Source organism: Photobacterium gaetbulicola (assembly GCF_003025515.1).
GTDB classification, from domain to species: Bacteria; Pseudomonadota; Gammaproteobacteria; order Enterobacterales; family Vibrionaceae; genus Photobacterium; species Photobacterium gaetbulicola.
The window spans coordinates 1-115343 of sequence record NZ_PYME01000019.1 but is presented as its reverse complement, the minus strand read 5'-3'; the positions used below and the strand labels follow the sequence as shown (position 1 = coordinate 115343).

Sequence of the window (115343 nt, the reverse complement as noted above, 5' to 3'; positions counted from 1 at the left end):
GTAGGACACTCACCCACCTGACAACAGCATTGGACGGCATTGCGCCAACGGAGTCCTTTGCGGTGCCAGAGTGTGAGTGTACGGCTCTGACATCTCACCCAACATTGACACCCCTATCCAAGCTGTTTCGCCAGCAAGGATAAACAACTTATAAACCATTTTCGTTAGCTATCGCTAATGCCTGGTTCTGCCTGCTCCGGCGTCATGTCGGCGAGCCCTGTCATGCCTAACGGCAGGCCTGGTAGATGAATCACCCTTGTATTTGGATGTACAAGGGCAAGGAGAAAACAATGACAACCGAAACAATGAAACAGGAAGAAAAAGGCGGCTTCTTCGCCAATTTCAAATTCCCTTCTGCTTACACCATTTTATTTGCCCTTATTGCCCTCGTCGCATTGATGACCTGGATCGTACCGGCTGGCCAGTACGAGCGCGTCATGAATGAAGATTTGGGGCGTGAGGTTCCAGTCACAGGCACCTACCAACCCGTCGAAAGCAACCCACAAGGCGTGGTTGATGTACTGCTAGCCCCGATTGACGGCTTCTACGATCACAACACCTATGAAGCAGCGGCTATCGATGTTTCGCTCTTCATCCTAGTGATCGGTGGCTTCCTTGGTCTGGTAACTAAAACCGGAGCGATCGATGCCGGTATCGAGCGCGTTACCGCCCGTCTTCAGGGTAGGGAAGAAATGATGATCCCGATCCTGATGGCACTCTTCGCCGCAGGCGGTACCATCTACGGCATGGCAGAAGAATCCCTGCCGTTCTATACCCTGCTGGTTCCTGTGATGATGGCCGCCCGCTTTGACCCAGTGGTTGCCGCAGCAACCGTACTGCTTGGTGCCGGTATCGGTACCCTGGGCTCAACCATCAACCCATTTGCAACGGTTATCGCGGCAAATGCTGCCGGCATCCCGTTTACCGATGGCATCATGCTTCGCGTGGCGATGCTGGTTGTTGGCTGGTTGATCTGTGTCGCTTACGTCATGCGCTATGCCAAAATGGTTCGTGCCGACAAAACCAAATCGATCGTCTACGACAAATACGAAGAGAACAAAGCGCACTTCCTGGGTAACCAGTCTGGCGAAATGCTTGAGTTCACCACAACACGCAAAGTTATCCTGGCTATCTTCGCCGCTTCATTCGGTATCATGATTTACGGCGTTGCGGTTGCTGGTTGGTGGATGGCTGAGATTTCAGGCATGTTCCTGGCCTCGACCATTATCATCGGCCTGATTGCCCGCATGAGCGAAGAAGAGTTTACGTCTAGCTTCATTGACGGTGCTCGCGACCTACTGGGTGTTGCACTTATCATCGGTATTGCCCGTGGCATCGTGGTTATCATGGACCGCGGTATGATCACAGACACCATCCTGAATGCCGCCGAGCATGCTGTAACCGGTCTGTCTTCAATCGTATTTATCAATGTGATGTACTGGCTGGAGATCCTGCTATCCTTCTTGGTGCCTTCGTCTTCAGGCCTAGCGGTACTGACCATGCCGATCATGGCACCGCTAGCGGACTTTGCCGGTGTGGGCCGCGATCTTGTGGTAACGGCATACCAGTCTGCCTCCGGTATTGTGAACCTAATGACCCCGACCTCAGCAGTAGTAATGGGTGGCTTGGCTATCGCGCGAGTTCCGTACGTGCGCTGGGTTAAGTGGGTCGCTCCACTACTAGGTATCCTGACGGTACTGATCATGGCAATGCTGAGTGTCGGCGCCATGCTTTAATCCCCCCCTTTCGATCTTGCTTGTTTCGCCGCCCCAGAGGGGCGGCTTTTTTATTTCTCCCCCTAGCCTCTAGCCTCTAGCCTCTAGCCTCTAGCCTCTAGCCTCTAGCACCAGTCGTCATAAATTCCCTGCGACGTAAAGCCCAAACCGACCACACCCAGATCAATAACATGCCCAGCGCCAAACAGCGGTTTTGTCATCACTCAGTATGTATCTTTGCACCGACACCATGAGAAATAGACTCCAGCCATTAATCACAACTTTATTTAATCAAATATTAATCGAGCACCACAAAAACGTTATATAACTTATTTAAAGCTAATTCTTCCTCCCTATAGAACACCTTAAACACAGAAATAAACCAGTGTACTAAAATTACAAAAAGCCTAGAGCAAAATATAAAAGGAAAAATATTTGTTACCAACATAGTAACATTCTGCTTATTTTTATATAGACAAACAGTTTTAGTGCATAAGATTATATTTTTTACATTAAGACAACGTAATAAAATCTGAATAAGATTCCCAAGCACCCCAAAACAAACATAAAAAACAACAACTTAAAACACCACCTTTCACTTAAAACCTAGTCAAAACACATAAATACCCATTCACGTAACCGAGTGACAGATGCATTAAAAATGTTAATAAAACAAATATATAGCGTTACCGCATTAATAACAAAACTGTGATAGACCTCTAAGACTGTGAATGCCTTACAGGTAAAATAAACACCAGATACGAAAGCAAAGAAATAAACAACTTCTTACTTTGCAATAAAACAAATACAGCCAATCATTTGGCAATAAATAAAGAGAGATACGATCATGAGTAAGTTCTACGTAGGTTCTGAAATAGGTCAATTGCGCCGCGTTCTTATCCACCGCCCAGAGCGTGCCCTAACTCACCTAACACCATCAAACTGTCACGATCTACTTTTTGATGATGTATTAGCCGTTGAACGCGCGGGCCAGGAACACGACGTATTTGCCAACACACTTCGCGAGCAAGGTGTTGAGGTAATGCTTCTTGGTGATCTACTAGCAGACACCCTAGAAGTTCCAGAAGCGAAAGACTGGCTTCTTAAGACTCAGATTTCTGACTACCGCTTGGGTAACGCATTCGCCAATGACGTACGCTGCTTCCTCGCAGACCTACCAAGCAAGGAATTGTCTTCAATTCTTCTTGGCGGCCTAAGCTACGCTGAGCTACCAATTAAATCGTCTTCAATGATGCAAGGCATGCACGAGCCAACTGACTTCATCATCGAACCACTACCAAACCACCTGTTCACCCGTGATACGTCTTGCTGGGTATACGGCGGTGTGTCTATCAACCCAATGGCGAAACCTGCCCGCCAGCGTGAAACCAACCACGTTCGCGCCATCTACCGCTGGCACCCGACCTTCGCTGGCCAGGACTTCATCAAGTACTTCGGCGACGAAGAGAAGATGTACGACAACTCAACTATTGAAGGCGGCGACGTGCTTGTTATCGGTAAAGGCGCAGTGCTTATCGGGATGTCTGAGCGCACGACTCCTCAGGGTGTTGAGCAGTTGGCATCAAGCCTGTTCAAGCATGGCGAAGCAAAACAAGTTATCGCAATGCAACTACCTAAGCACCGCTCATGCATGCACCTTGATACGGTAATGACGCACATGCGTGAAGATACCTTCTCTGTTTACCCAGAAGTTGTGCGTAAAGACGTACAGTGCTGGAGCCTAACTGGTGACGAGTCTGGCGCAGTGAAAGTGAAAGAAGAAGGTTACTTCGTTACCGCTATCGAGAAAGCTCTGGGCGTAGACAAGCTAAACCTTATCACCACTGGTGGTGACAGCTTCGAAGCCGAGCGCGAGCAGTGGAACGATGCGAACAACGTGCTGACTGTTAAGCCTGGCGTGGTTATCGGTTATGAGCGTAACACTTACACCAACGAGAAATACGACAAGGCAGGCATCACAGTCCTACCTATCCCAGGTGATGAACTAGGCCGCGGTCGTGGTGGTGCTCGCTGCATGAGCTGCCCAATCGAGCGTGACGGTATCTAATACCAAGGCGATTAGCCAAACCTGACGGCCGGTGCCCGGCACCGGCCATACAACAGCAAGACCTCTCAGAATCAATTTAGGCCCATAAGCCAAACAAAACACAATAACACTGAGAGTACATCAAGAGAGACGATCACATGACCAAGCAAACTGTTGTAGTGGCACTAGGCGGAAATGCCCTACTTCGCCGTGGCGAACCACTTGAAGCTGATATCCAGCGCCAGAACATTGCCAAAGCAGCCCAGACCATTGCTGAAATTGGCAAGGAATACAACGTAGTTCTAGTCCACGGCAATGGCCCACAAGTTGGCCTGCTGGCTCTACAAGGACTGGAATACAAGAAAGTTAACCCATACCCATTAGACGTACTGGGTTCAGAAACTCAGGGCATGATTGGCTACATGCTGATGCAAGAGCTGAAGAACCTCCTGCCGGAGCAAGATATCTCCTGCATGCTAACCCAGATGACCGTAGACCCGAACGATCCGGCCTTTGCCGATCCAACCAAGCCTATCGGCCCTGTCTACGAAGAAGCCGAAGCCCGCGAAATGGCTGAGAAATACCACTGGACTGTTAAACCTGACGGCCAGTATTTCCGCCGCGTGGTACCAAGCCCGCTACCAACCGGTATTGTAGAAAGCGATGCGATCACCACCCTGATCAAGCAAGATCACCTGGTGATCTGTACCGGTGGCGGCGGTATCCCGGTGAAGAAAGAAAATGGCAAATTGGTCGGCGTAGAAGCCGTCATCGACAAAGACATGTCTGCAGCATACCTAGCCCAGCAACTTAATGCCGATGCCCTGCTCATCCTGACCGATGCCGACGCGGTTTATCTTGACTGGGGTAAACCAACCCAGAAAGCGCTGCGCAGCACCACCCCTCGCGAACTGGCTCAGTATGCCTTCGATGCGGGCTCCATGGGACCAAAAATCGATGCCTCATGCGACTTCATCAAAAAAGGCGGCAAGCTGGTGGGGATCGGTGCCCTTGCAGATGGCCTAGCGATCCTAAAAGGTGAAGCTGGCACAAATATTATTGCAGAATAATAGAATAGTTATTCACAAAACATAAATAATACGTTAAACAATACATATTACCTTCCGACGGCGGGGCTATCCAACTCATTCAGCCCCTCCCCGGACAGAGAGATACAGATTCAGAGAGGATAACATCATGGCTTTTAACCTTCGCAACCGTAACTTCCTAAAACTTCTAGACTTCACTCCACGCGAGATCCAGCACCTGCTAGAGCTATCTGCTGAGCTGAAAAAAGCGAAGTACAACGGTTACGAGCAGCCTCGCCTAACTGGCAAGAACATTGCCCTAATCTTCGAAAAAACATCGACTCGTACTCGCTGTGCTTTTGAAGTAGCGGCTTTCGACCAAGGCGCACAAGTTTCTTACCTTGGCCCATCAGGCTCTCAAATCGGCCACAAAGAATCAATGAAAGATACCGCTCGCGTACTTGGCCGCATGTATGACGGCATCGAGTACCGCGGTTTCGGTCAGGAAATCGTTGAAGAGCTAGGCCAATACGCTGGTGTACCAGTATGGAACGGCCTAACAGACGAATTCCACCCAACCCAAATCCTAGCTGACTTCCTGACCATGCAAGAGCACGGCCGTGGCAAGCAGCTACACGAAATGAAATTTGCCTACCTTGGCGATGCACGCAACAACATGGGTAACTCCCTAATGGTTGGTGCCGCGAAAATGGGTATGGACATCCGCCTAGTGGCTCCTAAGCAGTTCTGGCCTGAAGAAGCACTTGTTGCTCAGTGCCGCGAAATTGCTGAAACCACTGGCGCGAAAATCACTATGACTGAAGACGTACAAGAAGGCGTTGCAGGCGTAGACTTCCTATACACTGACGTTTGGGTCTCTATGGGCGAAGCGAAAGAAGCATGGGCTGAGCGTATCAACCTAATGCTGCCTTACCAGGTCAACATGGACATGATCAAAGCCACTGGCAACCCACACGTGAAATTCATGCACTGCCTACCAGCGTTCCACGGTGAAGACACCACTGTAGGTAAGCAGCTAGCAGCAGAATACCCAGTACTGGCACAAGGCTGTGAAGTAACTGATGAAGTGGTTGAGTCTGACTACTCTATCGTATTCGACGAAGCTGAAAACCGTATGCACACCATCAAAGCTGTGATGGTAGCGACACTGGGTCAATAATCGACTCTCTTGAGTGTAACTACTCTCAAACCCATACCGGCCTTCGGGCCGGTATTTTTTTATGCCTATATACCCACCACCTACCGGCGACAAATAGCAAAACAACCTCCGCGAGATCAGCATGTTAGGCAGCCTTGCCTAGCCCGAAAAACACCCACACATAGTGCATAAAGTTCCAACAAATGAATACTTTAGGCAAACGCTTGCGTTCGCGAAAAATGGGGGTATAATCCTTCGCAATTTGTCCAGAGAGAGATAAAAAATGCGCCCGTCTTTTCAGCTAAACCTGATGACCCTACGCCGATTCTCGGCGCTGGCGCCGTTTTTTGTTTTTCCTGTTTTAGTAAAAAGAGCCTCCTTTATTAAGGGGGCTTTTTTTTGCCTGCAACACCCCCCCGCAGGCACCTGTCGTTCATCATCGTAATTAAAAGGGAAGAGAAGCCATGGCGAATTCGCTGTTTCAAAAGCACATCATTTCCATCCCGGAACTGAGCCGTAGTGAGCTTGAGCTGGTTGTCGAGACTGCAGGCAAACTGAAAGCCGAGCCGAACCCTGAACTTCTGAAGAACAAGGTAGTTGCAAGCTGTTTCTTCGAGCCATCCACCCGAACCCGCCTTTCTTTTGAAACTGCGGTTCAGCGCTTGGGCGGCACCGTGATTGGCTTTGACAACGGTGGTAACACCTCACTGGCGAAAAAAGGTGAGACCCTTGCCGACTCAGTCCAGGTCATCTCCTCGTATGTGGATGCCTTTGTGATGCGCCACCCACAGGAAGGGGCGGCCCGTCTAGCCTCCGAGTTCTCAAACAACGTCCCTGTGATTAACGGCGGTGACGGTGCCAATCAACACCCAACCCAAACCCTGCTGGACCTGTTTACTATCTACGAAACTCAGGGCACGCTGGATAACCTCAATGTGGCGTTCGTCGGCGACCTGAAGTACGGCCGAACGGTTCACTCCCTGACCCAAGCACTGGCGAAATTCAACAATGTGAAGTTCTTCTTCATCGCACCGGAAGTGCTGGCAATGCCGGATTACATCTGCGAAGAGCTGGACGAAGCCGGCATCAGCTACAGCCTCCACCACGCGATGGAAGAAGTGATCCCTGAGCTGGATATCCTGTACATGACCCGCGTGCAAAAAGAGCGTTTCGACGAGTCAGAGTATGCCCACATGAAAGCGGCTTACATCCTGACCGCCCCAATGCTGGCCGAAGCCCGTGACAACCTGAAGGTACTGCACCCGCTACCACGCATTGATGAAATTACCACGGATGTCGACAAGACCAAGCATGCTTACTTCTTCCAGCAAGCAGAAAATGGTGTGTACGCACGTGAAGCCCTATTGGCACTGGTCCTAAACGAAGCAATCTAAGCAGGAGAGAAAACAATGGCGAAGGAAACACAACTACAGGTCGAAGCGATCAAGAACGGTACAGTTATCGACCATATTCCTGCAAATGTCGGTTTCAAAGTCCTGAAGCTGTTCAAAATGCACAAAACCAACCAGCGCGTCACCGTTGGCCTCAACCTGCCTTCCTCGGCACTGGGAGCCAAGGATCTGATCAAGATCGAAAACATCTTCATCAGTGAAGAGCAGGCAAGCCAGCTGGCCCTTTACGCGCCACAGGCGACCGTCAACCAAATCGAAAACTACGAAGTGGTGAAAAAGCTGAACCTGGCCCTGCCAGAGCAAATCAATGCCGTATTCAAGTGCCCGAACAGCAACTGTATCTCACACGGCGAGCCAGTCGACAGCAGCTTCAAGGTGATCACCAAGAAAGAAGACATCCAACTCAAGTGTAAGTACTGTGAAAAAGTCTTCTCACGGGAAATCGTCACAGAAAGCAACTAAGCCACCAGCTCAAAAACGGCTAACTGGCTGAAAAAGTTGTCTCACTTACGACATCTGATGCCCTAGGAAAAAGAAAGCCTGCTCAACTTTGAGCAGGCTTTTTTATTCTCATTTCCGACCCCCCGCCCCTTCTTTCGGCTCACTACCTTTAATATTCCAGCCTTGCGTGCTGGCAAAACAATAAAAAACAAAAACAATCATAGGCTAGTGAAATGAAAAAACATGCGCACCTTGTCAAAGCAGTCTGGTGCCTGCTTATCCGTCCCTGTCATATATTTCTTGTTTCAGCCACATTATCGGGCTGTGTTACCAGCAACGGTCCCGTCCAGCAAACCTACCAGCATTCCGCCAACGAGATGGTCGTGATCGGGGTACCGATGCTGCTGGGCGGCTTCGGCTCGGCCGTACCGATCAGCAATGACTATATGATCACCGCCAAGCATGTCGCCCAGCTGTCCTGGGATCTCGATGTCATCTACCATCCAGCATGCGATTTGGCCCTGATCCGCCGCCCCTCCAATGCCCAACCAATTTGGGGCTTGATCTACCCCGACCAGTCCGTCATCCACCATGGTCACTCCCTCGTCGGGACCACCGTGAGCGGCACAGGCAAATACCTACAGGATGTGGTTGATACCAACACCGATTGCCTCTATTCACTCAGTGATGCGCCGGTCATGTCGGGCATGAGTGGTGGGCCCGTGTTCAATGAAGACGGGGAAATCGTCGGGATCACCGTAGCCATCGTCAACAACCCACAAGATTTGAACAACCTGCGGCCGGCCGCACGCTACAGCCAGTTCATCCCCTCCCCGCTGATTTTCGACTGGCTGGATGCACTGGGTATTACAGTGAAGTCGGCCAGTACCGAGCTCGCCGGGATTAAAGTGTCAGACTACGTCAGCGAGCTCAACCGCCCGAGCAAAGAAGCGATTCAGGTAGCCAGCAATAGCAGCCCCAACGCATCACCTGAGCGCCAGCAACGTCGCCCCCTATTACCGGCAACCCAGTACAACAACTATCCCTCGGGCAACCTGTCGGGGCTCAACCTCCCCGACGAGGAAGAAGGGATGGCCGCGAACCAATCCCAACCGGCAGTCAAGTTAGATCCTCGAACCCTACTTGATCAGTCAGGATATAATTCCTCATTCTAAGCAAATGGATGGCGTTTTGTTTTGGTGATAGGGGTCAATAAATTACTTTGACATTGTTGATATGATGCCATTGCAAGATTATGCAACCGAGACATTATCTCTTGCCACCAAGCAGCCGATAACTCGCACCGAAAAGAAGCGGAGACTTCACACAACACCCCACCGTTGCGAAGGCTACGAACGAGATACGATCAAAAGACCAATAGAATAACAAGGAGTTGCCCGTGAGTGGATACAGTATGCACGGAGCGATAGACGCTTTCTGCCAAGAGGAAAGCATGACTTCCGCCTGCAAGCGGTTATTGCAGCAACAAAGCTTTTCAACCCAGGACGATATCCGAAAACAGCTAATCGCCATGGGCTTTGAAGATGTTAGCCAGTCCACCGTCTCCCGCCTGCTATCTAGGCTGGGCGTGGCAAAGGTACCCAATGCCTACGGCAAAAAAGTCTACTGCCTAACCGTAGAGAGCGAGCCGGTACAAGTTGGCTCATCGATTGCTTCCCAGATCGAGTTCATTACCCATAACCAATTGGTCGTGGTCGTGAAAACCCACCCTGGGGGTGCCCAGCTTGTGGCTAGGCTGATCGACATACAACCACATGCCGAGATCCTCGGTACCGTAGGCGGCAACGACACGGTCATGGTCGCGCCGAAAGATATCACCCGTATTGATGAGTGTGAAAAAGTGGTCAAGGCGAGGCTCGGGATCCCAGCCTGAACCGCCGTCCCCTCGCGCGCGAAACAAGGCAGCCCAATAATGCTGCCTTTTTATCCAGCCTACCTGAAACCCTTTGACCTCTTTGCCAATGGGTTGCAAACTAGACCTCTAACGATGACCTAACATGAATTAAGTAAGGACAAGTAATGACTCAAGTACTTCACACAGAGCAGGCACCAGCTGCAATCGGCCCTTATGTACAAGGTGTAGATCTAGGCAACATGGTACTTACTTCAGGCCAGATCCCTGTAAACCCTCAAACCGGTGAAGTGGCTGACGATATCGCTGAGCAGGCTCGCCAGTCACTAGAAAATGTAAAGGCGGTAGTTGAGTCGTCTGGCCTTAAGGTCGCAGACATCGTCAAAATGACGGTATTCGTAAAAGATCTGAACGACTTCGGTACGGTTAACGAGGTATACGGTAAGTTCTTCGACGAGCACAATGCGCCATACCCTGCGCGTTCTTGCGTTGAAGTCGCTCGCCTGCCAAAAGATGTAAAAATCGAAATTGAAGCGATTGCCGTTCGCAAATAATCGCCTCGCCGATTAGCGATAACGCAAAAAAGCTGCCACCCGGCAGCTTTTTTTCGCTTTAGAGGCCGAACGGCCCTTCATGGCCAAGCTTAGCTAGGCGTTGGTTTCCGCCAGGGCCAGTACCTGCGGAAACCAAGCGGTAAAGTGTTCAGGCGCTTGTTCAAGCGCTGTTTGCAATTCACTCTGAGGCCACCAGCGATAAGCCAGCACTTCCTCCGGGTTCGGTACCACCGTGATATCTGTGGCTGAAGCCACCAAGACATGATCCAACTCGTGCTCCACCAACCCATTACCCAGCTCGGCACGGTAGACAAAATTGGCCACATCAACCAGGGCTTGGATATCAACAACCCCCATCTCTTCCGCCAACCTGCGGATCCCCGCCTGCTCCATCGATTCTCCCTGGCGCGGATGAGAGCAGCAGGTATTGGTCCATAACCCGCCACTGTGATATTTGCCCAATGCGCGTTGCTGCATCAGGAATTCCCGCTCGTTACCACGATCACGGTACAGCAATACCGAAAAAGCCAAATGAAGGACACCGTCCCGGTGAGCCTGCATTTTTTCTTCGACGCCAAGCTCCCTGCCCTGCGGATCGACTAATATAACCTGTTCTTCAATCATGGTTCGTTCAACTACACAAAAACAAAAAGGACACGCTAGGGCATGTCCTTAATCATTCACACAATGGCAAGATAGCTGGTTAATTAACGTGCTGAGCGGCTGTCCGCTTCTGCATTGAGCTCTTCCAACTTCGCCGCCATCAGATCACGACACTGATTCGACAACTGACGGACATCTTCTTTGGTCAGCCCATCTACTGGTACAGGTGGTAACATTTCAACGATCACCACACCGTTGTCCCATTTATTCAGTTTAACATTTTCCGTGCTACTACACACAATCGGCACCACCGGAACACCAGCGCCGATAGCGGCATGAAAAGCGCCGGTTTTGAACGGCAGCAAACCACGGCCGCGCGAACGAGTACCTTCCGGGAACATCCATATAGATACATTACGCTCTTTGATTTGCTCAATCACCTGGCCAATGGTGCCAACAGCCTTGCTGCGGTTGGCACGGTCAATCAAGATATTCCCAGTAAGCCAGTAAAGCTGGCCGAACAACGGCATCCAGGCAATGCTTTTCTTGCCCACGGTAACTGTACGAGGCTGAATCGCCCCTGATACGGTGAACATATCGTAGTTATTCTGGTGGTTCGCCAGATATACGCTTGGTACAGGCTGCTCTCCCTCAGGGAAACGAAGCTCCAGCTTAATACCGAAAATACGGGCCATCTTGCAGAAATGGCGACCAACGATATAAACATTCTTGGGATTACGAGGGCTGAGCAAACAGTAGCCACAGCCAAATACAAACATGAACACAGCAAATACTGCGACAGCGATCATGCGCAATACAAACAACATCAGACTCTCCTCAGCGTACAAGCGTTCGCTAGTATACTTAGGCTGCGGGAAAAAACACCTTTTATGTGCAGAAATTAGACCACATCCTACCTCTTTCTGCCCCGAACAGCCGGAAAACACCCAATAAAAAGCCCTCCTATAGGAGGGCTTCCACTCGGCTTCTCGCCTGAACTTATTCCGCTTCAGGCGCTTGCGGAGCATCAATTTCCAAGCGGGTCACCCGCTGCAAACCTCGCGGCAGCATACTGCCGCGGCGACCGCGCTCACCCCGGAAGTTATCCAGATCGGTCGGCTTGAGGCCAAGCTTGCGCTTACCGGCATGCAAAGTCAGGTGGCTGCCTTGTGGCAATACCACCAACTGCGACAGAAATTCCTCCCGAGCCTTAGAGCGAGCAGCCGGGATATTGATGATCTTGTTCCCCTTACCTTTACCCAGCTGTGGCAGCTCTTTGATCGGGAACAGCAACATCCGACCTTCATTGGTAATGGCCAGGATCTCATCATTTTCCAGATCCGCAATGCACTGCGGCGGCATCACGGCAGCATTCTCCGGTACCGTCAACAAGGCCTTACCGTTCTTGTTCTTCGAGACCATATCGCTGCACTTACAGATGAAGCCGTAGCCAGCATCCGAGCCCATCAGCCATAGTTGGTCATCATCAGCCATCATAACCTGGCGGACCTGGCTTCCCGGGGTCAGATTCAAGCGACCAGTAATCGGCTCGCCCTGACTTCGTGCCGATGGCAAGGTATGGGATTCAAGTGCATAACTGCGGCCATCCGAGCCAAGGAAAATCGCAGCCTGGTTGCTCTTACCGCGGGCATGGGCCTGGTAGCCATCTCCCGACTTGTAGCTCAGTGATGTCGGATCAACCTCATGGCCTTTGGCATGGCGGATCCAGCCTTTCTCGGAAAGTACCACAGTGATCGCTTCCGATGGGATCAGCTCACGCTCGGTCAACGCCTTGGCTTCTTCACGCTCAACCAATGGCGAACGGCGGTCATCACCGTACTTCTCGGCATCGGCCAAAATTTCTTTCTTGATCAGGGTATTCAGGCGACGCTCAGAGCCCAGCAGTTTCTCAAGGTGATCACGCTCTTTCGACAGCTCATCCTGCTCACCGCGGATCTTGATCTCTTCCAGTTTGGCCAGCTGACGCAGTTTGATTTCGAGAATCGCATCGGCCTGAATCGCTGTCAGGTCGAAGCGCGACATCAATTCGGCTTTCGGATCATCTTCGGTACGGATGATCTCAATCACTTCGTCAATATTCAGGTAAGCCGCCAGCAAACCCTCAAGGATATGCAAGCGGGCATTGACCTTGTCCAAGCGGTGCTGCAAACGGCGGCGTACGGTAGTACGACGGAACTGCAACCACTCGTTAAGGATCTGCACCAGGCCTTTAACCTGCGGACGGGCATCAAGGCCCAGCATGTTGAGATTAACGCGGAAGCTTTTTTCCAGATCGGTCGAGGCAAACAGATGGTTCATCAGCTGCTCGCTGTCCACGCGGTTAGAGCGCGGTACAATCACGATACGGGTCGGGTTCTCGTGATCCGACTCGTCACGCAAGTCTTCCACCATCGGCAGCTTCTTGGCACGCATCTGGCTGGCAATCTGCTCAAGCAGCTTAGAGCCCGACACCTGGTGTGGCAGCGCCGTGATCACAATATCACCGCTTTCCTTGTGCCATACCGCACGCATCTTGATGCTGCCACGGCCAGTACGATAGACCTTCTTCAGGTCGTTTTTCGACGTGATGATCTCCGCTTCGGTCGGGTAATCCGGCCCCTGAACGAATTCCATCACCTCATCAAGTTCGGCCTTCGGGTTCTCAATCAGATGAACAACCGCATTGGCCACTTCGCGGGCGTTGTGCGGCGGGATATCGGTGGCCATACCGACGGCAATACCGGTAACGCCGTTAAGCAAGATATGCGGCAGGCGGGCTGGCAGCATCTTCGGCTCTTTCATGGTGCCGTCAAAGTTCGGCCCCCAATCTACCGTACCCTGGCCCAGCTCGTTGAGCAGCACCTCAGAGAAACGCGATAGGCGCGATTCGGTATAACGCATCGCCGCGAAAGATTTCGGATCATCCGGCGCCCCCCAGTTACCCTGACCGTCAACTAGCGGGTAGCGGTAGGAGAACGGCTGCGCCATCAATACCATGGCTTCGTAACACGCGGAGTCGCCGTGCGGATGGTACTTACCCAGTACGTCACCGACGGTACGGGCCGACTTCTTGTATTTCGCGGTTGCCGACAGGCCCAGCTCAGACATCGCATAGATGATACGGCGCTGTACCGGCTTGAGGCCATCACCGATAAACGGCAAGGCACGGTCCATGATCACGTACATGGAGTAATTGAGGTAGGCGTCTTCGGTAAACTTCCGTAGCGGAAGCTGTTCAACGCCATCCATTGAGACATCAGTCATCGTTGGGTATTCCGTTTATGTTTCCAGCCCGTGCCAACATATCGCAAAGGCTATCAAATCATCAGGCAAGACCGGCCAATATTGTGACCGGCCCAATCAATCACACTTCGGCCATATCGCCTTTGCTCTGCAGCCAGTGGCGGCGGTCTTCCGCTCGCTTTTTGCCCAGCAGCATATCCATCATCTCGTTGGTCTGCTCGTCATCGTCGATCGTCAGCTGAACCAGGCGGCGGGTATTCGGATCCATGGTGGTTTCGCGCAACTGAAGCGGGTTCATCTCACCCAGACCTTTGAAGCGCTGGACGTTAACCTTGCCGCGCTTATTGCTGAGGCGATCGAGAATGCCGTCTTTCTCGGCATCATCCAGGGCATAGTAAACTTCCTTGCCCAGGTCGATACGGTACAGCGGTGGCATGGCGATATAGACATGGCCAGCACGGACCAAAGACTCGAAGTGACGGACAAACAAGGCGCACAGCAGAGTGGCAATATGCAGACCATCGGAGTCTGCATCGGCCAGCACGCAGATCTTGCCATAGCGCAAGCCGCTCAAATCGTCGCTGTCCGGGTCAATGCCCAGCGCGACCGAAATATCATGGACTTCCTGCGAGGCCAGTACCTGATCGGCAGACACTTCCCAGGTGTTCAGGATTTTACCGCGCAGCGGCATGATTGCCTGGAATTCACGATCGCGGGCCTGCTTGGCCGAGCCCCCTGCCGAGTCACCTTCGACCAGGAACAGTTCGGTACGCGACAAGTCCTGTTGCGAACAGTCAGCCAGCTTACCCGGAAGTGCCGGGCCCGAAGCCACCTTCTTACGCACCACTTTCTTGCTGGCACGCATCCGGCGGTGAGCGTTGGCAATACACACTTCGGCCAACTGCTCGGCAATTTGCGGACGCTCGTTCAGCCACAGGCTGAAAGCATCTTTGACCACACCGGAGACAAAGGCGGCACACTGGCGCGATGACAGGCGTTCTTTGGTCTGGCCGGCGAACTGCGGATCCTGCATCTTGACCGACAACACGTACGAGCAGCGGTCCCAGATATCATCAGCGGTCAGCTTCACGCCGCGCGGCAGCAGGTTGCGGAATTCACAGAACTCGCGCATCGCATCCAGCAGGCCCTGGCGCAGGCCATTGACATGGGTACCGCCTTGCGCGGTCGGGATCAGGTTGACGTAACTTTCGGTGATCAGCTCACCGCCTTCCGGCAGCCATAGCAATGCCCAGTCAGCAGCTTCAGTCTGGCCACTGAACACACCGGTAAACGGCTCTTCCGGTAACAGGGTATAACCCTTGACGCCTTCGGCCAGATAATCCTTCAAACCATCTTCGTAACACCAGCGGAAGGTTTCATCGCTGGTTTTATCGGTAAAGACGATTTCCAACCCTGGACAAAGCACCGCTTTGGCCTTGAGGTTGCTCTTCAGGCGGGAGACAGAAAATTTCGGGCTGTCGAAATACTTGGCATCGGGCCAGAAGTGGACGCTGGTCCCCTTGGCACGACGACCACAGGTACCGATCACTTCAAGCTCGCTGGCCTTGTCACCATTTTCAAAAGCAATTTGGTATACCTGGCCATCACGTTTCACCGTGACCTCGACGCGGGTCGACAGGGCGTTAACCACCGAGATCCCCACCCCGTGCAAACCACCCGAGAACTGGTAGTTTTTACCTGAGAACTTACCACCGGCGTGAAGCTTACACAGGATAAGCTCGACCCCAGATACCCCTTCTTCCGGGTGGATATCTACCGGCATCCCCCGGCCATCATCAATCACCTCCAGTGACTGATCCGCATGAAGAATGACCTCAACCTTGCGGGCGTGGCCTGCCAAGGCTTCATCGACACTGTTATCGATGACTTCCTGGCCTAGGTGGTTAGGCCGTACCGTGTCGGTATACATCCCCGGACGGCGGCGTACTGGCTCAAGGCCATTTAGAACCTCAATGGCTCCAGCGTTATAGCTTTGATCTGTCATAATTACGGAAAGTTACGGAAAAATTTTTTGCCACAATAGTCAGTAACCCCAGCTCGGATGTCAAGCTAGGGTCGAAAATGTGGCCCACAATTGTGAGTCGAATTTGATCCAAGTCGGGACAAATTCCTCTCAAGCAACACGTGCTCGGGAAGTATTACAGACCCAGAAATTGAATGATTTGTTCGGGATAACGATCAAATCCGACAAAACTATGATCCCCTTCGGGCTCAACCGTTTGCCGGCAGGCCGAGTATTTCTCGACAGCCTGGCGGTAATCCAGCACTTCGTCACCTTCTTGCTGGAGCAGCCACAACTGCTCGGGGTGGCGGAGTTTGCCCACATCCATTTGGCGCAGCTCATCCATATGTTTGGCTTCGAGGAAATAGCGCTCCCCGGTATAAGGATTTTCCTGCTCGCCCAAGAAGTCTTGCAACAGCTCATACGGCTTGACGGCAGGATTGACCAGCACGGCAGGCAATTGATAGCGGTCGTTAAGCCAGGTGGATACGTAGCCTCCCAGCGAACTGCCGACCAAGCCTATCCGGAATTGCTCTCGCAATGATTGCACCCGTTCATCAATAAATCGGGCGGCATCTGCGGGATAACACGGGATCTGCGGGATCTCAACCTGGATATCCGGCCGTTCACGCTGGCAATACTCAGCCATCAAGGTCGCCTTGAGCGACTTCGGTGAGCTGTTAAAGCCGTGGATATACAAGAGCAACGGCTTCATCTAGTAACCTGCGGAATCAAAGTTCGGGGTAAAGTCATGGCCATCAAGACGGTGGACCTGGGTATCGAGCTGCCCATCACGGTGCAGCGCAAGGTAGCGCCAGCCGGGACTTTTCTGGTCCAGCGCAAAATCTTGCGAATCCGGCTGGAACTGGATACAGGTCGACGGAGTTGCCAAGACCCTCACCCCCCGGTGGATACGGTCCAACTCCTGGTGGATATGGCCGCACAAAATCGCCTTCACCTGCGGATAACGGCCAACCACCTGCCAAAACGGCTCACTGTTGTGAAGCTGATGCTGATCGAGCCAGGCACTGCCTGCCGGCAACGGATGATGATGCAACAGAACCAGCGCATGCCGGTTCGGATGAGCCGACAAGGCCTGATCTAGCATATCGAGCTGCTCCCCGCTCAATTCACCGTGCGGGACCCCTTTCACCTGGCTATCGAGCAGGATCACTTGCCAATGCTCGCCGGCCAGCACTTGATGGCATGGCTTGATTTGCGGCGAGGGCAATACCGCCTGCATGCTCGGCTGGTAGTCGTGGTTGCCCGGCAGCCAAAAGCATGGCTGCGACCAGCGCGCGATCCCCTCACAAAAGCGCTGGTAAGAGTATTCAGTATGATCTTGGGAAATGTCACCCGTTGCCACAATGGCATCAAAAGGGCGCGCGGCAGCATCTACCGCATCCAGCACGGCATGAAAGCTATCTTTTGTCGTGACGCCCAACAAACTGCCGCCATCATCGGCAAAAAGGTGGGTATCGGTAATTTGCAGAAGAACCACACTATCGCGGTTCGTCTGTGGCAGAGTAAAGTTCTGCAAAACGTCAAAAACCTTGTCTATCTGATTCTATTAACAAACCGACTGTCTGCTGATCCCGTTTTTTAGGCAGTATGCCAACCAGTCTCCCAGAAAACGGTTAACTTGATGCTTCTCATCTTTCTGATGCATTCGCATATTGGGGTAATCATACCTTGGCTGAAGACGAGAAGTCTGCTGAGCTGAACACACTTCTGCGACCCTAGCATCGTGGTACAACCTGATCGTCATTTTTGGGATCAGGTAATCAGGCAGTGATTCCTCTGCCTTGAGATGTATTTCAACCACCGTGGTATAACGGGTCGACTCAGTAATGGTCAGATGATATTCCTGTTCCGAAACACAATAAATGCAATGGTCCCCTACCTGATCGCTTTTTGGTAGCAATGGGAGCAACTTCGCATAGTTGGTTTCGTACAATCGCATGATACCAGCAAAATCAACAGCGTATCTTCTATTCAATCGGTATCCTCTGTGATGTGTCCGTCTAAGAGGCCGCTTGCAACCGAGTGTAGTTCAATTGCAACCATTGTAGGGCAATGATTGAGGCTGCATTCTCAATTTTACCAGATTCCACCCACTGGTATGCCTCTTCTCGAGAAACCACATGCACTTTTATATCTTCGCCTTCCTCTGCCAGGCCATGGATGCCTTGCGCCGACGTGCTGTCCACCTCACCGACAAAAATATCCAAGGTTTCCGAACAACCGCCGGAGCTCGACAGATAGCGGGTAATCTTATGTAACTGGCCGACGTCAACGCCAGCCTCTTCCACCGACTCACGGCGCACCACATCTTGGGCTTGTTCGCCAGGCTCGATAATGCCGGCCACAATCTCCAGCTGCCATGGCGAGCAATCTGCCGCCATCGCGCCAACCCGGAACTGCTCGACCAGCACCACCCGATCGGTGGCCGGATCATAAGGCAACATGGCTGCAGCATGGCCACGTTCGAACATCTCGCGGTCCAGAGGCTCACTCCAGCCCCCCGCAAACAGGCGATGACGAAAACGGTATTTCACCATACTGAAAAAGCCTTGATACAATGGCTCCTGGGCAAGAATTTCCACATCACCGGCAGAAAACTGTCCCGGTCCGGTTTGCTTACTACCTGTTTTTGCCATGTTTTTCTTCCTTATCACCCATTCTGGCACGGCCTCCGGCCGACGAAGGCATATATCATTCCATCCCCAATGAGGAACGGCAATGATTTAATTCAACATTTATGACAATAATTATGATTTTTTTTAAGTCGTTTTTCTCAGCGAAAAGATTAGAATCACAATTAATCCAGTAAAATATCGTAAAATAAAGTAAATTGTTCAATGATCAGTTTCAGGCAAGGAAACATAGGTTAAACTGGAGCCTTGCTCTTATTTTTGTCAGGACCAGGAAAGGCATACATGAAAAAATTGCTTCCGCTTTTTGTTAGCTTTGCGCTTGGCGGTCTCAGCCATACTGCACTGGCTGATGATCTCGCCGAAATCTACCAACAAGCCAAACAGAATGACCCTCAGCTGCTGCGTGCGGCTGCCGATAAAGATACTGCGTTCGAAGCGATTAACTCAACCCGAAGCGCACTGCTACCACAAATCAACCTAACCGCTGGCTATAACATCGCCCGCATGGATGGCGATGCCGATGGTTTCAACGGTGGTTTGACCCTGGACCAATCGATCTACAACCGTGCCAGCTGGGTAAACCTAGATATTAGCGAGAAGGTGGCCCGCCAGAGCGATGCATTCTATGCGACCTCTCAGCAAAACCTGATCCTGCGTGTCTCTGACGCCTACTTCGCCGTGCTACGCGCAATGGATGACCTGGACTTCGTCCGTGCCGAGAAGGCAGCCGTTGGCCGCCAGCTAGAGCAAACCAAGCAGCGTTTCGAAGTCGGCCTCTCAGCAATCACCGATGTGCACGATGCCCAGGCGCAGTATGACAGCGTACTGGCGGACGAAATCTTGGCTGAAAATGCCCTGACTAACAGCTACGAGGGTCTACGCGAAATCACCGGCCAAGCACACACCGATCTTAGCATCTTGGATACCCGCCGCTTCAGCGCCAGCGCACCCAAAGCACGAGTGCTAGATCTGATCAAGGATGCCGAGACGGAAAACCTTAACCTATTGACGGCTCGTATCTCACAAGATATCGCCCGCGATCAGATTTCCCTAGCTGAGTCCGGCCACTTGCCGACCCTGTCTTTCAATGCCGGCTACAACTACGATGACAAGCTAGCCAGCACTGATGACGGCACACTGACCGCCGGTATCAACCTGGCACTGCCTGTCTATACCGGTGGCCGTGTGACCTCCGAAGTGAAGCAGGCCCAGTTCGGCTATGTGGCGGCAAGTGAAGATCTGGAAGGCTCTTACCGCAGCGTTGTCCGTGACGTACGTGCTTTCTACAACAACATCAACGCCTCTATCGGTGCCCTTCGCGCTTACCAGCAGTCGGTGGTTTCTGCCCAGTCGGCACTTGAAGCGACCGAGGCCGGTTTCGATGTCGGTACCCGTACCATCGTTGACGTCCTGGATGCGACCCGCCGTCTATATGATGCCAACCGTCAGCTGGCCAATGCCCGCTACGACTACATCATCAGCCAGCTTCAGCTAAAACAGGCTGTGGGCTCGCTGAACGAACAAGATGTCTTGGATGTTAATGCCGGTCTGATCAGAGCAAAGTAATCGCCGTCTATCATTCGAAATGCCAAGCATAAAAAAAGCGCCATCAGCAATGATGGCGCTTTTTATTGTCTTGGTGATACTTCAGCAAGCCCTGAGGCACCACTTTTCGACGGCAGGGGCAAGTTAGCCACGCCCCCCCTTGATAGCCGCAATGATTTCGCTTGTCGAACAGCCGTCTTCAAAGTTCAGGACCCGGACTTCGCCACCGGCAGCAATCACTTCCTGGCCTCCGGCAATCTCTTCCGGCTTATAGTCGCCCCCTTTTACCAGCAGGGTCGGCAATATTTCACTAATCAAGCGTTGTGGGGTTTCTTCGCTAAACGGCACTACCCAATCAACAGCACCCAGCCCTGCCAATACCGCCATACGGCGATCTTCCGGGTTGACCGGACGCCCCGGCCCCTTCAGCGCCTGTACCGAACTGTCTGAGTTGACGGCAACGATCAGGCGATCACCTAGCTTCGCCGCCTCGTTGAGGTAGGCCACGTGGCCGGCATGCAGGATATCGAAACACCCATTGGTCATCACGACTTTCTCGCCACGGGCGCGGGCTGCTTTCACCGCCTGCTTGAGCTGAACTTCACTGATCACCCCAAACCCGCTGTCCTGACTGCCATGGATCGCTTCAGTCAGTTCAATGGTCGACAGGGTCGAGGTGCCCAACTTGCCAACCACCACACCCGCAGCGGCATTGGCCAGCTTGCAAGAGTCCGACAACGACTTACCCGCAGCCAGCGATGCCGCCAACACCGAAATCACGGTATCACCGGCACCGGTGACATCGTACACCTCTTTGGCCTGGGTCGGCATATGCAGTGGCTCCTGGCCTTTTTGCAGCAGGGTCATACCGTGCTCGCTGCGCGTCACCAGCAGCGCTTCCAGCTCAAAGCGCTCGATCAGGGCCATGCCTTTTTCAACCAGATCTTGCTCCGACTCGGTTTTGCCCGCCACCGCTTCGAACTCAGACAAGTTCGGCGTCAGCAAGGTCGCACCGCGGTAACGTTCAAAGTCCGCCCCTTTCGGATCGACCATGACCGCCACCCCTGACTTGCGTGCCAGCTGGATCATTGCCTGCACATGCTCGAGGGCTCCCTTGGCATAATCCGACAGCACCACGACCTTACTGGAAGGCAATGCCTGCTCCATACGCGGCAAAATCACATCCGCCGGCACATCATGGAAGCCTTCTTCGAAGTCCAGGCGGATCATCTGCTGGCCGCGGCTCATGACGCGCAACTTGGTGATGGTAGGGTAATCCGGCAAAGTCACAAAGTCACAGCGCACATCCAGCGACGAGAGCTTTTCCGACAGCGCACGGGCTGGTTCGTCAATACCGGTCAGGCCAACTAGGCGGGCATGACCACCCAGTGCCGCGATATTCATCGCCACGTTCGCCGCGCCCCCCGGACGCTCCTCTACCTGATCGACTTTGACTACAGGAACGGGGGCTTCAGGTGAAATACGGCCTGTCGGCCCATACCAGTAGCGATCCAGCATGACATCACCCACGACCAGCACGCCTGCTTGATCATAATCAGGAAGAGTCAGTTTCATTTTTTTCTCCGGGATTGTGATAACCCCCAAATATTAACACAAAGCCAAATTAGCATGCATCTGCTCAGGGGATTTCAACGGTTATTCAACTACAAAGAGCGAGGCCTCCCCGCTCCTGCATATGCTGGTCAGTCAGTGTTAGGCATCGGGCTCGAGCCATGTCTGCCAGATCGCCTTGACGACCTGACGCTCAGCGGCAAAACGGCTTTCTTCCACATAGGCGGGGAGGCCGAGCAGGCTTAGCCGGTGGATTTCATCTCGCATCACACAGTAGGCCTGTTTGAGCTGCATGGCCTGCTCCGGGGCCAAAATATCGTAATCGGCCATGGTATCGAACAGGCGGACATTGTCCGACCAGCGGGTCAGGGCCTTTTCTTCGGCCGCGTGTTGTAGCACCAAATATTGGGCCAGAAACTCGATATCGGTGATCCCACCTTCATCCTGCTTGAGGCCAAACATGCCAGCCTTCTTACTGCCGAGATGTTCGCGCATCTTGTGGCGCATTTCCACCACTTCCCGCCGCAAAGAGACAGCCTCTCGGCGGACCATCAAGACTGACTGCCTGACATCCGCAAACGCCTGCTGGAGCGGGGCATCACCGTATATCATTCTCGCCCTGACCAAGGCCTGGTGCTCCCAGGTCCATGCCTCTTGCTGCTGATAGTCGGCGAACGCCCCCATGGTACTGACCAACAGGCCCGACGCGCCAGACGGCCGCAAGCGGATATCGACCTCGTACAGCACCCCCGAGGCGGTCCGGGTCGAAAACAGATGGACAATCCGCTGGGCCAAGCGCAGATAAAACTGCCTGCCGTCGATCTCTTTGCGGCCATTGGTGTACACATTATCAGGACAGTCGTGGAGGAACACCAGATCCAGGTCCGAGCCATACCCCAGCTCCCAGCCCCCCACCTTGCCATAGCCCAATACCGCAAATCCCCGTCCGCTGCGCTCGAGCAAGTGGGTCGGCTCGCCGTATTTGTCGACCATTTGCAGCCAGGCCTGATTGACCACGGCCGCAACAATGGCTTCGGCTAAATAGGTCAGGTGATCGCTGACCTTCATCAATGGCAGGGCTCCGGCAATATCGGCCGCCGCAATGCGCAGCAGTTGGGCCTGCTTAAACTGGCGAATCGCCTCCATCTGCTGCTCCATGTCCTCTTCCGGGATCCGGGCCAGGAACTCCCGCAATTCATCGCCGTAATGCTCCAGCGGCGTCGGGTTGTACAAATGCTGAGGATCAAGCAGTTCATCGAGCAAAATCGGATACTGGGCCAGCTGGGTGGCGACCATCGGGCTCGCCGCACACAGCCTAACTAATTGCTCAAGTGCGGCAGGGTGCTCACTGAGCAGTTCGAGATAAGTGGTTCGGGTTGCGATGCGGACAATGAGTTTGCTAACCCGCTCCAACACAGCGGGGGCATCATCACGGGTGACAATCAGCATCAGTACTGCCGGCATCAATTTGGCTAACACTTCGCGGCCGCGAGGGCCCAACGTGCGCTTTGACAGCTCGGCTTTCATGTTGGTCAAAACGGACAGCTGGCTGCTAGCCTCAGGGGCATTGAGCTCAGCGAGGATCGCTGTCACCACCTCAGGATCTTTGATCATGGCCCACATTTCATGGAACTGAGCCGTTGTCTCACTGTGCGACTCTTCCTCATCGGCCCCAATAATGTCATCGAACACAGCGTGGATCGCCGCCATTTTCTGGCCAACAGCCCGTTCTAACCCAGCCCAATCCTCATAACCCATCGCCAAGGCCAAGCGGTACTGATCCAAAGGTTTGTCCGGTAACGTCTGGGTTTGCTTATCATCGATAGCCTGCAGCAAGTTTTCCAGCTTACGCAAGAACGCATAACCCTGCTCGAGATCATCGACCTGCGCAGCAGGCAATAAGCCTTGAGCTCTTATAGCCTGTAGGGTCTCGCGCAACCCCCGCCCCCGCAACTCCGGCGTACGGCCACCACGGATCAACTGGAACGACTGGGCGATAAACTCCACTTCGCGGATCCCGCCAGGGCCAAGCTTGATGTTATTGGTCAGGCCACGGCGACGCACCTCACTGCTGATCATCGCCTTCATCCGCCGCAGTGACTGAATCGCACTGAAGTCGATATAGCGGCGGAAAACAAAAGGCCTCAGCATCTGGCGCAGCTCTTGGTACTGGGAAAAACTCTCCCTGCCCATGACCCGGGCCTTGATCATGGCGTAGCGCTCCCAGTCGCGCCCCTGCTCTTGGTAGTAGTCTTCCAGCGCCGCATAGCTCATCACCAGCGGGCCGCTATCCCCGAACGGGCGCAAACGCATGTCGACCCGATAGCAGAAGCCATCAAACGTCTGTTGATCGAGCGCCTTGATCAAACGCTGTCCCAAGCGGGTAAAAAACTGAGCATTGGCGAGGCTGCGGCGCCCCCCCTGGGTTTCGCCGTTCTCCGGGTAGGTAAAGATCAAATCGATATCGGAAGAAAAGTTGAGTTCACCGCCCCCCAGCTTGCCCATCCCGAGGATCAGCATCGGCTGAGCCTCACCGCAGCTGTTCATCGGCGTTCCCCACTCCCGGCAGCACTGGGTATACAGCCACCCGTAAGCCTCCATAATCATCGCCTCCGCCAGCATGGACAGATGATCCAGGCTCAAATCCAAACTGTTGTGGCCAAGGAAGTCTCGCCAGGCAATCCAGACCATTTCTCGCCGACGGAACTGGCGCAGCACCCGCATCATACCAGCCTCATCGTTGATCGTTGCCAGCTCCCCGGCCAGTTCACAGCGGTAGTTTTCGGCCCGAGTCGGATCCCCAAGGTGCTGGGCCAACCAGGGCAACAAAGCGGCATCGCAGACTACCGCGGCGGTAATGAAGTCACTGTAGGCCAGTGCCTGCTTGAGCTGGCCGAGCTTTTCCGCCGGCCAGCTTGCTACGGCTTCTGGCTGGGCGCCACTCACCTTGTCCCACGCCTTGTCCATTGCGGTTTGGAAATGATCCTGCACAGTCATAGGGGTTCCTTTTCAAATGCCTTGTTGTTGCCTGCCAACGGCCTGCCGCACAATCAGCGGTATTGCCTGACGGCGTTTTGATTGTCCTTACGATAGCACAACGCCCGCCAAAGGCGGGCGTTGATTTGGCTGAAAACCAGCACGCTGCTAAGCCATTTTGCTACACATGGAAAGCTTGGATTTTCTTTTCAAGTTCAGAGGCATGCTCCTGCATAGCATCGGATGTCTCTGACAGCTCCGAGACCACCACCACCGAGGCCTCCACCAGCTCGCGAACATTGGTCAGATTCTGGTTCATCTCATCGGCAACGGTACTCTGCTGCTCGGCAGCCGAGGCTATGTGGAAGTTCATGTCATTGATCAGGCTGACCTGCTCAACAATCTTATCCAACTCCCCGCCGGCACTGGTAACGAGTTCAACCCCCTCGGCCGCTTCCACCACACTCTGCTCCATCAGTCCCACGGCTTGCTGAGCACTGGTTTGCAGCTGGGAGATCATCTCTTGGATTTCTACCGTCGCAGTTTGGGTACGCTGGGCAAGGTTGCGGACCTCATCGGCAACGACCGCGAAGCCTCGTCCGGCATCCCCGGCACGGGCTGCCTCAATCGCCGCATTCAGCGCCAGCAAGTTGGTCTGCTCGGAAATGCTCTGAATGGTGACAATCACAGTGCCGATCTGCTCAACCCGCTCCTCAACTTGGTTTACGGCATTGGCTGACTGGCTGATATCCTGCGACAGCTGGTTGATAGTTCCAATGGTCTGAGCCACAAACTGCTGACCCTGTACCGCTTGGCCTGACGTTCCCTCGGTCGCACTGGAGGCTTCACGGGCATGCTCGGCCACTGTCTGGACCGTTGAGGTCATTTCACTCATGGCCGATGCCAGCTGGTCAATTTCATTGAACTCCTCCTGCGCCGACTCCTTGGTTTCCACCATGCTGATCGACATCACCTCCGCAAGGCCTGACAGCTCGCCTGCCGCGTCACGCTGGCTCCCAATCACATCGCGCAACTGAAGCCGGGTTTTCTCCAGCTCTCGGGCCAAATCCCCGTATTCATCACGGCACTCCATTACAATTGGCCGGGTCAGATCGCGGGCGGCCAAATGCTTGATGTTATCAGCCAGGTAGCGGGTCTGCCGCAACATAACATGAGAACCACCGAGCAAAATGACCACAAAGGCAATAATCATCAGGGCCGTTTGCCAAGCCACCTGTACCAAGAACTGCTGATAGTATGCCTCGGCTTCCGAGGCCGGCTGCGAAGCCACGACCACCCAGTTAAAGCGAGGCAGTTCAACCGCATATTCGAAACGGGACTGATCGGCAAAAATCAAGTTTGCATGCCCTGTCAGTTGCTGCAAGATGCGGTTAAGTCTGCCTTGGCTGGCAATATCGCTCTGCAGATCAGCCAGTGCACTGGCGCTTGGGTGGCCAATAACGGTATTGCTTCCCCGCTCCACCAAGTAGACATAGGCACCGCTGTTCATCGCCGCCGCCTGAGCAGTAACAAGCTGCTCGACCAGCGCCGTATCCTGCTGGCTGGCCACCGGTAATGCCTGGATCACTGCAGCCGTTGCCCGGGCCTGCTCTTTTGCCCTGTCCTGCTGGATCTCCACTACTGATTGATAGAAGGTGCTGGCATCCCAAAGCTGCTTGCCAACCAATAGAATCGTACTGAACACCATCAGCAATAACAGCTTGGGGATCAACCGAATATTTGTCAGCCCTTTTTCCCATGGCTTGAAAACCATTTTGGTCATGTGGTATCTCCATATATTCTTATTACGCCCCATAGCACATTTTGTGCCGGCATACGACCGACATCGGCGCTTGGGGAAGTAGGGAATCGGTGCCTAGAAATCTATTTATTTTTCGCACCGAAACAATAAATTCCATTCTATCTATCGGCTGCGCAGTTAAAAAATTTAATGATGAAAAAGATCGACCCCGTCAAATATGAACTCAATCCGATGAGCTTGATGTCACTGGTATTGTCGTTTGTATCACTGACTATTGTGACCACCATGATCTTCCTGCCCAAGCAAAGTAACGGCTACCGCCTGCTGCTGGGCATTGATACCTTTATCTGTCTGGTGTTCTGGTGTCAGTTGCTGGCAGACTTCTTCCGCAGCAGGGAGAAAGTGCAGTACCTCAAAACCCACTGGCTCGATTTTATCGCCAGCATTCCGATCATTGAGCAAATCCGTTTCGCCCGGCTGCTGCAAATCTTCAGAGTGATCCGCCTGATCCGCTCCAGCCACCAGATCTTGAGCCAAATCCGCAGCAACCGCCGTGAGGCGACCGTCGCCAGTATTTTCCTGCTGTTAACCGTACTGGTTTCTGTTGGCTCTGCCCTGATGCTGATCCTCGAGGGCAATGTCCCCGAGTCCAACATCAAAGATGCCAGCGATGCCCTGTGGTGGGTTTTCGTCACGATTTCAACCGTCGGCTATGGTGACCATTATCCGGTCACGCTGCTGGGCAAGGTACTGGCAGCGGTCATTATTATCTGTGGCGTCGGCTTATTTGGTATGGTGGCCGGTCTGGTCAGTGCGATCATTTCCGATCCCGAGCACACCAAAGAGCTGGACGATGTCCGCCATGAACAGGAATGGCAAGCGATGCTGGCCAGCCAGCAGCGCCTGCTCGAGCGCCTTGAGGCCATCGAAAAGAAGCTGGCGCAGAAGTAATCGCTAAAAAAACACCCGGCGTAGTGCCGGGTGTCTTGGGTGATAGGGCTTACGGCCAGTACGGGATTAATTCAATCCCCATTTGCCGGGTCTGATCCATAGCATGGATCAGGGACTCTTCCTTGCGCTGCAGCCATTTTTCTATCTGGCTTCGCTCCTCCTCGTCCTCCTGTTGCTCCAGCAACTGGCGGATAGGTTCGAGATGACGAAGATCCTCGATCCCCTGCAACAAATCAAGCCAAGGCATTCGGAAAGCCAGTCGCTTCTCTTCCTCATACAAAGAAGCAAAACTCAGGCCACTCATCAGGTTACGGACCAATCGCGGCTGCTGATCCAGATAGTCGACCCGGTTGAGCTGGCGCTCAGCCGGAAAGACATCGAGCAGCTCCTGCCAGGAGCGGGCCAGCATACTATCGGCAAACCCTTTAACCGGCTCGGCCAGGCGCGCTCGAGACTTGTCATCAAGAAACGGCTGCCATCCCCGGCTTAGCAGCCAGCGACTCAAATCGAGCAGCAGGCCACAATAGCGGGCAGAGCTGATCAGCAGCAGCATTTCGTTGTCATCTGGCAGATCGGCCTCAATGGCTTCAAGCTGCTTGACCAGCTGCTTGCGGGCATTAAGCTTTTTCAGGGCGTGGCCCTTTTCCGCCAGCAAGTAATCCAGACCCGCGGCATCGCCCAACCAGTCCAGTTCGCCTTCCAGCCACTGCAGCTCCTGGCGCAACAGGGCACTGGCCCTGCGCGGGATCATGCCACCGAACGTCACCAGAGTCTGGCGGATCAGGCCCAGCGCCTGCTGGACTTGCACCAGTGCCGCCGGCTCTTGCCGCTCAGCAAAAATTTGCTCATGATAATGCCAATGCTCCAGTGCATGCTCGAGGGTTTTGACGAACACGGTTTCTACCGACTCATTACCGTCAAGTTCAACTGGCAAGAGCGTTGTTACCTGATCGCCCTGATAACCCGCCGCCAGGCGGTAGCCCCGAGCGGCCTTGCTTAGGTTACCTAGGCGCATACCGCCATCAGCGCACAATTCGCGCGCCAGGGTAAACAGGGCATCGGTCTGACCGGATTTCAGCTCAAGCTCCACTTCGCAGATCGGTGACGTTTCACCATTGGCACTGACCTCGCCCTGATCAAAGGCCAACTCGACCTGACTGCCGTCAGGCATCGCGACCAACCATTGCTGGCGGACGAAATCCGTAGAGAAAAGCGGGGCGAGTTGCTGCTGGGTGCGCTCGACATCAAAGCCTTCCGGCCAGGCATCAGCAGGGTGCAAGGCTAGATCAGGATCGGTGCTATTGGTTTCAGCATTGTATTCCGGACGCTGGTGCAATCCGGCGACCACACGACCGGCGGTCTTCAATGTTTGGACAAATACATCATCAAAACGACGGACCCGAAGGCCGATATCGTGCTGGCGAAGAATTTGGTCTGGGGTGTCGAAGTAGACATTGCCTAACTCGCGACGACTTTGCTGCAGAACTTTCGCTTCAGCGATTTTTTTTAGTAACTGGCTCGAAAATTCTGGTGAGACGAAAAACTTCAGTTCTATCTCAGTTTCCATAGTTCTACCTATAAACAGTGGCAAACCAAGGATATTGGCAATTGCACTCCGGGGCAAGTCTGAAATATAAACAAAACCTTGATCGAAATTAGTTCCCCTATACTTACTTATGCGTTACCATGCGCGCCTTAATGACCATCGCTCAAGAATTAGCCATTTAAGGCACTTTCTAGGTTATTCGGCTATGCCAGTAAATACTATTATGGGGCTATTTGCTAAGTCCCCGATCAAACCTCTGCAACGCCACGTTACTCGTGTAAATGAGTGTTGCGAATTGCTTGTCCCTTTCTTCGAAGCCTGTAAGGCGGGTGATTGGGATCAGGCGGCTGTTTTGCGCGAGCAAATTTCCCAGCTTGAAAAAGATGCGGATGTGCTCAAGCGTGAAATCCGTCTGAAGCTTCCTCGTGGCCTTTTCATGCCAGTCGATCGTACTGACATGCTTGGTCTACTGACCCAGCAAGATAAGCTTGCCAACTTGTCGAAAGACATTGCGGGCCGCGTCTTGGGTCGCCAGCTTCAAATTCCTTCCGAAATGTATCCTGACTTTATTGCCTACGTTCAACGTTGCCTTGACGCCGCCAACCAGGCGAACCGTGTCATCAACGAACTGGACGAGCTTCTTGAAACAGGCTTTAAAGGCAGAGAAGTGACGCTCGTGGCTGAGATGATCAACCAGCTTGACGTTATCGAAGACGATACCGACAGCATGCAGATCAAGCTTCGCCAACAGCTCATGTCCATCGAAGACCAACTCAGTCCGGTGGATATCATGTTCCTTTACAAGATTCTCGAGTGGGTTGGTGCTATCGCTGATCAGGCACAACGTGTCGGCTCTCGTCTTGAAATCATGCTATCGCGCTCATAAGCGAAAGAGTGTAACAAAAACAAGGTTTTACAATGGAAATCCTGGCTAACTACGGCACCATTCTCATTTTGGTGGCGGCTTTTTTTGGTCTATTGATGGCTATTGGTATTGGCGCAAATGATGTTGCCAACGCCATGGGTACCTCGGTCGGTTCTAAAGCACTGACGGTTAAACAAGCAATCATCATTGCGATGATCTTCGAGTTTGCGGGTGCTTACCTAGCAGGTGGTGAAGTTACAGATACCATCCGCAAAGGGGTTATCGACACCTCGCTATATGCTGCCAATCCGGAAGTATTGGTGTACGGCATGATGTCAGCCCTATTGGCTGCAGGTACTTGGTTACTGGTTGCGTCCTACATGGGCTGGCCGGTATCTACTACTCACTCCATTATTGGTGCCATCATCGGTTTTGCCTGTGTTTCAGTAGGTACTGACGCTGTTGACTGGAGCTCTGTTCAGGGCATCGTCGGCAGTTGGCTTATCACACCGTTGATCTCGGGGCTGTTTGCTTATGCTATTTTCATCAGCGCCCAGCGCCTGATCTTCGATACTGATAACCCAGTAATCAATGCTAAGCGCTTCGTGCCTGTCTACATGTTCATGACCACGATCGTAATCGCTCTAGTTACGATCAAAAAGGGTCTGAAACACGTAGGCCTTCACCTCTCAAGCGGTGAAGCATGGCTGGCATCTGTAGCTGTGTCCCTCATTGTAATGGTGTTTGGTTACATTTATATTAACCGTAAATACACAGACGACGGTTCGACCGTTGATAGCAATGGATATGCCGGTGTTGAGCGTATTTTCAGCCTGCTGATGGTGGTTACAGCTTGTGCGATGGCCTTTGCCCACGGCTCTAACGATGTAGCCAATGCTATCGGTCCTCTTTCTGCCGTTGTCACTACAGTTCAGAACATGGGTGAAATCACGGCCAAGAGTCAAATCGCTTGGTGGATCTTGCCGTTAGGTGGCTTCGGTATCGTTATCGGCCTAGCCACAATGGGCCACAAGGTTATGGCCACCGTTGGTACCGGTATTACCGAACTAACGCCAAGCCGTGGCTTTGCTGCCCAGCTAGCGACTGCCTCTACCGTTGTTCTTGCATCGGGTACGGGTCTTCCTATTTCAACCACCCAAACATTAGTCGGTGGTGTCATTGGTGTTGCCTTTGCCCGTGGTATCGCAGCACTGAACCTGGGTGTGGTCCGTAATATCGTTGCCTCTTGGGTTGTTACCCTACCAGCTGGCGCCCTGCTTGCAGTCATTTTCTACTACGCAATGCAAGCTGTGTTTAGTTAAACACCGTCAAAGCGGGCTCAAGATCAAAAGAGGGAGGCGATGCCTCCCTCTTTTCTTGCACCCAGCCCACAAAATTCTTAGACTTTGCCTCTTAGAGAAAAAACAGGCTCTCCCCCAAGGAATCAAATTGTGAAGCAGTTAATCAGCTTACTATTACTCGCTTGTGCCATGGTGACCATGCCTGCACAGGCTCAAACTCGGTACATCTCCGACAATCTGTTCACCTACATGCACAACGGGCCAAGCACCCAGTACCGTATCATGGGCAGTGTGAATGCCGGCGCAAAAGTCGACCTACTGGAAACCAACCGTGATACCGGCTTTAGCAAAATTCGTGATAGCCGCGGCCGTACCGGCTGGGTCAACTCTGATTTTGTTTCAACGCAAGTGGGTCTAAAGGTACGTTTTCCGGCTCTAGAAAAAGAGCTGACCGAAGTGAAGGCCCAGCTGGAAGAAGCACTGGAGTCGAGCGATGAGAAAACCGCTAGCCTGCAGACTTCACTCAAGCTTCGCAACGACCAGATTTCAGATCTGGAAACGCAGAACAGCCAGCTGAACGAGCAGCTAATGACCTCACAAGCGGAGATCCGCGAGCTGCGTGCCCGCCTGGACACCCAAAAAGACGACTTGTTGATGCGCTGGTTCACCTACGGCGCTATGGTTGCCGGTGGTGGTTTGCTGTTTGGCCTTGTCCTGCCGCACCTTATCCCGCGCCGTCGCAAGCGCAACAACGGCTGGGCATAACCCGACCATCCCTTGCAGGATAAAAAAGGCAGCTTGGCTGCCTTTTTTTATGTCTGGCCCAACAGCGGCGGACTACCACTCCGACAGCGCCGGCATGGAGACCAGATAAGACTCAAAGTCGAATACCACCACCCGCGGCTCGATCCGTCGCAGCACCACCCCTGGAGCAATCTCATCCCCTTCATAGGCTTCGCTGCCATTAACCTTCACCCAGCGGCTATCCGCCGCCGAAGAATAAATATGGGTCTGGAAGTTCAGGCGGGGTATCCGGTTTTGGACCGAGGCCGGCAAGTTGCCAATCGAAACGGCACTCAGCGGCTGCGGCTCCGGCATTGACGGCAACCGCTCTTCCTGCAGCAACTGCGGCAGGGTCTCGCCCTCGCCTGTCGCAGCGATCGCAGCCCGAAGCTGGTTCGCCAGTTGTGGCGACAGCTCGGAATAATCCAGCGCTTCCAGATCCCAGCTATCGTCAGCCGAATTGCCCGGGTTATGCGCCGAACGCGTTAATGACGGCTCAGCCGAGGGAGGCAATGCAACCGGCTCGCTGGCCCAACCATTTGGCACACCGCCGCCCCGAGCCGGGCCGGATACTGTCTGGGGGGACTGAGCGCGGTATGACTGTCCCGGCGGGTTAGGGAGAGGCTCGGCGTATAGCTGCGGGTAATCGAGTCGCGCAATACCTTGTGGATACTTGGGAGCTTCAACCTCATCGGCCAGTTCAAGGACGGGGATCGGTCCCCCTTCCGCTGCCGCACCAGAGACCCGACTCCCTGCCACCTTCGGCGCAACAGCAACCTGATGTTCAGCGGGCTGTGGCTGAGGCACTTGGTGCGGTTCCGTTTGCGGTGGCTGGAAGTACAAATACCCCAGCATCCCAATAACCGGCAGGGCAAAACCGATGCCCGGCAGCAACCAGGGGGTGGCAGGTTTGGCTGCCGGCCCCGAGCGGAACGCACTACCCGACGGCAGAGTTGCCGGTGTGCGCAGGGCATCAGACTGGGCCAGGGCAGATAATATCTTCGACATTAACTTTTCTCCGGTTGCAGGGTCGGGCCCGGTAGGTTAAGGGCTGAATCAATCACCATCAGGGTGCGTGGCCCGGCGATCCCATCCACCGATAAATCCTGAGCGCGCTGGAAACGGCGCAGTTTGTTGAGCAAGGCCTGCTCGAAGGTATCCTGGTTCTCAGGCATAACCCCAAGCAACTGGCTGAGCTGGCGATCGAGCCATTGTACTCTTGGCCCCTGCTGGCCATAGCGGATGGCACTGTTATCGCCCAGAGGCGGCCGCCACAGCAAGGTATACTCTCCGCGCCAGCGCTGGGATAACCATTTCCGGCTCACGGCAAAACGCTGGCCGGCCAATAGCAGCTCAGCCTGCTCCTGACCAATAGCATATAAGGTGGCAAAATATGCCTCCCCTCCCGGCTCAGTGAGGGCGACAATCGCCGGACGGTTGATCAGTGCCAGTTGCTCCAAAGAGCCGCTGCCGCTAAAGCAACTCAGCTGAACCCGCCTGCCCGACTCACAATTGGCCTGGTTGAGCTGGGTACTGTATCCCCAAAGGCTATAAAGCGTTTGCATCGCCAGCCGTTCGGATCTCGCCTGTTTAACAACCTCCAGCCACAACGCCTCAGGTGAGAGCTGTTGCGGGGGAGCCTGCACCGATGGTTTGACCGTCAGAGCAGCTTGAATGACAGTAGGAGGGGCAGACACCGGTTGGCGGACACCTTCCTGCTCCCCGTCCCCAGCAACAGACGCTAAATTGTGTGCCGGGGTCTGCACGGCCACGGCTGGCTCCTGAGACACAGTAGAGTGGCCCGGTAGCGACAGGGCACCGGACCAAAATCCCAGTCCTACCGCCGTGATCACCCCAGCCGCCAACGCCACGGCCAACGGCTTACGTGAAGCGGAAGGGGCCTCGAAGGCACCAGGCGCAGAGTATTGCGGCAACTGCCAGCTAAGGACATCGCTGCAGGCACGCTCCACCAACTCCTTGCTCAGCTGGTGGGTGGATTGTTGGTGGGCCAATTGCATCGACTTGTCGCACACCAAGTTGATAAGCCTCGGGATCCCGCCGGTAGCCCGGGCTATCTGCTTGGTTTGGGCCGGAGGGAAAACTTCGTGCAGGCAGTCTACCGCCTGCAGCCGGTAATGGATATACTCCCGCACCTCGTCTTCCGTCAGCGGCAGCAGGTGATAGCGGGAGGTGATGCGCTGGGCAAGCTGGCGCAGCCTGTCTTGCTGCAACAGCTGCTGCAGCTCAGGCTGACCAACCAACACCACCTTGAGCAGCTTGATACTGTCGGTTTCGAGGTTGGTCAGCAAACGCAGCTGCTCAAGCACTTCCGGCAACAGGTGCTGGGCTTCGTCAATCAGCAACAGGGTCTGGCGGCCCTCCCGGTGGTTAGCCAGCAAATGCTGGTAAATCCCATCGGTCAGGGTTTTGATCGTGGCCCCTTCGCTGTAGTTAATGCCGAGTTCATCGCACAGGCTTGCAAGCAGCTCCAGGGTGGACAGCGACGGGTTCATAATCACCGCCACCTGGGTTTCCTGCGGCAGGCGTGATACCAGCGCCCTCAGCACCGTCGTCTTTCCCGTGCCGACCTCGCCGGTCAATAACCCAAAGCCGCCCCCTCCATTGAGGCTAGACAACATATGGGTCAGTGCTTCGCGGTGACGCTCACTCAGATAAAGAAAGCGTGCGCTGGGCACAATAGAAAACGGTGGCTCGGTGATGCCAAAAAAGTCCTTGTACATGCCATGTATTCTCTTATTGTTGGCCTGGAAGGGGGGAAGCCCTTACGTTACCTGTCCCTTAACTGAATGTATAGCCCCTGCGCCTAAGCCTGACAAGCCGCTAACCCCCAAACCTCGGCCTTGTTCAAGCCATTCGTGGGACCCGGCAAGGTTTGGTATAATCGACAGACACAGCCTGCAGGCCGAGCGACAAAAGGATAAAACAGTGCAAACGTATTTAGTAGGTGGGGCTGTCCGTGATGCCCTGCTTGGGTTGCCCGTGAAGGATAAAGACTGGGTCGTTGTCGGGGCGACCCCCGAGCAAATGCTCGCCCAAGGCTACAACCAGGTCGGTAGCGATTTCCCGGTTTTCCTGCACCCGAAAACCAAACAAGAGTACGCGCTTGCCCGTACCGAACGTAAATCAGGTCAGGGCTATACCGGGTTCACCTGCTACTCGGCACCGGATGTGACCCTCGAGCAGGATCTGATGCGCCGAGATCTGACGATCAATGCGATCGCCCAGACAAACGACGGTAGCCTTATTGACCCCTACCAGGGACAACGCGATCTCAAGCTCCGCCAACTCCGCCATGTTTCCCCGGCTTTTGTCGAAGACCCATTGCGGGTTCTGCGCGTGGCCCGCTTTGCTGCCCGCTTTGCCCACCTCGGCTTTACCGTCGCCCCCGAAACCATGGCGCTGATGCAGGACATGGTGGTGGCCGGTGAACTCTCAGCTCTGACACCTGAGCGGGTCTGGATCGAGTGGGAGAAATCACTGCAGTCGGACAGCCCAGAGATCTTCCTCAAAGTGCTGCGCCAGTGCGGTGCCCTGGCAGTGATCATGCCTGAGCTCAACGCTCTGTTCGGTGTTCCCCAGCCGGAAAAATGGCACCCGGAAATCGACTGCGGCATCCACACCTTGCTGGTTGCCGAGCAGGCGGCGAAACTCAGTGCGTCAACAGTGCTCCGCTTTGCCGCCCAGGTCCATGATCTCGGTAAGGCCCTGACTCCGAAGGAAGAACTCCCAAGCCACAAGATGCACTGCCGCACCGGGCTCGATGCCATACGCGATCTGTGCCGGCGCCTGAGAGTACCCAACGAGTACCGTGACATTGCCCTCGTGGTCTGTGCCCAGCACACCAAGATCCACCATGCCGCCGCGCTGCGCCCTGCCACCTTCATCAATATCTTCGACCAAATCGATGCCTGGCGAAAACCGGAGCGCGTCAGCCAGCTGGCCACTTGCTGCCGGGCTGATATCCGTGGCCGCACCGGGTTCGAAAGTGATCCCTACCCGCAGGCCGATATTTTCGAAGGTGCCTTTGCCGCTGCCCAGTCGGTCGACGTCAAGCCGATTGTCGAGGCCGGATTCAAAAGCAAGGAAATCAAAGAGCAACTGGCCCTAAGACGTGCGGAAGCCGTCGCCGTTGCCCTCTCCCACCTTCGCTAGCCGCAGCAGCGGCTTCATTGCCCACAAAAAAAGCCCGGCGCATCATGGCCGGGCTTTCTGTATCAATATGATGAAAAGGGATTACTGGGTGAGCAGAAACGCCATCAGGCCAGCGCCAAGCAACAGGCGGTATACCACAAACGGTAGCATCCCCAGACGTGTCACCAGCTTGAGGAACGCGTGAATACAGGCATAAGCGCTGACAAAAGAGACCGCGATACCAATGGTCAGGGCCTCAATCTGGATTGGTGCCCCACTGGCCACCAGCTTCATCCCCAGATAACCACCAGCCAGCAGAATGATCGGGATCGACATCAGGAACGAGAAACGCGCTGCGGCTTCTCGAGTAAAGCCCAAGTACAGCGCCGCGGTCATGGTGGCACCGGAACGCGAGGTCCCCGGGATCATTGCCGCCGCCTGGGCGAGGCCAATAAACAACGAGCGCTTCCAGTCCGCCTGATACTCATCATCTTTCTGCATGGCACGCACATCCACCCACCACAGCAGCAAGCCGAAGAAAATCGTGGTACAAGCAATGACCCATGCCGAGCGCAGGTAGATCTCGATGATATCTTTCATGAACAGGCCAAAAATACAGGCCGGGATCGTCGCCAGCACGATCATCCACGCCAGCTTGGACTCGGCACTGTGTTCTTTCTTGAAAATGGAGCTGACCCACGCCGAGAGCAGGGCAACCACCTCCTTGCGGAAATACCAGATCACCGCAGCCAGCGTTCCGACATGGACGGCAACATCAAACGCCAACCCCTGATCATCCCAGCCCAAAATAGCGGAAGGCAAAATCAAATGAGCAGAGCTCGATATCGGCAGAAACTCCGTCAGCCCCTGGATCAGGGCCAGCATAAAGGCTTCAAAATAACTCATAACAATCCCTAAACAACAAAATGATGCTCAACAGGCCAAAGTGCCTGTTCAAAACGAGAAGCGTGCCAAAGCTCGGTTACCGTACGGCCATCACCGGGGATCTCCCGGTGTGGGCACAACTCCATCAAGGGCTGCAACACGAAGGCAAACTTGTAAATATCGCTGCGAGGTAGCACCGGATAGCTCTCCTGCACGGTATCCCCGTAGAGGAGAATATCCAGGTCCAGGGTACGGCTCTGATTTTTTGCGGCATCTGGCGCGCGGCCATGCTGCAGCTCAAGCTGCTTCAGCGCCTGCCAAAGTGTATCTAATGACAAAGACGTTTCGATGACAGCAACACAATTAAAAAAGTTCGGCCCGCTAAACCCCACCGGCTCGGCTTCATAAATGGTCGAAACCTGCATGCCCGAGCCCAGCGAGCTCAAACCGGCTAGGCCCGCCGCAAGGTGGCGTTCACGGTCGATGTTTGAGCCAAGGCTGATGTAGACCGTGGTCACTTGCTTCCCCGCTCAATCACAACCCCCACACCGCGGGCATTGGCAACCGCACCCGGCTTGGTCACCCGTACCTTGATCCACGGTACCGAGAACTGCGTCATGATCAGGTTAGCGATCTCTTCAGCAACGCGCTCTACCAGCAAGAAGCGACCCGTTTGAATATGCTGCGTCACGGCATCGCTCACGGCCGCATAATCCAAAGCATAGGCGACATCATCGCTCTGTGCCGCCGGACGATTATCGTGAGCCATTTCCAAATCAAGCACCAGTTTCTGCTTGATTTCCTGTTCCCAGTCATACACACCAATGGTGGCGATGACTTCTAGATGTTCGATAAATACTGAATCCATGTTCAATCGCTAATAATGTTAGAGGTCGGATACCTAATTTGAGCAAAAACGCGTATTATCAGGTCGTGATCGTCTATATACTATGATCTTGATTTATATGATCATCGTGTTGCCTATCCGGCATTGGTTGAGCACTATATCATATGCTGACCCATGCATCATGGCCGGCGATAGATTAAATCAGCGCCCTCTGGCCGCTTGCTACCAGGACCTTGCATGACACCACTTGTACTCATGATCATTATCGGCGCATATTTACTGGGGTCAATTTCCAGTGCCGTCCTGATCTGCCGCTTGTACGGCCTGCCTGATCCACGCGATAGCGGCTCGGGCAACCCGGGGGCGACCAATGTCCTTCGCCTCGGCGGGCGCGGGGCGGCGGCCAGCGTACTGGTGTGTGATATCCTGAAGGGGATGCTGCCGGTCTGGCTAAGCTACTTTATCGGCGTTAACCCATTTATGCTCGGAGTCATCGGCATTGCCGCCTGCCTTGGCCACATCTACCCCATCTTCTTCCACTTCCGCGGCGGAAAAGGGGTAGCCACCGCTCTGGGGGCACTGGCACCGATCGGCTGGGATTTGAGCGGCCTGCTCATCAGCACCTGGCTACTGACCGTAATGCTATCCGGTTACTCCTCACTCGGCTCAATGGTTACCGCCCTGGCCGCCCCACTATTTACTTGGTGGATCAAACCGGAATACACCATGCCGGTCGCCATGCTGTCCTGCCTCATCGTCTTTCGCCACCACGACAACGTCCGCCGCCTACTCGAAGGACAAGAAAGTAAAATCTGGAATAAATTCCAGCGCAGAAACAAAACAACCCCGCCAAAAGACTGATATCCAGCCTGTCGCGGGGTTGCTAATGCCGTGTGCCTGTTTAAAGACTGTCGGCTTTATTCGTCTTTGATCGGCTTGAGCTGATCAATCGGCCAGCGCGGATAGGCTTTCACGCCCAGATCCATCGTTTCCTGGTTTTTCAGACGCTGCATGCCAGCGAAGGCAATCATCGCCCCGTTATCTGTACAGAATTCGGTACGCGGATAGAACACCTCGCCGCCCATCTTCGTCATCATCGCTTCCAGCTGCTCACGCAAATGCTTATTGGCACTCACGCCGCCGGCAATCACCAAGCGCTTGAACCCCGTCTGCTTAAGTGCGCGCTTACACTTAATCGCCAAGGTGTCGACCACCGCTTCCTGGAACGCATAGGCGATATCGGCACGGGTCTGTTCGCTATCGTCATTGTCGCGAATCGTGTTGGCGGCGAAGGTCTTCAGGCCCGAGAAACTGAAATCCAGTCCCGGCCGATCAGTCATCGGACGTGGGAACGTGAAGCGCCCAGCCGTACCTTTGTCGGCCAAACGCGACAATAATGGCCCCCCGGGATAGTCCAACCCCATCAACTTGGCGGTTTTATCGAACGCCTCGCCGGCCGCATCGTCGATCGACTCACCGAGGATCTGGTATTCGCCGATCCCCTTCACTTCCACCATCATGGTGTGACCACCGGATACCAGCAACGCCACAAACGGGAACTGGGGCGGGTTATCTTCCAGCATAGGGGCCAGCAGGTGGCCTTCCATGTGGTGCACCGCGACAGCGGGTAAGTCCCAGGCATAGGCCAGGCTGCGGCCAATCGTCGCCCCCACCAGCAGTGCGCCGACCAGACCAGGGCCCGCGGTATATGCCACGCCATCCAAATCTGCAGGCGTCAAGCCGGCATTGTTAAGCGCTTCCTTGATGAGCGGAATCGTCTTCTTTACATGGTCACGCGAGGCTAGCTCCGGCACCACGCCACCGTAATCGGCATGCAGTTTTACCTGGCTGTAAAGTTCGTGTGCCAATAGGCCTTTTTCATCATCGAAAATAGCCACACCTGTTTCGTCACAGGAGGTTTCGATGCCCAGTATACGCATAACAACCTCTATACTTATGGTAATTGGGGGCCATACTACCGTCCTTGACAGAAATTAACCAGTTCGGGGTTGCAGAATGCTTTACAAATGCCCCCAGATCAGATTAGAATTTCGCACCATTTTTAATCAGCTGACACTTTATTGAACGTCAGCATTAACCGAATCACTCTGAGGTGAGTATTACATGCCAGTAATCAAAGTACGTGAAAACGAACCGTTTGACGTAGCACTACGTCGTTTCAAGCGCTCTTGCGAAAAAGCAGGTATCCTTTCTGAAGTACGTCGTCGTGAGCACTTCGAAAAGCCTACTACTGTACGTAAGCGTGCGAAAGCAGCGGCAGTTAAGCGTCACCTGAAGAAATTGGCTCGCGAAAACGCGCGTCGCGTTCGTCTGTACTAATCTGCTGATTAACAGAAGGAACGTGTTATGACCCTGATTGAACGTCTAAAAGACGAACAAAAAGCAGCGATGAAAGCCAAAGACAAACCTCGTCTAGGCACGATTCGCTTGGTAATGGCTGCCATTAAACAGCGTGAAGTTGATGAAAAGATTACTCTTTCCGAAGACGACGTGCTGGCAGTGCTGACCAAAATGGTAAAACAGCGCCGTGACTCTGTTGCTCAATACGAAGCAGCAGGTCGCCAAGATCTTGCCGATGTTGAGCTCGCTGAAATTACAGTTCTGGAAGAGTTCATGCCACAGCCGCTGACCGACGACGAAGTCGCCGCTCTGCTGGATGAGGCTATTGCTGCGACCGGTGCTGCCAGCATGCAAGACATGGGCAAACTAATGGGCGTGTTGAAACCACAGGTTCAGGGTCGTGCCGATATGGGTAAAGTTAGCCAGCTGGTGAAAGCCAAGCTAGGTTAATCCCTACCCTATTTCTGCAACAAGCCGTGCTATCCGTTACCGGACTGCGCGGCTTGTTCGTATTTAGCATCCTGTCGATATTATTTCTCCGATGCCAAATCAAAGTGCTATTATCGCTTAACTATAACACTTTGATTTGACACTCCATTCCAACGCAAGCAGGTAACACCACTCTATGGCTGGAAAAATCCCACGTACCTTTATCGATGATCTGATCTCGCGCCATGACATCGTGGATATTGTGGATGCCAGGGTAAAGCTCAAGAAACAGGGCAAAAACTTTGGTGCCTGCTGCCCGTTCCATAACGAAAAGACCCCGTCTTTCTCTGTCAGCCAGGAGAAGCAGTTCTACCACTGCTTTGGCTGTGGTGCCCACGGCAACGTCCTCGATTTCGTGATGGAATTTGACCGCCTGGAGTTTGTCGAGGCGATCGAAGAGCTGGCTTCCCAGCTAGGTTTGGAGGTCCCACGCGAACAAGGCAGTGGTGGCGGCCAGTCCGGAGCCCGCAGCAAAGAAAAGCTCGGCCTGTACGAGATGATGGGGCAGATCTCACAATTCTACCAAGGCCAGCTCCGTACCCAGGAAGGCCAGGTTGCGATTGACTACCTCAAAGGGCGAGGACTGTCCGGCGAGGTGGTCAAAAAGTTTGGTATCGGCTTCGTGCCGGATCAGTGGGATCTGGTCCGCAACCGCTTTGGCCGCGATATGTCGGCCCAGCAGGCATTGGTCAGCGCCGGCATGCTGATAGAAAACGACAACGGCAGACGCTACGATCGCTTCCGCGGGCGGGTAATGTTCCCGATCCACGACCGCCGCGGCAGGGTGATCGGCTTCGGTGGCCGGGTACTGGGTGACGGCACGCCGAAATACCTCAACTCGCCAGAAACCCCGATCTTCCACAAAGGGCGTGAGCTCTACGGCCTGTACGAAGTCCTGCAGGCCCACCGCGAACCGGAAAAGCTGCTGGTCGTCGAAGGCTATATGGATGTTGTCGCCCTGGCGCAGTTCGGGGTCGACTATGCGGTCGCCTCGCTGGGTACCTCGACAACGGGCGATCATATCCAGATGATGTTCCGCCAGACCGGCACCGTGGTATGCTGCTATGATGGTGACCGTGCCGGCCGGGATGCGGCATGGCGTGCAATGGAGCAAGCCCTGCCTTACCTCAACGACGGCCGCCAGCTCAAATTTATGTTCTTGCCAGACGGCGAGGATCCCGACACCTATATCCGCCAGTACGGCCAGGAAGGGTTCGAAAAGCAAGTTGACCAGGCCATGACCCTGTCGGATTTCATGTTCAGCACCTTGCTGCAGCAGGTCGACACCAGCAGCAACGAAGGCAAAGCCAAGCTCAGTACCCTTGCAGTACCGTTGATTGACAAAGTGCCCGGCGGCACCCTGCGCCTCTATTTGCGTGAGATGCTTGGCAGAAAGTTGGGGTTGCCCAACGAAGAGCAGCTGCAGCAGCTAATATCAAAGCAAGGGGCCGAGGCACCGAAAAAAGCAGGCCAGCCGGAAATCAAGCGTACCCCGATGCGCGAAGTTATCGCACTGTTGATCCAAAACCCGCAATTTGTGAATAGCCTAGAATTTGATATGGCTGCATTTGAAGGGATTGATGTCGCTGGACTAAATTTATTGATAACAATAGTTGAAAAGTGTCGGGTCAACCCCAATATTAAAACTGGACAACTCCTAGAGGGTTGGCGCGGAAGCAAAAGCGAAGGGATGCTGGCACGTCTGGCCGCCTGGGAACTGCCTCTTGCCAAAGAAGAGGACAACACTCTAGATGTTTTTCTTGACGCAATGGACAAAGTCATTGACCAGTGCGTTAAACAACAAATCGAAAAGTTGCAGGCTAAATCGAGAACCGTCGGCTTATCAGTCGAAGAGAAGCGGGAATTGCAGTTGCTGATACTCAACCGTCCCGGCTAGTAAGTAGTCATCAATTAAGAAATTTGTTATAATTATTGGTTTGCATCTCTGCATACTACTATTCTCAATCAGACCCTAAGTTGGATATCGTCTATGGAGCAAAATCCGCAGTCACAGCTAAAGTTACTTGTTGCTAAAGGCAAGGAACAAGGCTATCTGACCTACGCCGAAGTAAATGACCACCTACCAGAGGACATCGTCGATTCTGATCAGGTGGAAGACATCATTCAGATGATCAATGACATGGGTATTAAGGTGGTTGAAACAGCCCCTGATGCCGATGATCTGATGATGACAGAAGACAATGCGGACGAAGACGCGATTGAAGCCGCGGCCCAGGCCCTATCAAGTGTAGAAAGCGAAATTGGCCGCACCACTGACCCAGTACGTATGTACATGCGTGAAATGGGGACAGTAGAACTCCTTACCCGCGAAGGCGAGATTGATATCGCAAAGCGCATTGAAGACGGTATTAACCAAGTTCAGTGCTCTGTTGCCGAGTACCCTAGTGCCATCGCATACCTGCTTGAGCAGTTTGACAAGGTGGAAGCGGAAGAGCTTCGCCTGACCGATATCATTTCCGGTTTTGTCGACCCGAATGAAGAAGAAACGGCGGCCCCAACGGCAACGCACATCGGCTCTGAGCTCAGCGAAGCAGATCTGGAAGACGAAGACAAAGATCTGGAAGAAGATGAAGACGACGAGGCCGAAGAAGAAGATTCTGGTATCGACCCAGAAGTTGCTCGTGAGAAGTTCAATGACCTGCGTGTAGCCTATGACAACATGGCACTCGCTATTGATACTCATGGCCGTCAGGATCCAAAAACTGAAGTGGCAATTGAACAGCTGTCTGAAGTTTTCAAACAGTTCCGCCTGATCCCTAAGCAATTCGACAAGCTGATCAGCTCCCTGCGTGAGTCGATGGACAAAGTACGCACCAACGAGCGTCTGATCATGCGGATGTGTGTCGACAACAGCAAGATGCCTAAGAAAACGTTTGTCGGCCTATTTGCCGGCAACGAAGCCTCTTCTGAGTGGATCGACGAAGCACTGAACTCGGGCAAGCCTTACGCTGAACGCCTGAAAACGTACGAAGACGATCTTCGTCGCGCAACCACCAAGCTGAGTATTCTCGAGCAAGAAACGGGCTTATCTATCGAGCGTATCAAGGACATCAGCCGCCGCATGTCTATCGGTGAAGCGAAGGCTCGCCGTGCGAAGAAAGAGATGGTTGAGGCCAACTTGCGTCTGGTTATCTCGATTGCTAAGAAGTACACCAACCGCGGGCTGCAGTTCTTGGATCTGATCCAGGAAGGTAACATCGGCCTGATGAAAGCGGTAGACAAGTTCGAATACCGTCGTGGTTACAAGTTCTCGACCTATGCGACATGGTGGATCCGCCAGGCAATCACGCGTTCTATTGCTGACCAGGCACGTACCATCCGTATCCCGGTTCACATGATCGAGACGATCAACAAGCTGAACCGTATCTCTCGTCAAATGCTTCAGGAAATGGGCCGCGAGCCGTTGCCGGAAGAGTTGGCCGAGCGAATGCAAATGCCGGAAGACAAGATCCGCAAGGTCCTGAAGATAGCCAAAGAGCCAATTTCGATGGAAACCCCTATCGGTGATGATGAAGATTCGCACCTAGGTGATTTCATCGAAGATACCACGCTTCAGCTTCCGATGGATGCGGCTACTGCGACTAACCTGCGGATGGCAACCAACGAAGTGCTGGCTGGGCTAACACCGCGTGAAGCGAAAGTACTGCGTATGCGTTTCGGTATCGACATGAACACTGACCACACCCTTGAGGAAGTGGGCAAGCAGTTCGACGTTACCCGTGAGCGTATCCGTCAGATAGAAGCGAAGGCGCTACGCAAACTGCGCCACCCAAGCCGCTCAGATGTGCTTCGCAGCTTCCTGGATGAATAATCACGCATCCTGACACTGCTGACATAAACGGGCCCTATGGCCCGTTTTTTATTTCTTTCCAAAAACCATCAAGCACTTACCTACCTAACTGCCAACGCCCGGCAGCTGCCGTTAACTGCCTAAAAAGCAAGCAAAACAACCAGTTTATTCGCTAGACAAGCAGACGGCCTTCCCATATAATTTCCCCCATTCGGCCCCTTAGCTCAGTGGTTAGAGCAGGCGACTCATAATCGCTTGGTCCCCAGTTCAAGTCTGGGAGGGGCCACCAAATATAGAAAGGCCGGAGTGGTTCATCACCGCTCCGGCCTTTTGCTATTGGTTCGCTCCAACTCAACCGCCCACTCAGTATTGTCAGCTCTCCCCCCACCTTGCTGCAACCTTAACCTACTAACAAGTTTATGATTTATTTTTCCCTCCTAAATAAATCATCAATTGATAATAAACAAAAAAAATCTGTGAAATATGTAGATAATCTCACCCTCTCTTTGAGTAAGCGTTAAAAATTTGCGCACTATCACAAGGTGATTAAAGAGATTGACTATGTTAGTATACGACCCTTGTTTGGCCTGCCGATTTATGTAAGGCAGACATACAAGCGTCATGCGGCTACAGTATAATCATGACACCTTGCCAATAACCTTCCCGGTTAACGGCAGCTTTGGCTCACAAGAGAAGCCTTACAAAAGCAAACCAACTGCTTTTGTAAGGCAATATTTTTGAAAAAATTTGTATTACCACTGGTGATAGCTGGACAGAAGTTGCATTTTTTTGAACTTCGCCACATTTTGTAGGCGTATTTCAACATCAATGGCACTGTGTTTTCAGGTATAACTCTGTGAATCAAATTTCCCTTGGGTAAAAGTTCGTCCGGAGACCATTCTCAATGAAAAAGACCAAGATCGTATGTACGATTGGACCTAAAACTGAATCTGTAGAAATGCTTACTAAGCTAGCTAACGCTGGCATGAACGTAATGCGCCTAAACTTCTCACACGGTGACTTCGCTGAGCACGGCCAGCGTATCCAGAACCTACGTGACGTTATGGGTGAAACGGGTAAGCAGCTTGCGATTCTTCTAGACACTAAAGGTCCAGAAATTCGTACTATCAAGCTTGAAGGCGGTCAAGACTTTTCTCTTGTTGCTGGTCAGGAGTTCACGTTCACAACTGACACTTCTGTAATCGGTAACCAAGACCGCGTGGCGGTAACTTACCCTGGCTTCGCTAAAGACCTGGCTAAAGGCAACACTATCCTTGTTGACGACGGCCTGATCGAAATGGAAGTTCTAGAAACGACTGAGACTGAAGTTAAGTGTAAAGTACTTAACAACGGTGACCTAGGTGAAAACAAAGGTGTTAACCTGCCAGGCGTTTCTGTACAGCTTCCAGCACTGTCTGAAAAAGACAAAGCTGACCTAGTATTCGGTTGTGAGCAAGGCGTTGACTTCGTTGCCGCTTCTTTCATCCGTAAGGCATCTGACGTTAAAGAAATCCGTGAGCTACTAGTGGCTAACGGCGGCGAGAACATCCAGATCATCTCTAAGATCGAGAACCAGGAAGGCGTTGACAACTTCGACGAAATCCTAGAAGCCTCTGACGGTATCATGGTTGCTCGTGGTGACCTTGGTGTTGAGATCCCAGTTGAAGAAGTTATCTTCGCTCAGAAGATGATGATCGAGAAGTGTAACCGTGCACGTAAAGTCGTTATCACTGCAACTCAGATGCTTGATTCTATGATCAAGAACCCACGTCCAACTCGCGCAGAAGCGGGTGACGTTGCGAACGCAATCATGGACGGTACAGATGCAGTAATGCTTTCTGGTGAGTCTGCGAAAGGTAAGTACCCAATCGAAGCGGTAACTATCATGGCTCAGATCTGTGAGCGTACTGACGCTGCACTGAAAGCAGAGCTAGGTTCTCGCCTAGACAGCCCACGCCTACGTATCACTGAAGCGGTATGTAAAGGTGCGGTTGACACGTCTGAGAAGCTAAACGCGCCTCTTATCGTAGTAGCAACTGAAGCGGGTAAGTCTGCACGTTCTGTACGTAAGTACTTCCCAACGGCAAACATCCTAGCGGTTACCACTAACACTAAGACGGCTGCTCAGCTAGCACTGACTAAAGGTGTTACTCCAGTCGTTGTTGACTCTATCGACAACACTGATGCGTTCTACGGCCGTGGTAAAGAGCTTGCACTAGAAACTGGTCTGGGCGCTAAAGGCGATATCGTTGTTATGGTATCTGGCGCGCTAGTTCCTTCTGGTACAACTAACACAGCTTCTGTACACGTACTATAAGTGTCATTGCGCTGATTGCTAAAACGGGAGCCTCGGCTCCCGTTTTTTTATCCCCCCGCAGCTCTCTAAGCCTGCCGCCTTCATGATCTGTGACGACCTCTCACAATAATGAAACTTAGCAATCGCACTCCATTTTTTTCCTCGATATACTTCACCCTGCAGTATGCCCCCTGAGCATAGCCTCAAGGACTTAACATCACGGGTAGCACTGTCCATTTTGAGCTGAAACCACACAAGAGGAAGACCGTGTCCAGCCCTACCCTTGCCGATAAAGTCATGGAAATGATCCGCCAGGATATCTTGACAGGTGAACTGTCCCCCGGCCAAAAACTGGTTGTCGCTGATCTGAAGCAGCAATATCAAGTAGGAGCCTCCCCGATCCGCGAGGCCTTGGTCCAACTGGCTTGGCGCAAGTATGTGCATTTTGCCCCACAAAAAGGCTGCTGGGTTGCCAACATCTCTGCGGTGGAACTGGAAGATCTGTTCGATACGAGCCAGGAGCTGTCCAGGATCCTGCTACAGCGCGCCATACAGCATGGCGATGAGAGCTGGGAGATCAATATCCTAACCAGCTACCACAAACTCAGCCGGCTGAACCCAGCCGAGGCGACAACAGACTTCGGCGAATGGGAGCAGAGACACAGCGACTTTCACCATGCCCTGCTGGCTGGCAGCCAATCACCGACCATGCTGGCCCTGTACCGCCAAGTGTATGAGCAAATCGAACGCTACCGCCATCTTTGGGTAAGCCGCCACCGCAGGTACGAAGAGCGCTACCACGACAACGGTGAGCATGAGGCGATGATGAAAGCGGTATTAGACCGCAATACCGAACAAGCACTCGCTATCATGGCAACGCATTCAACACGTGCCTTGGAGATGATAAAGGATGATCTCGAGTGACCTACCAGAAGATTTCCTTGTGGTGAGTATTGAGCAGCAGTACCGCTAACAGGAAGTACAAGGCGCTAACATTAAAGCCAAGTAAAAACAGGGTGAGTACTGTCAGCCTTGCCAGAAATTTACCGTTCATCGATTCCCCCTAGTGCCATACGACCCAGTTGGCACCTAGCCTTATTAGACTTTAGTCTAATAAGGCTAGACTTTCAGGGTGACCATAAGACAACACCCGGTGAAAACACCGGGTGTATTAGTCATGATACAGTTTACGGAAGGGCTAGGCCTTGAGCGCCCGCTCCCCCCTGGCAATACCGACTACCCCACTGCGCGCGACTTCGATAATTTCAGTCGCTTCACCGACAGCCGATAAAAAGGCATCCAGCTTCTCGCTGGCGCCCGCCAACTGCACGGTATAGATCTGACTGGTCACATCGACAATCTGCCCGCGGAAAATATCTGCGGTACGCTTGACCTCAGCACGAGCAAAACCACTGGCCTTAACCTTAACCAGCATCAGCTCACGCTCGATGTGCTCACTTTCGGTGACATTGCTGACCTTGAGAATATCAATCAGCTTATGCAGCTGCTTTTCGATTTGCTCCAGTGCCGCATCATCCTCGACATTGGTTGTTATATTCAAACGCGAAAGTGTCGCATCATCTGTCGGCGCTACGGTCAACGACTCAATATTGTAGCCCCGCTGCGAAAACAACCCCACAACCCGTGACAATGCGCCCGGTTCATTTTCAAGAAGTACTGATACAATCCTGCGCATAATTACGTTCTCTCCGTTTTACTCAGCCACATTTCGCTCATCGACCCGCCACGGATCAACATTGGGTAGACATGCTCAGTCTCGTCGACACTGATATCGATAAAGACCAGGCGATCTTTCAGCGCCAGTGCCTTCTCCAGCTCTTCTTCCAGTTTGCTAGGATCGGAAATCCGGACCCCGACATGGCCATAAGCCTCGGCAATAGCCGCAAAGTCAGGTACCGAGTCCATGTAGGAATGGGAGTGGCGCCCCTGATAAATCATATCCTGCCATTGCTTGACCATGCCCAAAAAACGGTTGTTGAGATTGATAATCTTAACCGGAATATCGTACTGCAATGCCGTAGAAAGCTCCTGGATGTTCATCTGGATACTGCCATCACCGGTCACACAGACCACTTCGGCATCCGGCAGAGCGAACTTCACCCCCATAGCAGCAGGCAAGCCAAAGCCCATGGTGCCAAGGCCACCGGAGTTGATCCAGCGACGCGGCTTGTCAAACGGGTAATACAGGGCGGCAAACATCTGGTGCTGCCCCACATCCGACGCCACATAAGCATCGCCATCCGTCAGCCGGTGCAGCACTTCAATCACCTCCTGCGGCTTGATACGCTCGTTATCCTTTTTGTAGCTCAGGCACTGACGGCCACGCCAAGATTCGATTTCGCTCCACCACTCATCAATGGCGGCATCATCGCTATGGCTGTTTTGCTCATCTAGCATCTTAAGCATGCAGTTCAGCACCGTATCCGCCGAGCCGACAATCGGGATATCTGCCGAGATGGTCTTGGAAATGGATGATGGGTCGACATCAATGTGCATGATAGTGGCATTGGGGCAGTACTTCTCGACGTTGTTGGTCGTACGATCGTCAAAACGGACACCGACACCAAAAATCAAATCCGAGTTGTGCATCGCCATATTGGCTTCGTAGGTACCGTGCATGCCTAGCATACCTAGGTTGTTCCTGTGCGAGCCCGGAAAAGCGCCCAGCCCCATCAGGGTATTTACTACCGGGATATTCAAGCTTTCGGCCAGCTTGAGCAACTGCGGGCTACAGTCGGCCATGATGGCCCCGCCACCGACATACAACACCGGCTTCTTAGCGGCCAGCAAGGCTTTGAGGCCGCGCTTGATCTGCCCCTTGTGACCCTGAGTGGTCGGGTTGTAAGAACGCATCACTATCGACTCAGGATACTTGTACGGGAAGTTCTGAGCCGGATTGAGCATATCTTTGGGAATATCGATAACCACAGGGCCAGGACGGCCGCTAGAGGCAATGTAGAAGGCTTTTTTGATGATCGCAGGGATATCTTCCGGCTTTTTCACCAAGAAGCTGTGTTTAACGACAGGGCGGGAGATCCCTACCATGTCACACTCCTGGAAGGCATCGTTGCCAATGAGGTTGCTCATGACCTGGCCGGAAAGTACGACCATAGGAATGGAGTCCATATACGCGGTAGCGATACCAGTGATCGCGTTGGTCGCCCCCGGGCCAGACGTTACCAGTACCACACCGACCTCACCCGTAGCACGGGCATAACCGTCGGCCATGTGCACTGCCGCTTGCTCGTGGCGGACCAGTACGTGTTCGATATCGCTTTTCTCATGCAGCGCATCGTAAATATCAAGTACTGAACCACCAGGGTATCCGAAGATATGTTTCACGCCTTGATCGATCATCGAACGGACGATCATATCGGCGCCGGACAACATTTCCATATTTCTGCCTCCAGGTCGCGTATACCACCCTGCATAGCTAATTCATTCCAGAGATCTTGGCTAGCGGCCTGAGCCTGCCTGTTAGGCTGGAGGAGCAAACAGGCAAGGGGTCAGCACGGGTTGCGCTAGCCTGCAATTGGAATACAGCAGCCTCGAGATACACGGCGGCTTCAATTAGCTATACAGGCTGATATAACATAGTTAGGGCTTATTTTTAGCCTAATAAAATGAAATCAAGTGATGTTTTCATGCTATGTGTTCTGCTCCGTGTCATAACACGAGCAGTAATCCGCAACAACTGTAACGTTTTTTTAGCAAACAAGTCTATCGTGCGAAGGCAGTTAACACATTTCCTCTAAAATGAGTAAATATTCATCAAGATAATAGCCAACCAATAGAGCCAGAGTAAGATAATGCCCCGCCAACCCCCACTCTGGCAGCATGTTTAACTGCTCGAACCAGCTGGCACGTTCTCCTTTGCCCTACGGCAAGGGGCTCGAGCACCTCACTCCTCGCCCACACCTTTCAACAGGCAATAAAAAAGGAGAGCCGGAGCTCTCCTTTACAGGGATGAGATACAATTACTTCGCCGCTTTGTGGCTTTCTTCGTACATGCGCTCAATTTGCTGGTGGTAACGATCCTGGATCACCTTGCGACGCAGTTTCTGGGTCGGTGTCAGCTCGCCTTTATCCATCGAGAACGCACTCGGCAGCAGGGTAAACTTCTTCACTTGCTCAAAGCGGGCCAAGTCTTTCTGCAGCTCTACCACGCGTTTCTCGATCAGCTCGATGATCTGGTTGTGCTTGATCAGCTCCATCCGATCCTGGTACTTGATATTGAGCTCACGGGCATGCTCTTCCAGAGTTTCGAAACATGGCACAATCAAAGCCGAGACAAACTTACGAGTATCGGCTATCACTGCGATTTGCTCGATGAAATGGTCTTTACCAATCGTGCCTTCGATCACCTGCGGGGCAATGTATTTACCGCCAGAGGTCTTCATCAGCTCCTTGATGCGATCGGTAATGAACAAGTTGCCATCGGCATCGATATGGCCGGCATCTCCGGTCTTTAAGAAGCCGTCTTCAGTAAAGTTCTTGGCGGTTTCTTCCGGCATGTTGTAATAGCCGCGCATGACCATCGGGCCGCGAACCAAGATTTCGTTGTTGTCGCCGATCTTGACTTCGGCGCCCGGCATCGGCATGCCGATCGAATCCGGGTTAAAGCACTTGTCATCCCAGCACGATACGGTCGCCGTGGTCTCGGTCATACCGTAGCCCAGTTTGACATTGATACCGATAGCGTGGAAGAAGCGACCGATGCTCTCGTCGAGCTTGGCTCCCCCACACGGCATAAACTTGATGTTACCACCCAGGATGGCACGTAGCTTGGACAGCACCAGCTTATCCGCCAGCGCATGGCTCTTCTTCAGCAGCCATGACGGTTCACGGCACTCCTGGCGAGCTAGAGCCATACGAGCGCCCATGTTTACCGCCCAAGTGAAGATCACCTTGCGCTGGAAAGGGGCACGGGCCACTTTGTCGTGGACGGTTGAATAAATCTTCTCGTAGACCCTTGGTACTGCCGCCATGACATTCGGCTTCACTTCGGCCAAGGCTTCTTTTAGCAGGTTGGTATCGGCGAGGTAGCAGTTCACCCCGCCGCGATGCAGGACATAGAAGGTCCACGCACGCTCAAAAACATGCGACAGAGGAAGGAAACACAGCGACACATCGCCTTCTTCCAAAGCCAGCGTCTGGTCGTGGCCCTCGATCTGGGAGGCTATGTTGGCGTAGTCTAGCATGACACCTTTTGGCGTCCCGGTGGTGCCCGAGGTGTAAATCAGCGTCAGCAGATCGTCCATGGCCGCTTCGTCAAGGCGCTGTGCCAGGGTTTCATTGGCTGCTGAGTCGGCAGCCGCCACAAAATCGTCAAAGCGGATCACCAGCGGGTGCTCGGTCAGGCTTTCCACTTCTCCCATTACCACGATATGCTCCAGCTCCGGGCAATCGCCCGCTACGGAAACTGCGGCATCGAGCTGGGCCTGCTCGCCGACAAACAGAATACGGATCCCGGCATCATTGATGATGTATGCGGCCTGCTGCGGCGTGTTGGTAGGGTAAATAGGGACAGTTACGGCTCGGTTGTAGAGAGTTGCAAAGTCAGCCACTGTCCATCGTGGCATGTTGTTGGAGAAAATACCGACCTTGTCTTGGACATTCAGACCATGCCCAACCATGGCCAGCGCCAGCTGTTGGATCTGCTCGCCAAACTCGCTCCAGCGGATATCCTGCCATTGACCTGCCACTTGGTGGCGTAATGCAACCTGATCACCTAAACGCTCAACTTGAGAACGAATACGGTTGACGATATGAAATTCACGTTTAGCCATAACTACTCTGCCATTCGGGCTTACACCTGTAAGCCTATTCCGCTGGGGAGTCTACCCGTGACGCAGGGAAAAAGGCAACTCCGTGAGCTCACAAAATCCCTATTTCTCTGGTACGACCAGAATTGAAAAGCCAGATATTACAAAGGCTCTACCTTTCCCTAATAGCATGGCTACAAAGTGTAAGGAAATACGTCTAACTATCCGCCTACTTACAGTATAACGGTACACTCGGGCTTGCTGCGAAACAGAGAAGCCAGCAAGTGCTGGCTTCTTTTCGCAAAGGCAACGGCGAGCGGTTTAGATCGAGCTGTCACCACATACCGACAGCAACTGATCGCGCATCCAGATATGGCCTTTGTCCTTTTGTGATGACTCATGCCAGCTGAGATACCCAGCAATCTTGTGTGATTCCACCGGCAATGGCAAAACCTTCAGCTGCTGGCTGGCGGCGGTGACGTTGGCCAGCCAACGTGGTACCACGGCAATCAGCTCAGACTGGCTGACAACATACATAATGTTGCTCAGGCTTGCGCCCTGGTAAGCTTCCTGATAGCTGGTGTGACTGCGGTAAATGTGATCGGCAAACATCTTCACCCCTGGGATCGACTTCATGACCGCATGCTGCTCCTGGGCAAACTCAGTCTCTGTAAGCGCCTCGCCAATACGCGGATGATTACCGGCCGCGACCACAACCAACTCATCGGTGAACAGCTCGGTACTACAGAACCCCGGCTCATCAAAGCGCGCATAGTCAATGACAAAATCAATGTCCTGGTAGCGCATCTTCTGTGGCAGCTCAGCATCCAGTTCGGCTTCCACCAGTACCCTGACATAGGGGGCCTGCTCAGCCACATTACTCAGGATCCGTGGCGCAAAACGCATGTCCGATGGACTGCAAACCGCCAGTTTGAAAGTGCGGGTCGAGGTGTCCGGTGAAAAAATGGATGATGGCAGCTCATTCTTCACCAACTGCAAGGCTTGGCGCAGTGGGCCAAAAAGCTGCTTGGCACGCAGGGTCGGTTGGATCCCTCGCCCGTGGCGAATAAACAATTCATCGTTGAACATTACCTTCAGGCGGGCGACAGCATTACTGACTGCTGGCTGGGACATACCCAGGTTATGTGCCGCGCGGGTGATATTTTGTTCCTGCATAACCGCATCGAACACGGTCAACAAATTGAGATCGACGCTGCGTAAGTTGGATTCCATTTTGTAGCCATCTGCAGGATGAATCGGTGCATTCTTGCGTGCCATTATTTGCCTCTATAGATTACCGTTATGGGGCAAAATCCGTTATGCCGCCGGTGAATAACTGGGCATTCCAATGCCTCTGAAAACTGACTCCCTCTCTCGGGGTGGTGCCAGTATGTTTCAAATAGATTGACGAAATAAATAGGCAAGTATCAGCAAATTGATGCATTGATATATAAAAAGCTCAATTCAGAATACAAACACTTAACTATCAACACCTTACCTTCATCATAAAAAAACCTAAAATATCTATAATTAAAATAAAGCTTCAATTATAAGCAAAATTAAAGAGTTAGAAGAGACAAAAAAAGGCCTTAAGCGGCCTTTTCTCCAAGAGTCAATACAGCGGGGTTATAACGTCGTTATCGCTGAATGCTTATGGTTGGGGGGATAATGAGTGCACCATTCGACCATCGCCTCTTGGACCACCTCCGGATACTCGACCCTCTCCCAAAGCTGCAGCCATAATTCATCACAGTGATGCCAGTTACCCGATAGTACCCAGCGTGCAATGCCCATCGCCACATCCGGCACGGTCACCGCTCCGACCGAGCCGCAGTCCAACCAATTTCTGACCGCCGCCGGATCCAAATAGCTCATCGAACGGGCCAACCCCATCATCTCGAGAGTCATCACATTGCTGATCTGCTCATACTGGCCATGCAGCGGTTTGAGCAACAATTTCTTGCCTAGGCTCATCGCCTCGGACGGCAGTTCGAAACCGCCATTGGCAATCACTCCGCAACATTGATGCAAACGCTGATGAAAGCTCTCCCGGTTAAGCTGACGAACGCTGACATTACTATACTCACGGTCTTCCACGGCATCAGGGTGGTAACAATAAAAATGCACCTGAGTGAAGCGAGTCAACAACTCGAGTACAGCTTGCAAATTTTCGAACGGGAGATAAACCAACACCGACTGGTCATGGCCCACCGGTGCTACATGCAAAGGCACAATCGGCGGCAGGATCATCTGGTTGAAGTGGAACCAGTGCACCCCTAGTTGCTGAGCTGTCGGGGCAAAGCCGCGGAGCACCATAGCATCAACCCAGCTCCGCCCCTGAGTCGGGATATCGCACAGAAAAGCATTCTGATGACTAATACCGATACTGTGTACTTTCTGCCTTCTGGCCGCCCAAGCCGACACCGGCTCGAAATCATTGAGCACCACATCATAGCCGGACACATCGAGGCTACGGACATCGTGCAGGAAAGTGGTGATATGATTGTTGGCCAGGGTTTTCCAGCGGTTCACTTCACCATTTTCCGTCACGAAAGTCAGCCCGCGGCGAACCTGATACTGGCCAAAGCAATCCATATCAAAATATCGGTTATCCGGTCGCCCCGTAAACAGAAAGTCAACCTCGGCGCCTAACGTCGAAAATGCCCTGGCCATTTCGCGGGCCCTTGAAATATGGCCGTTGCCCGTTCCCTGGACACCATAAAGGATCTTCATTGATCGGCGACTCCTCAAAAGCTCACCAGCTGGAAACAGAAGATGCCCAGCAGGGCTCCTGCAATCACATCGGTAATGTAGTGGACACCAAGCAGTACCCGGGAAAAACCTATCGCTACCGCCCACGGCCAGATAAACCACGAGGTATCCGGGTAGAAGGCGGTGATGAGCGAGGCCATGACAAACGCTGCCGTGGTATGGCCCGATGGCAGGCTGTACTTGTCCGACGGCGTGACAAAACTTGGCAGTGCCTCCGGGCGGCGCCGCTTCAAACTATATTTAAGGAGCAGGTAAACGGGCACCTCCAAGGCAAAGGCCTGCAACCCGGTTTTCACCACATCGGCTCCCTGCTCGACATCGGCGCCCCATATCATTAGCGCGAAAATCACATATAGGTGACCGTCCCCGGTGTGGGAAACCGCACGGCTAAATCGCGCAACCTGAATGTTGAAACGATGACAAAGGCAAAGTGTCGAAAAGGCGTAATCCATTCGCTGTAACGGTGTCAGTAAGGTCATTGTCCAGCTCCTAAGCTGATTAACTCTTGTTCAGATTAGGAAAGGGATATGACAGCGCAGTGACGCTTTGGAGGAGGGATAATGACAATCCTTCCGTGTCCTTTATCAAAAAGTACAGCGGAAGGATTATCTGTAGCCATTGTGAATGAAGCGCTACGCAGAGACTAATTTTTCGTGGCGATGGACCAACTTGAAGTCAGATAAAATGACATAAGCCGCCGGGATCATGAACAGCACCAGCAAGGTCGAGGTGAAAATCCCGAACACAATCGAGATCACCAGGGGCTTGATGACCTGGGCCTGCAGGCTGGTTTCCAGCATCAGCGGCAACAAGCCGGCTGCCGTGGTCAGCGAGGTAAGGAACACCGCCCGGAAACGCTCGCGACTCGCTTGTACCACAGCCCTCTCGATATCATCGCCATCATCGAGGTGGTGGCGGATGTACTGCACCAGCAAGATAGAGTCATTGACCACCACACCGGCCAGCGATACAAAGCCCATCATACTCGGCATACTCAACGGGTGCCCCAGCAGCAAGTGGCCCCAGAATACCCCGATCAGTGCCAGGGGGATCGCCAGTAGCACCACAAACGGCTCGAGATAGCTGCGGAACTGGAAGCTGAGGATCACAAACACGCCGAAGATCCCCAGCACAAACCCTGTCGCCATCGACTGGCCGGTTTCCGCGGTGTCCTTGGCCGCACCTTCGAAGTCAAACCGGAGTCCTGGGTAATCTTGCTGCAGTTTCGGCATCAGTTTGGCCCTGAACTGACCCAGCACCTCACCGGAGCTGATCACACTCTCTTGCAGATCGCCGTAGACACTGAGGGTGCGAAGTCCGTTAATGCGCTGGATACGGACATAGTTACGCTGGTGCTCGAGGATCGCCACCGAGGCCAATGGGATCTGGCTACCGTCGGATAATATGATCGGGAAGCTCGATAAGTTTTGCAGATCCGCCGCCCGCTCCTTGTTGAACATCACTTCGATTTCGATATTCTCAGGTCCGATCTGGATTTCATCGGCAGTCTGGCCAAAATAGGCAGCCCGGAGCTGGGAAGCAATCATCTGGCCGTCGACACCGAAAGCCTCTGCCCCTGGGCGTAAGCGTATCAGCACTTCCGGCTTACCCATCCGCATATCATCCAGTACTCCCGATACACCAGCAAACTCATTGAAGAACTGTTGGGTTTCGACAGAAGCAGCCTTGAGCATCGCCAAATCATCGTGCTGCATCCGTACCTCAATGGCACGCCCACCAGGCCCCATCATTGGCTGTTTGTAAACCAAAGCCACCGGCGCTGCCAGTTCGCCAACATCTTCCCGCCAGGCATCGATGAACTCATCAATCAAACTATTGCGGATCTCGGCACTGAGCAGATCAAGCCGGACAGTTGCCACATGCGGTCCATTCTCGTCGGCATCGGCGTTGAAGTTAAACTGCTCGGTGATGTTGCTCACCAGCGAGACTCCGCCTTCGTTGCGCTCACTCCACTGCTCATTGAGACGTTTGGCTGAAGCCACAATGACATCAACCACCGCCTCGGTCTGGCTGAGTGTCGAGCCCGGTGGCAGGATGATCCTCGCTTCGGCAATATCACCATCGAGCTCAGGGAAACCGACGAACTTCAAACCGCCGCCCGCCAACAAGGCAAAGGAGGCAAACAGCAGGCCAATCACCCCGCCGACAAACAGGTAACGCCACTGCACCACGAGGGTTACCATCTTGACCAAGTACTCATTACGAAACCGCTCAAAGCGGGCCAGGAAACTCTGCTTCCAGCGCGGCGGCCGCCGCTCCTGCTTCTGGCGATGCAGTGAATGGCTGAGGTGGCTCGGCAAAATCAAGAAGGCTTCAACCAAGCTGATCGACAACACCAAGATCAGTACCTGCGGCACCACCCGCAATACCGCCCCCATTTCCCCTTCCAGGAAAATCAGGCTACCGAAAATACAGATGGTGGTGAGAAACGACGACACCACCCCCGGCAGCACTTTCTTGACCCCGTTGTACACCGCATCCTGGATCTTCTGGCCGCGATCAAGATGGGAGGCGATGGACTCAGATATCACGATCGCATCATCCATCATGATCCCGATGGCCATCAGCAAGCCCACCAGAGACATGATGTTGATCGACAGGGAAAAGGTCGCCATCAGGAACATGCTGCCGAGAAAAGCGACCGGCAGGCCTGCCGCGATCCAAAACGAATAGCGGAACGAGAAGAACAGCCACATCACGGCAAAGACCAAGATAACCCCCTGCCAGCCATTTTTGACCATCATGGTCAGGCGATCCCAAAGCAGCGATGACAGATCGTTGGTCAGGGTCAGGGTGACCCCGGTCGGTGCGCGCTGGTTTTCGGCTTCGACAAACGCTTCGACCCGCTCTTTGATCCGCAGCGCATCATCGGCCTTGTTCTTGCTGACTCGCAACATGGCCGCCGGTACACCATCGAACAGCACCTTCTGCTCATCCAGCGCAAAACGGTCGGTGATGGTCGCCACATCCCCCAGCCGCAGCACCGCTCCCTGGGTATCAGCACCGACTACCGTGCGGGCTATGGTCTCCGGGGTAATTTTCTGCTCATCGAAACGGATCAGCAAGTTACGGTCTGCCAGCTCAATATTTCCGCTTGGTAGCTTGATGTTTTGCCGACTCAGCTTGCTGGCGATATCACTGACACTCAAGCCAAGCTGGCGAATTGCCACCTCATCAAGCTCCACCCTGAGCTGGTGATCAGAAAAACCACTGACTTCGACCAGCGAGACACCGTAGTCAAGCTTGAGGGTCCGCTTGAGCTGCTCGGCATAGGCTTTGAGGTGCGGCAAGCTGGTATCGGCTTTGATCGCAACATCGACCACCGGCTCGTTCCAGTCCAACTCTCGGACAATCGGCGATTCGATTTCAGTCGGGAAATCATTAATCGCATTGATCTGAGTCTGGACGTCCACCAGCATCCGCGAAACCACCTCGCTATTGGTCAGCTTGAGGATCAGCGACGCCGATCCCTCCACCGCTTCACACCGGGTCTCGACAATATTGGCCAGCCCGTCGACGGCATCTTCCATCCGCATACAGATGCTCTCTTCCACTTCCTGTGGCGAGGCACCGGGATACACCACCGAGGCAATGATGTAGGGCGGAGAAAACTCCGGAAAGGTTTCACGCTTAATTTTCGGCAGCGACACCAGACCGAGGATAATCAGTGCCAGCATCATCAAGTTGGCAGCCGTCGGATGGCGGGAGAAGTAACGGATCATGATGCCGGCTCCTGCTCGTGCTCCTGATCTTGGCCTTGAGCCTGAGCCTCTTCAACCGACTTGCCGTTGACCGTCACAACCTTCAGCGCCATGCCGGCGACTGCGGGCAACAGGTCATTGACCACCAGCTGAGTACCGGACGCCAGATCACCGCTGATCGCCACTTGGCCACTGCGGCGAAACAGCACGGTCACCGGCTGTATTTTCAAATTGCTGCCACCATCGACCAAATAGACTTTGTCACCATGCAGGGCTCGCTCCGGGATCACCCAGTGCGGGTTGGGCTGACCTGACAGTCGCGCTTCGACAAACATGCCATTGACCAAAGGCGGAGCGGTTTCCGGTGACAGCTGGCTGTAGTCCTGATCCACCTCGAGGATCACCCCGACGGTGGCCTGATTGGCATTGACCGTGTCACTGATGCGGGTCACTTTGGCTGGCCATTGCTGGATGAAGCTGCCGCTTGAGAGCTGGATGCGGGCACTGAGATCAAGCTGATCGGCGCGCGGCTTACCATCGGCATGGGCGGTATACTGGGTCAGGCTCGCAGCCAGGACCTGCATGTCATGCAGGGCAATCTGGGCATCAATTTCCACCGTGTCGATACCGTGGGCCACCACCATCACCTGCTGGGTATTGACCACCTGATCCTGTTCGATATCCACACTGGATATCCGGGCATCAACCGGCAGGGAGATCACGGTTTTTTCCAGTGCTCGTTGCGCCTCGCTGACCCGCGACAAGTTCACTTCCAGCTGAGCCTGGGTCACCTTGCGCTCGTTGGGCAGCACAATGAGCTGGTTTTCAATTTCCTGGACCACTTTCTGACTGGCCAACGTATTCTGCTGCTCGAGATCCACCGTCGACTGTGAGGTCAGCCCCTTGGTACGCAGCTCCTGCTTACGCGCCAGCTCTTTCTTGCTGATTGCCAATCGATTTTTTTCAATCTTGAGGGTCGTTTTGAGGTTCTGCTCTTCTTGGGCCAGCTTGGCCAGTTGTGCCTGGCTGGCACTAACATCCGCTTCGGCCTGCGCCAAGCGCAGTTCATAATCCAACGGGTCTATTTTGAGCAAGACCGTTCCGGCATCAAGCACCCGCCCCTTGTTCAAGTCAGGGTGGCGATATACCACCTTGCCCGAGACTTCAGCGATGGCCTGCCATTCAACCTTGGGCGCCACCCGGCCAAAACCGGCCGCCTCGGGGGCAAGCAATTGCTGCTCGAGATTGATCACGTCCACCACCCGGGCCCGCTCCAGCGTCGGTTTCACCTCTGGTGACGGACGTAGATTGATGGCCATTACCAATATCACCACGCCGATCAGTACAGCAGGAAACAGGAGAAATTTTCGATTTTTCAGCATGATTTATTCTCTTCCTTCGGCATCGTCAGGCCACGCACAAGCAGGTTGACATTATGCTCAGCCAGTTCGGCCAGGTACGTTTCGTCCATCTCAATGTTTTGTAATGTCAGCAAAGAAGGTGGAATGAGAAAGGGGAATACCATCAAACTGATAAAACTCATTCTCGCCTTGTCCGGGCAGACGTCCCCCCTTAGCACACCCTGCTTTTGCAGTTGCAGAAACATGACTTCAATTGCTGGACGCGCCACCTCGTTGAAGATCTTTTCCATCGTCTGGCGCTGGAGATCTGCTGGCTCCATCATCATGGCTCGCGCGATCAACTTAGGCATATCCGGGTTTGGCGCCATGATACGGTAATAGGTACGCATCAAATCACCGATCGAGGCAAAGTCCCCCTTGTTCAAGGTTACTTTCAACTGCGCATGGATAGGGGTGATCGTTTCTCTCAACATGGCTTCGTACAAGCCAGCCTTGCTGGCAAAGTAATAGCGGATCAACGCCACGTTCACATCAGCACGGCTCGCAATCATCCGTGTCGACACCTTGCTGTAAGGCAAACTGACAAACAGTTTCCTCGCCTCGACAATCAACCGCTCCCTGGCATCGGAATCCCCGACGGGACGCCCCGTTTTACCCACCATGATGCCTCCGTAAGACCGTTGTTCTTGCGCACATTTTGCTTCCATGTCGTTCAATTAATCAGTTGATTAATTTTAAGCTTTGCCCATCAGACTAACAGGGCATTAATTCCCCACAATTTAATCAATTGATTAATTTTAATATTAAGAGAGATTTTCTCTCTTTGATGTGACACCAACAAAGAAATAACATTCGCGTCGGTCCGTTGCTGCGGCCAGTCCAAACCATTCCGCCTCGGCCACCGTGAATACAACTGGTCTGATTTGTCATCATAGCCACGAAATATCAACTCAATAACCATAAAATGAAAATAAACATGCAATTTGGGGTTGACGGTCTACCTGTCTATTTGGTATTCATTTGTTAACCAAGTTTGTGGATATATTTCAATTATGAAAACACGTTTCTCATCTCTTCTCCTAAGCCTCCTCCTTATCGTGACAAGATCGCGCGGGTAGCTTATGGGTGGGAAACACCACTAAGAATTCAAAAAACCCGCGCACACTGCGCGGGTTTTTTCTTATACAGGCCAGCGCAAGCGGATGCGGACCACGCCGATACCGGCAGCCAATGAAAGGAAGTTGCAATGAAAGATCAGGTTATCATTTTCGATACCACGTTACGGGACGGTGAACAGGCGCTATCAGCCAGCCTGACGGTGAAAGAAAAACTGCAGATCGCTTATGCCCTTGAACGCCTCGGGGTTGATGTTATCGAAGCTGGCTTCCCTGTGTCCTCCCCGGGCGACTTCGAATCAGTCCAGACCATTGCCAAACACATCAAGAACAGTCGGGTCTGTGCCCTGTCCCGCGCTGTCGCCAAAGACATCGATGTGGCTGCCGAGTCATTGAAAGTGGCCGAGGCATTCCGGATCCACACGTTCATCTCCACCTCGACGGTCCACGTCCAGGACAAACTGCGCCGCAGCTATGATGACGTGATTGAGATGGGTGTCGCTGCCGTCAAGCGTGCCCGCAACTATACCGACGATGTCGAGTTCTCGTGCGAGGATGCCGGCCGCACCCCGATCGACAACCTATGCCGCATGGTAGAAGCGGCTATCAATGCCGGTGCCAGCACCATCAATATCCCAGACACGGTTGGCTATACCTTGCCAAGCGAGTTCGGCGGTATCATCTCCCAGCTGTTCGAGCGCGTCCCCAATATCGACAAGGCAATTATCTCGGTGCACTGCCACGACGACCTTGGCATGTCGGTAGCCAACTCGATGGCGGCCGTCCAGGCCGGTGCCCGCCAGGTCGAAGGGACCATCAACGGTATCGGCGAGCGGGCCGGTAACTGCTCGCTGGAAGAGATCGCCATGATCATCAAGACCCGCGCCGAGTTGCTGGGTGTCCACACCAATATCAAGCACGACGAAATCCACCGTACCAGCAAGATGGTCAGCCAGCTGTGCAACATGCCGGTGCAGGCCAACAAGGCGATCGTCGGTGCCAACGCCTTCAGCCACTCTTCGGGCATCCACCAAGATGGCATGCTGAAGAACAAGAATACGTACGAGATCATGACCCCGGAGTCGATTGGTCTCAAGAACCAAGCCCTGAACCTGACATCGCGCTCGGGCCGTGCGGCAGTGAAGAGCCACATGGATGCGCTGGGCTACACCGAAAACGAATACGATCTAGATACCCTATACGCCGACTTCCTGAAGCTGGCCGACCGCAAGGGCCAAGTCTTCGACTACGATCTGGAAGCGCTGATGCATTTTGCCAACCTGCGTGAAGAAGATGACTTCTTCAAGCTGAATTACCTGAGCGTCCAGTCGGGCAGCGTGATGGCAACCACCAGCATCAAGCTGCAGTGTGGCGACGAGGAAAAATGCGAAGCCGCGGTCGGCAACGGCCCGGTTGATGCGCTATACCAGTGTATCTACCGCCTGACCGGCTACGACATCGTATTGGATAAATTTGACCTCACCGCCAAAGGCGAGGGGGAGGATGGCCTGGGCCAAGCCGACATCATCGCCAACTACAAAGGCCGCAAGTACCACGGTACCGGCTTGGCGACCGACATTGTCGAAGCATCAGGGCAAGCACTACTTCACGTGATCAACAGCATTCATCGCGCCGATAAGATTGCAGAAATTAAACAGAAATCCCAAATGGAGACAGTATAACCATGGCAGGTACATATAAGATTGCCGTTCTACCGGGTGACGGTATTGGCCCAGAAGTCATGCAGCAGGCCCACAAAGTGCTGGACGCTGTGCAGGAAAAATTTGGCTTCACCCTAACGTGCAGCGAATTTGATGTCGGCGGTATTGCCATCGACAACCATGGTTGCCCGCTACCGGAAGCAACACTGAAAGGCTGCGAAGACTCCGATGCGATCCTGTTTGGCTCGGTAGGCGGCCCGAAGTGGGAGCACCTTGCACCTAATGATCAGCCAGAGCGCGGCGCTCTGCTACCGCTACGCAAGCACTTCCAGCTGTTCTGTAACCTGCGCCCGGCGCAGATCCACAGTGGCCTGGAGGCGTTCTCGCCATTACGTGCCGATATCTCCGAGCGTGGCTTCGATATCGTTGTTGTCCGCGAGCTAACCGGCGGTATCTACTTCGGCCAGCCAAAAGGCCGCGAGGGGGAAGGGCCTCAAGAGAAAGCCTACGACACCGAAATTTACCACCGCTTTGAAATCGAGCGTATTGCCCGTATCGCGTTCGAGTCAGCGATGCTGCGTAACAAGAACGTGTACTCCATCGATAAAGCCAACGTCTTGCAGAGCTCTATCCTATGGCGTGAAGTGGTTGAGGAAGTGGCCAAAGACTACCCGGAAGTCACACTGAACCACATGTACATCGACAACGCGACCATGCAGCTGATCAAGGATCCCTCGCAATTCGACGTAATGCTGTGCTCGAACATCTTCGGCGACATCATCTCGGACGAATGCGCGATGATCACCGGTTCGATGGGGATGCTACCTTCCGCCAGCCTGAACCAGGACAAGTTCGGCATGTACGAACCAGCTGGCGGCTCGGCACCAGATATCGCTGGCAAAAACATTGCCAACCCAGTCGCACAAATCCTGTCTGCCGCCCTGATGCTGCGCTACAGCCTGGGCGAAGAGCAGGCGGCACGCGCTATCGAACAAGCGGTATCGCAAGCACTGGAAGCCGGTGAACTCACCGCAGACCTAGCGGGCAACGGCCCGGCACTGAGCACCAGCGAAATGGGCGACAAGATCGCCCAGTACGTCCGCCAAGCCTAATCGCAGCAAGGAGCAAACGAGCAATGTCTACGACCAAAGCGCCTCAGACGCTATACGAAAAAATCTACGATGCCCACGTTGCGGTTGCCGCCGAAGGCGAGAACCCGATCCTATACATCGACCGCCATTTGGTGCACGAGGTAACTTCACCGCAAGCCTTCGACGGCTTGCGTGAAAAAGGCCGCAAGGTACGCCAGGTGGGCAAAACCTTCGCCACCATGGACCACAACGTCTCGACCCAGACCAAAGACATCAAGGCCTCTGGCGAAATGGCCAGGATCCAGATGGAAACCCTGGCCAAGAACTGTGAAGAGTTCGGCGTCACCCTTTATGACTTGAACCACAAATATCAAGGCATCGTCCATGTCATGGGCCCCGAGCTGGGCATCACCCTGCCGGGCATGACGATTGTCTGTGGTGACTCGCACACCGCGACCCACGGTGCATTCGGCTCACTGGCCTTCGGTATCGGAACTTCGGAAGTCGAGCATGTACTGGCGACCCAAACCCTCAAGCAAGCCCGCGCCAAGACGATGAAAATCGAAGTCAAAGGCAAGGTGGCTGAAGGCATTACCGCCAAAGACATCGTACTGGCAATCATCGGCAAGACCACGGCAGCCGGCGGTACCGGCCACGTGGTGGAGTTCTGCGGTGAAGCCATTACCGACCTGACCATGGAAGGCCGCATGACGGTCTGCAACATGGCTATCGAGCTCGGTGCCAAAGCCGGTCTGATCGCCCCAGACCAAACCACTTTCGATTACATCAAAGATCGCAAGTTCTCACCGGCGGGTGACGATCTAGAAGCAGCTATCGAATACTGGAAGACCCTGAAAACTGACGACGATGCCAAGTTCGACACCGTGGTCACCCTTGATGCCAAAGACATCAAACCGCAGGTCACCTGGGGCACTAACCCAGGCCAAGTGATTGCTGTCGTTCAACCCATTCCGGCGCCGTCTGACTTTGCCGATCCGGTCGAGCAAGCATCTGCAGAAAAAGCATTGGCTTACATGGGCTTGGAAGCCGGCAAGAAGCTGTCTGACTTTGCTATCGACAAAGTATTCATCGGCTCTTGTACCAACTCGCGTATCGAGGACATGCGTGCCGCCGCGGCCATTGCCAAAGGCCGCAAAGTCGCCGCCAACGTACAGGCATTGGTCGTTCCTGGCTCGGAGCAGGTGAAAGCTCAGGCTGAAAAAGAAGGCCTGGACAAGATCTTCATCGAAGCCGGTTTTGAATGGCGCCTGCCGGGTTGTTCAATGTGCCTAGCCATGAACAATGACCGCCTGGGCCCGGGCGAGCGCTGCGCCTCAACCAGTAACCGTAACTTCGAAGGCCGTCAGGGCCGTGACGGTCGTACCCACTTGGTGAGCCCAGCGATGGCGGCAGCGGCGGCGTGTGCCGGCCACTTTGTTGATATTCGCGAACTAGACAACGTTGCAGTGACGGCTTAAGAGAAGGAACGAGACAATGACAGGATTTAAACAACACACCGGTTTGGTCGTTCCTTTGGATGCCGCCAACGTCGATACCGATGCCATCATCCCCAAGCAGTTTCTGCAGAAAGTGACCCGCACTGGTTTTGGCAAGCACCTGTTCCATGACTGGCGCTTCCTCGACGATGCCGGCGAGCAGCCAAACCCTGAGTTTGTGATGAATGCGCCACGCTACCAAGGTGCCAGCATTTTGCTGGCACGCGAAAACTTCGGCTGTGGCTCATCTCGCGAGCATGCCCCATGGGCACTGGCCGATTACGGTATCCAGGTGATGATCGCACCGAGCTTTGCCGATATCTTCTACGGCAACTCGATCAACAACCAGATGGTGCCGGTTCGCCTGACCGAGCAGGAAGTCGATGCGATCTTCCAGTACGTCGAGGCCAACGAAGGCGCGGAGATCACGGTAGACTTGGAGGCGATGCTGGTGACAGCCAACGGCAAGCAGTACAGCTTCGAAATTGACGAATTCCGTCGCCACTGCCTACTGAACGGCTTGGACAACATCGGCCTGACCTTGCAGCACGAAGACAAGATTGCCGAGTACGAGAGTAAGATCCCTGCGTTCTTGGCATAACGTCATCACCGTATTCGCTCCATACAAGTAACACTACCGCCCCAGTTCATTATGGCTGGGGCGTTTTTTGCCTTTTTTGCAATAAGATCTTGGTATATCGGGTCGACTAAGCTAGTGACACCCAGGTAATTTGTATTCACTTGGCAGAAATAACCGAGGATACCCTATGCGTCTTTTTATCAGCCTGCTGCTTCTCATCTTATCAGCGAGTACCTTTGCTGCCCCCAAAGCCGCTCTCTGGCCCTACTGGCAGCAATACGCCACTACCGACTCGCAAGCGGTTGACCACAGCCGCTGGCAGCGCCTGCTCGATGAGTATCTGGTTGTCCAGCCCAACCAAACCCTGTTTCGCTATAACCGGGTATCAGATGGCGACAAGTACGAACTAAACCGCTACCTGCGCGACCTGGCCAGGCTGGATCCGCACCAATTAAACCGCAACGAGCAATTTGCTTACTGGGTTAACCTTTACAACGCCCAAACCGTCAAATTGATCCTCGACAATTACCCCGTGTCATCCATCACCAAGCTGGGCGGCTTTTTCAGCTTTGGCCCCTGGGATGAGCAAGTACTTACCATTAACGGCAAGCGGTTGTCCCTCAACGATATCGAGCACCGCATCTTGCGCCCGATCTGGCGCGACCCGCGCATCCATTATGCGGTCAACTGTGCCAGCCTAGGCTGTCCGGATCTCCAACCGGAGGTATTTACGGCCAGCAACCTCGAGCGCTTGCTGGACAAGGCGGCCACCCGCTTTATCAACAGCCGCAAGGGCGTCAACCCGCAGGACGACAAAACCCAGTTGTCTTCGATTTATGACTGGTACGGCAGCGATTTCGGCTCGACATCCCAACTTCAAAAACACATCAACCAATACCGCCAAGGAGCCCCCATTACCCTTGGCAAAGTCAGCTATGACTACGACTGGTCGCTCAATGAAGCCAAATAGCCTGCCGCTCCCCGAGCCTGATCCAGCATAATCATACGTTCCTGCTGGCAACCCGCTGTCCGGCACATTACAATAACAGGCGTTCTCATTGGGGAGCGCTTGCCTGGTAAATGCCATGAGCAAGCTGCTGAGATTGCTGCGGCAAGACCCACAGAACCTGATCCAGTTAGTACTGGCGTAGGAATTGAGTTCGATACGGTAATCCGTCTTATCCCGCCGGGTTGGCATGATGCCTGCCTGCGGCTCAACCCTGTGCCGCTCGTACGATTATTTTTCCTCTTGCCGGACGCAAGAGCATCAGGAGCGCATAGTGAAAAAATTACTCCCACTCGTTACTTTGGTCGCCATGCCGGCACTGGCTGCGGACAACACCCTTACGGTTTACACCTACAGCTCTTTCGCCTCTGACTGGGGGCCGGGACCAGCTATCGAACAAGCGTTCGAGGCACAGTGCGAATGCAACCTGGAATTTGTCGCCCTGGATGACGGGGTGTCGATCCTCAACCGTGTCCGCCTCGAAGGCAAGCGCACCAAAGCCGATGTATTGCTTGGGCTCGATAACAACCTGATTGCCGAGGCCAAGAAAACGGGCCTGCTGGCCGAGCACCAAGTGGACACCAGTAAACTCACCCTGCCAAACGGCTGGAGCGATACCACCTTCGTGCCTTACGACTATGGTTACTTTGCCTTTGTCTATGACCGCACCAAACTGGACAACCCGCCGAAAAGCTTGGATGAGCTGGTCAGCCGTGATGATCTGACTATCATCTACCAAGATCCGCGCACCTCGACGCCGGGCCAGGGCCTGATGCTATGGGTAAAGTCAGTCTATGGCGACCAGGCACCGCAAGCCTGGCAGCAGCTGGCCAAGAAAACAGTCACGGTTACCAAGGGCTGGTCTGAGGCCTACAGCATGTTCCTCAAGGGCGAGTCAGATATGGTGCTCTCTTACACCACCTCGCCTGCCTATCACCTGATTGCCGAGCAGGACGATAAATACCAGGCCGCCGACTTCAGCGAGGGCCATTACATGCAAGTGGAAGTGGCGGCCAAACTCAAAACCAGCCCTAACCAGACGCTGGCCGACGAGTTTCTTGCCTTTATCCTGACCCCGGAGTTCCAGTCCGTGATCCCGACGGGCAACTGGATGTATCCGGTAACGGCTGTCGCCCAGCCAGCCGAGTTCAAGGTTCTCACCCTGCCGGGCAAGGCCCTGGAGTTTTCTGCCGAGGAGGTTGCCAAGCAACGCAGGAACTGGGTACGCGAGTGGCAACAGGCTCTGACCAAGTAGCAGGCACTCACTTTTGAACACACGCAATACCCAACTGATGCCCGGCCTTGTCACCGCCGGGCTTATCCTGTGCCTGGTGATCAGCGCCCTTGGTGCCCTGGTCAATGAGGCCAGTGCTCTCGACATTGCCTCGCTATGGCACGATCCCTACCTACGCCATATTACCGGTTTCTCCTTTACCCAGGCCCTGCTTTCAACCCTACTGAGCACGCTGCCGGCGATCCCGGTTGCCTATGCCCTGTCACGCCGGCAATTTCCCGGCAAAGCCTTGCTGATGCGGATCTTTGCCATGACCCTGGTGCTGCCGGTACTGGTCGCGGTATTCGGCCTGCTGGCGATCTACGGCAACAATGGTGTGCTAACCGGGGTACTGGCAATGCTGGGCTGGCAGGGCAGCTTTTCACTCTACGGCCTGCAGGGGATCTTGTTGGCCCATGTTTTCCTCAACCTCCCTCTGGCAGCACGGCTGTTTGTCCAAAGCCTCGAAGGGATCCCCTTTGAGCAGCACCAATTGGCCACCCATCTCGGTATGTCGAGCTGGCAGACCTTCCGCTTCGTTGCCTGGCCACGACTGCGCCAGCAACTTCCCCATGTCGTCAGCCTGATCTTTATGCTGTGCTTTACCAGCTTTGCGGTCATCATGGCACTGGGCGGCGGCCCCAAGGCAACCACGATTGAGCTGGCTATCTACCAGGCCCTGCGCTACGACTTCGACCTGGCCGGCGGTGCGATTCTCGCCCTGTGGCAGATGCTGCTGTGTTGCAGCCTGGTGCTATTGAGCCAGCGCTTTGCCAAGCCGCTGGCGACCTCGAGCCAATCCATCACAAGCCGGCGCCAGAGCCAGTTTGACAGTCTGGCCAGCCGCTGCTGGGACTGGGGCTGGATCGGGTTGGCCCTGCTGCTGGTACTCCCCCCGCTGATTGCGGTCATCCTTGCCGGGTTCAACAGCCAAACCCTCACCTCGCTGCGCAGCCCCGGGCTGTGGCAGGCAGTATTCAACTCACTGCGGATCGCCAGTCTGGCTTGTCTTTTGGCAGTGGTTGGCGGGGTGGCAATCCTTCTGACCAGCAGGCAATGGCGGCTTCGCCACCAGCGCTGGCAGGCTGATGGCCTGGATCTGATCGGCACCATTATCCTGGTCACGCCGGGGCTGGTCCTGAGTACCGGGATCTTCCTGCTGCTGCGCCAGTTCACCGATGCGTTTGCCGCCGCTTTCTGGGTTGTCATCGCAGTCAATGCCCTGATGGCGCTGCCGTATGTACTCAAAACCCTCAGCCAGCCCATGCTCCACGTTGCCCAGCAATATGATCCCTTGTGCCAAAGCCTCGGGATGGCCGGGCTATCGCGGCTCAAGCTGGTGGAATGGCGGGCCTTGAAAAAGCCATTTGCCCAGTCTCTGGCGATCGGCTTTGTCCTGTCACTCGGTGACTTGGGCGCAATCGCGCTGTTTGGCAGCCAGGATTTCCAGACCCTGCCACTGTATTTGTTCCAGTTACTCGGCAGCTACCAGATGGACGCCGCCGCCGTGGCTGCCCTGATCCTGCTCACCCTTAGCCTCGGTCTCTTCTCCTTGGTTGAAAAACTGATCATCCGGACTCCATGATGTTAATTTTGCAGCGCCTACAACATTGCTTCCATCACCCCAAGCAACCCGGCCAATCTACCCAGCTCTGTTTCGACCTCAGCGTAGAGACCGGAGATATTGTCGCCCTGCTCGGCCCGAGCGGTGCCGGTAAAAGTACCCTGCTTGCCATGGTGGCAGGCTTCCTCGCCCCCGACAGCGGCACGCTGACGGTCAACGGCCAGCCTATCGTCCAGCAGCACCCGGCCCAGCGGCCGCTCTCAATCTTGTTTCAGGAGCACAACCTGTTCCCCCACCTGAGTGTGTATGAAAATATCGGCCTCGGCTTGAACCCGTCCCTCAAGCTCAGCAACGAACAAAAAGAGCAAGTGGTGGTCGCCGCGGCGAAAGTTGGGCTCCAGGGCTACCTTGACCGCCTGCCGGAGCAACTCTCCGGCGGCCAGCGCCAGCGGGTGGCATTGGCACGCTGCCTGATCCGCCAGCGCCCTCTACTGCTGCTTGATGAGCCGTTCTCGGCCCTGGATCCGGCACTGCGCAAGGAAATGCTGGAGCTGGTCAGCAAACTGGCCCGGGAGCAGGGAACGACCGTGCTGATGGTCACCCATAGCCCAGAAGATGCCCTGAAAATTGCCGACAAGTGCGCCTTTATCTACCAGGGGCGGGTGAAGGTGTTTGGTCCGTGCCGGGACGTTTTGGCCGCCTCCAGCGATCCTGCCCTGGTACATTACCTCGGCCACTGAGGGGCATGAACGGAAAAGCGAGCCAGATGGCTCGCTTTTGCTAATAGGTTACAGATAAGACCTGCAGGTACTACAGGTTTTCCTCGGCGAACTCAGCCAACCGGCTGCGGACAACGCCATTGAGGTAAATATTGGCACTGCCCTCGAAATTCTTGAAACGCTCGACGATATAGGTCAAGCCCGACGTAACAGGAGACAGGTAACTGGAGTCAATCTGGGCCAGGTTACCGGAACAAACCAGCTTGGTGCCCTCCCCGCAGCGAGTGATGATGGTTTTGATCTGGGAGGCGGTGAGATTCTGACACTCATCCAGTAATACAAATGCATTCTGGATAGAGCGCCCGCGCATAAAGTTAATCGATTTAAATTGAATATTGGCCTTGTCGTAAATGTACTTCATCGAGCCATCGGTACACACATCGTGTTTGTGCAGAGCCTCCATGGTATCGGTGACCGCCGCCAGCCATGGCATCATTTTTTCCTCCTCGGTACCGGGCAGGTAACCGATAGATTCGGCAATCTCAGGGGTGTTACGGGTCACGATGATCTTGTCGTACATCCCTTTTTCAATCACTTGCTCCAACGCGGCCGCCATGGCCAGAATGGTTTTACCACACCCGGCAGGACCCGTTAGGATCACTAGGTCAATCTTCGGATCCATCAAGGCATCCAGGGCCATGCCCTGATAGATGTTTTTCGGGTGGATCCCCCAGGCCTGGCGGCTTAGCATCCGCTCGTGGCCGATATCTTTCAAGGTCAGGGTTCCTGCGTCAATCGACTGGATCCGGCCAGCAAAGTCACTGTCCTCGTCAATCAGGTATTGGTTGATAAATGGCGCCTCGAACAACTCCGCTGGCAGAGTATGCACGGTCGAGCGTCCTTTCTTCTCCGAATAGCATTCACCGACCCGCTCCCAGAAGTTGCCACTGAACTGATAGAACCCCTTGGTCAGCATCTTGACATCGTCAATCAGCTGGTCGGTGCGATAGTCGTCGACAAAGCAGACCCCGGCCCCTTTGGCACGCAGCCGCATATTAATGTCTTTGGTGATCAGTACCACTTCTCGCGGGGCGTAGTGGGCTTGGAGAAATAGTACGCCATTGAGGATACGGTTATCCCCGGCCTTGTCGGCAAAGGCGTGGACCGTTTCGGTGACTTCGTAATCGGCAAAAATGGCAACCTTGCCAAGCTCGCCGCCTTGTGGGCTGAGGGGAATACCCTCGGCGATTTGCTCGGGGGTGGCGTCATGAAAGATGTCTTCCAGGGTGCGGATGGCAACCCGGGCATCACGGGAAACATCCCGTTTACTGTCCTTGATGCGATCGAGCTCTTCGAGCACCGTCATCGGAATAACAACATCATGCTCTTTGAAGGAATAAACTGCGAGGGGCTCATGAAGCAGAATATTGGTGTCTAGAACGAAAACTTTCCTGCCAGCTTCATCCATAGGTACCTCCTTGGTAACAAAACGGTGGGTGCACCACCAGGGTATTTCCTGTGCCCGCCAAACGGGAGTAATACTATTTAAGACCGGAGATAATTAAAAAAATGTGACAGTTACAGTTTGGTACTTTCTTGTCACAATGACCGTGACCTTGCTCACGGCTTGCAGTAACATTACTCCCCTTTTTACCGGTGCGGATTCTGGCTTACACTTATATACCGATACTCACTGCCAGCGGCAGCTGATGGATACCATCTAGTACGGTATTACTTTGAGTGTAGTTCATAAATGCTGGTGCATCGGCTTAGCATTTTCCTTAATTTCAAATAATTAGAAGGTTTTTACCACTATGCCATTTGCTTTGGGCCAACGTTGGATCAGTGATACTGAAAGTGATCTGGGTCTAGGTACGGTCGTGGCTGTCGATGCCAGAACCGTGACTCTGATGTTCTCAGCCAGTGAAGAGAACCGACTTTATGCGCGCAATGATGCCCCCGTGACCCGTGTAATGTTCAATGTCGGTGATGTGGTTGAAAGCCATGACGGCTGGTCGCTCAATGTCGAACAGGTCGACGAAACTGGCGGCGTCTTTACCTACATCGGTACCCGTACCGATACTGGCGAAGAAAATGTCGCCCTGCGTGAGATTTTCCTTAGCAACCAAATCCGCTTCAACAAGCCGCAGGACAAACTGTTTGCTGGCCAGATTGACCGGATGGACCGCTTTGCGTTGCGCTACCGCGCGCTCAAGAACCAGTACGAACAACACAAGAGCCCGTTGCGTGGTCTGTGCGGCATGCGTGCCGGCCTGATCCCCCACCAGCTGTACATCGCCCATGAAGTCGGCCGCCGCTATGCGCCGCGCGTTCTGCTGGCCGATGAAGTCGGCCTGGGTAAAACCATCGAGGCCGGGATGATCATCCACCAGCAGGTGCTCTCTGGCCGCGCAGAACGTATCTTGATCCTGGTGCCGGAAACCCTGCAGCATCAATGGCTGGTGGAGATGATGCGTCGTTTCAACCTGCACTTCTCGATTTTCGACGAAGAGCGCTGTGTCGAGGCGTTTGCCGATTCAGCCAACCCTTTCGACACCGCCCAATACGTGCTGTGTTCATTGGACTTCCTGCGCAAGAGCCGCCGCCGCTTCGAGCAAGCGCTGGATGCCGATTGGGATCTGCTGGTGGTTGATGAAGCCCACCACCTTGAGTGGAGCGAAGACAAACCGAGCCGCCAGTACCAGGTGGTAGAGGAGCTGGCCGAAAAGGCACCGGGTGTGCTGCTGCTGACCGCAACCCCGGAGCAATTGGGCCACGAGAGCCACTTTGCCCGCCTGCGCCTGCTCGACCCGGATCGTTTCTACGACTACGAGGCTTTCGTCGAAGAAGAGCGCCAGTATGCCCCGGTCGCCGATGCGGTATCCCGCCTGCTGTCTGGTGAGAAGCTCGACAACGACGCCAAGAATACCTTGGTGGAGCTGCTGCCAGAGCAAGATATCGAACCGATGCTGCGCATCATCGAAGCCGCTGATGTTGATACCGAACAACAGCAGACCGTTCGCCACGAGCTGATCGACAACCTGATGGACCGCCACGGTACCGGTCGCGTGTTATTCCGAAACACCCGCGCCGCTATCAAGGGCTTCCCGCAGCGCCACCTCAACATGTACCCGCTGGAATTGCCGTCGCAGTACCAGACGGCCATGCGCGTTGCCAGCATGATGGGCGGCAAAATGAGTGTGGAGCAAAAGGCTTTCAAGCTGCTGTACCCTGAAGATATCTACCAGGAGTTCGAAGGTGACTCTGCGACCTGGTGGCACTTCGATCCACGCGTAAACTGGCTGTTGGATATGCTCAAAGCTAACCGCCAGGAAAAAGTGCTGGTGATCTGCTCTCGCGCCCAAACAGCCCTGATCCTCGAACAGGCTCTGCGTGAACGCGAAGGGATCCGTGCCACCGTGTTCCACGAAGGCATGTCGATCATCGAACGCGACAAGGCTGCCGCCTACTTCGCCCAGGAAGAAGACGGTGCTCAGGTACTGCTGTGTTCTGAGATTGGCTCGGAAGGCCGCAACTTCCAGTTCGCCAACCAGTTGGTGATGTTCGATCTACCGAACAACCCGGATCTGCTCGAGCAGCGGATCGGCCGTCTTGACCGTATTGGCCAGAAGCGTGATATCGAAATTCATGTGCCGCACCTACAGGGCACCTCGCAAGCCCTACTGGCCCGCTGGTACAACGAAGGTCTTAATGCCTTTGAAGAAACCTGTCCGACCGGCCGTGCCGTGTACGATGCCTTCAGCGGCGATCTGCTGGAGCTGCTGGCCAGCGACAAGCCTGACGGCGACCAACTCGATGAGCTCATCGAAAAAAGTGCGTCAATGCACCATGAGCTCAAGGGCAAGCTGGAGCAAGGCCGTGACCGCCTGCTGGAAATCCATTCCAACGGCGGCGCTGACGCCCAGAAGCTGGTTGAAGAGATCAGCAGCAAAGACGGCGACACCAATCTGGTGACCTTTGCCCTTGGTCTGTTCGATACTATCGGCCTGAACCAGGACGACAAAGGCGAGAACGCCATTGTGGTAACCCCGTCTGAGCACATGATGGTGGCGAGCTACCCAGGCCTGCCTTACGATGGTTGTACCATCACCTTCGACCGTGACACCGCGCTATCACGTGAAGATCTGCACTTCATCAGCTGGGAGCACCCGATGATCCAGGGCGGTATCGACCTGCTGCTGTCCGAAGGTGTCGGTACCACGGCGGTATCGCTGCTGAAGAACAAGGCGCTACCTGCGGGTACCTTGCTGCTTGAGTTGGTGTATGTGGTTGATGCCCAGGCACCGAAGCAATCCGGTATCGGCCGCTTCCTGCCGAAGACACCGATCCGCATCTTGCTAGACGCCAAGGGCAACAACCTGTCGGCCAAGGTCGAGTTCGAAGGCTTCAACCGCCAGCTGAGCCCGGTTAACCGCCACCTTGGCAGCAAGCTGGTGAACTCGGTGCAGAAAGATATTCACACCTTGATTGAAAGTGCTGAACAAGTGGTATCCGGTGAGCTGGTTGCTATCCGCGACGCAGCCCAAGCCGAGATGGAAGCAACGCTACGCGCAGAGCTGGATCGTCTCCAGGCTCTGAAGGCGGTCAACCCGAATATCCGTGACGACGAGCTTGAGCTGATCGAAAACCAAATCGAGGAGCTCACCGGCTACATCGCCAAGGCGCAGATCCAACTGGACTCGCTGCGCCTGATCGTGGTCAGCCACGGCTAACCGCCCACCCGTATCGCAACTGCCAGCCGCCTTCACAGGCGGCTTTTTTGTTTCAGGCGCATTACGCCGCGGGCAATTATGCTATTATCGCCGCCTTCCAATTTCACGGCCTCTTTTACCGGCCCTTATAGCGGACCCTGCGACCATGAGCACACTGCCAGAGATTGATTACAACCCACCCAAAGATCCTTGGTTGGATGTCCTGTACCAGGACGACGATATCATTGCCGTCAACAAGCCGTCAGGCATGCTCTCGAACCCAGGCCGTGATCCTGCGTTCCATGACAGTATCTATTCTCGGGTATTGGCCGGCTTCCCTGACTCGCACATCATCCACCGCCTTGATATGGCCACCTCAGGCTTGATTGTCCTCGCCCTGAACAAAGAGGCCGAACGCGATCTCAAGGCCCAGTTCCGCGAGCGCCGCACCGAAAAGGTCTATTATGCCCGTGCATTCGGCCATATCGAGCAAGACAGCGGGACTATCGACCTGCCGCTGATCTGCGACTGGCCAAACCGGCCGAAGCAAAAGGTCTGCTTTGACGACGGCAAGCCTTCCGTCACTCACTATCAAGTCCTTGAGCGAGGCAACAACACCAGCCTGGTCCGCCTGCGTCCGATCACCGGCCGCTCCCACCAGCTGCGGGTTCACCTGCTTGCCTTGGGCCATCCGATCCTCGGTGATGGCTTCTACGCCCACCCGGAAGCCAAAGCGATGGCCCCGCGCCTGCAGCTCCATGCCGCAGAGCTGAGCTTCTTCCACCCGCGCAGCGGGGCGCCGATGCACCTGTTCGCGCCGTGTGAATTCTTTACCGGGGCACCGCAAAAGACCCTACCGGATCACTATTCCAAACCCTAGGGGTTGAGTTGGCCGCCGAGGATAGTGTGTACTAAGCCCACTATCCTCGATCCTATATTTGGCTAACCATGGAACACATTGTCTTTCTCGACCGCGACACGATACCGGACCACATCGCTCTTCCTTCCCCGGAGTTTGCTCACCAATGGACACAGTATTCATCCACCCGCCCCGAACAGGTCATCGAACGGCTCAGGGATGCAACCATCGCCATTACCAATAAAGTGGTTCTTGATGCAGCAATCCTAGCCCAACTGCCAAAGCTCAAGATGATCGCCATTGCCGCCACCGGCACCAACAACGTTGATCTGGCATACTGCCGCCAGCAGGGCATCACAGTGAGCAATATCCGTGGCTACGCCATCGACTCGGTACCCGAGCACGCCGTTGCCATGATGTTCGCCTTGCGCCGCAACCTATTGGGCTATCATCGTGATATCCAGCAAGGCGTCTGGCAGGAAAAGAAGCAGTTCTGCTTTTTCACCCACCCTATCGGTGATATTCGCGGGGCGACACTGGGGCTTATTGGCAGTGGTGGCTTGGGGCAAGCAATGGCAGCACTCGGCCGTGCGCTGGGGATGAAAGTGATCTTTGCCGAAAGAAAGGGCGCGGAGGCCTGCCGTGAGGGCTACCTGCCGTTCCATACAGTCCTGGCACAGGCCGATGTGCTGAGCCTGCACTGTCCGCTGACTAACGAGACGCGTAACCTGATAGGCAGTGGCGAGCTGGAGCAAATGAAAGATAGTGCCATTTTGATCAACACCGGCCGGGGGGGATTGGTCGACGAGCAGGCTCTGGTCGACGCCCTCCGCTGCGGAGAAATCGCCGGTGCCGGGTGCGACGTGTTCACCGAAGAGCCGGCTGACGATGACAACCCGCTAATAGCCAACAGCGACTTGCCCAACCTATTACTTACGCCGCATGTCGCCTGGGGCTCAGACAGTGCCATCCAGGCCCTGGCCAACCAGCTTGTCGACAACCTCAATGCGTTTGCCGCCGGCATACCGCAGAATCAGGTTTGATGGGTACGCTCCGGCCCTAAAAAGCAAAAAGGCGAGACCAACGGTCTCGCCTTTTTTGTGGTCCTGCGGTCCTGCAAGCAGGCGCAAAAATCGCAAGGTACTCTGTCACTAACGGTTACAAACTTTCGCTCTTAAACCATAGGTTCATAGAACCGCCTTTGCTCCCAAAGCACCGTTCTTCCTTATTTAAACCCCTTCTCCTTACGGATCAGATCGTAGGCTGCCTGTAGCTCCTGGGTTTTCTGCTTGGCCAACTCCATCATCTCCGGCGGCAAGCCCCTGGCCGCCAGCTTGTCCGGATGGTGCTCGTTCATCTGCTTGCGATAGGCCCGCTTGAGCTCCTGGGCGGAAGCCGTTTCCGGCACGCCAATCAACTCGAAGGCGTCAGCCAACTGGTCTTTAGTCGGTGCCTGGCGGAAAGCCCCGCCCTGTTGCTGGTATTGCTGATGGAAACCACCTTGCTGGAAACGGAACGCCGCTTCTTGCATATGCAGCCGCTGCTCCAACTGCTGGGCCGAAAAGCCCAGAATACGGGCAATGACATGGAGCAACTTGCGCTCGCTCGGATGCAATGAGCCATCAGCAAACGCCGCCTGGATTTGCAACTCGAGGAAAAACTGCAGCAAATCTGCCCGACCGGCACTGGCCTGGCGCACCCGCATCAGGGTCTCTTCCAATGGGAAGTGCTCTTCCTTGCCTTCACGGAAGGCCTCCTGGGCCTGACGACGTGCTTCACCTTGCAAGCCCATCCGATCCATATAGGCACTGGCGACTCGGATCTCTTCTTCGGTAACCCGCCCCTTGGCCTTGGCCACATGGCCCATGACGGCAAAGGCCGCATAAAAGAAGGCCGCTTGGTTTTCCGCAGAGCTATGCCCTCCGGAAAAACCGCCAAAGCCACCACCGTAATAAATTTTTGCACGCGCTTTATCGAACTTATGGCCCAAAAAGAGACCTAACAACAAACCAAACGGCCCGCCAAGGAGGAAGCCAAAAAATGCCCCAAGAATTTTGCCCCAAACCTGCATTCGCTACTCTCTGGTAATTTGCTAAATTTAGAAATATTTATTTTGCATTAAACCCGATAGCGAAAGCCAAAAAATGAGCCAAAAGATGCCGTCGGGTAGAATTTGCATTATCATAGCTGGCATTTACTGGGAAAGCTTGTCAAAACCCAGTCAACAATAACAAATGCGCTAAAAACTTTTATTACAGGAACGTTTAGTTAGATGTCATCAACTTCCCGCAGCTTACTGGCAACCATGATCAGCCTGGCACTTTTCGGCCCGACGGTGGCTTACGCAAACCAAGTCGCCCCAGAGACAACCAGTGGCGACGCTGCGGTCAGTGATGAAACTGACGAACTGGCAATGATTCGTGGTACCTGTATTGCCCCAGAGCAGATGCCGGCCGATCCTAACAACGAGCCAATCAAAGTCACCGCCGATCAAGCCGAGGCCCTCAATAACCAGAATGTTACTTACACCGGCGATGTCATCGTCCGCCAGGGTAACCGTACGGTTGTCGCCGACACGGCTAAACTGCAGCAACCAGAAAATATTGTCACCGCCGAAGGTAACGTCTACTTCCATGACGGTACCATCGAGGTGTATTCGGACCGTATCCAAAGTAACCTGGATACCGAAGACTCTCAGATGGACAATGCGGTTTACAACATGACCTGCGAAGCCGGCCGCGGTGAGGCTGAGCGAGTGACCAAAAACGGGATCTCCTACTACCGCCTGAAAAACGGCACCTACACCACCTGTCCACCGGGCGACAAAAGCTGGCAGTTCTCGGCCACCAGCATCGAGCGGGAGAACGACTCGCCCTTTGCCGATCTCTACAATGCCCGGTTCGAGGTCGCCGATGTCCCGGTATTCTACATGCCCTACCTTCGGGTTCCTGTCGGCGACGAGCGCCTGACCGGTTTCCTCTACCCGTCGGTCAGCTACGGCTCACGCGACGGCTTCGAGCTCGAAACCCCGTTCTATTGGAACATCGCGCCCAACTATGACATGACGATCACGCCGAAGTACATGAGCAACCGGGGTTTGCAGCTCAACTCCAAGTTCCGTTACCTCACCGAATTCGGCACGGGCAGCCTGTCCGGCGAGTACCTCGGCAATGACAAAAAGGACTCAGACAAAGATCCGCGTTGGGGCTTCAACTGGTCTCACAACGGCATGTATAACCAGCACTGGTTATTCGAGATTGACTACAGCAAGGTCAGCGATCCGACATACTTCTCAGATATCGACTCCAGTATCGGCGAGCGAGAAGACAACAACCTGCTGCAAACAGCTGAAGTGTCGTACCGTGACCGCAACTGGGATTCCACGCTCCGAGTCCGTGACTTCCAGCCGCTGACCCTCGGCGTTTCTTCAAGCTACCGCCTGATGCCCCAGGTGGAGGCGAACTATTACTACGAGGACATGCCGTACGGCCTGGACTTCTCCCTGAACAGCCATGTCAGCCGGTTTGAAAATGACAATCCAGACAAGCCGACCGCGGATCGGGTGCATTTCGAGCCGACGCTGACGCTACCATATGCCACCCCTTGGTGGTCGGTGACCAGCGAAGCCAAGCTGATGTACACCTACTACAACCAGGACTTTGATCCCAATGCCCAGGAAATCGTGGATAAAGGCCTTGAACTAAAAGACAGTGTCTCGCGGACCGTGCCGAGTATCCGTCTCCACAGCGGCCTGTACCTCGAGCGGGATACCCTGATCTGGGGCGACAGCTACACCCAGAGCCTTGAGCCGCAAATCCAGTACCTGTACGTCAAGGATGTGGAGCAGAAAGGGATTTACGATGCCTACGACACCACACTGATGCAAACCGACTACTACGGGCTATTCCGCGACAAGCGCTATTCCAGTGTCGACCGGATTGCCGCCGCCAACCAGTTTACCATCGGTGCCACGTCCCGCTACTTTGATAACCAATTCAAAGAGCGCTTCAATATTGCGGTGGGGCAAATCTTCTACCTCAATGATTCCGGCAGAAACCTGGATACTGACAACGAGACCAGCCCCAACTATTCGGCGACAGCGCTCGAGTCGGACTTTAACTACGATGACTGGCTGTTCTTCCATGGCGGCTTGCAGTACGACGCCAGCAAAAAAGATCTCCAGTTTGCCAACGGTGCGATTGAATACCGCGAAGGAGGCACCTTTAGCCAGCTGAACTACCGCTATATTTCTAAAGAGTACCTGCTCGATAACATCCTCGACGAGGAACAACTCAATCGCTATACCGAGGACGGTATCTCGCAGCTTGGCTTTTCAACCGGCTTCCCAATCTATGACGGGGTGACACTGCGCGGTGATTACTACCACGACCTGACCGAGAACCAGATGCTGGAAGGACAGATCAGCCTGAACTTCCGCACGGCCTGCTGGATGATCAGCCTGGGCTATAACGAATACCTGAAAACACGCCAGAATGTATCGTCGAGCCCAGCCGAATACGAGCGGAACTTCAGTATTTCGTTCAGCCTGATTGGCCTCGGCTTAGCCCCGATAGGCACCACCAGTGACAACAACTCGATCAGCTACGGTCGCCCTTTCTACCTCAATAATTAATAGATGGAAGGGCCTGCCCTTCCTATCAAGATTTAACGCGCCCCGGCGCACGATGGAAACAAACTATGAAAAATTGGAAGTCTAGCTTGCTCGGTATCGCCTTACTGGGCCTTTCTGCCGGTACCATTGCCGCACCACAAGAACTGGATCGTATTGTCACGATCGTCAATGACAGCGTGATCCTGCAAAGCGATGTCGATGCCATGCTCAAAACCGTGCGCATGAATGCTGCCGGCCAGAACCAGCCACTGCCACCGGATGATGTGCTGGTTAACCAGATCATGGAAAAGCTGGTGATGGAAACCCTTCAACTGCAGCAGGCCGAACAGTTCGGGATCCGCATCGATGATAACCGCCTGGATCAGGCTATCAACCAAATGGCCGCCGAACAGCAGATGACGGTGGGCCAGTTGCAGCAAATGCTGGCAGCCAATGGCATCAGCTTCTCGATTTTCCGCGAACAAATGCGTCGCGACATGACCGCCAGCGAGGCCCGCACGATCCAAGTCCGCCGCCGGATCAACATCCTGCCGCAGGAAGTCGAAACCTTGGCAGGCCAACTGAGCCAGCATGAGCAGCAGGGCGTGCGCTACAATATCAGCCATATCCAGCTGCGTGTTGAAGAAGGCGCCAGCGCAGTAGAGCGCGATGCCGTCGCCAATGAAGCCCAGCAGCTTGTCAACCAGCTAAAAGACGGTGCTGACTTCGCCAACTTGGCCTACAGCTACTCTAAAGGCCCGAAAGCCCTGCAGGGCGGAGAGTGGGGCTGGATGCGCAAAGAGGAGATGCCGACCATTTTTGCCGATCAGATCCAATCTCAGGGTACCGGTGCTATTGTCGGCCCTTTCCGCAGCGGTGTCGGCTACCATATTCTAAAAATCAACCAGGTTGACGGCCTGGAAACGGTTTCCGTGACCGAGGTGAACGCCCGCCATATTCTGGTCAAGACGTCGGTGATCCTCAGCGATGAGGGGGCCAAAGAACAGCTGGAACAAGCCCGCCGGGCGATTCTGGCCGGCGAGCGCAGCTTCGCGGATGCTGCCCAGGCCCTGAGTGCCGATCCGGGATCGGCTGCCAACGGTGGTGAACTGGGCTGGCAGACGCCAGATCTTTATGTTCCTGAGTTTAAAGAAAAAGTGGAAACACTGCCGGAAGGCATGATCAGCGAACCGTTCAAAACGGTACATGGCTGGCACATTGTCGAGGTCCTTGACCGCCGCGATGTCGACCGCACCGATGCTGCAGTGAAAAACCGTGCCTACCGCATTCTGTTCAGCCGTAAATTCAACGAAGAAGCCCAGGCTTGGTTGCAGGAACTGCGTGCTGGTGCCTTCATCGAACAACCGGAACGTGCCGATGACCAAGGTTAAACGTATTGCCATCACCCCAGGTGAACCAGCAGGCATTGGCCCTGATTTGGTACTTGCCCTCGCCCAGCACAACTGGCCGCACCAACTTGTCATTTGTGCTAACGCCCAGCTTATGGTAGAACGTGCAGCCCAGCTCGGTTTGCCATTGGCTGTCAAAGCCTATGACCCGAGCCAAGCAGCCGCGCCCCACCGGGCTGGCACTATGGTGGTTGCCGATCTTCCTCTCGCCGCACAGGTGGAGGCAGGCACGCTCAACGAGCAAAATGGCCACTATGTGCTCAGTACTCTGGAGCGAGCCGCCCAGGGGTGTATGAGCGGTGAATTTGCAGCTGTCGTCACCGGCCCGGTCCATAAAGGGGTGATCAACCGGGCGGGAGTATCGTTCAGTGGCCATACCGAGTTTTTTGCCCAGCAATCGAATACTGCCCAGGTAGTCATGATGCTGGCGACCGAAGGGCTTCGGGTGGCTTTGGCCACAACCCATATCCCTTTGGCTTGTGTATCCAAGGCCGTTACCGAAGAACGGCTGCAGCAGGTGATCCGTATCCTGCATGCTGATCTTGTCAGCAAGTTCGGCATTGCCGAACCGAAAATTTATGTCTGTGGCTTAAACCCACATGCCGGCGAAGACGGCTGCCTGGGCACCGAGGAGATCGACGTGATCAGCCCGGCGCTGGAGCAGCTACGCCAGCAGGAAGGCATGGATCTGATTGGCCCACTGCCAGCAGATACCATCTTCCAAGAAAAATATCTGGCCGATGCCGACACGGTACTGGCCATGTATCACGATCAAGGGCTACCAGTGCTGAAATTCAAAGGCTTTGGTAAATCCGTCAACATTACGTTAGGCCTGCCCTTCATCAGAACTTCAGTAGATCATGGTACCGCACTGGAACTCGCCGGTACTGGACAGGCGGACACGGGTAGCCTTTGGACAGCGCTATCACACGCCCTCGAATTGGTAGAAAAACAAGCATGAGCAGCGATCAAGTCCACCTAGGTCACCGCGCCCGTAAGCGCTTTGGCCAGAACTTTTTGAACGACCCATACATCATTGATGGCATTGTTTCCGCCATCAACCCTCGCCCAGGCCAAAACCTGGTCGAAATCGGCCCGGGCCTTGGTGCAATCACTGAACCTGTCGGTAAAATGGTTGACAAGTTCACGGTTATCGAGCTTGACCGTGATCTGGCCGAGCGTCTTCGCAATCACCCGGATCTAGCTGACAAGCTAACCATCCACGAAGGTGATGCGATGCGTTTCGACTTTACACAGCTTCTTAAGGAAAACAACAAGCTGCGTATTTTCGGTAACCTACCGTACAACATCTCGACCCCGCTGATCTTCCATTTGCTGTCATTCCACGAGCACGTCGAAGACATGCACTTCATGCTGCAAAAAGAAGTCGTAAACCGCCTAGCAGCAGGCCCTGGCAGCAAGGCTTACGGTCGTTTGACCGTGATGACCCAGTACTACTGCCGCGTCATGCCTGTGCTGGAAGTGCCGCCAGAATCATTCAAACCAGCGCCCAAAGTTGACTCGGCCGTTGTCCGCCTGACGCCATATGAAACCTTGCCGCATCCATGTACTAACCTTAAATGGTTGGACAGGGTTTGCCGCGAAGGCTTCAACCAGCGTCGCAAGACCATCCGCAACTGCTATAAGTCACTGATGACTGGCGAACAACTGGAAGCGCTGGGGATCAACCCAAGTATGCGACCAGAAAACCTAACGCTTGAACAGTTTGTCACAATGGCAAACTGGCTGGATGCAAACCACGTCAAATAAATGTGCGTTCGCCAATGACATTGATTGAGCTGCCGGCACACTTTATCAAGTGCCGGTAGCTTGCCAAGAAAGGAAGCATAACAATGACAACGAGCGTAACACCAACCATCAAGTGCCGGGTCGTCACGCACTACCTCGAAGATCAATCCGAGCCTGATAACCAGCGCTATGTCTTTTCCTACACCATCACCATTGCCAACTTGGGATCTGGCGAGGCCCAGCTGCTAAGCAGACGTTGGCTGATCACCGATGCCAACGGCAAAAAGCTGGTGATTGAAGGGGAAGGCGTTGTCGGCGAGCAACCGACCATTCCGGCCAATGACGAATACACCTACACCAGCGGCACTATCATTGAAACACCGCTAGGGGTGATGCAGGGACATTACGTCATGGTCAATGGAAACGGTGACGAATTCGTCGCCGAGATCTCACCGTTTCGCCTGTCGGTACCCAATATTCTCCACTAAAGGATCAGTATGTCGACCTACCTCGTTGGCGATATTCAGGGCTGCCTCGATGATTTGCGCCAGCTGCTCGATACCGCCGGTTTCAACCCGCACCAAGATCAACTATGGCTAACTGGGGATCTTGTTGCCCGAGGCCCCCAGTCACTTGAAACACTGCGCTTTGTCAAAAGTCTCGGCCAACAGGCAACCACGGTGCTGGGTAACCACGACCTCCACCTGCTGGCCGTTGCCGAGGGCATTGCCAAAAACAAGGCCAAAGACAAACTCCAAGCTATTCTTGATGCGCCGGACCGCGATGAACTTCTGCATTGGCTTCGCCACCAGCCACTTTTGGCCGAGCACCCGGCGCTTTCCTTTGTCATGACCCATGCAGGGATCCCGCCGCAATGGAACCTGAAACAAGCAAGAAAGCGGGCCAAGGAGGTCGAGCGTGTACTGCAAGGTGATAATTACCGTTGGCTATTAAAGAACATGTACGGCAATGGACCCGATACATGGTCGGCAGATCTGAAAGGGATCGCGCGCTACCGCTATACCATCAATGCTTTCACCCGGATGCGTTTCTGCTATCCGGATGGCCGGCTCGACATGGCATGCAAACTGTCTCCACAAGAAACCGCCAGCGACCAACTGGTGCCTTGGTTCGCCCTTGCACGCCCTGAGATGGGCAAGAAGATGATTTTCGGCCACTGGGCAGCACTGATGGGCTACGAGGATGATAAGGTAATAGGGCTCGATACAGGCTGCGTATGGGGTAACAGCATGACACTACTTCGCTGGGAGGACGGGGCCCGCTTCGAGCACGCCTGTCCGGTACACGCCTGATCAGTTTTGTCCCCCCAAGAACAGAAGAGGCTTGCCGTCGGGCAAGCCTCTTTTTGTTAAGGGCCGCAGCATAACCTGTCAGCGCTCTAAAATCACAAACCGCATATCATGGGCATTTTTCTCATCGGCCGCGTAGGACTCGCTATGTACTTCCTGCCAATGATCCCCCCAGTCAGGAAACTGAGTATCGCCCTTAACCTCCAAATCAATGAAAGTCAGGTACAGACGGTCGGCCTCTGCCAGGCAAGCGGCATAAATGCTGCCCCCACCGATAACCATCAACTCATCGACATGACCGGCAGCCTGCTTGGCCGCTTCAATATCAGCGACAACCGTGACCCCTTCGGCTTGGTAGTCTGCATTACGGCTGATCACAATATTATGGCGGCCCGGTAGCGGACGACCGATGGATTCGAAGGTTTTGCGCCCCATCACCACCGGCTTACCCATAGTAACTTTCCTGAACCAGGCAAAATCGGCGGGTAGGTGCCATGGCATGGCGTTGTCTTTACCGATGATCCGCGCCTTGGCCATCGCGGCAACCATACTGATCTTCATAATCTCTCCTCTGTTTCTGTTGGCAAGAGTTATACCACAGGACGGCGGCGATAAAACAGCAAGCCGGGCATAGCAAGACCAATAGCGAGCGAAGCAACGATAAATACCGCCTTGAGCATGTTTTCCACCAACAAACCCCATAGCTCGGGGGTAAAGCCGCGATGGTTGATCTCAACCAGTGCGATCATCGCTTTGAAAGCAAACACACCGGGTACCATGGGGATCATAGCGGCAACGGTAAACACCTTGGGGTGAGCAAGAAAACGGTGGGACCAATGTACCCCAATCATCCCAACCAGGGTTGCTGCACACAGGGTCGCCCACTCAATCGACAGGCCCCAATGCATCAGGGCAAAGCGGCAGCCGTGGCCAAGCGCCCCGCCGATAGCACAGTACTTCAATGCCTTCGGCGGCACGTTAAACACCAGGGCAAAACCAACCGCCGGGATCAAGGCAAAGAACATGTCATTGAGAAGTGCCAGCAAAAAGTCGATAGTGATCATGACAGCCACCCCCATACCCCGAGCACATTCATGGCAGCAACGATCCCCATACTGGTCGACAGCGTCAACAAACTGGCCATGGTCCAGCGTGCTATCCCCATGTTGGCGTACCCTTTGACCATGTCAGATATGGCATTAATCAGCGGGAAGCCCGGCACCAACATCAATACCGAAGAAGCCATCGCCAGAAACGGGGCCTCGCCGATTTGATACACTTGCCCGAATCCGGATATCAAGGTGGTCACAAAAGCGGTAACACCGAAATTGAGCAGAGGATTGAAATGGCAATGGGCGATTTCCTGACGGACGAACATCCCCACCGCCGATGCCACAAAGGTCAGCGCAAACACCGGCCAGTCACCGCCGGCCAAGCGACTGAAAGAAGCACACGACAGGCCGATCATCACGATCACCAGGTAGCGGTTGTAGCGCATCGGCTGGATCTGCTCGAGTCGCTGGTGGACGCCGTCGACATCCAGGACGCCCCGCTCGGCCATGATGCACACCCGCTGGATCTCGGTCACCACCTGCATGTTGATCCCGCGATCCTGGCACCGCCTCGTCGTAGTAATACAGCGACCGTCGCTCAGGGTGGTCAACACCATTGAGCTGGCGGACAGGGACACTTCCACACTGTCCACCCCCAGCGCCAAGCCTAACCGCCTAGCGACGTCCATGACTAAGGTGCTTTCAGCACCGTGCTGCAATAATCTTTGTCCCGCCAATACTGCCAGGCGGGAAATCTCCCGCTGTACCGGTTCAGTCAATCCGCCGCTTGACTCCGCCATTTCTGTCCCCTACCTCTAATTTGTGATCCGAATGATGAATTATCATACAAATTTACAATTATCAGCTTGATTAGGCACAAAAAAACCGCCCTTGCAGGCGGTTTTTCATCACTGAGGTACTACCAATTATGGCTTGTAGATGATTTCGACATCATAGTCGTCTTCGTTCCAATCATCCCAGTCATCGTCGTCGTCATCAGCGTCAGCATTCTTAACTTGCTGCTCGTGGTAATCATCCCACTTGAATTCGACTTTCTTCTCTTCGGTCTCTTCCTCGTCCTCTTCGAAGACTTGAGCCGGCATCGACTCGATCTGGCGCATCAGATCATACGTCAGCTCTTTGGTCCCCATACGATTTAGGGCGGAAATACAGTAATAGTCACCTTCCCATGCCAGAGCATCCAGTACTTCGTCGATCTTCTCCTGAGCTTCTTCCTCAGGCATCAAATCAACCTTATTGAACACAATCCAGCGCGGCTTATTGGCCAACTTGTCACTGTACTTCTCTAGCTCATTGAGGATAGTGAAGGCATTCTCGACTGGATCCGAGCCATCGGCAGGCAACAGATCAACCATGTGCAGCAATACACGGCAACGCTCAAGGTGCTTCAGGAAGCGAATCCCCAAACCAGCCCCGTCAGCCGCACCTTCGATCAAACCAGGAATATCGGCAACCACGAAGCTGCGCTCGTTATCGATGCGCACAACACCCAAGCTAGGCACCAGCGTGGTGAACGGGTAATCCGCCACTTTCGGCTTAGCCGCCGATACCGAACGGATAAAGGTGGATTTACCTGCATTCGGCAAGCCCAGCATACCCACATCGGCCAATAGCAGAAGCTCAAGGCGAAGGTGACGTACTTCCCCCTTGGTACCCATAGTCTTCTGGCGTGGAGCACGGTTGACCGAAGACTTGAAGCGGGTGTTACCCAGACCGTGGAAGCCACCTTTGGCTGCCATCACCTTCATGCCATGCTGAGTCAAATCCGCGATCACTTCGCCAGTCTCTTCATCCACAGCACGAGTACCAACCGGCACCGAAAGAACACAGTCCTCACCGCGTTTACCAGTACAGTTACCACCACGACCGTTCTCGCCACGCTGCGCAGCATGGAATCGTTCAAAGCGATAGTCGATCAATGTATTGAGGTTTTCATCGGCCAGTAGGTAAACATCGCCACCATCACCGCCGTCGCCACCGTCAGGACCACCTTTCGGGACATACTTTTCACGACGGAAGCTTACTGTACCGTTACCGCCATCACCGGCGTCAACACGAATTACCGCTTCATCTACAAACTTCATCTCTTTCTCCGCACTGTGGCGTTAAAACTATCCAACCCGGATAGCGCTATCCAAGTTGCTATTAACCTATTGTACAACCAAACGTCGTGCTTATCCGACCTTTTGTCGTGCATGACCGTGGGCAACACAGGTGCCCATATTACTTTCGCTTCAGCAGGCGATGGCCGATAGCGCTGAACATCGCCCCACCGACGACAATCAAGGCACCGACATAGCCCCACTGATTCAGAGCGGCGGGTGCTACGTAGTCAGGCCATACCAAACTGGCCAGATCTACAAACAGGATCGTAAACAGCGGCGCCAAGGTAATGACCGCACTCACCTGTGATGCCTGCCAGCGGGCCATCGCTTCGGCAAAGGCTCCATATCCCACCAACGTATTGAGGCAGCAAAATATCAGCATGCCCAACTGACGCGGATCCATCAGCTGGATCTGGCTTGGTGTTGCCACTGGCATCAAGATCAGTGCACAGATCACATAGATCATCAACAAGATCTGCGGTGACGAAAACTGCCTAAGCATGCGCTTCTGGGCCAAGGCATACACCACCCAAACCATCGCGGCAGCTATTGCCAGTAATACGCCGGTGGTGTACGCGCTCATGCTGGTAAACAGCTCGGCCAATCGCTCATTGAAAAACAGCAATAAGCCGGACAACAAGGCCACCACGCCCACCACCTGATGCTTGCCCAGGGACTCCTTGAACAACCAGACACTGGACAGCAGCAGCATCATCGGGGCCAGCTGCATAATCACCTGAACCACCGCCGGGTTGAGGTAAGACAGTGAGCTGTTAAACAGTACAAAATTACCCGCAAGCCCCAAGCTTGCCAGCAACATCAGACTGCCTCCCTTGACCCCGAGGCCAGTTAGGCTGGGCAATTTGCGTCGGTAGGCCAACCAGAGGCCCAAACCGATGGCTGCCGTCATGAACCGGTACCAGACAATGGTAAAGGGATCCATCACCTCGACAGCCTGCTTCATTGCAATGGGCAGCGCTCCCCAGAATACCGCGGTCAACAATGCTAGGAGCATCCCAACCGTGGGATTTTGCTGTGGCATAAAGCCCCCCATAAACAAAAAGCCCCGCCAGTAGGCAGGGCTTTATCATTCGTGTCGAGACCGAATTATTCAGCTTCGATAGAAACGAATTTACGGTTCTTAGGACCTTTAACTTCGAACTTCACTTTACCGTCAGATAGAGCGAATAGAGTGTGGTCTTTACCTAGGCCTACGTTGTTACCTGCGTGGAACTTAGTACCACGCTGACGTACGATGATGTTACCTGCTAGTACAGATTCGCCACCGAAACGCTTAACACCAAGACGTTTACTTTCTGAATCACGGCCGTTACGAGTAGAACCGCCAGCTTTTTTGTGTGCCATCTTTAAATTCTCCTGTTATTAAGCGCTGATGCCAGTAATTTTGACTTCAGTGAACCACTGACGGTGGCCCGCTTGCTTACGAGAGTGCTTACGACGACGGAACTTAACGATTTTTACTTTATCGCCACGACCGTGAGTAACTACTTCAGCAGTTACTTTACCGCCAGCTACGAAAGGTGCGCCTACAGTTACTTCTTCGCCGTTAGCTACTAGAAGTACTGAGTCAAATTCAATGCTAGCGCCTGTTTCAGCGTCTAGTTTTTCTAAGCGTAGGGTCTGGCCTTCGCTTACACGGTGTTGTTTACCACCACTTTGGAAAACAGCGTACATGTCTTACTCCGCTTGTCCGCATAGGCCATTTGCCACGTATGATTTGGGCAATGGGTATGCGCTTAATCTTGTCATCAATAGGGCGCGAATGTTACGCGAAATTAGGGCTACTGGCAAGCGCTTGTGCAAAGAAAATTGGCGAAAAGCTGCTCAGTAATAAAAGTCATCGATTTAAACGCAATCGAGGTTATGAAGATTGCTGTCTTTTAGTGTAATATCCGATAATTAATTTTTCTTGGTTGATGAACAAATCTCGACGAAGCAACCCTTTTGCCACTTACTGTGAGCCACTTCCCATTCTGCTGGCGCTTGTTCGGCTTGGGGCAATGCTGATTCGCTATCAACCAATACGCACAACAATCCGCCGGGTGCGGCACATTACTTTGCTGGATGTACAATGGATTTCAAAGCTATCCAAGCGCTCACTGCCGATGATATGGCACAGGTCGACGCGAAGATACTGGCTCAACTGAACTCAGATGTAGCCCTCATTAATCAACTTGGTTTTTACATTGTCAGCGGCGGCGGCAAACGCCTGCGCCCGATGCTTGCTGTACTGGCAGCCCGTGCCCTTGACTACCAAGGCGAGCAACACACCACCGCAGCGGCCTTTGTGGAATTTATCCATACTGCCACCCTGCTGCATGACGATGTCGTCGATGAATCAGATATGCGCCGGGGCAAAGCCACTGCCAATGCCATGTTTGGCAATGCAGCCAGCGTCTTGGTCGGCGATTATATCTATACCCGCTCGTTCCAGATGATGACCAGCCTACGATCCTTGCGGATCCTCGATGTCATGAGCGAGGCGACCAACGTGATCGCCGAGGGGGAAGTACAACAGTTGATGAACTGTAACGATCCCGACACGACTGAAGAGAGCTACATGCAGGTGATCTACTCCAAGACCGCCCGCCTGTTCGAAGCCGCCACCCAGATAGCCGCCATTCTCGTCGATGCCCCTGCCGATATCGAACGTGCCCTGCAAGATTACGGTCGCTACCTCGGTACGGCCTTCCAGCTGATTGATGATGTCTTGGACTACAATGCTGACGGCGATGAAATGGGCAAAAATGTCGGTGACGATCTGGCCGAAGGCAAGCCGACCCTGCCGCTACTGCACGCGATGCAACACGGTAACACCGAGCAAGCAGCCATGATCCGCGAGGCTATCGAAAAGGGCAACGGCCTCGACAAGCTCGAACCTATTCTGGCATGCATGAAGCAGGTCGGTTCACTCGAGTATACCCAGCAGCGCGCCGAGGAAGAGGCAGAAAAAGCCATTGCCAGCTTGGCCCCGGTTGCCGACAGCGAATACAAGGACGCATTGGTTGCTCTGGCCCATCTTGCTGTTCACCGCAATAAGTAATCCCTAAATTGCACGTCGAAAGCCTGCCTCCCGGCAGGCTTTTTTGATCCCCGCTCACCCAACCGCCGTATCCATCCATCAGATGGACAGTATTCTATAGTTATATCAATAAAGGCGGGATCATCAAGATCACGACAGGAGGCCACCATGCAAGCGAAAGAACTGAAGCCAGGAATGTGGGTTGAATACCCTCAGGGCGTTGCTGAAGTTATCGATGTGGATCAAGAACACAACACTGCGATCATCGAGAACATGAGTGATCACCGCAGGATCAACATTAACTGCAATGATCTTGTCGAGCAGCCTCAGCTACACACCGGTTGCGACACTTACTATTGAAAATCGCCAATAGGCAACACCCAGCAAAAAAGAAGCGGCCCGAAAGCCGCTTCTTGTCATACTGCCTAGCTGTGCTGGTCAGAAATTACTTCGCAGCAAACTCTTCGCCTTTAGCAATGTCGCCCTGCAGAGTATCTAGCATACCTTCCAGCGCTTCCTGCTCAAACGCACTCAACGCACCGTAATCCATCACCTCTTCGACACCTTCTTTACCTAGCAAAATAGGCTGTGCGAAGAAACGGGCATGCTTGCCATCACCTTCAACATACGCACATTCAACTTGGCCCGTTTCGCCCTGAAGAGCACGAACCAGTGACAAACCGAAGCGGCAGGCCGCCTGGCCCATCGACAAGGTCGCAGAACCGCCACCCGCTTTTGCTTCAACCACTTCAGTACCCGCGTTCTGGATACGTGGCGTCAATGCTTTGATTTCTTCTTCGGTGAATTCAACACCTTCTACCTGAGACAATAGCGGTAGAATTGTCACACCAGAGTGGCCACCGATAACAGGAACACGGACTTCACCCGGATCAACGTTCTTAAGCTCGGCCACAAATGTCTCAGAGCGGATAACATCCAGCGTAGTCACACCAAATAGCTTACGCTTGTCGTAAACACCCGCTTTTTTCAGTACATCAGCGGCAATTGCCACCGTGGTGTTAACTGGGTTAGTGATGATACCCACGCAGGCTTTCGGACAAACCACCGCAATTTTTTCAGCCAGTGACTTCACGATACCCGCGTTCACATTGAACAGATCAGCACGATCCATCCCTGGTTTACGGGCGACACCCGCTGAAATAAGAACAACATCAGCACCTTCCAGTGCCGGAGTTGGATCTTCACCGGCATATCCCTTGATAGAAACAGGAGTTGGGATATGGCTCAGATCAGCCGCAACACCTGGTGTTACTGGGGCAATATCGTACAGTGCCAGATCTGATCCTGCTGGTAGACGATTTTTAAGCAACAGGGCAAGAGCCTGGCCGATACCACCGGCCGCACCAATTACAGCAACTTTCATGTTCGTTCTCCTTTACGATAGAAGTATAAATTTTCAGACCTAATCATATGAAATCACAGTCGAATTAAAACACTGATTTCATATCACAAACAGAACTGACGTTATAGCAACCCATAGAGAAATACAATCAGATGCCACCAGCTTTGCGATATCGCGCATAAGCAAGAATAAAATGTGCTACATCCCTATAACATTTCACTCCCACACCTTGACGAGGACAGCGCGTGAAAGTTGCATATACACCAATATTTATTCAGTTTCTGCCTCTATAATGGTGATACATGCACCAGTTTACTTGAACACTGTTTGCTTGGATCCAAAAAGTTGTGCCAGAATACAGCACCTCGTCCCTGCACATGAAATTTACTTATGCGAAATTCAGATAAACAAGAACGCTTGGTCAAAGCATTCAAGGCAATCCTAAAAGAAGAGAAATTCAGCTCTCAGGGTGAAATCGTCGACGCATTGAAAGCCCAAGGGTTCGACAATATCAACCAATCCAAAGTCTCTCGCATGCTGACGAAATTCGGTGCAGTACGTACCCGCAATGCGAAGATGGAAATGGTCTACTGCTTGCCGGTAGAGCTTGGTGTACCGACAACCAGTAGTCCTCTCAAAGAGTTAGTGATGGAGATTGGCTATAACAGTGCCCTCGTCGTCATCCATACCGGTCCGGGAGCCGCCCAGGTCATCGCCCGCTTACTTGATTCTCTGGGTAAGGCAGAAGGGATCCTGGGTGTTGTTGCCGGTGACGATACTATCTTTATCACACCAACCAATGCCATTTCGACAGAAGAGCTGTATAACTCTGTTTGTGAGCTGTTCGACTACAGCAAGTAATTGCTTATTTCGCCCCCGATACCAGGTAGCAGACGATAGGTTTTGCTGCTTGGTATTGTGAGAGTTAGATCACAATAAGACAAACTTTCACCAAACCACCACTCATATTGCAAGCTCTTGATTGTTTTAAATAATTATTCTTTCCTTTCTGACTGTCAGCAACTATTTCCACTCTGCTAACCCCCTATTATTGTTAACATAGTTTTAAAGTTATGGCTTTGTTTTGATATCATTGGCCAGATTCAGCGATAAATTACCTCCAGGTAGGCACGCCTTACCGCTGATGGACAAGGCTTTTCTCCGGAAATAACAACAACTAGGAAGGGATAAACATGGCATTAAAGCAACTCGTCAAAGTCAGTGCACTTGCTGCCGCAGTTATGACAACTGGCATGGCCAATGCCCAAAGCTTCATCACTATCGGGACCGGCTCAGTGACCGGTGTTTACTACCCGACTGGTGGGGCTATTTGTAAGCTCGTCAATAAGGATCGCAAAGAACACGGCGTTCGCTGCTCGGTAGAGTCCACCGGTGGCTCGATCTATAACGTCAACACCATGCGAGCCGGTGAGCTGGACTTCGGCATTGTCCAGTCTGATTGGCAATACCATGGCTATAACGGCACCAGCAAGTTCGAACAGCAGGGGCCATACAAGAAGCTGCGTGCTGTCTTCTCGCTGCATACCGAACCATTCAATATCATTGCCCGCACCGATTCCGGTATCAACGGTGTCGAAGATCTGAAAGGCAAGCGCGTCAATATCGGTAATCCCGGCTCGGGAGACCGTGCCACCATGGGAGTGGTGATGGACGCAATGGGCTGGACCAACAAAGACTTCAAATTGGCTTCCGAGCTCAAAGGTTCAGAGCGTTCGCAAGCGCTGTGCGACAACAAGATTGATGCCTTTGTTTATGTGGTCGGCCATCCAAACGGTTCCATCAAGGAAGCAACAACTTCTTGTGATGCCAAGTTGATCCCGGCCGCAGGACCAAAGATCGACCAGATCGTGGCTGACAACCCGTACTATGCCAAGAGCACCGTACCTGGCGGCATGTACAAGGGAACTGACAGCGACGTAAACAGCTTTGGTGTTGCGGCGACACTGGTTTCCTCTACCGATGTTTCTGATGATGTGGTCTACGCTGTCGTGAAGTCCGTTTTCGAAAACTTCGACACGTTCAAACGTCTCCACCCAGCATTTGCCAACCTTAAGCCAGAAGACATGGTTAAAGATGGCCTGTCTATTCCTCTACATCCCGGTGCTGTGAAGTACTACAAAGAAGCAGGTTACCTGAAGTAACACTGCGCTAGGCAACACTACCTTGCAAGCACCGCCTCTTGGTGCTTGCTGTTTTCAATATATTCATTCCGATAAATGCTAATCACACCCTAGCCCATCGAAAAAGGATTATGCATGACGAAGACAACACAATCGTCGACAGATGTGCAAGATATGGTGGCTCAGGCGGATACCGGGGCAAGAAGCCCGAAGGGACTGGCTGGACGTATCCTGTGGGTTGTTCCACTTTGTTGGTCACTGTTCCAACTTTGGTACGCTTCGCCGTTACCGTTTATTTTTAACTTTGGCGTTCTAAACGACACTGAAGCCCGTTCGATTCACTTGGCATTTGCCGTCTTCCTGGCATTTACCGCCTACCCTGCACTGAAACACTCACCGCGAGACAGGATCCCGCTGATCGATTGGCTCCTTGCGCTGGCAGGCAGCTTTGCCGCGGCCTACCTGTTCCTATTCTATACCCAACTGGCTGGCCGCTCTGGAGCCCCGACCCAGATGGATATTGTGGTCGCTGTTACCGGTATGGTGCTACTGCTTGAAGCGACTCGCCGCGCACTAGGGCCCCCCTTGATGGTCGTCGCTGCCGTCTTCTTGCTCTACACTTTCGGCGGCCCTTACATGCCGGATGTTATTGCCCATAAAGGTGCCAGCCTCAACAAGGCCATGTCACATCTGTGGCTGACCACGGAAGGGGTTTTCGGAATCGCGGTCGGCGTCTCCACCTCGTTCGTATTCCTGTTTGTTTTATTTGGCGCCATGCTTGAGCGTGCCGGTGCCGGTGCCTACTTCATCAAGGTGGCCTTTTCGCTGCTAGGCCACATGCGTGGCGGTCCCGCCAAGGCCGCCGTCGTCGCCTCGGGCCTATCTGGCTTAGTATCAGGCTCATCCATTGCCAACGTAGTCACCACCGGTACCTTTACCATCCCGCTGATGAAAAAAGTTGGCTTCCCTGGTACCAAGGCCGGTGCCGTCGAAGTAGCCGCATCAACCAATGGTCAGCTGACTCCGCCAATCATGGGGGCGGCAGCCTTCCTGATGGTGGAATACGTCGGGATCTCATATGTCGAAGTCATCAAGGCCGCCTTGCTGCCAGCTCTGATTTCCTACATCGCTCTGATTTATATCGTGCACCTAGAAGCCTGCAAAGCTGGGATGTCCGGTCTTGAGCGTCGTTATAAGCCGACCCTTGCCCAGAGCCTGCTGTCATTCTGCGGCACGATCCTTGGCTTGATTGTTGTCAGTGCCGCGGTGTACTACGGCGTGGGCTGGACCAAGGATGTCTTCGGCGCAGCAGCCACCCCGATGATCGCTGCAGTGATCATGATTGCTTACGTCGCTTTGATTAAGCTCGCCGCAGATTACCAAGATCACGCGCTAGAGGATCCTAACGCCGACATTACCGAAGTACCGGATCCCGGACCGACCATGAAGTCAGGCCTTTACTTCCTGTTACCGATTGTGGTGCTGGTATGGTGCCTGACGGTAGAGCGCTTCTCGCCGGGACTGTCTGCTTTCTGGGCAACGGTATTTATGATCTTCATCCTGCTGACCCAACGTCCATTGCTGGCGCTCTTCAATAAAGAAAAGACACTGGCTGAAGCCGGCAAAGAAGGGGTTGTCGACCTGCTGGAGAGCCTGGTATCAGGGGCTCGCAACATGATCGGCATCGGTGTGGCAACGGCTGCGGCGGGTATCGTCGTCGGCGTGGTCACCCTCACCGGGATAGGCTTGGTGATGACCGAGTTCGTCGAGTTCATCTCGGGCGGTAACATCATTCTGATGTTGCTGTTCACGGCTCTGATCAGCTTGATCCTCGGTATGGGGCTGCCGACAACGGCCAACTACATCGTGGTATCGACTCTGATGGCTCCGGTTATTGTGACCTTGGGCGCCCAGCACGGCCTGATCATTCCATTGATCGCTGTTCACTTGTTCGTTTTCTATTTCGGCATCCTTGCTGACGATACCCCCCCTGTCGGCCTAGCGGCTTTTGCCGCGGCCGCCATCGCCAGAAGTGATCCTATCCGGACCGGTATCCAAGGTTTTACCTACGACATCCGGACGGCCATCCTACCGTTCATGTTCATTTTCAATACTCAGCTACTGATGATGAATATCGATTCCTGGTGGCACCTGATGCTGACCGTCAGCTCTGCGATTATTGCGATGCTCACCTTCTCCGCTGCGACCCAGGGATGGTGGTTTACCAAGACCAAATGGTGGGAGATCGCCGCCCTGCTGCTCATCACCTTCTCCTTGTTCCGTCCAGGCTTCTGGTGGGATATGGTCTATCCGCCCAAGCACGAGATGCCAGGTACCTTAATCACCGATGCGGCGGACAAACTCGCCATCGGCCAGCCGCTTGAGCTCCAGGTCAGCGGGGAGAACCTGGAAGGAAAATTCGTCTCCAAGCATGTCTTGCTGCCCTTTGACGAGCGCGCCGTCTCAGCCGATGAACGGATTGATTCTACCGGTCTGATGCTGCGTCAGGACGGCGAGAAGATGATCGTTGATATGGTGGAGTTTGGCAGCCCGGCAGAGCAGGCAGGCATCGACTTTGACTGGGAAATCACCACGGTCAGCCTCCCTGCCGTCAGGCCAATGAAAGAGTGGGTATTCATTCCTACCTTGCTGGTGCTGGGTGCCCTGGGCTGGAACCAGCGCCGACGAGCCAAAAAACTGGGTCATATCAAGTAAACCCCAATCTGACCCTTTCATCACGAAAGGGTCAGGCCTATTTGGTATACACTATAGGGAGCCATTCCCTGCGTGAACAAAGAGAGAAGTATGTACAAGCAAATCTTAGTTCCGGTCGATCTCAATGAAAAAGGGTTCGCAGACAAAGCCGTTGAGCTGGCGGTATGGCATGCCAAGCATTCCAACGCCACCATCCACCTGCTCAATGTCCTACCCGGCATCCATATGGCCATGGTGTCCAGCTACTTCCCCAAAGATGCGGCGCGCAAGATGATGCAGGATACTCAGCAACAGCTAAAAGCCTTTGCTGAAGCCTATATCCCACCGGAAATCGTCCATCACCAGTATGTCTCAGAAGGAAAAACCTGGACGACTATCTTGGATCATGCCGAGCGGGTCGGGGCTGATTTGATCATCATGCCCAGCCATAAACGCTCTGGCATCGACAGGGTCATGCTGGGATCGGTGGCCGCCAAAGTGGTGGAGAACTCCCCAATCAATGTCTTGGTCCTCAAACCGCAGGGACACCTGTCAGAGCGGGCTTAAGATAAAAATAGTGCTATCAAAAAGCCCGCTGTTTGCGGGCTGTTTTTCGCAAGAGGTTACTTTCTTTGGTCGTAGCCCCAGCGAGGCACTAGGCCTTGTTCAACGCCAAGGTGATCCAAAATGCGGGCGACCATAAAGTCCACCAAATCCTCGATACTCTCTGGCTGATGATAAAATCCTGGTGCTGCCGGCATAATCGTGGCCCCCATCTGCGATAACTTCAGCATATTCTCTAAGTGAAGGGTCGAAAAGGGGGTTTCCCGCACCACCATCAACAGCTGACCCCGCTCTTTAAGTACGACATCCGCTGCGCGCTCTAGCAAATTATCTGACAAACCATGAGCCACCGAGGCCAGCGTTCCCGCCGAGCACGGGCAAATCACCATCTGCTTGGGCGCAGCAGAGCCTGAAGCCACCGGCGAGAACCAATCTTCCTTGCCGCACACTTCAAGCCTATCAGGCGAACACCCTAGTTGCATGACCAACGCCGCCTTGGCCGCATCAGGGCCTGATGGAAGCTTCAGACCATGCTCGGTCGCCAGCACCACCCTGGCTGCCGATGAGATCAGCAGGTAAACGTGATAATCCGCCGCTAGCAGGCACTCCAACAAGCGCAACCCGTAAGGAGCACCAGAGGCTCCCGTCCACGCCAGGGTAATGCGTTTCTCTGGGCTACTCACCGGCAGCCTCCAGCGCTGCGAGCAGCTTACCGTGAATGCCACCAAAGCCACCGTTACTCATCACCAGGATGTTATCGCCCGGGCGTGCACTCGCCACCACCTTGCCCACCAAGGCATCCAAATCCCCATCGGTTTGCGCCGGTTGCTGACAATGTTCGGCGATTTCATCCACCGACCAAGGAATATTGTCGGGCTGGTAGATGAACACCTCATCGGCCGCTGCCAGTGCAGGTGCCAAATCCAATTTATGAACGCCAAGCTTCATAGTGTTCGAGCGAGGCTCGAGGACGGCAAGAATACGCTGCTGGCCGACTTTCGCCCTCAAGCCACCGAGCGTCAGCTCCACCGCTGTCGGGTGATGGGCAAAATCGTCATAGACTTTGACCCCGGCTTGCTCACCCTTGAGTTCCAGCCGGCGCTTGGTATTAATAAAGGTTCCTAATGCCTCGCACGCCAAGTCGGCCGTAACGCCTACATGGCGGGCCGCCGCAATGGCCATCAGGGCATTGTTGACATTGTGATCGCCAATCAGATCCCAGTCCACCGTCCCTACCTTGTCGCCGTCAAGCAAGACATCGAAGCGGCTGCCGGCTGTATCGAGCTTGATCGCCTGCCAGTGGCCATCATCCCCGATATACTCCAGCTCGCTCCAGCAGCCCATCTCCAGGGTTTCGTCAATCGCCGCGACACCTTTCGGGGCCAAGATCCGGCCGTTACCCGGCACGGTTCTGACCAGGTGATGGAACTGGCGCTGGATAGCCTTCAAGTCATCGAAAATATCTGCGTGATCGAACTCCAGATTGTTCATCACCAAGGTGCGTGGTCGATAGTGAACAAACTTAGAACGCTTATCGAAAAAAGCACTATCGTATTCGTCCGCTTCGACGACGAAGAACATACTTTCGCCTAACCGCGCGGAAACACCGAAGTTTCCGAGCACGCCACCGACCAGGAAGCCAGGCTGATAACCGCAGTCTTCCAGGATCCAGGCCAGCATACTGGCCGTCGTGGTCTTGCCGTGGGTACCTGCCACCGCCAACACCCAGCGGTCATGCAGCAAAATCTCCTGCAGCCACTGCGGGCCTGAGGTATAGCGAAGATTGTTGTTCAGCACATACTCCACACAAGGATTGCCACGGCTCATTGCGTTGCCGACCACCACAAGATCAGGTGCCGGACTTAGCTGTGACGGATCATAACCTTGAATAATTTCAATACCTTGAGACTCAAGCAAAGTACTCATAGGCGGGTAAACATTGGCATCGCAACCGGTCACTTTATGACCTAGCTGGCGGGCAAGAATTGCTGCACCGCCCATAAAAGTGCCACAGATTCCTAGAATATGGATGTGCATAACTATCGGCTCACTCGGTAATTTTCACGATTTTCACGCTAATGCGTTACTTCGTTACCATAAAAAAGATCTTTATATACAATATTTTATACAAAACAGAGCACACACTATAAAACGGCGACATGCCAATATGGGTATAAAAATTGTCCATTAGAGACATTGTACCTGACTTAACTACCCCAATGACAACAAGATGCAAGGATTGTATATGTCCGATATTAGAACCCTTGGCGAGTTCATTGTCGAGAAACAGAACGACTTCCCCCACGCCAGCGGTGAACTATCCTCTCTGCTGAGCTCCCTCAAGCTTGCGGCGAAAATCGTCAACCGTGAAATCAACAAGGCCGGCTTGGCCGATATCACAGGTTCGTTCGGCGACGAGAACGTTCAGGGAGAAGAGCAACAGAAGCTCGATGTGTATGCCAACGATAAGTTCAAAGCCGCTCTGGAAGCCCGTGACCAGGTGTGCGGTGTGGCCAGTGAGGAAGAAGACGAAGCCGTTACGTTCAACAAAGAGCTAAACCGTAATGCCAAATACGTCGTCTTGATGGATCCACTCGATGGTTCTTCGAACATTGACGTAAACGTTTCCGTCGGTACTATCTTCTCGATTTATCGCAGGGTTTCCCCGGTGGGTACCCCCCCGACACAAGAAGACTTCCTTCAACCAGGTAACCAACAAGTCGCTGCAGGTTATATCATCTATGGTTCGTCTACCATGTTGGTATACACCACAGGCAACGGTGTTCATGGCTTTACCTACGATCCTTCCTTGGGCCTGTTCTGCCTGTCACATGAGAACTTGCAAACACCAGAGGATGGCCGTATTTACTCCATCAACGAAGGGAACTACTTCCGCTTCCCGATGGGGGTGAAAAAGTACATCAAGTATTGCCAAGAAAATGTACCGGAAGACGACCGTCCATATACCTCACGCTACATCGGCTCACTGGTGTCGGACTTTCACCGTAACCTATTGAAGGGCGGTATCTACTTGTACCCGAGCACGGCAACCCACCCAACCGGGAAACTGCGCCTGCTGTACGAGTGCAACCCAATGGCCTTCCTGATCGAGCAGGCTGGCGGCAAGGCCTCTGATGGTGAACAGCGCATCATGGATATCAAGCCGACCGAGCTCCACCAGCGCGTGCCTTTCTTTGTTGGCTCAACCAACATGGTCAACAAAGTCGAGGAATTCTTGGCTGAATTCCCTGACCGAGACTAAACCAACCAACAGGCTGACCAGCTCAGCCTGTTCTTCCCTTTTCCCCTGACACTCGCCCCAAAAACTGTGAATCACTCCCGACAAGGTATTGCCATTAGACAATAAAATAAGGTTGTTGGTATTATAATTTAACATCACCAACAATTGATTAACCTAGCATAAGGAAGAGACGATGAGCCTGAATCAGGTCCCAGCTGGAAAGGACATACCCGAAGATATCTATGTTGTCATTGAAATCCCTGCCAATGCCGATCCGATCAAGTATGAAGTCGACAAAGACAGTGGCGCCGTTTTCGTAGACCGGTTCATGTCTACCCCGATGTTTTATCCTTGTAACTACGGTTATGTAAATCATACTCTATCACTCGACGGTGATCCGGTTGATGTACTGGTCCCGACCCCTTATCCTTTGGTACCCGGTTCGGTGATCCGCTGCCGTCCCGTTGGTGTGCTGAAGATGTCTGATGAATCCGGTGAAGATGCTAAGGTCGTTGCTGTACCTCACAGCAAACTGACCAAAGAATATGATCATGTTCAGGATGTGAATGATCTGCCTGAACTGCTAAAAGCCCAAATCACCCACTTCTTCGAGCGCTACAAAGAGCTTGAACCCGGCAAGTGGGTAAAAGTCGAGGGCTGGGCTGATGCTGCCGCCGCCAAGCAAGAGATCCTTGAATCCTTCAAGCGTGCCCAAGAAAAATAACCGCAAATTCGATCACCTCCCGGGCATTGGCCCGGGAAAGTCATGAGGTACACCTATGCAAAGGCTGATACTAGCCACCGTCTTACTGTTAGGCTCTGTCGCCAACACCTCAGTTGCCGATGTCGTTACACCTGAAGAATTCTGGCAGTCATATACGGGTAACCATTCAGGGAAACCGCTGATAATTGATGTCCGCACTCATGAGGAGTTCATCGACGGTCATCTTCCTGGTGCTATCAATATCCCATACGAACAAATTGAATCGCTGACCACTTTTGCGCCGGATAAGAGTCAATCTCTCTTTATCTACTGCCGCTCGGGTCGCCGTTCAGGCATCGCCGAAGCCACCCTGAGCAAACTGGGCTACTCCAACATATTCAATGGTGAAAACTATCAGGCATTAGCCGAGACGATGCCCGATCATTAAGCCGCCTAACTCACCTTGGTCATACTTGTATGCTGGCACCAATCCCCACCGCCAATAACCGGTAACCCAGCGACAGAACGGTTATACAGGTATACCCATGCTACACCGTAAGAGGTCATGATCTCGACCCGGTCATATTCCACCGGATACTCCTCGAGCCAATCAAGGGAGTGCAAAATCTCATTATTGATCTGGTATACCTCACCATGAAGCTGCGCCTCCCCTTGGAACGCAACGGCGGCCGGGTAAGCCCCCAAATCATACAGTAAGTAGCCAGAGGCCAAGCACTCATCGCCCAACTTCACTGCCTCTTTGAGGAGGTAGGCATTCGCCTCCCCCTCTCGAAGCGTACCGTAAACAAAAACTCTCACGTCCCCTCCGGCTTTAATTGAACTCGAACTGATAAAGTAAGTCTGCCGCACTATCCAGACCAGAGACCACCTCGATATAGAGATCTTTCATCAAGCGATAACGCACGGTGAACTCGGGGATAGAATTGAATATCCCGACCCCATATTTCACCTGCAGGCCCGGGGCAATATAACCACTGATCGTAACCTGAGTATCGTCTCCCGTGCCGGCCGTATCCAAAGACAAGTCCTGCACCCCGAAAGCTTCACCAACATCCCCCACCAGCTGGCCGCTTTGGGCTAAGCCCATACTCAACAGCGTCGTAGCCATAGCATCATTGCTATCAGACTCACTGTCCAGATCCCTTCCTCGTAAAATATATGACAGGGCATTCTGTTGCGGCATAGCCGGATCAGAAAAGATATCGACCCTCGGCTCATCAGCGGGCCCGGTTACCCGCAGCCCGGCAATAACATCATCTTCGATATTATTGGGATTGCGAATCGCCTCAATCGATAAATAAGGTTGGTCAGCAGGCCCGTTAAACAAGATCTGCCCCTTACGGATCACCAATTCTTGGGCAAAAGAGCGGTAGATACCATTGCGCAGATTGACTTCACCGTATACCAGCGGACCTTTTTCATCCTGACGGACATTCAAGTCACCGACTAAGCCTGCCTTGAGCCCAAAAGCCGACAACTTGACATCATTACCAATTCTCACCAAGACATTGGTTTTCACATTAAACGGGATCGGCTTATCCGTCTCTACCGGCTGCAAGTCATCATCTAGCAAAATCTCGTCATCCGATACCGATACCGCAGACTCCGGCAGCTGATCGACGGTGATCCGCCCCCATGGAATAGCCACGCTACCAGTGATCTCTGCTTGCTGTGGTGATGCCTTGATTGTTAGATCCGGCGTCACCTTCACCGCCAATAATGGCGGTACCGTGACTTCGAGCTCCCGGCCATTAACGCCAAGTTGCCCGCGCCAATTCGCCAGATCCTGCCAATCACCGTCACCGGTGATATTCAATTTACCGTCAGGTGTCACTACCTCGCCACTGAGTCGGGCCTGGTAGCCACTAAACGTTGCTGTAATATCGGCCCTATCGACATCGACTGGCACAGTCCGCCCCGACGCCTTAACATTGCTGATCTTGAGCAAGCCATTCACCGCAGGATGCATCACTGGTCCCGTCACCGAAATATCCGCATCAACCTGGCCATCGAAGGTATGGTAATCCATCAATAAAGGCTTCAAGAAGCCGAGCATAAAGCGATCCAATTTTAGATTGGCGTCTAGCTGCTGCTCTCCCGTCAGTGGAGCAACCCTGACACGGCCACTCAAGTCACCATTGTCACGGATCGCAAAAAGCCAATCGGCATTCAGCGTGTCTTGCTTCACTTCCGCATTGACTGTCACCTTGTCCCAGCCGACAGTGACCGGATCCACGTCAGGATCTTGCTGCTGAGTCACGCTACCAGCAGGCAGATTCACGCTGGCTTTAACATACGGTGCTGACTTCGGTGCCCATGCCACTTCGGCCTGTACTCCCGCGCTACCATTAAGCTCAACATTATCCGGCAAGTAGGGTTCAAGCATCTCGAAATCGACGTTGCTCAGGGCGACATTGGCACGACCACTCGCCCCGGCGTTCATATTCTGGGTCAGGCACAGAGCCGCTTTGTCTTTGTCCTGTGCCCAGCAATGCGCGGCGATACTGGCCAATTGCTTATCAAAGCGGTATCCAATGGCCGTAGAACGGTCAAGCTTCCATATCCCCAACTCGGTATCAATTTCCCCTTTTTGCAGGACACCACGCCACCCTCTGTCTCGCTCGAGCTCACCTTGCAAGCGCAGTGCGGTACTTACCGGCTCAGCATTCATATCAAGTGTTAACTGATGTCGCTTTTCACTACCTTTAAACAACAGCGAAAGTTCTTTTAAGGTGAACGCATCATAGCGACCACCAGCCGCTGTCAAGCTAAGATCGGCATCCAACACTGGCATCGGGGTAATATTGCCTTTCAGTGTCAGAGTCTCAAGCGAGGCCAACGACTCCCAGCCCAACGCTTCACCGACCAAATTGACATCCATATCCGGCTCGGTCATTTTCCCCTTTAGCTGAATACTGCCCAGCACGCTGCCACGCAAACCGGGGACAGACTGAGACAGATCTGGCGCATTGATCTCCGCCACCATATCCCATGTTTTGTTCAACCGGCCTTTAGCGGAGAATCCATTGGGACCATGTTTGAGAGCCAGGCCTTGGGTATCTAGCTGTATCTCTCCCTTGCCCGCAGTATCGTTAGCTGACAATTGCCCCGCAAGATCGAGCTGCTGCTCCATTACAACCCCATCAACCACCAATTCCGGCAATTCAACAAACCAGCCTCCCTGAGGCGTTAAACCACCCGACGTCTTGAGCTTACCACTTAAATCACCAGGTACATCCTGCCATTCCAAGCCAGGCTGAATATGGCTAAAATCCAGCTCCCCTTGCCAGCTCACCAGTTCTTTCCAGCTTGCACTGGCACTGCCCGACACCTTGCCTCCCAGGGTATCAACAGCAAGGCGACTCAGTTCGATATCCTCAAGGCTGCCCTTGCCAACCAGCTCAGCACCGACAGCTGGCATTGGCTTACCGTCAACCTGACTGTTCAGCGAGAAGCTATAGCCCTCAAGGCTGCCTTTTGCCGTCAGCTGGGTCTCTTTGGCCTCAAAATCGGGCTCACTGTCTATCGGCCATTGCAAGTGCTGGCTGTTGAGGGAGAGCTCGAACGGCAACGCTGGTTCGAGTGGTGACAGGCGCCCCTTCAGCCTAGCATCAAGCGTCCCTTTCACTTGCGCATCGAGGGTTAAGTTAGCAACACTACCTTCAGCATTAAGTACCAGTTCGTGATTCTCTATCGGGGCCATTTTTATGGCAACGCCAGCCTTGAGTGCCAGTGGATAATCCCCCGTCAAGGCGATATTGGCCTCTGCATTGAGAGCGGCCTGGGGAGCGGATACCTCCAGCCTTTCAACCACAATCTCGCTGCCACTGGCCGAGGCCACCAATTCGAGCTTCTTGACGGTTTGGGCCGGCTCACCCTGGAGGGTAAAGTCTTCTACCGTAAAGCGTTCAATATCAATCGCCAGCGGGATAATCACCTCCGGTAACACGATTCCCCCTGAATCTGCGCCCTCAGGGGTAGCCGCCTCAACCGGCTCAGCACTTGCCGAAGCCAACTCAAGCTCGATCTTCTGCCACTCAGTCGGCTTGATAACCAACCGCTCTCCCTGCATCTCTGCGGCCGTAGCGAAGTGTTGCCAAGCCACTTTATTACCAAGCACATCCAGCTCGATATCATCAAGTATCAAGCGAGAAAGGAAGATAGGGATGGGTAAGTGTATTTCTGTCACCGGTTCCGACGATGCTTCCTCCTGGTTTTCTTCTGACGCAGGCGGTAATTCCGGCATCGAGAAACGCACACCAGATACCGCTAGGTTAGAAATACACACCGCCGGAGTCAGCAAACAACTATCTTCGATGTCCAGAGCCAGCTGCGCGACGGACAGATTGATGCTGTCATCGTTATAACCGACCTGCTGCAGGGAAAAGCCATTAAGCAAGCTCCCCTGGCTGGCACCGATACTCAGTGACGGCAATACTCTCTGTGCTCCCCAAACTGCAACTTTGATCCCTGCCGGAGTATACAGTAATGCCGCAACGGCAATGACCAACACCAACAATAGTGCCAATAAGGCAATGGCTGAGCGCTTTACCCAAATCATATTTCTGGCCCCAATACAAAGTGGAGCTGGAACTTATCTTTTTCTTTGTCCAGTCCCCAAGCAAAATCAACACGGATAGGGCCTACTGGCGAAGCCCAGCGAACACCTACCCCGGCACCAGCCAGCCATTCGGGGCTGTCATTCCAGGCCGAGCCATAATCGTAAAACACCGCGCCCCACCAATTACCGTAGACGCGGTACTGGTACTCTAATGATGAAGTAAGCATATACTTACCGCCTTCCCTCAGGTCCAGCTCATTACGTGGTGAGATTGACTGATAGCTGTAGCCCCGCAGGCTATTGTCACCACCAATAAAGAAGCGCATTGACGGCGGGATGTCACTCAGGCTGTCAGCAATTACCGCCCCGCCATCCAGGCGGAACAATCCCCGGTGATTTTCCCCGGCACTCCGAATCCAAGCCGAACGACCACGCAAGCGCGTCAAACGGGTATCCGACCCTAAAGCAGGATCAGAGTATTCAACAGATATTAGCTGCTTGTCTCCCCAGGTAGGCATGGCCCCCCCGCGAAGCCGCGTTTTGTCATAGCTGATCCCCGGGATCACCATGAGCAAGTTTCCGCTCTCTATTTTGCCCTGGGTATAGTCCTCATAGAGCAACCGCACTGAAGCGATCCGTTTCCACCCCGATTCCAAGCGCCAGTGGCGCTCAAGCGCCAAATTGGTTTCAGTACTGATGGTGTCGTGGTTATCGACATAGCGGATCCCCCCGACAATTTGGTAGTAGTCATTCAGCACATCATCAAGCGGGATTTTGTAGGTTGCCTCGATCTTTGGCTGGATCTCAGACAGCTCTGTTTTAATACTCAGACTGTGGCCCTTGCTGTTAAGCCACGGTTTACGCCAATTGAATTTCAGGCGAGGCCCAACATCGGTTGAATAACCGATACCCGTTTCAATTTGGTTCTTCACTTGTGGTTTAACCACAACGCTAACAGGGATTTCATCATCTTTGATGTTGGCTATTTCACCACCGACGAATATCGATGAGAACCATCCGACGTTGGACAGACGTTGGTTGAATTCCCCCAGGGTCGAGGCAAGATACGGTTCACCCTTCTCGTAGGGTACTAAAGACTCAAGGCGATCAAGTTCAATCTGGCTGCCTTCAAAAACAGTTTCACCAAAGTTATAGCGCTGGCCAGAGGCATATTCGATGGTAATAAACGCCTCGTTACGACTTGGGGCGACCTCCAGGCGAGTGACTTTCAGTTCGCCATCAAAATAGCCTTTTCTCAACGCCAAACTAGTCAGCGAAGACTTCAGCGACTCGTATTTTCCATGGTTGAGCGTCTCCCCCAACCCCAGTCCGCTAGTACGCACCAAAGCAAGAAAGTCAGGATCATTTCTCGCCATGCCCGTCAATATGATGTTGCTTCGAGCAATGATTGTCTTCGGACCAGCCTCGACATGAACAATAAGCTTCCTGCCGCCTTCCGCTTCGCTATAAGTGATGGTTGGGTTATATCGTCCCAATGCTTTGAGCGCATCGCGGATTTCTCCCTCAAGTTGATCACGAAAACGGAGGGAGGTACTGTAATCATCCTCCGGGATCGCTGAGACATAAGCATCAACATTGTCCTTGAGGCTTCCTTTTAAACCTTTAATCGTCAGAGAGGTCGCGGCTGAGACCGGTATAGCAACGGTGAGCGCAAGTGTTGCCAGGCCAAACCGCAAAAAAGGTATCTTCATTCTTATTTACTTCATTAGTTAGCGCATTATTTTGTTATGTCTGTGCATGGTTAATTTTGACAAAGCACAGCCTGAACTGCCAATGTTTTGCTTTGAAATTCAGCCTTAGTTGAATGTCTTCCCGGTTTCCTCTACTTTGAAGAATGTCAGTGACTTCAAAATAAGGAAATACCAATGTCGTCAGTCAAGCCAATCTTACCCACCGAAAGCCAAGCCCTGATAGGCCGGGCAACGCCCATTGTCCCTTCCCTGCCCCATGCGGTGAACGGAACACAACTCAATGACGATATCCCCCCAGGCATGGAAGTACTCACTATCGGAATGGGGTGCTTTTGGGGAGCTGAAAGACTTTTTTGGCAGCAAGCTGGCGTATACAGTACAGCGGTAGGTTACAGCGGAGGACTCACTCCCAATCCGACCTATCAAGAGGTATGCACCGGTCGAACCGGCCATAGTGAGGTAGTTAGGGTGATCTTCAACCCGCAGCAAATTTGCCTAGAGACCTTGCTCACCCTATTTTGGGAAAAGCACGATCCTACTCAGGGAATGCGCCAGGGTAATGATATAGGAACACAATACCGCTCAGCGATCTATACCTATTCGGAAAAACAGCATCAGGAAGCGTTAGCCAGCAAAACCCGCTACCAGCAAGCACTTGCCGATGCCCTGATTACCACGGAGATCGAACCTGCAGCCACGTTCTATTTCGCCGAAGATTACCATCAGCAATACTTGGCTAAAAACCCCGGAGGCTACTGCGGGTTAGGAGGCACCGGTATCTGCATGCCTCCACAAAAATAATTGGGCTAGACTGCCTTTGCACTAAGGAGCTGAATTTCTCGGTTCACTTCGCTCAGCACATTCAGCGCCTTGGTATCCTGTTTCTTCGGGGGCAATAAACGCCCACAATCAAATTCAAAGGCCCCAACTCCGATTATAAATAATCGCCCTCTGAAATAACTTTTCACATACCGAGCGACTTGGTTTGGTCGATATTGTTTGAATATTCTTAGCATGGTTCCCTCACAAAATTACTATCACTATAGACCCTGAAAAAGCCCGGATGTTTCCTTTTTCTAAGACATGATAAATCAAGCAAGTTATCTGCCAATTAGGCGACGCTCAGCCAACTTATTGTTCATTTCTCCGTGTATTCCACTTAACAATGCACTTTGTTTTATATTTTCGTGATAATGTTCAAGGCTTTATAAACTGGTTGAACCAGCTAGCCATGAGTAATCTAAGATAATGGCGCGTCTATTCAATAGTGGAAATAATGATGAACAAGAAGCCTATTTTTACCCTGCTCGCCATGCTGTTACCTGGGACAGTATTTGCCCATAACCTTACCGTTGGTGAAGCTCTACCGAATGTGACAGTGGCTGATAAGGGCGAAATAACCCTACAGGATGACAAAATTGTCTATCAAGATTGGAGTAGCCATCAGCTTACAGGCAAGGTTCGGGTGATCCAAGCCATCGCTGGCCGCAGCTCTGCAAAAGCAATGAATGCAGATCTGATGAGTGCGATTACTGCCGCTGACTTCCCGGATGAACAGTACCAAACGACAACCATCATCAACCAAGATGATGCGATCTGGGGTACTGGGAGCTTCGTCAAGTCATCAGCCGAAGACAGCAAGCGAGAGTTTTCTTGGTCTTCCATGGTGCTGGATGCCAATGGCAGTGTCCATGAGTCGTGGCAGCTGGCCGCTGAAAACTCGGCCATCATTGTTCTTGACAAAGATAGCCAAGTACTTTTTGTTAAAGAAGGCAAACTAACAGAACAAGAGATTAATCAAGCGCTTGAGCTCGTGAAAAGTAACCTTTAAGCCGGCTTAACAAACCTTAAATAAAAAAAATGATAATGAAGGCCATATTCTAGTAACAGTAGTAATGTTATATTATTACACCACATGGATATGGCTTTTATTTTTTCAAAGTGAATCTTGCACAGCGTTGGATACCCAAACTAAGCCTTATTATTATCAGCCTGATCATTGTCATTGGGCCGATGACTGTATTGCACCAACTTGATGCAGTCACTGACCATCACCACGCCGTTGACTGTTCTATCTGCCATATTGTTCATGACAGCCTACATAGCCAAACCACTCCGCTAGCAACGCCGATCAGTCCCTTATCAATATTTACTCTTCCTGCTATAGGAAGAGGCTTCCAGCAATACCTTTCCCCAATCGCACGCTCACCTCCAATCCATAACATTGATTTATAGAGATACTTTTTAATCATTCACTAATTTTTGGGGTAACCATGCGTTTTAATCAATCTCTTTCACCAATAGCTACTTTATTTGTCATTCTAAGCCTGACCGCTTCTGGCTCTGCTGCTGCAAACGATCACTTCCGCCAACATGATGCTCACATCCATGGCATCGTGGAAGTAAATATCGCCCAAGACAGCCAAGACTTACTCATGGAAATTCACGCTCCGGGTGCAGACGTTGTCGGCTTTGAACACGCTCCTCATACTGACGAACAAAGGGCGGCAATTGAAAATGCGATTAAAAAACTGCAATCACCAGACTCCACTTGGATGTTGACGCCTAACGCACGATGCCAATTGGTTGATAGCCAGGTCACTGAAACACTATCCACTCAGGAAGGTGTTGATCATGACAATCATGACAATCATGACAATCATGACAATCATGACAAACATGACCACGGCCACGATCATGACCATGACCATGACCATGACCATAGTGGCCACGGCGAATTTACTGCGCAATATACCTATAAATGTGACAAGATTGAGCAATTAACCGACGTTAAAACTCAGTGGTTCACACATTTCCCAACCACAGAGCGCATCACCGTTAACGCCATTACGGAGAAAGGACAAAAAGGTGGGTCGCTGACCTCAAACACCACCACTTTCCGTTTCTAATCCCAAGTAACCAAAATGGGGAAGTAATTCCCCATTTCAGGACAGATCATGAACATCATTGAGATCCGCGAACTCACATTCCAATGGCCTCGCCAAACCCAGCCATTACTGGATATCCCTACACTGGTGGTTAACAAAGGTGAAAAAGTTTTCATCAAAGGCCCTAGCGGCAGTGGGAAATCAAGTCTGCTAAGCCTGCTTGCTGGCATAAACGAACCGACATCGGGTACCGTTGAGCTCCTTGGACAACCCTTTAGTAGCCTCAAGCCAACGGCAAGAGACCGTTTTCGGGCCGACCATATCGGTTACATCTTCCAGATGTTCAACCTACTCCCTTATCTGTCAGTCATTGATAATGTCCTGCTCCCTTGCCGGTTTTCAGAGTTAAGAAAGACGCAAATTAACGGAGGCATGTATGAGCAGGCCAAAGAGCTACTTTCTCAGCTTCATCTCCCGAGTGAATGCTTGTCTCGCCCAATCAGTGAGCTCAGTATCGGACAGCAGCAACGGGTTGCCGCTGCAAGAGCGCTGATTGGTAAACCAAAATTATTAATTGCTGATGAACCAACCTCAGCGTTGGATCATGATAATCGCGAGGCATTCATCAAATTGCTGATGACGGAATGCGATAGGTCTGACACCACATTACTTTTTGTCAGTCATGATGAAACACTTGAACCACTATTTGATCGCAGTATCAATCTAAACGCCATTAACCAAGCAGTAAGGGGACAATAATGGGAGCGATCATCCGCCTGGCCTGGCAAAGCTTGGCAAACCGAAAAGCCACCGCCATACTGACGTTATTAACCGTAGCCATCTCAGTAACCCTCCTACTTGGTGTGGAAAAAGTCAGAACCCAAGCTAAATCTAGCTTCGCGAATACGATTTCGGAAACCGACCTTATTGTTGGCTCACGCTCCGGTCAGGTTAACTTACTACTCTATTCGGTATTCAGGATCGGTAATGCGACCAACAATATCGACTGGCAAAGCTTCCAAGAGCTCAGCCAGCATCGCTCCGTCAAATGGGCCATTCCAATCTCTCTGGGAGACTCGCACCGCGGCTTTCGGGTCATCGGTACCAACGGAGATTACTTCAAGCATTATCGATACGGCCAGAAACAACCTCTACAACTAGCCCAGGGCGAAGTCTTCGATAGCCTGTTCGAAACGGTGATCGGTGCGGATGTGGCAAGAAAGCTCGATTATAAAATCGGTGATGAGATCATTATTGCCCATGGTATTAGCGATCAGTCTTTTAACCGCCATGACAACCTGCCTTTTAAGATTATAGGGATCCTTGAGCCGACAGGGACTCCGGTAGATCGCAGCGTACATGTCTCGCTACCCGCCATAGAAGCAATTCATGTCGGTTGGGAAAGCGGGGCACGCCTTGGACAAACTCCAGGTGCCGACGTCCTTGCAGCCCAGCAATTTGAACCCAAGCAAATCACTGCAATTTTGCTTGGCCTTAACTCCAAAATACAAACCTTTGCCCTACAACGCTATATCAACACCTATAGCAAAGAGCCGCTGAGTGCCATTATGCCGGGTATCGCCCTCCATGAATTGTGGGGCATGATGTCTGTCGCCGAACAAGCATTGTTGGTGGTTTCAGGGTTTGTCGTCGTCGCAGGGCTATTAGGTATGCTGACCAGCTTGTTGACCAGCCTCAATGAAAGGCGCCGAGAGATGGCAATCCTCCGAGCTATGGGAGCAAGGCCCGGCCATATTTTCTTTCTGTTAACGAGTGAAGCGACACTCCTGACGGCACTAGGTGTCGCCGTCGGTACCTCCTTGTTGTACTTGATATTGCTGATCACTCAGCCGATTATTCAGTCACAGTTTGGTTTGCTTATCCCGATCACAGCGCCAACTAACTATGAGCTGTTGTTGTTAGTACTCGTGCAGTTAGCTGGTATGCTAGTCGGTATCATTCCTGCTATCCACGCCTATCAACATTCGCTATCAGATGGCATGACAATAAAGGTATAAACACATGAAAAAATGGCTACTTGCACTTTGCTGCTGGTTTCCACTGCTCAGCGCTGCGAATGAAGCGTTAACTTTGGACTGGATTGATCTCGTACCAGAAAAAGAGCGCACCCAATTCAACGCAAACCAAATGCCAATGCTCAATCATGACGGAGATCCAGCCAAGCAATCGATGATTGGTAGCGTTAGGGAGGAGCTCAATGGAAGTGAAGTCAAAATACCGGGCTTTGTGATCCCATTAGAAGGTGATGACAAAAAAGTCACCGAGTTTCTCTTAGTTCCTTACTTTGGCGCATGTATCCATGTCCCACCACCACCACCAAACCAAATTGTTTATGTAAAGTTCCCTGAAGGGGCTCCGATTCAGCAATTATGGGATGTGGTTTATGTTGTTGGTACTTTGAAAACCCAACCTGTTAGCCATGAGTTGGCTGAAGTCGGGTATTTATTAGAAGGTACTGCACTCGAAGACTACGACGATATGTAACCATAACGAGGCCAGTCTCCCATTGAGACTGGCCAATAGACTTAATAAGGGTTATACCAATGGAAGGCCAGACCGAAAGTAAATTACCCGCGCCCCTAGAAGCCCAGCCAAAAGAAAAACTAAAAAATAACGCTTCCAAAAGCATCATCATTTCGGTTGCAGAAGAGCTGGGAGTCGGTTATCTCATCAATAAAGAAGGTTCACAAATTCTTGCTGAAAGGTACGATGCTCGAAATAAGAAAGAGCAATACACCCAACAAGAAAACCTTGAAAAGATTTTCAAACTAGCCACTGACAGTACCCCAGCAGAAAAAGCCAAACAGATTGACCCTGACTGGCTCAACTATTTCACCACCATCGCCAGAACCATCCGTAATAACTCTATGCAACAGCTATGGAGTCGTATTCTCAAACAAGAGTTTCTCGTCCCTGGTTCGGTATCATTAAAGACACTTGATACGCTTCGTAGCATGACCCACAAAGAAGCTCAGGTCTTTCATAAAGCTTGTATGCTCTCTTGCCAATTTGGCAATGATAAAAGCAAAAAAATTCTGACGTCCTTAAAGGCTAAGCATAAGTTTTTACCATTTGTTTTCACTCCCACTCTCCATAAAGTTTCGTTGGGCAATTTCTCTCTGCCTTACTCTGATCTCCTGATCTTACTCGACTTAGGGCTCATTTTAAAAAGTGAGTTAGAGTCTGGAGAACTAACTTCAGGTATATCACTTCCTTTTAGTTACCAGAGTCAGACTTATAAACTCACCCCTCATCAAAAAGGTTTGAGCTTTATCTATTACCGCTTATCACCGACAGGTCAGGAGATTGCCGAGTTACTTGGCAGTAAGGCCCATGAACCTTTTCGCGAGACCATTCTCGAGCTATTGGCACCCTACTTTGTAATAGAAAGCCTGACCTGCTCCCCGCTTTCTAATCCAGCCATAACTTAGTAATGTTCATCTTATAAGAAGGAAGGTGAATATGAAGAAGCGATTCAACGAACAGCAGATCATTGCCATTCTCAAGGAAGCGGAGGCG

General features: G+C 53.2%; 100 protein-coding genes, 1 tRNA gene and 1 riboswitch (1 of these 102 running past the window's edge). Of the genes, 57 read left to right on the top strand and 44 right to left on the bottom strand.

Annotation, left to right across the window (positions count from 1 at the left end; all coding sequences use genetic code 11):
• From C9J03_RS26510 to C9J03_RS17030, 10 genes are all read left to right on the top strand, one after another.
• Nucleotides 1-143 carry the 3' portion of a hypothetical protein gene (locus C9J03_RS26510; protein ID WP_146149089.1) on the top strand. The gene continues 64 nt to the left of window position 1, outside the view, so 143 of the gene's 207 nt are visible here — the last part of the coding sequence; its start codon lies beyond the left edge, outside the window; it ends in the stop codon at nucleotides 141-143.
• Between the two features lie 147 nt (nucleotides 144-290).
• Nucleotides 291-1736: a YfcC family protein gene (locus C9J03_RS17070; protein ID WP_039457526.1), complete on the top strand. Its 1446-nt coding sequence runs from the start codon at nucleotides 291-293 to the stop codon at nucleotides 1734-1736.
• Nucleotides 1737-2562: 826 nt separating this feature from the next.
• Nucleotides 2563-3783, top strand: a complete 1221-nt coding sequence (gene arcA, locus C9J03_RS17065; protein ID WP_039456186.1) for an arginine deiminase — start codon at nucleotides 2563-2565, stop codon at nucleotides 3781-3783.
• 137 nt (nucleotides 3784-3920) lie between these two features.
• A complete protein-coding gene (gene arcC / locus C9J03_RS17060) occupies nucleotides 3921-4832 on the top strand; it encodes a carbamate kinase (protein ID WP_044624254.1) in 912 nt (303 codons plus the stop codon).
• Nucleotides 4833-4959: 127 nt separating this feature from the next.
• On the top strand, nucleotides 4960-5970 hold the full coding sequence (locus C9J03_RS17055; protein WP_044624255.1) for an ornithine carbamoyltransferase: 1011 nt from the start codon (nucleotides 4960-4962) through the stop codon (nucleotides 5968-5970).
• Between the two features lie 443 nt (nucleotides 5971-6413).
• Complete coding sequence (gene pyrB, locus C9J03_RS17050; RefSeq protein WP_039456194.1) at nucleotides 6414-7343, top strand: aspartate carbamoyltransferase; 930 nt, start codon at nucleotides 6414-6416, stop codon at nucleotides 7341-7343.
• A 15-nt stretch (nucleotides 7344-7358) separates the two neighbouring features.
• Complete coding sequence (pyrI, locus tag C9J03_RS17045; protein WP_044624256.1) at nucleotides 7359-7823, top strand: aspartate carbamoyltransferase regulatory subunit; 465 nt, start codon at nucleotides 7359-7361, stop codon at nucleotides 7821-7823.
• Nucleotides 7824-8035: 212 nt separating this feature from the next.
• Entirely contained in the window at nucleotides 8036-8977 is a 942-nt protein-coding gene (locus tag C9J03_RS17040; RefSeq protein WP_052829838.1) for a S1 family peptidase, read from the top strand.
• Between the two features lie 239 nt (nucleotides 8978-9216).
• On the top strand, nucleotides 9217-9696 hold the full coding sequence (locus C9J03_RS17035) for an arginine repressor (RefSeq protein WP_039456202.1): 480 nt from the start codon (nucleotides 9217-9219) through the stop codon (nucleotides 9694-9696).
• Nucleotides 9697-9842: 146 nt separating this feature from the next.
• Nucleotides 9843-10229, top strand: a complete 387-nt coding sequence (locus tag C9J03_RS17030) for a Rid family detoxifying hydrolase (protein WP_044624257.1) — start codon at nucleotides 9843-9845, stop codon at nucleotides 10227-10229.
• A 93-nt stretch (nucleotides 10230-10322) separates the two neighbouring features.
• On the opposite strand, the gene idi is transcribed toward C9J03_RS17030, so the two are convergent.
• The 8 genes from idi to nudF all read right to left on the bottom strand — a co-directional run bounded on the left by idi (nucleotide 10323) and on the right by nudF (nucleotide 18758).
• A complete protein-coding gene (idi, locus tag C9J03_RS17025) occupies nucleotides 10323-10853 on the bottom strand; it encodes an isopentenyl-diphosphate Delta-isomerase (RefSeq protein WP_044624258.1) in 531 nt (176 codons plus the stop codon).
• An 83-nt stretch (nucleotides 10854-10936) separates the two neighbouring features.
• Nucleotides 10937-11659, bottom strand: coding sequence for a 1-acylglycerol-3-phosphate O-acyltransferase (locus tag C9J03_RS17020; RefSeq protein WP_039456211.1), 723 nt, complete (start codon nucleotides 11657-11659; stop codon nucleotides 10937-10939).
• A gap of 172 nt (nucleotides 11660-11831) precedes the next feature.
• Nucleotides 11832-14096 carry a DNA topoisomerase IV subunit A gene (parC, locus tag C9J03_RS17015; protein ID WP_044624259.1) on the bottom strand — a complete coding sequence of 755 codons (2265 nt, stop codon included), beginning with the start codon at nucleotides 14094-14096 and terminating at the stop codon, nucleotides 11832-11834.
• A 100-nt stretch (nucleotides 14097-14196) separates the two neighbouring features.
• Nucleotides 14197-16080, bottom strand: coding sequence for a DNA topoisomerase IV subunit B (gene parE, locus C9J03_RS17010; RefSeq protein WP_044624260.1), 1884 nt, complete (start codon nucleotides 16078-16080; stop codon nucleotides 14197-14199).
• 154 nt (nucleotides 16081-16234) lie between these two features.
• Nucleotides 16235-16813 (bottom strand): esterase YqiA, encoded by a 579-nt coding sequence (yqiA, locus tag C9J03_RS17005; protein WP_044624261.1) that lies wholly within the window; start codon nucleotides 16811-16813, stop codon nucleotides 16235-16237.
• Nucleotides 16814-17638, bottom strand: a complete 825-nt coding sequence (gene cpdA, locus C9J03_RS17000) for a 3',5'-cyclic-AMP phosphodiesterase (RefSeq protein WP_044624262.1) — start codon at nucleotides 17636-17638, stop codon at nucleotides 16814-16816. It abuts the gene before it with no gap.
• A gap of 30 nt (nucleotides 17639-17668) precedes the next feature.
• Nucleotides 17669-18097, bottom strand: coding sequence for a DUF1249 family protein (locus C9J03_RS16995; protein ID WP_082008417.1), 429 nt, complete (start codon nucleotides 18095-18097; stop codon nucleotides 17669-17671).
• Between the two features lie 25 nt (nucleotides 18098-18122).
• Nucleotides 18123-18758: an ADP-ribose diphosphatase gene (gene nudF, locus C9J03_RS16990; RefSeq protein ID WP_039456229.1), complete on the bottom strand. Its 636-nt coding sequence runs from the start codon at nucleotides 18756-18758 to the stop codon at nucleotides 18123-18125.
• A 279-nt stretch (nucleotides 18759-19037) separates the two neighbouring features.
• Between nudF and tolC the strand changes: the two genes are divergently transcribed.
• The gene (gene tolC, locus C9J03_RS16985) at nucleotides 19038-20321 is read left to right on the top strand and encodes an outer membrane channel protein TolC (protein WP_044624263.1); all 1284 of its coding nucleotides are present in this window, start codon (nucleotides 19038-19040) and stop codon (nucleotides 20319-20321) included.
• Between the two features lie 123 nt (nucleotides 20322-20444).
• Here the strand turns inward: tolC and hldE are convergent, their stop codons facing one another.
• From hldE to C9J03_RS16970, 3 genes are all read right to left on the bottom strand, one after another.
• Nucleotides 20445-21875, bottom strand: a complete 1431-nt coding sequence (hldE, locus tag C9J03_RS16980; protein WP_044624264.1) for a bifunctional D-glycero-beta-D-manno-heptose-7-phosphate kinase/D-glycero-beta-D-manno-heptose 1-phosphate adenylyltransferase HldE — start codon at nucleotides 21873-21875, stop codon at nucleotides 20445-20447.
• 138 nt (nucleotides 21876-22013) lie between these two features.
• Complete coding sequence (gene glnE / locus C9J03_RS16975) at nucleotides 22014-24869, bottom strand: bifunctional [glutamate--ammonia ligase]-adenylyl-L-tyrosine phosphorylase/[glutamate--ammonia-ligase] adenylyltransferase (protein ID WP_044624265.1); 2856 nt, start codon at nucleotides 24867-24869, stop codon at nucleotides 22014-22016.
• A 160-nt stretch (nucleotides 24870-25029) separates the two neighbouring features.
• On the bottom strand, nucleotides 25030-26631 hold the full coding sequence (locus C9J03_RS16970) for a methyl-accepting chemotaxis protein (RefSeq protein ID WP_044624266.1): 1602 nt from the start codon (nucleotides 26629-26631) through the stop codon (nucleotides 25030-25032).
• A gap of 171 nt (nucleotides 26632-26802) precedes the next feature.
• Here C9J03_RS16970 and C9J03_RS16965 point away from each other — a divergent pair, with 171 nt between their 5' ends.
• On the top strand, nucleotides 26803-27561 hold the full coding sequence (locus C9J03_RS16965) for a potassium channel family protein (RefSeq protein WP_044624629.1): 759 nt from the start codon (nucleotides 26803-26805) through the stop codon (nucleotides 27559-27561).
• Nucleotides 27562-27610: 49 nt separating this feature from the next.
• Here C9J03_RS16965 and C9J03_RS16960 read toward each other — a convergent pair whose 3' ends face one another.
• Nucleotides 27611-29128 carry a CYTH and CHAD domain-containing protein gene (locus tag C9J03_RS16960; protein WP_044624267.1) on the bottom strand — a complete coding sequence of 506 codons (1518 nt, stop codon included), beginning with the start codon at nucleotides 29126-29128 and terminating at the stop codon, nucleotides 27611-27613.
• 184 nt (nucleotides 29129-29312) lie between these two features.
• Here C9J03_RS16960 and C9J03_RS16955 point away from each other — a divergent pair, with 184 nt between their 5' ends.
• The 3 genes from C9J03_RS16955 (at nucleotide 29313) to C9J03_RS16945 (ending at nucleotide 32038) form a co-directional block, all read left to right on the top strand.
• Entirely contained in the window at nucleotides 29313-29993 is a 681-nt protein-coding gene (locus C9J03_RS16955) for a TIGR00153 family protein (protein WP_039456252.1), read from the top strand.
• Nucleotides 29994-30025: 32 nt separating this feature from the next.
• Nucleotides 30026-31294 (top strand): inorganic phosphate transporter, encoded by a 1269-nt coding sequence (locus tag C9J03_RS16950; RefSeq protein WP_044624268.1) that lies wholly within the window; start codon nucleotides 30026-30028, stop codon nucleotides 31292-31294.
• 129 nt (nucleotides 31295-31423) lie between these two features.
• Nucleotides 31424-32038 (top strand): TIGR04211 family SH3 domain-containing protein, encoded by a 615-nt coding sequence (locus C9J03_RS16945; RefSeq protein ID WP_039456258.1) that lies wholly within the window; start codon nucleotides 31424-31426, stop codon nucleotides 32036-32038.
• A 72-nt stretch (nucleotides 32039-32110) separates the two neighbouring features.
• Here the strand turns inward: C9J03_RS16945 and C9J03_RS16940 are convergent, their stop codons facing one another.
• Both C9J03_RS16940 and C9J03_RS16935 read right to left on the bottom strand, forming a co-directional pair.
• Complete coding sequence (locus C9J03_RS16940) at nucleotides 32111-33064, bottom strand: general secretion pathway protein GspB (RefSeq protein WP_052829839.1); 954 nt, start codon at nucleotides 33062-33064, stop codon at nucleotides 32111-32113.
• Nucleotides 33064-34797, bottom strand: coding sequence for an ExeA family protein (locus C9J03_RS16935; RefSeq protein ID WP_044624269.1), 1734 nt, complete (start codon nucleotides 34795-34797; stop codon nucleotides 33064-33066). The genes C9J03_RS16940 and C9J03_RS16935 overlap by 1 nt, the downstream gene beginning before the upstream one ends.
• Before the next feature lie 205 nt (nucleotides 34798-35002).
• Here C9J03_RS16935 and C9J03_RS16930 point away from each other — a divergent pair, with 205 nt between their 5' ends.
• Nucleotides 35003-36229 carry a multifunctional CCA addition/repair protein gene (locus C9J03_RS16930; RefSeq protein WP_044624270.1) on the top strand — a complete coding sequence of 409 codons (1227 nt, stop codon included), beginning with the start codon at nucleotides 35003-35005 and terminating at the stop codon, nucleotides 36227-36229.
• A gap of 81 nt (nucleotides 36230-36310) precedes the next feature.
• Here the strand turns inward: C9J03_RS16930 and C9J03_RS16925 are convergent, their stop codons facing one another.
• Genes C9J03_RS16925 through folB form a run of 3 tightly spaced genes read right to left on the bottom strand, consistent with a single transcriptional unit; the run spans nucleotide 36311 to nucleotide 37961 of the window.
• Entirely contained in the window at nucleotides 36311-37114 is an 804-nt protein-coding gene (locus tag C9J03_RS16925; protein WP_044624271.1) for an undecaprenyl-diphosphate phosphatase, read from the bottom strand.
• A gap of 8 nt (nucleotides 37115-37122) precedes the next feature.
• Nucleotides 37123-37611 (bottom strand): 2-amino-4-hydroxy-6-hydroxymethyldihydropteridine diphosphokinase, encoded by a 489-nt coding sequence (folK, locus tag C9J03_RS16920; RefSeq protein WP_044624272.1) that lies wholly within the window; start codon nucleotides 37609-37611, stop codon nucleotides 37123-37125.
• Nucleotides 37608-37961: a dihydroneopterin aldolase gene (gene folB, locus C9J03_RS16915; protein ID WP_044624273.1), complete on the bottom strand. Its 354-nt coding sequence runs from the start codon at nucleotides 37959-37961 to the stop codon at nucleotides 37608-37610. Before folB ends, folK begins: the two co-directional genes overlap by 4 nt.
• Before the next feature lie 216 nt (nucleotides 37962-38177).
• Here folB and plsY point away from each other — a divergent pair, with 216 nt between their 5' ends.
• Complete coding sequence (gene plsY / locus C9J03_RS16910; RefSeq protein WP_044624274.1) at nucleotides 38178-38801, top strand: glycerol-3-phosphate 1-O-acyltransferase PlsY; 624 nt, start codon at nucleotides 38178-38180, stop codon at nucleotides 38799-38801.
• A gap of 56 nt (nucleotides 38802-38857) precedes the next feature.
• On the opposite strand, the gene tsaD is transcribed toward plsY, so the two are convergent.
• Entirely contained in the window at nucleotides 38858-39880 is a 1023-nt protein-coding gene (tsaD, locus tag C9J03_RS16905; RefSeq protein ID WP_044624275.1) for a tRNA (adenosine(37)-N6)-threonylcarbamoyltransferase complex transferase subunit TsaD, read from the bottom strand.
• Nucleotides 39881-40064: 184 nt separating this feature from the next.
• On the opposite strand from tsaD, the gene rpsU reads away from it, so the two are divergent.
• The 7 genes from rpsU to C9J03_RS16870 all read left to right on the top strand — a co-directional run bounded on the left by rpsU (nucleotide 40065) and on the right by C9J03_RS16870 (nucleotide 47821).
• Nucleotides 40065-40280: a 30S ribosomal protein S21 gene (rpsU, locus tag C9J03_RS16900; RefSeq protein WP_005301411.1), complete on the top strand. Its 216-nt coding sequence runs from the start codon at nucleotides 40065-40067 to the stop codon at nucleotides 40278-40280.
• 27 nt (nucleotides 40281-40307) lie between these two features.
• The gene (locus C9J03_RS16895; protein WP_039456295.1) at nucleotides 40308-40751 is read left to right on the top strand and encodes a GatB/YqeY domain-containing protein; all 444 of its coding nucleotides are present in this window, start codon (nucleotides 40308-40310) and stop codon (nucleotides 40749-40751) included.
• Between the two features lie 175 nt (nucleotides 40752-40926).
• Nucleotides 40927-42687, top strand: a complete 1761-nt coding sequence (gene dnaG / locus C9J03_RS16890; protein WP_044624276.1) for a DNA primase — start codon at nucleotides 40927-40929, stop codon at nucleotides 42685-42687.
• 93 nt (nucleotides 42688-42780) lie between these two features.
• Nucleotides 42781-44622 (top strand): RNA polymerase sigma factor RpoD, encoded by a 1842-nt coding sequence (rpoD, locus tag C9J03_RS16885; protein ID WP_044624277.1) that lies wholly within the window; start codon nucleotides 42781-42783, stop codon nucleotides 44620-44622.
• A 192-nt stretch (nucleotides 44623-44814) separates the two neighbouring features.
• Nucleotides 44815-44890 (top strand) — tRNA-Ile (locus tag C9J03_RS16880).
• Nucleotides 44891-45505: 615 nt separating this feature from the next.
• Nucleotides 45506-46918, top strand: coding sequence for a pyruvate kinase PykF (gene pykF, locus C9J03_RS16875; RefSeq protein ID WP_044624278.1), 1413 nt, complete (start codon nucleotides 45506-45508; stop codon nucleotides 46916-46918).
• A 276-nt stretch (nucleotides 46919-47194) separates the two neighbouring features.
• On the top strand, nucleotides 47195-47821 hold the full coding sequence (locus tag C9J03_RS16870; protein WP_044624631.1) for a GntR family transcriptional regulator: 627 nt from the start codon (nucleotides 47195-47197) through the stop codon (nucleotides 47819-47821).
• 1 nt (nucleotide 47822) lies between these two features.
• Here C9J03_RS16870 and C9J03_RS27105 read toward each other — a convergent pair whose 3' ends face one another.
• From C9J03_RS27105 to C9J03_RS16825, 10 genes are all read right to left on the bottom strand, one after another.
• Nucleotides 47823-47951 (bottom strand): hypothetical protein, encoded by a 129-nt coding sequence (locus tag C9J03_RS27105; RefSeq protein ID WP_039456307.1) that lies wholly within the window; start codon nucleotides 47949-47951, stop codon nucleotides 47823-47825.
• 144 nt (nucleotides 47952-48095) lie between these two features.
• Complete coding sequence (gene ilvN, locus C9J03_RS16865; protein WP_039456310.1) at nucleotides 48096-48593, bottom strand: acetolactate synthase small subunit; 498 nt, start codon at nucleotides 48591-48593, stop codon at nucleotides 48096-48098.
• A gap of 2 nt (nucleotides 48594-48595) precedes the next feature.
• Nucleotides 48596-50314, bottom strand: coding sequence for an acetolactate synthase 3 large subunit (locus C9J03_RS16860; protein WP_044624279.1), 1719 nt, complete (start codon nucleotides 50312-50314; stop codon nucleotides 48596-48598).
• Nucleotides 50315-50895: 581 nt separating this feature from the next.
• Entirely contained in the window at nucleotides 50896-52707 is a 1812-nt protein-coding gene (locus C9J03_RS16855) for an AMP-dependent synthetase/ligase (protein ID WP_044624280.1), read from the bottom strand.
• A 297-nt stretch (nucleotides 52708-53004) separates the two neighbouring features.
• Nucleotides 53005-53961: a transcriptional regulator LeuO gene (leuO, locus tag C9J03_RS16850; protein WP_044624281.1), complete on the bottom strand. Its 957-nt coding sequence runs from the start codon at nucleotides 53959-53961 to the stop codon at nucleotides 53005-53007.
• Between the two features lie 348 nt (nucleotides 53962-54309).
• Nucleotides 54310-55416, bottom strand: a complete 1107-nt coding sequence (locus C9J03_RS16845) for an MJ1255/VC2487 family glycosyltransferase (RefSeq protein WP_044624282.1) — start codon at nucleotides 55414-55416, stop codon at nucleotides 54310-54312.
• A gap of 14 nt (nucleotides 55417-55430) precedes the next feature.
• A complete protein-coding gene (locus C9J03_RS16840; protein WP_044624283.1) occupies nucleotides 55431-55934 on the bottom strand; it encodes a phosphatase PAP2 family protein in 504 nt (167 codons plus the stop codon).
• A 153-nt stretch (nucleotides 55935-56087) separates the two neighbouring features.
• Nucleotides 56088-59198 carry an efflux RND transporter permease subunit gene (locus tag C9J03_RS16835; protein ID WP_044624284.1) on the bottom strand — a complete coding sequence of 1037 codons (3111 nt, stop codon included), beginning with the start codon at nucleotides 59196-59198 and terminating at the stop codon, nucleotides 56088-56090.
• Nucleotides 59195-60559, bottom strand: coding sequence for an efflux RND transporter periplasmic adaptor subunit (locus C9J03_RS16830; RefSeq protein ID WP_044624285.1), 1365 nt, complete (start codon nucleotides 60557-60559; stop codon nucleotides 59195-59197). Before C9J03_RS16830 ends, C9J03_RS16835 begins: the two co-directional genes overlap by 4 nt.
• A complete protein-coding gene (locus tag C9J03_RS16825) occupies nucleotides 60553-61200 on the bottom strand; it encodes a TetR/AcrR family transcriptional regulator (RefSeq protein WP_044624286.1) in 648 nt (215 codons plus the stop codon). The genes C9J03_RS16830 and C9J03_RS16825 overlap by 7 nt, the downstream gene beginning before the upstream one ends.
• Nucleotides 61201-61784: 584 nt before the next feature.
• Here C9J03_RS16825 and leuA point away from each other — a divergent pair.
• The 8 genes from leuA (at nucleotide 61785) to thiQ (ending at nucleotide 71064) form a co-directional block, all read left to right on the top strand.
• Complete coding sequence (gene leuA, locus C9J03_RS16820; protein ID WP_044624287.1) at nucleotides 61785-63335, top strand: 2-isopropylmalate synthase; 1551 nt, start codon at nucleotides 61785-61787, stop codon at nucleotides 63333-63335.
• Between the two features lie 2 nt (nucleotides 63336-63337).
• Entirely contained in the window at nucleotides 63338-64426 is a 1089-nt protein-coding gene (gene leuB / locus C9J03_RS16815) for a 3-isopropylmalate dehydrogenase (RefSeq protein ID WP_044624288.1), read from the top strand.
• Between the two features lie 23 nt (nucleotides 64427-64449).
• On the top strand, nucleotides 64450-65883 hold the full coding sequence (leuC, locus tag C9J03_RS16810; protein WP_044624289.1) for a 3-isopropylmalate dehydratase large subunit: 1434 nt from the start codon (nucleotides 64450-64452) through the stop codon (nucleotides 65881-65883).
• 16 nt (nucleotides 65884-65899) lie between these two features.
• Entirely contained in the window at nucleotides 65900-66502 is a 603-nt protein-coding gene (gene leuD / locus C9J03_RS16805) for a 3-isopropylmalate dehydratase small subunit (RefSeq protein ID WP_044624290.1), read from the top strand.
• A gap of 166 nt (nucleotides 66503-66668) precedes the next feature.
• Complete coding sequence (locus C9J03_RS16800; RefSeq protein WP_044624291.1) at nucleotides 66669-67451, top strand: DUF547 domain-containing protein; 783 nt, start codon at nucleotides 66669-66671, stop codon at nucleotides 67449-67451.
• 79 nt (nucleotides 67452-67530) lie between these two features.
• Nucleotides 67531-67652, top strand: a riboswitch (TPP riboswitch).
• Nucleotides 67653-67761: 109 nt separating this feature from the next.
• Nucleotides 67762-68742 (top strand): thiamine ABC transporter substrate binding subunit, encoded by a 981-nt coding sequence (gene thiB, locus C9J03_RS16795; RefSeq protein WP_044624292.1) that lies wholly within the window; start codon nucleotides 67762-67764, stop codon nucleotides 68740-68742.
• A gap of 37 nt (nucleotides 68743-68779) precedes the next feature.
• Nucleotides 68780-70345, top strand: a complete 1566-nt coding sequence (gene thiP, locus C9J03_RS16790) for a thiamine/thiamine pyrophosphate ABC transporter permease ThiP (protein ID WP_162845576.1) — start codon at nucleotides 68780-68782, stop codon at nucleotides 70343-70345.
• The gene (thiQ, locus tag C9J03_RS16785) at nucleotides 70345-71064 is read left to right on the top strand and encodes a thiamine ABC transporter ATP-binding protein (protein ID WP_044624294.1); all 720 of its coding nucleotides are present in this window, start codon (nucleotides 70345-70347) and stop codon (nucleotides 71062-71064) included. Before thiP ends, thiQ begins: the two co-directional genes overlap by 1 nt.
• A 70-nt stretch (nucleotides 71065-71134) precedes the next feature.
• Here the strand turns inward: thiQ and C9J03_RS16780 are convergent, their stop codons facing one another.
• Nucleotides 71135-72511, bottom strand: a complete 1377-nt coding sequence (locus C9J03_RS16780) for a PhoH family protein (RefSeq protein WP_039456360.1) — start codon at nucleotides 72509-72511, stop codon at nucleotides 71135-71137.
• A 346-nt stretch (nucleotides 72512-72857) separates the two neighbouring features.
• On the opposite strand from C9J03_RS16780, the gene rapA reads away from it, so the two are divergent.
• The 3 genes from rapA (at nucleotide 72858) to C9J03_RS16765 (ending at nucleotide 77657) form a co-directional block, all read left to right on the top strand.
• Complete coding sequence (gene rapA, locus C9J03_RS16775) at nucleotides 72858-75776, top strand: RNA polymerase-associated protein RapA (protein WP_044624295.1); 2919 nt, start codon at nucleotides 72858-72860, stop codon at nucleotides 75774-75776.
• A gap of 145 nt (nucleotides 75777-75921) precedes the next feature.
• Nucleotides 75922-76635 carry a bifunctional tRNA pseudouridine(32) synthase/23S rRNA pseudouridine(746) synthase RluA gene (gene rluA / locus C9J03_RS16770; protein WP_044624296.1) on the top strand — a complete coding sequence of 238 codons (714 nt, stop codon included), beginning with the start codon at nucleotides 75922-75924 and terminating at the stop codon, nucleotides 76633-76635.
• Nucleotides 76636-76703: 68 nt separating this feature from the next.
• Nucleotides 76704-77657 (top strand): D-2-hydroxyacid dehydrogenase, encoded by a 954-nt coding sequence (locus C9J03_RS16765; protein WP_044624297.1) that lies wholly within the window; start codon nucleotides 76704-76706, stop codon nucleotides 77655-77657.
• 182 nt (nucleotides 77658-77839) lie between these two features.
• On the opposite strand, the gene djlA is transcribed toward C9J03_RS16765, so the two are convergent.
• Entirely contained in the window at nucleotides 77840-78685 is an 846-nt protein-coding gene (djlA, locus tag C9J03_RS16760) for a co-chaperone DjlA (protein WP_044624298.1), read from the bottom strand.
• A gap of 201 nt (nucleotides 78686-78886) precedes the next feature.
• On the opposite strand from djlA, the gene lptD reads away from it, so the two are divergent.
• From lptD to apaH, 6 genes are all read left to right on the top strand, one after another.
• Nucleotides 78887-81247 (top strand): LPS assembly protein LptD, encoded by a 2361-nt coding sequence (lptD, locus tag C9J03_RS16755; protein WP_044624299.1) that lies wholly within the window; start codon nucleotides 78887-78889, stop codon nucleotides 81245-81247.
• A gap of 65 nt (nucleotides 81248-81312) precedes the next feature.
• Complete coding sequence (gene surA / locus C9J03_RS16750) at nucleotides 81313-82617, top strand: peptidylprolyl isomerase SurA (RefSeq protein WP_044624300.1); 1305 nt, start codon at nucleotides 81313-81315, stop codon at nucleotides 82615-82617.
• Nucleotides 82604-83596 (top strand): 4-hydroxythreonine-4-phosphate dehydrogenase PdxA, encoded by a 993-nt coding sequence (gene pdxA, locus C9J03_RS16745; RefSeq protein ID WP_044624301.1) that lies wholly within the window; start codon nucleotides 82604-82606, stop codon nucleotides 83594-83596. The genes surA and pdxA overlap by 14 nt, the downstream gene beginning before the upstream one ends.
• Complete coding sequence (gene rsmA / locus C9J03_RS16740) at nucleotides 83593-84405, top strand: 16S rRNA (adenine(1518)-N(6)/adenine(1519)-N(6))-dimethyltransferase RsmA (RefSeq protein WP_044624302.1); 813 nt, start codon at nucleotides 83593-83595, stop codon at nucleotides 84403-84405. The genes pdxA and rsmA overlap by 4 nt, the downstream gene beginning before the upstream one ends.
• An 83-nt stretch (nucleotides 84406-84488) precedes the next feature.
• Nucleotides 84489-84872, top strand: a complete 384-nt coding sequence (gene apaG / locus C9J03_RS16735; protein WP_044624303.1) for a Co2+/Mg2+ efflux protein ApaG — start codon at nucleotides 84489-84491, stop codon at nucleotides 84870-84872.
• 9 nt (nucleotides 84873-84881) lie between these two features.
• Nucleotides 84882-85697, top strand: a complete 816-nt coding sequence (gene apaH / locus C9J03_RS16730; protein WP_044624304.1) for a bis(5'-nucleosyl)-tetraphosphatase (symmetrical) ApaH — start codon at nucleotides 84882-84884, stop codon at nucleotides 85695-85697.
• A 78-nt stretch (nucleotides 85698-85775) separates the two neighbouring features.
• Here apaH and folA read toward each other — a convergent pair whose 3' ends face one another.
• The 7 genes from folA to rplU all read right to left on the bottom strand — a co-directional run bounded on the left by folA (nucleotide 85776) and on the right by rplU (nucleotide 90567).
• Nucleotides 85776-86255, bottom strand: coding sequence for a type 3 dihydrofolate reductase (gene folA, locus C9J03_RS16725; RefSeq protein WP_044624305.1), 480 nt, complete (start codon nucleotides 86253-86255; stop codon nucleotides 85776-85778).
• 29 nt (nucleotides 86256-86284) lie between these two features.
• On the bottom strand, nucleotides 86285-86758 hold the full coding sequence (locus C9J03_RS16720; protein WP_039456400.1) for a threonine/serine exporter family protein: 474 nt from the start codon (nucleotides 86756-86758) through the stop codon (nucleotides 86285-86287).
• Nucleotides 86755-87546, bottom strand: a complete 792-nt coding sequence (locus C9J03_RS16715) for a threonine/serine exporter family protein (protein ID WP_044624306.1) — start codon at nucleotides 87544-87546, stop codon at nucleotides 86755-86757. The genes C9J03_RS16720 and C9J03_RS16715 overlap by 4 nt, the downstream gene beginning before the upstream one ends.
• 126 nt (nucleotides 87547-87672) lie before the next feature.
• The gene (cgtA, locus tag C9J03_RS16710; RefSeq protein WP_044624307.1) at nucleotides 87673-88851 is read right to left on the bottom strand and encodes an Obg family GTPase CgtA; all 1179 of its coding nucleotides are present in this window, start codon (nucleotides 88849-88851) and stop codon (nucleotides 87673-87675) included.
• Between the two features lie 139 nt (nucleotides 88852-88990).
• Entirely contained in the window at nucleotides 88991-89914 is a 924-nt protein-coding gene (locus tag C9J03_RS16705; protein WP_044624308.1) for a DMT family transporter, read from the bottom strand.
• Between the two features lie 65 nt (nucleotides 89915-89979).
• A complete protein-coding gene (rpmA, locus tag C9J03_RS16700; RefSeq protein WP_007467532.1) occupies nucleotides 89980-90237 on the bottom strand; it encodes a 50S ribosomal protein L27 in 258 nt (85 codons plus the stop codon).
• Between the two features lie 18 nt (nucleotides 90238-90255).
• Entirely contained in the window at nucleotides 90256-90567 is a 312-nt protein-coding gene (rplU, locus tag C9J03_RS16695) for a 50S ribosomal protein L21 (protein WP_039456406.1), read from the bottom strand.
• Between the two features lie 397 nt (nucleotides 90568-90964).
• Here rplU and ispB point away from each other — a divergent pair, with 397 nt between their 5' ends.
• Nucleotides 90965-91936: an octaprenyl diphosphate synthase gene (gene ispB / locus C9J03_RS16690; protein WP_044624309.1), complete on the top strand. Its 972-nt coding sequence runs from the start codon at nucleotides 90965-90967 to the stop codon at nucleotides 91934-91936.
• A gap of 147 nt (nucleotides 91937-92083) precedes the next feature.
• Nucleotides 92084-92275: a hypothetical protein gene (locus tag C9J03_RS16685; protein WP_039456415.1), complete on the top strand. Its 192-nt coding sequence runs from the start codon at nucleotides 92084-92086 to the stop codon at nucleotides 92273-92275.
• 85 nt (nucleotides 92276-92360) lie between these two features.
• Here C9J03_RS16685 and mdh read toward each other — a convergent pair whose 3' ends face one another.
• A complete protein-coding gene (mdh, locus tag C9J03_RS16680; RefSeq protein ID WP_044624310.1) occupies nucleotides 92361-93299 on the bottom strand; it encodes a malate dehydrogenase in 939 nt (312 codons plus the stop codon).
• A gap of 369 nt (nucleotides 93300-93668) precedes the next feature.
• On the opposite strand from mdh, the gene argR reads away from it, so the two are divergent.
• The 4 genes from argR (at nucleotide 93669) to C9J03_RS16660 (ending at nucleotide 98680) form a co-directional block, all read left to right on the top strand.
• Nucleotides 93669-94139 carry a transcriptional regulator ArgR gene (gene argR, locus C9J03_RS16675; protein WP_039456419.1) on the top strand — a complete coding sequence of 157 codons (471 nt, stop codon included), beginning with the start codon at nucleotides 93669-93671 and terminating at the stop codon, nucleotides 94137-94139.
• Between the two features lie 332 nt (nucleotides 94140-94471).
• Entirely contained in the window at nucleotides 94472-95440 is a 969-nt protein-coding gene (locus C9J03_RS16670) for a TAXI family TRAP transporter solute-binding subunit (RefSeq protein WP_044624311.1), read from the top strand.
• 114 nt (nucleotides 95441-95554) lie between these two features.
• Nucleotides 95555-98134 carry a TRAP transporter permease gene (locus C9J03_RS16665; RefSeq protein ID WP_044624312.1) on the top strand — a complete coding sequence of 860 codons (2580 nt, stop codon included), beginning with the start codon at nucleotides 95555-95557 and terminating at the stop codon, nucleotides 98132-98134.
• Between the two features lie 90 nt (nucleotides 98135-98224).
• Nucleotides 98225-98680 carry a universal stress protein gene (locus C9J03_RS16660; protein WP_039456467.1) on the top strand — a complete coding sequence of 152 codons (456 nt, stop codon included), beginning with the start codon at nucleotides 98225-98227 and terminating at the stop codon, nucleotides 98678-98680.
• 56 nt (nucleotides 98681-98736) lie between these two features.
• On the opposite strand, the gene C9J03_RS16655 is transcribed toward C9J03_RS16660, so the two are convergent.
• Together C9J03_RS16655 and mpl are read right to left on the bottom strand one after the other, a co-directional pair.
• Nucleotides 98737-99360: a flavin prenyltransferase UbiX gene (locus C9J03_RS16655; RefSeq protein WP_039456479.1), complete on the bottom strand. Its 624-nt coding sequence runs from the start codon at nucleotides 99358-99360 to the stop codon at nucleotides 98737-98739.
• Nucleotides 99353-100714: a UDP-N-acetylmuramate:L-alanyl-gamma-D-glutamyl-meso-diaminopimelate ligase gene (gene mpl, locus C9J03_RS16650; RefSeq protein WP_044624313.1), complete on the bottom strand. Its 1362-nt coding sequence runs from the start codon at nucleotides 100712-100714 to the stop codon at nucleotides 99353-99355. The genes C9J03_RS16655 and mpl overlap by 8 nt, the downstream gene beginning before the upstream one ends.
• 208 nt (nucleotides 100715-100922) lie before the next feature.
• On the opposite strand from mpl, the gene fbp reads away from it, so the two are divergent.
• From fbp to C9J03_RS16635, 3 genes are all read left to right on the top strand, one after another.
• Complete coding sequence (fbp, locus tag C9J03_RS16645; protein ID WP_039456490.1) at nucleotides 100923-101939, top strand: class 1 fructose-bisphosphatase; 1017 nt, start codon at nucleotides 100923-100925, stop codon at nucleotides 101937-101939.
• A 172-nt stretch (nucleotides 101940-102111) separates the two neighbouring features.
• Nucleotides 102112-102642 (top strand): inorganic diphosphatase, encoded by a 531-nt coding sequence (ppa, locus tag C9J03_RS16640; protein WP_039456503.1) that lies wholly within the window; start codon nucleotides 102112-102114, stop codon nucleotides 102640-102642.
• Between the two features lie 55 nt (nucleotides 102643-102697).
• Nucleotides 102698-103069 (top strand): rhodanese-like domain-containing protein, encoded by a 372-nt coding sequence (locus C9J03_RS16635; RefSeq protein ID WP_039456511.1) that lies wholly within the window; start codon nucleotides 102698-102700, stop codon nucleotides 103067-103069.
• Between the two features lie 5 nt (nucleotides 103070-103074).
• Here C9J03_RS16635 and C9J03_RS16630 read toward each other — a convergent pair whose 3' ends face one another.
• Genes C9J03_RS16630 through tamA form a run of 3 tightly spaced genes read right to left on the bottom strand, consistent with a single transcriptional unit; the run spans nucleotide 103075 to nucleotide 108915 of the window.
• Nucleotides 103075-103440, bottom strand: coding sequence for a gamma-glutamylcyclotransferase family protein (locus tag C9J03_RS16630; protein WP_052829840.1), 366 nt, complete (start codon nucleotides 103438-103440; stop codon nucleotides 103075-103077).
• Between the two features lie 13 nt (nucleotides 103441-103453).
• Nucleotides 103454-107203, bottom strand: coding sequence for an autotransporter assembly complex protein TamB (gene tamB / locus C9J03_RS16625; RefSeq protein WP_044624314.1), 3750 nt, complete (start codon nucleotides 107201-107203; stop codon nucleotides 103454-103456).
• A complete protein-coding gene (gene tamA, locus C9J03_RS16620; protein ID WP_044624315.1) occupies nucleotides 107200-108915 on the bottom strand; it encodes an autotransporter assembly complex protein TamA in 1716 nt (571 codons plus the stop codon). The genes tamB and tamA overlap by 4 nt, the downstream gene beginning before the upstream one ends.
• Before the next feature lie 174 nt (nucleotides 108916-109089).
• Between tamA and msrA the strand changes: the two genes are divergently transcribed.
• Nucleotides 109090-109716 (top strand): peptide-methionine (S)-S-oxide reductase MsrA, encoded by a 627-nt coding sequence (msrA, locus tag C9J03_RS16615; protein WP_044624316.1) that lies wholly within the window; start codon nucleotides 109090-109092, stop codon nucleotides 109714-109716.
• Between the two features lie 5 nt (nucleotides 109717-109721).
• On the opposite strand, the gene C9J03_RS16610 is transcribed toward msrA, so the two are convergent.
• Nucleotides 109722-109931, bottom strand: a complete 210-nt coding sequence (locus C9J03_RS16610; protein ID WP_044624317.1) for a DUF1107 domain-containing protein — start codon at nucleotides 109929-109931, stop codon at nucleotides 109722-109724.
• Nucleotides 109932-110194: 263 nt separating this feature from the next.
• Between C9J03_RS16610 and C9J03_RS16605 the strand changes: the two genes are divergently transcribed.
• The 6 genes from C9J03_RS16605 to C9J03_RS16580 all read left to right on the top strand — a co-directional run bounded on the left by C9J03_RS16605 (nucleotide 110195) and on the right by C9J03_RS16580 (nucleotide 115255).
• Nucleotides 110195-110746 carry a YtfJ family protein gene (locus C9J03_RS16605; RefSeq protein WP_044624318.1) on the top strand — a complete coding sequence of 184 codons (552 nt, stop codon included), beginning with the start codon at nucleotides 110195-110197 and terminating at the stop codon, nucleotides 110744-110746.
• 442 nt (nucleotides 110747-111188) lie between these two features.
• Nucleotides 111189-111824 carry a zinc uptake protein ZrgA gene (gene zrgA / locus C9J03_RS16600; protein WP_044624319.1) on the top strand — a complete coding sequence of 212 codons (636 nt, stop codon included), beginning with the start codon at nucleotides 111189-111191 and terminating at the stop codon, nucleotides 111822-111824.
• A 48-nt stretch (nucleotides 111825-111872) separates the two neighbouring features.
• Nucleotides 111873-112562: an ABC transporter ATP-binding protein gene (locus C9J03_RS16595; protein WP_044624320.1), complete on the top strand. Its 690-nt coding sequence runs from the start codon at nucleotides 111873-111875 to the stop codon at nucleotides 112560-112562.
• On the top strand, nucleotides 112562-113821 hold the full coding sequence (locus tag C9J03_RS16590) for an ABC transporter permease (protein WP_044624321.1): 1260 nt from the start codon (nucleotides 112562-112564) through the stop codon (nucleotides 113819-113821). The genes C9J03_RS16595 and C9J03_RS16590 overlap by 1 nt, the downstream gene beginning before the upstream one ends.
• Nucleotides 113822-113825: 4 nt before the next feature.
• Nucleotides 113826-114308, top strand: coding sequence for a DUF3299 domain-containing protein (locus C9J03_RS16585; RefSeq protein WP_039456555.1), 483 nt, complete (start codon nucleotides 113826-113828; stop codon nucleotides 114306-114308).
• A gap of 59 nt (nucleotides 114309-114367) precedes the next feature.
• Nucleotides 114368-115255: a TIGR03899 family protein gene (locus C9J03_RS16580; protein WP_044624322.1), complete on the top strand. Its 888-nt coding sequence runs from the start codon at nucleotides 114368-114370 to the stop codon at nucleotides 115253-115255.
• Nucleotides 115256-115343: the final 88 nt, after the last annotated feature.

Coding starts and splice junctions, on each gene's coding strand:
- dnaG (WP_044624276.1), top strand. CDS start 40,927: ATGGCTGGAAAAATCCCACGTACCTTTATCGATGATCTGATCTCGCGC.
- leuO (WP_044624281.1), bottom strand. CDS start 53,961: ATGGCACGCAAGAATGCACCGATTCATCCTGCAGATGGCTACAAAATG.
- C9J03_RS16845 (WP_044624282.1), bottom strand. CDS start 55,416: ATGAAGATCCTTTATGGTGTCCAGGGAACGGGCAACGGCCATATTTCA.
- C9J03_RS16925 (WP_044624271.1), bottom strand. CDS start 37,114: ATGAGTTATTTTGAAGCCTTTATGCTGGCCCTGATCCAGGGGCTGACG.
- fbp (WP_039456490.1), top strand. CDS start 100,923: ATGTCCGATATTAGAACCCTTGGCGAGTTCATTGTCGAGAAACAGAAC.
- pyrI (WP_044624256.1), top strand. CDS start 7,359: ATGGCGAAGGAAACACAACTACAGGTCGAAGCGATCAAGAACGGTACA.
- tsaD (WP_044624275.1), bottom strand. CDS start 39,880: ATGCGTATACTGGGCATCGAAACCTCCTGTGACGAAACAGGTGTGGCT.
- C9J03_RS16800 (WP_044624291.1), top strand. CDS start 66,669: ATGCGTCTTTTTATCAGCCTGCTGCTTCTCATCTTATCAGCGAGTACC.
- pykF (WP_044624278.1), top strand. CDS start 45,506: ATGAAAAAGACCAAGATCGTATGTACGATTGGACCTAAAACTGAATCT.
- leuC (WP_044624289.1), top strand. CDS start 64,450: ATGTCTACGACCAAAGCGCCTCAGACGCTATACGAAAAAATCTACGAT.
- C9J03_RS16585 (WP_039456555.1), top strand. CDS start 113,826: ATGAAAAAATGGCTACTTGCACTTTGCTGCTGGTTTCCACTGCTCAGC.
- C9J03_RS16580 (WP_044624322.1), top strand. CDS start 114,368: ATGGAAGGCCAGACCGAAAGTAAATTACCCGCGCCCCTAGAAGCCCAG.
- rapA (WP_044624295.1), top strand. CDS start 72,858: ATGCCATTTGCTTTGGGCCAACGTTGGATCAGTGATACTGAAAGTGAT.
- C9J03_RS16895 (WP_039456295.1), top strand. CDS start 40,308: ATGACCCTGATTGAACGTCTAAAAGACGAACAAAAAGCAGCGATGAAA.
- rsmA (WP_044624302.1), top strand. CDS start 83,593: ATGAGCAGCGATCAAGTCCACCTAGGTCACCGCGCCCGTAAGCGCTTT.
- arcC (WP_044624254.1), top strand. CDS start 3,921: ATGACCAAGCAAACTGTTGTAGTGGCACTAGGCGGAAATGCCCTACTT.
- tamB (WP_044624314.1), bottom strand. CDS start 107,203: ATGATTTGGGTAAAGCGCTCAGCCATTGCCTTATTGGCACTATTGTTG.
- C9J03_RS16955 (WP_039456252.1), top strand. CDS start 29,313: ATGCCAGTAAATACTATTATGGGGCTATTTGCTAAGTCCCCGATCAAA.
- C9J03_RS16855 (WP_044624280.1), bottom strand. CDS start 52,707: ATGGCTAAACGTGAATTTCATATCGTCAACCGTATTCGTTCTCAAGTT.
- leuA (WP_044624287.1), top strand. CDS start 61,785: ATGAAAGATCAGGTTATCATTTTCGATACCACGTTACGGGACGGTGAA.
- apaG (WP_044624303.1), top strand. CDS start 84,489: ATGACAACGAGCGTAACACCAACCATCAAGTGCCGGGTCGTCACGCAC.
- C9J03_RS17020 (WP_039456211.1), bottom strand. CDS start 11,659: ATGTTGTTTGTATTGCGCATGATCGCTGTCGCAGTATTTGCTGTGTTC.
- rplU (WP_039456406.1), bottom strand. CDS start 90,567: ATGTACGCTGTTTTCCAAAGTGGTGGTAAACAACACCGTGTAAGCGAA.
- C9J03_RS16715 (WP_044624306.1), bottom strand. CDS start 87,546: ATGGCGGAGTCAAGCGGCGGATTGACTGAACCGGTACAGCGGGAGATT.
- rpsU (WP_005301411.1), top strand. CDS start 40,065: ATGCCAGTAATCAAAGTACGTGAAAACGAACCGTTTGACGTAGCACTA.
- parC (WP_044624259.1), bottom strand. CDS start 14,096: ATGACTGATGTCTCAATGGATGGCGTTGAACAGCTTCCGCTACGGAAG.
- lptD (WP_044624299.1), top strand. CDS start 78,887: ATGTCATCAACTTCCCGCAGCTTACTGGCAACCATGATCAGCCTGGCA.
- C9J03_RS16950 (WP_044624268.1), top strand. CDS start 30,026: ATGGAAATCCTGGCTAACTACGGCACCATTCTCATTTTGGTGGCGGCT.
- C9J03_RS16940 (WP_052829839.1), bottom strand. CDS start 33,064: ATGTCGAAGATATTATCTGCCCTGGCCCAGTCTGATGCCCTGCGCACA.
- msrA (WP_044624316.1), top strand. CDS start 109,090: ATGTCGTCAGTCAAGCCAATCTTACCCACCGAAAGCCAAGCCCTGATA.
- mpl (WP_044624313.1), bottom strand. CDS start 100,714: ATGCACATCCATATTCTAGGAATCTGTGGCACTTTTATGGGCGGTGCA.
- glnE (WP_044624265.1), bottom strand. CDS start 24,869: ATGACTGTGCAGGATCATTTCCAAACCGCAATGGACAAGGCGTGGGAC.
- C9J03_RS16595 (WP_044624320.1), top strand. CDS start 111,873: ATGAACATCATTGAGATCCGCGAACTCACATTCCAATGGCCTCGCCAA.
- C9J03_RS16610 (WP_044624317.1), bottom strand. CDS start 109,931: ATGCTAAGAATATTCAAACAATATCGACCAAACCAAGTCGCTCGGTAT.
- C9J03_RS16670 (WP_044624311.1), top strand. CDS start 94,472: ATGGCATTAAAGCAACTCGTCAAAGTCAGTGCACTTGCTGCCGCAGTT.
- apaH (WP_044624304.1), top strand. CDS start 84,882: ATGTCGACCTACCTCGTTGGCGATATTCAGGGCTGCCTCGATGATTTG.
- C9J03_RS16665 (WP_044624312.1), top strand. CDS start 95,555: ATGACGAAGACAACACAATCGTCGACAGATGTGCAAGATATGGTGGCT.
- tamA (WP_044624315.1), bottom strand. CDS start 108,915: ATGAAGATACCTTTTTTGCGGTTTGGCCTGGCAACACTTGCGCTCACC.
- C9J03_RS16835 (WP_044624284.1), bottom strand. CDS start 59,198: ATGATCCGTTACTTCTCCCGCCATCCGACGGCTGCCAACTTGATGATG.
- C9J03_RS16635 (WP_039456511.1), top strand. CDS start 102,698: ATGCAAAGGCTGATACTAGCCACCGTCTTACTGTTAGGCTCTGTCGCC.
- C9J03_RS16870 (WP_044624631.1), top strand. CDS start 47,195: ATGGAAATGATCCGCCAGGATATCTTGACAGGTGAACTGTCCCCCGGC.
- hldE (WP_044624264.1), bottom strand. CDS start 21,875: ATGAAACTGACTCTTCCTGATTATGATCAAGCAGGCGTGCTGGTCGTG.
- C9J03_RS17040 (WP_052829838.1), top strand. CDS start 8,036: ATGAAAAAACATGCGCACCTTGTCAAAGCAGTCTGGTGCCTGCTTATC.
- ispB (WP_044624309.1), top strand. CDS start 90,965: ATGGATTTCAAAGCTATCCAAGCGCTCACTGCCGATGATATGGCACAG.
- C9J03_RS16660 (WP_039456467.1), top strand. CDS start 98,225: ATGTACAAGCAAATCTTAGTTCCGGTCGATCTCAATGAAAAAGGGTTC.
- C9J03_RS16765 (WP_044624297.1), top strand. CDS start 76,704: ATGGAACACATTGTCTTTCTCGACCGCGACACGATACCGGACCACATC.
- tolC (WP_044624263.1), top strand. CDS start 19,038: ATGAAAAAATTGCTTCCGCTTTTTGTTAGCTTTGCGCTTGGCGGTCTC.
- C9J03_RS16970 (WP_044624266.1), bottom strand. CDS start 26,631: ATGACCAAAATGGTTTTCAAGCCATGGGAAAAAGGGCTGACAAATATT.
- djlA (WP_044624298.1), bottom strand. CDS start 78,685: ATGCAGGTTTGGGGCAAAATTCTTGGGGCATTTTTTGGCTTCCTCCTT.
- C9J03_RS16840 (WP_044624283.1), bottom strand. CDS start 55,934: ATGACCTTACTGACACCGTTACAGCGAATGGATTACGCCTTTTCGACA.
- C9J03_RS16590 (WP_044624321.1), top strand. CDS start 112,562: ATGGGAGCGATCATCCGCCTGGCCTGGCAAAGCTTGGCAAACCGAAAA.
- leuB (WP_044624288.1), top strand. CDS start 63,338: ATGGCAGGTACATATAAGATTGCCGTTCTACCGGGTGACGGTATTGGC.
- C9J03_RS16825 (WP_044624286.1), bottom strand. CDS start 61,200: ATGGTGGGTAAAACGGGGCGTCCCGTCGGGGATTCCGATGCCAGGGAG.
- argR (WP_039456419.1), top strand. CDS start 93,669: ATGCGAAATTCAGATAAACAAGAACGCTTGGTCAAAGCATTCAAGGCA.
- C9J03_RS27105 (WP_039456307.1), bottom strand. CDS start 47,951: ATGAACGGTAAATTTCTGGCAAGGCTGACAGTACTCACCCTGTTTTTA.
- leuD (WP_044624290.1), top strand. CDS start 65,900: ATGACAGGATTTAAACAACACACCGGTTTGGTCGTTCCTTTGGATGCC.
- C9J03_RS16605 (WP_044624318.1), top strand. CDS start 110,195: ATGAACAAGAAGCCTATTTTTACCCTGCTCGCCATGCTGTTACCTGGG.
- zrgA (WP_044624319.1), top strand. CDS start 111,189: ATGCGTTTTAATCAATCTCTTTCACCAATAGCTACTTTATTTGTCATT.
- thiQ (WP_044624294.1), top strand. CDS start 70,345: ATGTTAATTTTGCAGCGCCTACAACATTGCTTCCATCACCCCAAGCAA.
- plsY (WP_044624274.1), top strand. CDS start 38,178: ATGACACCACTTGTACTCATGATCATTATCGGCGCATATTTACTGGGG.
- C9J03_RS17030 (WP_044624257.1), top strand. CDS start 9,843: ATGACTCAAGTACTTCACACAGAGCAGGCACCAGCTGCAATCGGCCCT.
- surA (WP_044624300.1), top strand. CDS start 81,313: ATGAAAAATTGGAAGTCTAGCTTGCTCGGTATCGCCTTACTGGGCCTT.
- C9J03_RS16965 (WP_044624629.1), top strand. CDS start 26,803: ATGAAAAAGATCGACCCCGTCAAATATGAACTCAATCCGATGAGCTTG.
- cgtA (WP_044624307.1), bottom strand. CDS start 88,851: ATGAAGTTTGTAGATGAAGCGGTAATTCGTGTTGACGCCGGTGATGGC.
- C9J03_RS16935 (WP_044624269.1), bottom strand. CDS start 34,797: ATGTACAAGGACTTTTTTGGCATCACCGAGCCACCGTTTTCTATTGTG.
- nudF (WP_039456229.1), bottom strand. CDS start 18,758: ATGGCAAAAACAGGTAGTAAGCAAACCGGACCGGGACAGTTTTCTGCC.
- C9J03_RS16705 (WP_044624308.1), bottom strand. CDS start 89,914: ATGCCACAGCAAAATCCCACGGTTGGGATGCTCCTAGCATTGTTGACC.
- rpmA (WP_007467532.1), bottom strand. CDS start 90,237: ATGGCACACAAAAAAGCTGGCGGTTCTACTCGTAACGGCCGTGATTCA.
- C9J03_RS16830 (WP_044624285.1), bottom strand. CDS start 60,559: ATGCTGAAAAATCGAAAATTTCTCCTGTTTCCTGCTGTACTGATCGGC.
- idi (WP_044624258.1), bottom strand. CDS start 10,853: ATGATTGAAGAACAGGTTATATTAGTCGATCCGCAGGGCAGGGAGCTT.
- arcA (WP_039456186.1), top strand. CDS start 2,563: ATGAGTAAGTTCTACGTAGGTTCTGAAATAGGTCAATTGCGCCGCGTT.
- mdh (WP_044624310.1), bottom strand. CDS start 93,299: ATGAAAGTTGCTGTAATTGGTGCGGCCGGTGGTATCGGCCAGGCTCTT.
- parE (WP_044624260.1), bottom strand. CDS start 16,080: ATGACAGATCAAAGCTATAACGCTGGAGCCATTGAGGTTCTAAATGGC.
- ppa (WP_039456503.1), top strand. CDS start 102,112: ATGAGCCTGAATCAGGTCCCAGCTGGAAAGGACATACCCGAAGATATC.
- C9J03_RS16860 (WP_044624279.1), bottom strand. CDS start 50,314: ATGGAAATGTTGTCCGGCGCCGATATGATCGTCCGTTCGATGATCGAT.
- pyrB (WP_039456194.1), top strand. CDS start 6,414: ATGGCGAATTCGCTGTTTCAAAAGCACATCATTTCCATCCCGGAACTG.
- C9J03_RS16960 (WP_044624267.1), bottom strand. CDS start 29,128: ATGGAAACTGAGATAGAACTGAAGTTTTTCGTCTCACCAGAATTTTCG.
- C9J03_RS16720 (WP_039456400.1), bottom strand. CDS start 86,758: ATGATCACTATCGACTTTTTGCTGGCACTTCTCAATGACATGTTCTTT.
- yqiA (WP_044624261.1), bottom strand. CDS start 16,813: ATGAAGCCGTTGCTCTTGTATATCCACGGCTTTAACAGCTCACCGAAG.
- rluA (WP_044624296.1), top strand. CDS start 75,922: ATGAGCACACTGCCAGAGATTGATTACAACCCACCCAAAGATCCTTGG.
- C9J03_RS17070 (WP_039457526.1), top strand. CDS start 291: ATGACAACCGAAACAATGAAACAGGAAGAAAAAGGCGGCTTCTTCGCC.
- C9J03_RS17055 (WP_044624255.1), top strand. CDS start 4,960: ATGGCTTTTAACCTTCGCAACCGTAACTTCCTAAAACTTCTAGACTTC.
- rpoD (WP_044624277.1), top strand. CDS start 42,781: ATGGAGCAAAATCCGCAGTCACAGCTAAAGTTACTTGTTGCTAAAGGC.
- thiP (WP_162845576.1), top strand. CDS start 68,780: ATGCCCGGCCTTGTCACCGCCGGGCTTATCCTGTGCCTGGTGATCAGC.
- folA (WP_044624305.1), bottom strand. CDS start 86,255: ATGAAGATCAGTATGGTTGCCGCGATGGCCAAGGCGCGGATCATCGGT.
- folB (WP_044624273.1), bottom strand. CDS start 37,961: ATGGATTCAGTATTTATCGAACATCTAGAAGTCATCGCCACCATTGGT.
- C9J03_RS16685 (WP_039456415.1), top strand. CDS start 92,084: ATGCAAGCGAAAGAACTGAAGCCAGGAATGTGGGTTGAATACCCTCAG.
- C9J03_RS16780 (WP_039456360.1), bottom strand. CDS start 72,511: ATGGATGAAGCTGGCAGGAAAGTTTTCGTTCTAGACACCAATATTCTG.
- ilvN (WP_039456310.1), bottom strand. CDS start 48,593: ATGCGCAGGATTGTATCAGTACTTCTTGAAAATGAACCGGGCGCATTG.
- C9J03_RS17035 (WP_039456202.1), top strand. CDS start 9,217: ATGCACGGAGCGATAGACGCTTTCTGCCAAGAGGAAAGCATGACTTCC.
- pdxA (WP_044624301.1), top strand. CDS start 82,604: ATGACCAAGGTTAAACGTATTGCCATCACCCCAGGTGAACCAGCAGGC.